The organism is Kitasatospora sp. NPDC051702, from assembly GCF_040681575.1.
In the GTDB taxonomy this organism is placed as follows: Bacteria; Actinomycetota; Actinomycetes; order Streptomycetales; family Streptomycetaceae; genus Kitasatospora.
Window position 1 is genome coordinate 112,890 of record NZ_JBFAZB010000002.1, and the last position, 104,669, is coordinate 217,558.

At 74.6% G+C, this 104,669-nt stretch carries 82 protein-coding genes and 1 riboswitch (1 of these 83 only partly in view); of the genes, 44 read left to right on the forward strand and 38 right to left on the reverse strand.

What is annotated here, in order from left to right; translation table 11 throughout:
* The 3 genes from AB0N04_RS02420 to AB0N04_RS02430 form a co-directional block, all read left to right on the forward strand.
* Positions 1-998, forward strand: partial view of a helix-turn-helix domain-containing protein gene (locus AB0N04_RS02420; RefSeq protein WP_360217849.1) — the 3' portion only. Its footprint begins 214 nt before the window's first position; the window shows 998 of its 1,212 coding nt (coding positions 215-1,212); its start codon lies beyond the left edge, outside the window; it ends in the stop codon at positions 996-998.
* Between the two features lie 192 nt (positions 999-1,190).
* On the forward strand, positions 1,191-3,080 hold the full coding sequence (locus tag AB0N04_RS02425) for an ABC transporter ATP-binding protein (protein ID WP_360217846.1): 1,890 nt from the start codon (positions 1,191-1,193) through the stop codon (positions 3,078-3,080).
* Positions 3,077-4,903: an ABC transporter ATP-binding protein gene (locus AB0N04_RS02430; RefSeq protein WP_360217843.1), complete on the forward strand. Its 1,827-nt coding sequence runs from the start codon at positions 3,077-3,079 to the stop codon at positions 4,901-4,903. Before AB0N04_RS02425 ends, AB0N04_RS02430 begins: the two co-directional genes overlap by 4 nt.
* Positions 4,904-5,127: 224 nt before the next feature.
* Here AB0N04_RS02430 and AB0N04_RS02435 read toward each other — a convergent pair whose 3' ends face one another.
* From AB0N04_RS02435 to AB0N04_RS02450, 4 genes are all read right to left on the reverse strand, one after another.
* A complete protein-coding gene (locus tag AB0N04_RS02435) occupies positions 5,128-6,234 on the reverse strand; it encodes a hypothetical protein (RefSeq protein WP_360217840.1) in 1,107 nt (368 codons plus the stop codon).
* 139 nt (positions 6,235-6,373) lie between these two features.
* A complete protein-coding gene (locus AB0N04_RS02440; RefSeq protein ID WP_360217837.1) occupies positions 6,374-7,555 on the reverse strand; it encodes a glycosyltransferase in 1,182 nt (393 codons plus the stop codon).
* 254 nt (positions 7,556-7,809) lie between these two features.
* Entirely contained in the window at positions 7,810-8,211 is a 402-nt protein-coding gene (locus tag AB0N04_RS02445) for a YccF domain-containing protein (protein WP_360217834.1), read from the reverse strand.
* A gap of 581 nt (positions 8,212-8,792) precedes the next feature.
* Positions 8,793-11,195 (reverse strand): collagenase, encoded by a 2,403-nt coding sequence (locus AB0N04_RS02450; protein WP_360217831.1) that lies wholly within the window; start codon positions 11,193-11,195, stop codon positions 8,793-8,795.
* Between the two features lie 284 nt (positions 11,196-11,479).
* On the opposite strand from AB0N04_RS02450, the gene AB0N04_RS02455 reads away from it, so the two are divergent.
* The 3 genes from AB0N04_RS02455 (at position 11,480) to AB0N04_RS02465 (ending at position 16,020) form a co-directional block, all read left to right on the forward strand.
* Positions 11,480-11,968, forward strand: coding sequence for a hypothetical protein (locus AB0N04_RS02455; RefSeq protein ID WP_360217828.1), 489 nt, complete (start codon positions 11,480-11,482; stop codon positions 11,966-11,968).
* Between the two features lie 87 nt (positions 11,969-12,055).
* Positions 12,056-13,687: a multicopper oxidase family protein gene (locus tag AB0N04_RS02460; protein ID WP_360217825.1), complete on the forward strand. Its 1,632-nt coding sequence runs from the start codon at positions 12,056-12,058 to the stop codon at positions 13,685-13,687.
* A gap of 521 nt (positions 13,688-14,208) precedes the next feature.
* Positions 14,209-16,020, forward strand: coding sequence for an amino acid transporter (locus tag AB0N04_RS02465; protein WP_360217925.1), 1,812 nt, complete (start codon positions 14,209-14,211; stop codon positions 16,018-16,020).
* An 89-nt stretch (positions 16,021-16,109) separates the two neighbouring features.
* Here AB0N04_RS02465 and AB0N04_RS02470 read toward each other — a convergent pair whose 3' ends face one another.
* Both AB0N04_RS02470 and AB0N04_RS02475 read right to left on the reverse strand, forming a co-directional pair.
* Complete coding sequence (locus AB0N04_RS02470) at positions 16,110-16,745, reverse strand: transglycosylase family protein (protein WP_360214924.1); 636 nt, start codon at positions 16,743-16,745, stop codon at positions 16,110-16,112.
* A 305-nt stretch (positions 16,746-17,050) separates the two neighbouring features.
* A complete protein-coding gene (locus AB0N04_RS02475; protein ID WP_360214921.1) occupies positions 17,051-17,491 on the reverse strand; it encodes a hypothetical protein in 441 nt (146 codons plus the stop codon).
* 578 nt (positions 17,492-18,069) lie between these two features.
* Here AB0N04_RS02475 and AB0N04_RS02480 point away from each other — a divergent pair.
* Positions 18,070-19,722, forward strand: a complete 1,653-nt coding sequence (locus AB0N04_RS02480; RefSeq protein ID WP_360214918.1) for a metallophosphoesterase family protein — start codon at positions 18,070-18,072, stop codon at positions 19,720-19,722.
* A gap of 89 nt (positions 19,723-19,811) precedes the next feature.
* Here AB0N04_RS02480 and AB0N04_RS02485 read toward each other — a convergent pair whose 3' ends face one another.
* Positions 19,812-20,405: a hypothetical protein gene (locus tag AB0N04_RS02485; RefSeq protein WP_360214915.1), complete on the reverse strand. Its 594-nt coding sequence runs from the start codon at positions 20,403-20,405 to the stop codon at positions 19,812-19,814.
* Positions 20,406-20,732: 327 nt separating this feature from the next.
* Here AB0N04_RS02485 and AB0N04_RS02490 point away from each other — a divergent pair, with 327 nt between their 5' ends.
* On the forward strand, positions 20,733-21,860 hold the full coding sequence (locus AB0N04_RS02490; RefSeq protein ID WP_360214912.1) for an NADH:flavin oxidoreductase: 1,128 nt from the start codon (positions 20,733-20,735) through the stop codon (positions 21,858-21,860).
* A 137-nt stretch (positions 21,861-21,997) separates the two neighbouring features.
* Here the strand turns inward: AB0N04_RS02490 and AB0N04_RS02495 are convergent, their stop codons facing one another.
* Both AB0N04_RS02495 and AB0N04_RS02500 read right to left on the reverse strand, forming a co-directional pair.
* Positions 21,998-22,702 carry a sirohydrochlorin chelatase gene (locus tag AB0N04_RS02495; RefSeq protein ID WP_360214909.1) on the reverse strand — a complete coding sequence of 235 codons (705 nt, stop codon included), beginning with the start codon at positions 22,700-22,702 and terminating at the stop codon, positions 21,998-22,000.
* Positions 22,702-23,823 carry a uroporphyrinogen-III synthase gene (locus AB0N04_RS02500; RefSeq protein ID WP_363363057.1) on the reverse strand — a complete coding sequence of 374 codons (1,122 nt, stop codon included), beginning with the start codon at positions 23,821-23,823 and terminating at the stop codon, positions 22,702-22,704. Before AB0N04_RS02500 ends, AB0N04_RS02495 begins: the two co-directional genes overlap by 1 nt.
* 191 nt (positions 23,824-24,014) lie before the next feature.
* Between AB0N04_RS02500 and nirB the strand changes: the two genes are divergently transcribed.
* The 4 genes from nirB (at position 24,015) to AB0N04_RS02520 (ending at position 29,022) form a co-directional block, all read left to right on the forward strand.
* A complete protein-coding gene (gene nirB, locus AB0N04_RS02505) occupies positions 24,015-26,624 on the forward strand; it encodes a nitrite reductase large subunit NirB (protein WP_360214903.1) in 2,610 nt (869 codons plus the stop codon).
* Positions 26,621-26,995 (forward strand): nitrite reductase small subunit NirD, encoded by a 375-nt coding sequence (gene nirD / locus AB0N04_RS02510; RefSeq protein ID WP_360214900.1) that lies wholly within the window; start codon positions 26,621-26,623, stop codon positions 26,993-26,995. The genes nirB and nirD overlap by 4 nt, the downstream gene beginning before the upstream one ends.
* Positions 26,992-28,323, forward strand: a complete 1,332-nt coding sequence (locus AB0N04_RS02515; protein ID WP_360214897.1) for an MFS transporter — start codon at positions 26,992-26,994, stop codon at positions 28,321-28,323. Before nirD ends, AB0N04_RS02515 begins: the two co-directional genes overlap by 4 nt.
* A gap of 117 nt (positions 28,324-28,440) precedes the next feature.
* Entirely contained in the window at positions 28,441-29,022 is a 582-nt protein-coding gene (locus AB0N04_RS02520; protein ID WP_360214894.1) for a hypothetical protein, read from the forward strand.
* Positions 29,023-29,132: 110 nt separating this feature from the next.
* Here the strand turns inward: AB0N04_RS02520 and AB0N04_RS02525 are convergent, their stop codons facing one another.
* Together AB0N04_RS02525 and AB0N04_RS02530 are read right to left on the reverse strand one after the other, a co-directional pair.
* A complete protein-coding gene (locus tag AB0N04_RS02525) occupies positions 29,133-30,770 on the reverse strand; it encodes an amidohydrolase (RefSeq protein WP_360214891.1) in 1,638 nt (545 codons plus the stop codon).
* A 55-nt stretch (positions 30,771-30,825) separates the two neighbouring features.
* Positions 30,826-32,244, reverse strand: a complete 1,419-nt coding sequence (locus AB0N04_RS02530; RefSeq protein WP_360214888.1) for an APC family permease — start codon at positions 32,242-32,244, stop codon at positions 30,826-30,828.
* 280 nt (positions 32,245-32,524) lie between these two features.
* On the opposite strand from AB0N04_RS02530, the gene AB0N04_RS02535 reads away from it, so the two are divergent.
* Positions 32,525-33,154 (forward strand): hypothetical protein, encoded by a 630-nt coding sequence (locus tag AB0N04_RS02535; RefSeq protein ID WP_360214885.1) that lies wholly within the window; start codon positions 32,525-32,527, stop codon positions 33,152-33,154.
* On the opposite strand, the gene AB0N04_RS02540 is transcribed toward AB0N04_RS02535, so the two are convergent.
* The gene (locus AB0N04_RS02540) at positions 33,142-33,606 is read right to left on the reverse strand and encodes a hypothetical protein (protein WP_360214882.1); all 465 of its coding nucleotides are present in this window, start codon (positions 33,604-33,606) and stop codon (positions 33,142-33,144) included. The genes AB0N04_RS02535 and AB0N04_RS02540 overlap by 13 nt on opposite strands.
* A gap of 470 nt (positions 33,607-34,076) precedes the next feature.
* Between AB0N04_RS02540 and AB0N04_RS02545 the strand changes: the two genes are divergently transcribed.
* A complete protein-coding gene (locus AB0N04_RS02545) occupies positions 34,077-34,886 on the forward strand; it encodes an FAD binding domain-containing protein (RefSeq protein ID WP_360214879.1) in 810 nt (269 codons plus the stop codon).
* A gap of 14 nt (positions 34,887-34,900) precedes the next feature.
* Here the strand turns inward: AB0N04_RS02545 and AB0N04_RS02550 are convergent, their stop codons facing one another.
* Complete coding sequence (locus AB0N04_RS02550; RefSeq protein WP_360214876.1) at positions 34,901-35,386, reverse strand: universal stress protein; 486 nt, start codon at positions 35,384-35,386, stop codon at positions 34,901-34,903.
* 334 nt (positions 35,387-35,720) lie between these two features.
* On the opposite strand from AB0N04_RS02550, the gene AB0N04_RS02555 reads away from it, so the two are divergent.
* Both AB0N04_RS02555 and lysA read left to right on the forward strand, forming a co-directional pair.
* The gene (locus AB0N04_RS02555) at positions 35,721-35,912 is read left to right on the forward strand and encodes a hypothetical protein (protein WP_360214873.1); all 192 of its coding nucleotides are present in this window, start codon (positions 35,721-35,723) and stop codon (positions 35,910-35,912) included.
* 155 nt (positions 35,913-36,067) lie between these two features.
* Positions 36,068-37,423 (forward strand): diaminopimelate decarboxylase, encoded by a 1,356-nt coding sequence (gene lysA, locus AB0N04_RS02560; protein WP_360214870.1) that lies wholly within the window; start codon positions 36,068-36,070, stop codon positions 37,421-37,423.
* 41 nt (positions 37,424-37,464) lie between these two features.
* On the opposite strand, the gene AB0N04_RS02565 is transcribed toward lysA, so the two are convergent.
* Positions 37,465-38,352, reverse strand: coding sequence for a LysR family transcriptional regulator (locus AB0N04_RS02565; protein ID WP_360214867.1), 888 nt, complete (start codon positions 38,350-38,352; stop codon positions 37,465-37,467).
* Between the two features lie 183 nt (positions 38,353-38,535).
* The gene (locus AB0N04_RS02570; RefSeq protein WP_360214864.1) at positions 38,536-39,201 is read right to left on the reverse strand and encodes a hypothetical protein; all 666 of its coding nucleotides are present in this window, start codon (positions 39,199-39,201) and stop codon (positions 38,536-38,538) included.
* A 235-nt stretch (positions 39,202-39,436) separates the two neighbouring features.
* On the opposite strand from AB0N04_RS02570, the gene AB0N04_RS02575 reads away from it, so the two are divergent.
* On the forward strand, positions 39,437-41,425 hold the full coding sequence (locus tag AB0N04_RS02575; protein ID WP_360214862.1) for a transglycosylase domain-containing protein: 1,989 nt from the start codon (positions 39,437-39,439) through the stop codon (positions 41,423-41,425).
* A gap of 108 nt (positions 41,426-41,533) precedes the next feature.
* On the opposite strand, the gene AB0N04_RS02580 is transcribed toward AB0N04_RS02575, so the two are convergent.
* The gene (locus AB0N04_RS02580; protein WP_360214859.1) at positions 41,534-42,820 is read right to left on the reverse strand and encodes a hypothetical protein; all 1,287 of its coding nucleotides are present in this window, start codon (positions 42,818-42,820) and stop codon (positions 41,534-41,536) included.
* Positions 42,821-43,202: 382 nt separating this feature from the next.
* Here AB0N04_RS02580 and AB0N04_RS02585 point away from each other — a divergent pair, with 382 nt between their 5' ends.
* The 5 genes from AB0N04_RS02585 to AB0N04_RS02605 are packed head-to-tail and all read left to right on the forward strand — an operon-like array spanning position 43,203 to position 49,089.
* The gene (locus AB0N04_RS02585; protein ID WP_360214856.1) at positions 43,203-44,546 is read left to right on the forward strand and encodes an extracellular solute-binding protein; all 1,344 of its coding nucleotides are present in this window, start codon (positions 43,203-43,205) and stop codon (positions 44,544-44,546) included.
* A complete protein-coding gene (locus AB0N04_RS02590; protein WP_360214853.1) occupies positions 44,543-45,487 on the forward strand; it encodes a sugar ABC transporter permease in 945 nt (314 codons plus the stop codon). The genes AB0N04_RS02585 and AB0N04_RS02590 overlap by 4 nt, the downstream gene beginning before the upstream one ends.
* Complete coding sequence (locus tag AB0N04_RS02595; protein WP_360214850.1) at positions 45,484-46,311, forward strand: carbohydrate ABC transporter permease; 828 nt, start codon at positions 45,484-45,486, stop codon at positions 46,309-46,311. Before AB0N04_RS02590 ends, AB0N04_RS02595 begins: the two co-directional genes overlap by 4 nt.
* A gap of 2 nt (positions 46,312-46,313) precedes the next feature.
* On the forward strand, positions 46,314-48,032 hold the full coding sequence (locus AB0N04_RS02600) for a glycoside hydrolase family 36 protein (protein ID WP_360214847.1): 1,719 nt from the start codon (positions 46,314-46,316) through the stop codon (positions 48,030-48,032).
* A 37-nt stretch (positions 48,033-48,069) separates the two neighbouring features.
* The gene (locus AB0N04_RS02605) at positions 48,070-49,089 is read left to right on the forward strand and encodes a LacI family DNA-binding transcriptional regulator (protein WP_360214844.1); all 1,020 of its coding nucleotides are present in this window, start codon (positions 48,070-48,072) and stop codon (positions 49,087-49,089) included.
* A gap of 16 nt (positions 49,090-49,105) precedes the next feature.
* Here the strand turns inward: AB0N04_RS02605 and AB0N04_RS02610 are convergent, their stop codons facing one another.
* A complete protein-coding gene (locus AB0N04_RS02610; RefSeq protein WP_360214841.1) occupies positions 49,106-49,996 on the reverse strand; it encodes a DeoR/GlpR family DNA-binding transcription regulator in 891 nt (296 codons plus the stop codon).
* 154 nt (positions 49,997-50,150) lie between these two features.
* Here AB0N04_RS02610 and galT point away from each other — a divergent pair, with 154 nt between their 5' ends.
* On the forward strand, positions 50,151-51,251 hold the full coding sequence (galT, locus tag AB0N04_RS02615) for a galactose-1-phosphate uridylyltransferase (protein ID WP_360214838.1): 1,101 nt from the start codon (positions 50,151-50,153) through the stop codon (positions 51,249-51,251).
* Positions 51,252-51,304: 53 nt separating this feature from the next.
* Entirely contained in the window at positions 51,305-52,459 is a 1,155-nt protein-coding gene (gene galK, locus AB0N04_RS02620) for a galactokinase (protein WP_360214930.1), read from the forward strand.
* An 83-nt stretch (positions 52,460-52,542) separates the two neighbouring features.
* Here galK and AB0N04_RS02625 read toward each other — a convergent pair whose 3' ends face one another.
* Entirely contained in the window at positions 52,543-53,205 is a 663-nt protein-coding gene (locus AB0N04_RS02625) for an NAD(P)-binding domain-containing protein (protein ID WP_360214835.1), read from the reverse strand.
* Positions 53,206-53,372: 167 nt separating this feature from the next.
* On the opposite strand from AB0N04_RS02625, the gene AB0N04_RS02630 reads away from it, so the two are divergent.
* Both AB0N04_RS02630 and AB0N04_RS02635 read left to right on the forward strand, forming a co-directional pair.
* Positions 53,373-54,260 carry a helix-turn-helix transcriptional regulator gene (locus AB0N04_RS02630; RefSeq protein WP_360214832.1) on the forward strand — a complete coding sequence of 296 codons (888 nt, stop codon included), beginning with the start codon at positions 53,373-53,375 and terminating at the stop codon, positions 54,258-54,260.
* Between the two features lie 165 nt (positions 54,261-54,425).
* Positions 54,426-55,745: a cytochrome P450 gene (locus AB0N04_RS02635; RefSeq protein ID WP_360214829.1), complete on the forward strand. Its 1,320-nt coding sequence runs from the start codon at positions 54,426-54,428 to the stop codon at positions 55,743-55,745.
* Positions 55,746-55,826: 81 nt separating this feature from the next.
* Here AB0N04_RS02635 and AB0N04_RS02640 read toward each other — a convergent pair whose 3' ends face one another.
* Positions 55,827-56,240, reverse strand: a complete 414-nt coding sequence (locus tag AB0N04_RS02640; RefSeq protein ID WP_360214826.1) for a Fur family transcriptional regulator — start codon at positions 56,238-56,240, stop codon at positions 55,827-55,829.
* Positions 56,241-56,428: 188 nt separating this feature from the next.
* Here AB0N04_RS02640 and katG point away from each other — a divergent pair, with 188 nt between their 5' ends.
* Entirely contained in the window at positions 56,429-58,645 is a 2,217-nt protein-coding gene (katG, locus tag AB0N04_RS02645) for a catalase/peroxidase HPI (protein ID WP_360214823.1), read from the forward strand.
* Between the two features lie 208 nt (positions 58,646-58,853).
* On the opposite strand, the gene AB0N04_RS02650 is transcribed toward katG, so the two are convergent.
* Positions 58,854-59,450 (reverse strand): hypothetical protein, encoded by a 597-nt coding sequence (locus AB0N04_RS02650; protein WP_360214820.1) that lies wholly within the window; start codon positions 59,448-59,450, stop codon positions 58,854-58,856.
* Between the two features lie 647 nt (positions 59,451-60,097).
* Here AB0N04_RS02650 and AB0N04_RS02655 point away from each other — a divergent pair.
* A complete protein-coding gene (locus AB0N04_RS02655; RefSeq protein ID WP_360214817.1) occupies positions 60,098-62,107 on the forward strand; it encodes an ABC transporter ATP-binding protein in 2,010 nt (669 codons plus the stop codon).
* Between the two features lie 14 nt (positions 62,108-62,121).
* On the forward strand, positions 62,122-62,592 hold the full coding sequence (locus tag AB0N04_RS02660) for a DUF5990 family protein (RefSeq protein ID WP_360214814.1): 471 nt from the start codon (positions 62,122-62,124) through the stop codon (positions 62,590-62,592).
* Positions 62,593-62,742: 150 nt separating this feature from the next.
* Here AB0N04_RS02660 and AB0N04_RS02665 read toward each other — a convergent pair whose 3' ends face one another.
* A complete protein-coding gene (locus tag AB0N04_RS02665) occupies positions 62,743-65,058 on the reverse strand; it encodes a M9 family metallopeptidase (RefSeq protein WP_360214811.1) in 2,316 nt (771 codons plus the stop codon).
* Between the two features lie 370 nt (positions 65,059-65,428).
* Here AB0N04_RS02665 and AB0N04_RS02670 point away from each other — a divergent pair, with 370 nt between their 5' ends.
* Both AB0N04_RS02670 and AB0N04_RS02675 read left to right on the forward strand, forming a co-directional pair.
* Entirely contained in the window at positions 65,429-66,031 is a 603-nt protein-coding gene (locus tag AB0N04_RS02670; RefSeq protein ID WP_360214808.1) for a superoxide dismutase, read from the forward strand.
* A gap of 211 nt (positions 66,032-66,242) precedes the next feature.
* Positions 66,243-67,088 carry a polysaccharide deacetylase family protein gene (locus AB0N04_RS02675; protein ID WP_360214805.1) on the forward strand — a complete coding sequence of 282 codons (846 nt, stop codon included), beginning with the start codon at positions 66,243-66,245 and terminating at the stop codon, positions 67,086-67,088.
* Positions 67,089-67,197: 109 nt separating this feature from the next.
* Here AB0N04_RS02675 and AB0N04_RS02680 read toward each other — a convergent pair whose 3' ends face one another.
* Both AB0N04_RS02680 and AB0N04_RS02685 read right to left on the reverse strand, forming a co-directional pair.
* Positions 67,198-68,379, reverse strand: a complete 1,182-nt coding sequence (locus AB0N04_RS02680; RefSeq protein WP_360214802.1) for a methyltransferase domain-containing protein — start codon at positions 68,377-68,379, stop codon at positions 67,198-67,200.
* Positions 68,376-68,549, reverse strand: coding sequence for a hypothetical protein (locus AB0N04_RS02685; RefSeq protein ID WP_360214799.1), 174 nt, complete (start codon positions 68,547-68,549; stop codon positions 68,376-68,378). Before AB0N04_RS02685 ends, AB0N04_RS02680 begins: the two co-directional genes overlap by 4 nt.
* Positions 68,550-68,863: 314 nt before the next feature.
* On the opposite strand from AB0N04_RS02685, the gene AB0N04_RS02690 reads away from it, so the two are divergent.
* Together AB0N04_RS02690 and cyaB are read left to right on the forward strand one after the other, a co-directional pair.
* A complete protein-coding gene (locus AB0N04_RS02690) occupies positions 68,864-69,715 on the forward strand; it encodes a helix-turn-helix transcriptional regulator (RefSeq protein WP_360214796.1) in 852 nt (283 codons plus the stop codon).
* Positions 69,716-69,728: 13 nt separating this feature from the next.
* Positions 69,729-70,298, forward strand: coding sequence for a class IV adenylate cyclase (gene cyaB, locus AB0N04_RS02695; protein ID WP_360214793.1), 570 nt, complete (start codon positions 69,729-69,731; stop codon positions 70,296-70,298).
* Between the two features lie 97 nt (positions 70,299-70,395).
* Here the strand turns inward: cyaB and AB0N04_RS02700 are convergent, their stop codons facing one another.
* Genes AB0N04_RS02700 through AB0N04_RS02715 form a run of 4 tightly spaced genes read right to left on the reverse strand, consistent with a single transcriptional unit; the run spans position 70,396 to position 75,929 of the window.
* A complete protein-coding gene (locus AB0N04_RS02700; protein WP_360214791.1) occupies positions 70,396-70,827 on the reverse strand; it encodes an SRPBCC family protein in 432 nt (143 codons plus the stop codon).
* 3 nt (positions 70,828-70,830) lie between these two features.
* A complete protein-coding gene (meaB, locus tag AB0N04_RS02705; RefSeq protein WP_360214788.1) occupies positions 70,831-71,835 on the reverse strand; it encodes a methylmalonyl Co-A mutase-associated GTPase MeaB in 1,005 nt (334 codons plus the stop codon).
* A gap of 12 nt (positions 71,836-71,847) precedes the next feature.
* A complete protein-coding gene (gene scpA, locus AB0N04_RS02710; protein ID WP_360214785.1) occupies positions 71,848-74,052 on the reverse strand; it encodes a methylmalonyl-CoA mutase in 2,205 nt (734 codons plus the stop codon).
* Complete coding sequence (locus AB0N04_RS02715) at positions 74,052-75,929, reverse strand: methylmalonyl-CoA mutase subunit beta (RefSeq protein ID WP_360214782.1); 1,878 nt, start codon at positions 75,927-75,929, stop codon at positions 74,052-74,054. Before AB0N04_RS02715 ends, scpA begins: the two co-directional genes overlap by 1 nt.
* 337 nt (positions 75,930-76,266) lie before the next feature.
* Between AB0N04_RS02715 and AB0N04_RS02720 the strand changes: the two genes are divergently transcribed.
* Positions 76,267-77,337 (forward strand): NlpC/P60 family protein, encoded by a 1,071-nt coding sequence (locus tag AB0N04_RS02720; protein WP_360214779.1) that lies wholly within the window; start codon positions 76,267-76,269, stop codon positions 77,335-77,337.
* A 108-nt stretch (positions 77,338-77,445) separates the two neighbouring features.
* Here the strand turns inward: AB0N04_RS02720 and AB0N04_RS02725 are convergent, their stop codons facing one another.
* The 4 genes from AB0N04_RS02725 to AB0N04_RS02740 all read right to left on the reverse strand — a co-directional run bounded on the left by AB0N04_RS02725 (position 77,446) and on the right by AB0N04_RS02740 (position 82,420).
* Positions 77,446-78,345: a M56 family metallopeptidase gene (locus tag AB0N04_RS02725; protein WP_360214776.1), complete on the reverse strand. Its 900-nt coding sequence runs from the start codon at positions 78,343-78,345 to the stop codon at positions 77,446-77,448.
* Positions 78,342-78,710 carry a BlaI/MecI/CopY family transcriptional regulator gene (locus AB0N04_RS02730; RefSeq protein ID WP_360214927.1) on the reverse strand — a complete coding sequence of 123 codons (369 nt, stop codon included), beginning with the start codon at positions 78,708-78,710 and terminating at the stop codon, positions 78,342-78,344. Before AB0N04_RS02730 ends, AB0N04_RS02725 begins: the two co-directional genes overlap by 4 nt.
* 186 nt (positions 78,711-78,896) lie before the next feature.
* On the reverse strand, positions 78,897-81,662 hold the full coding sequence (locus tag AB0N04_RS02735) for an FtsX-like permease family protein (protein WP_360214773.1): 2,766 nt from the start codon (positions 81,660-81,662) through the stop codon (positions 78,897-78,899).
* The gene (locus AB0N04_RS02740; protein ID WP_360214770.1) at positions 81,659-82,420 is read right to left on the reverse strand and encodes an ABC transporter ATP-binding protein; all 762 of its coding nucleotides are present in this window, start codon (positions 82,418-82,420) and stop codon (positions 81,659-81,661) included. The genes AB0N04_RS02735 and AB0N04_RS02740 overlap by 4 nt, the downstream gene beginning before the upstream one ends.
* A 167-nt stretch (positions 82,421-82,587) precedes the next feature.
* A riboswitch (M-box (ykoK) riboswitch) is annotated at positions 82,588-82,764 on the forward strand.
* A gap of 355 nt (positions 82,765-83,119) precedes the next feature.
* Between AB0N04_RS02740 and AB0N04_RS02745 the strand changes: the two genes are divergently transcribed.
* The 3 genes from AB0N04_RS02745 (at position 83,120) to AB0N04_RS02755 (ending at position 86,549) form a co-directional block, all read left to right on the forward strand.
* Complete coding sequence (locus AB0N04_RS02745; protein WP_360214767.1) at positions 83,120-84,793, forward strand: NRAMP family divalent metal transporter; 1,674 nt, start codon at positions 83,120-83,122, stop codon at positions 84,791-84,793.
* Positions 84,794-84,862: 69 nt separating this feature from the next.
* Positions 84,863-85,597, forward strand: a complete 735-nt coding sequence (locus AB0N04_RS02750; protein WP_360214764.1) for an MgtC/SapB family protein — start codon at positions 84,863-84,865, stop codon at positions 85,595-85,597.
* Positions 85,598-85,868: 271 nt separating this feature from the next.
* Complete coding sequence (locus tag AB0N04_RS02755) at positions 85,869-86,549, forward strand: YoaK family protein (protein ID WP_360208137.1); 681 nt, start codon at positions 85,869-85,871, stop codon at positions 86,547-86,549.
* Positions 86,550-86,611: 62 nt separating this feature from the next.
* Here AB0N04_RS02755 and AB0N04_RS02760 read toward each other — a convergent pair whose 3' ends face one another.
* Complete coding sequence (locus AB0N04_RS02760; RefSeq protein WP_360208135.1) at positions 86,612-87,271, reverse strand: hypothetical protein; 660 nt, start codon at positions 87,269-87,271, stop codon at positions 86,612-86,614.
* A 433-nt stretch (positions 87,272-87,704) separates the two neighbouring features.
* Between AB0N04_RS02760 and AB0N04_RS02765 the strand changes: the two genes are divergently transcribed.
* Genes AB0N04_RS02765 through AB0N04_RS02775 form a run of 3 tightly spaced genes read left to right on the forward strand, consistent with a single transcriptional unit; the run spans position 87,705 to position 91,143 of the window.
* Complete coding sequence (locus AB0N04_RS02765) at positions 87,705-88,229, forward strand: PadR family transcriptional regulator (RefSeq protein WP_360208132.1); 525 nt, start codon at positions 87,705-87,707, stop codon at positions 88,227-88,229.
* A complete protein-coding gene (locus AB0N04_RS02770; RefSeq protein WP_360208129.1) occupies positions 88,226-88,912 on the forward strand; it encodes an ABC transporter ATP-binding protein in 687 nt (228 codons plus the stop codon). Before AB0N04_RS02765 ends, AB0N04_RS02770 begins: the two co-directional genes overlap by 4 nt.
* Positions 88,909-91,143, forward strand: a complete 2,235-nt coding sequence (locus tag AB0N04_RS02775) for an FtsX-like permease family protein (protein ID WP_360208126.1) — start codon at positions 88,909-88,911, stop codon at positions 91,141-91,143. The genes AB0N04_RS02770 and AB0N04_RS02775 overlap by 4 nt, the downstream gene beginning before the upstream one ends.
* A 141-nt stretch (positions 91,144-91,284) precedes the next feature.
* Here AB0N04_RS02775 and AB0N04_RS02780 read toward each other — a convergent pair whose 3' ends face one another.
* A complete protein-coding gene (locus AB0N04_RS02780; RefSeq protein WP_360208124.1) occupies positions 91,285-91,734 on the reverse strand; it encodes an NUDIX domain-containing protein in 450 nt (149 codons plus the stop codon).
* 20 nt (positions 91,735-91,754) lie between these two features.
* Entirely contained in the window at positions 91,755-93,245 is a 1,491-nt protein-coding gene (locus AB0N04_RS02785) for an SDR family NAD(P)-dependent oxidoreductase (RefSeq protein ID WP_360208153.1), read from the reverse strand.
* Between the two features lie 297 nt (positions 93,246-93,542).
* On the opposite strand from AB0N04_RS02785, the gene AB0N04_RS02790 reads away from it, so the two are divergent.
* Positions 93,543-94,982 carry a GuaB1 family IMP dehydrogenase-related protein gene (locus AB0N04_RS02790; RefSeq protein WP_360208121.1) on the forward strand — a complete coding sequence of 480 codons (1,440 nt, stop codon included), beginning with the start codon at positions 93,543-93,545 and terminating at the stop codon, positions 94,980-94,982.
* Between the two features lie 113 nt (positions 94,983-95,095).
* On the opposite strand, the gene AB0N04_RS02795 is transcribed toward AB0N04_RS02790, so the two are convergent.
* Both AB0N04_RS02795 and AB0N04_RS02800 read right to left on the reverse strand, forming a co-directional pair.
* The gene (locus tag AB0N04_RS02795) at positions 95,096-95,485 is read right to left on the reverse strand and encodes a DUF3224 domain-containing protein (RefSeq protein WP_360208119.1); all 390 of its coding nucleotides are present in this window, start codon (positions 95,483-95,485) and stop codon (positions 95,096-95,098) included.
* 98 nt (positions 95,486-95,583) lie between these two features.
* Positions 95,584-96,672 carry a PP2C family protein-serine/threonine phosphatase gene (locus tag AB0N04_RS02800; RefSeq protein WP_360208117.1) on the reverse strand — a complete coding sequence of 363 codons (1,089 nt, stop codon included), beginning with the start codon at positions 96,670-96,672 and terminating at the stop codon, positions 95,584-95,586.
* 315 nt (positions 96,673-96,987) lie between these two features.
* On the opposite strand from AB0N04_RS02800, the gene AB0N04_RS02805 reads away from it, so the two are divergent.
* From AB0N04_RS02805 to AB0N04_RS02815, 3 genes are all read left to right on the forward strand, one after another.
* On the forward strand, positions 96,988-97,947 hold the full coding sequence (locus AB0N04_RS02805) for a pseudouridine synthase (protein WP_360208115.1): 960 nt from the start codon (positions 96,988-96,990) through the stop codon (positions 97,945-97,947).
* Between the two features lie 113 nt (positions 97,948-98,060).
* On the forward strand, positions 98,061-98,825 hold the full coding sequence (locus AB0N04_RS02810; protein ID WP_360208112.1) for an SDR family NAD(P)-dependent oxidoreductase: 765 nt from the start codon (positions 98,061-98,063) through the stop codon (positions 98,823-98,825).
* Positions 98,822-99,889, forward strand: coding sequence for an S-adenosylmethionine:tRNA ribosyltransferase-isomerase (locus AB0N04_RS02815; protein ID WP_360208109.1), 1,068 nt, complete (start codon positions 98,822-98,824; stop codon positions 99,887-99,889). Before AB0N04_RS02810 ends, AB0N04_RS02815 begins: the two co-directional genes overlap by 4 nt.
* A gap of 4 nt (positions 99,890-99,893) precedes the next feature.
* Here AB0N04_RS02815 and AB0N04_RS02820 read toward each other — a convergent pair whose 3' ends face one another.
* Together AB0N04_RS02820 and AB0N04_RS02825 are read right to left on the reverse strand one after the other, a co-directional pair.
* Positions 99,894-100,298, reverse strand: a complete 405-nt coding sequence (locus tag AB0N04_RS02820; protein WP_360208107.1) for a nuclear transport factor 2 family protein — start codon at positions 100,296-100,298, stop codon at positions 99,894-99,896.
* A 198-nt stretch (positions 100,299-100,496) separates the two neighbouring features.
* Positions 100,497-104,177, reverse strand: coding sequence for a SpoIIE family protein phosphatase (locus AB0N04_RS02825; protein WP_360208104.1), 3,681 nt, complete (start codon positions 104,175-104,177; stop codon positions 100,497-100,499).
* Between the last annotated feature and the right edge of the window lie 492 nt (positions 104,178-104,669).

Below are 104,669 nucleotides of genomic sequence, written 5' to 3' on the forward strand. Positions count from 1 at the left end.
TTGCCCAGGCGCTGAGCATCGCCACCTCGATGGAGGGCGACGAGGCCGTCGAGGGGCTCATCACCGCCCTCGAGTCCGGCGACGAGCAGGACCCGCTGCAGCGCTGGCAGGCGCTCTGGCTGGTCGCCCGGCACTGGCGCACCCTCGGCGACCGCCCCCGGGAGCTGGCCTGCCTGCAGGAGCTCGCCGCGATCGGCGGCGAGCTGGCGCTCCCCGAGCTGCAGTGCCGGGCGTGGACCCAGCTGGCCCGCTTCGAGCGCTCCGCCGGCGAGATCGACGAGGCCATCGGGCACGCGGCCGGCGCGCACCGCCTGGCCAAGGAGTCCGGGCTGTCCGTGCTCACCGTGGCCGGGGCCCTGCTGGCCCTGGTCTCCGCGGAGGCCGAGGCGGGCCGGCTGCCGGACGCGCGGGCGCACGTGGACGAGCTGCTCGGCCTGGTCGGGGACCGCACCGACGCGCTGCGCGCCGAGGCGCTCTGGGCGGCCGCCACCGTGCGCTACCGCCAGGGCGACCACGAGGGCGCGATCGAGCACCTGGAACGGGCCATCGAATGGCTGGACAGCCGGGTGGACCTCACCCTCTGGATGCGGCTGCGCCTGGCCGGCGCGTCCCTCGCGCTGCAGCTGACGCCGCCGCGCACCGAGCTGGCCCGGGCCAGGATGGCGGAGGCCGAGTCGGCGCTCGCGCTGGTCGGCACCCCGATGCTGCGCCAGGAGTTCCGCACGCTGCAGGCCTACCTCGCCTTCGAGGAGGGCCGCTACGCCGACGCGCGGGCCGCCCACGACGAGCTGTTCCGGGGCGACCTGCGGCTGACCTACCGGGACCAGATCCGGCTGAGCATCATGAACAGCCGGCTGCTGATCATCGAGGGCCGGCGGAGCGAGGGCATCAAGCAGCTGAAGGAGCTGGCCGAACAGGCCCGGCAGGCCTCCAACATCGATCTCGCGGCCGAGGTCTGGCGCATTCTGGCGGAGATCCTGGAGGAGGGTCCGGCCTGAGACACTTTTCTTGTCACGTCGTTGCCTGAGAGTTGCCTACTCTGGCACAGTTGCTTCATGGCCCGCGGTCGCGACCCTCACTGCCCGCGGGCCTGACCCCGGCAACTGAAAGGAGACCCAGGCCGTGACAAGACGTGCCAACGGGCACCACCAGGCAGCAGCGCACCGGCCCGCCCCCCGGTCGGAGCGGACATGAGCGCCACCACCGCCGAACTGCGCCGTCGCACCGCCCGCTGGCTCTCGGTGGCCCGGCTGCTGCGCCACGTCCCACCCGGGACCCTCGCGGCGACCCTGCTGCTGAACGTGCTGCTCGGGATCCTGCCCGTCGGCTTCGTCGTGGCCATGAGCGTCCTGCTCCAGCGGGTGCCCGCCGCCGTCACCGGCGCCGCCCCGCACGCCTGGACCGCCGTCCTGACCGCCCTCGGGGTGGCCGCCCTCGCACTCGCCCTGCAACAGGCCCTCGCCCCCTTCCAGGCCGCCGCGGGCGAACTGGTGATGCGTCACGTCGACCAGCGCTGCCGCGGCCTGCTGATGCACGCGGCCCTCACCGACGCCCCCGCGATGGCCCTCGACGACCCGCGCCTGCTCGACCGGCTCGACGCCGCCAGGACCGCCTTCGACCGTGAGTCCGCCTCCCCCGGCGACGCCGCCGCCGGCGCCCTCGCCCTGGTCGCCCGCTACACCCAGCTCACCGGCTCGGTGCTCCTCGTGGGCTTCGCGCTGTCCCCCGCCGCGGCCGTGGTGATCGGCCTGACCGCCCTGGTGATCCGCTTCGGCCAGCGCGGCTCGCTCGGCGCCTTCGGCGACTTCTACGACGGCATCACCGGCCACAAGCGCCGCGTCGGCTACCTGCGCACCCTCGCCTCGGACACGCACGCCGCCAAGGAGATCCGGCTGCTCGGCCTGATCGGCTGGCTGCGCGACCGGTACGCGCGCGAGAACCTCGGCTACCTGACCACCATGTGGCAGGGCCGGCGGCGCATCCTCGGCCGCCCCTTCGTCCTGCTGTCGGCCGTCGGCGTGGCCGGATCGGCCGCCACCGTCGCCATGCTCGCCGTCGCCGCGGTGGACCACGGCCTCGGCCTGCTGGAACTCGGCATCGCCCTGCAGGCCGTCCTCACCCTGATGCGCTTCGGCGTCTACTTCCCCGAGTGCGACGTCCAGACCCAGTACGGCGCCATCGCGCACCAGGCCCTGCTGGACTTCCGCGACGGCGCCCGCGCCCTGCCCGCCCTGACCCCCGGCGCCGACCGCCCGGCGGCCGGCCTGCCCGAACGCTCGATCCGCTTCCACGACGTCGGCTTCCGCTACGGCGCGGGCGGCCGCGCCGTCCTCGACGGCCTCGACCTGGAACTGCCCGCCGGCACCTCGACCGCACTGGTCGGCCTCAACGGCGCCGGCAAGACCACCCTCGTCAAGCTCCTCACCCGGATGTACGACCCGACCGCCGGCCGGATCACCGTCGACGGCCACGACCTCACCGACATCGCGCCCGAGGAGTGGCACCGGCGGCTCGCCGTCATCTTCCAGGACTACGTCCGCTACGAGCTGAGCGCCCGCGAGAACATCGCCCTGGGCGCACCCGGCTTCGCCGGCGACGAGGCCGACCTGCTCGCCGCCGCCCGCCGCGCCGGCGCCACCGAGGTCCTCGCCGCGCTCCCGCAGGGCCTGGACACCGTGCTCTCCCGCCAGTACCGCGACGGCCGCGACCTCTCCGGCGGCCAGTGGCAGCGGATCGGCCTCGCCCGCGCCATGTACGCCGTGCGCGCCGGCGCCTCGGTCATGGTCCTCGACGAGCCCACAGCCCAACTCGACGTCCGCGCCGAGGTCGAGTTCTACGACCGCTTCCTCGAGATGACCCGCGGGCTCACCACGCTGATCATCTCCCACCGCTTCTCGACCGTCCGCCGGGCCGACCAGATCGTCGTCCTGGAACACGGGAAGGTCGTCGAACGCGGCAGCCACGACGAACTGGTCGCCGCCGGCGGCCGGTACGCCACCCTGTTCCGCCTGCAGGCCGAGCGCTTCACCGACCAGGCCGAGCCGGCGGAACCCGACCTGCTGACGGACGCCGCCTCATGACCCACCTCGCCCGCACCATGCGCTGGCTGTTCGGACTCGCCTGGCGCACCGACCGCGGCCGGTTCCTCAAGGCCGCCACCCTGATCTCCCTCGGCCACCTGGCCGTCCCGCTGGGCGCGCTCGCCCTGCGGGCCTTCACCGACGACCTGCTCGACCACCGCCTCGCCCCCGCCCTGCTGCTGGCCGGTGTCATCGCGGCGGCCCTGGTGGCCGAGCTGATGATGGGGCACTTCGCCCACCTCCACTACTTCGAGCTCGGCGAGCAGGCCGAGGGCGAGGTCACCTCCGAACTGATGGCCCTCGCCAACGGCACGCCCGGGATCGAGCACCTGGACAGCTCCGAGTTCGCCGACACCGTCGAGCTGGTCCGGGAGGAGGTCCAGCGGATGCGGGCCTACGTCGAGGCCCTGCTGCAGATCGTGGCCCTCGTCGTGCAACTGGCCATCACCACGGCCGTCCTCGGCTCGCTGGAACCCTGGCTGCTGCTCCTCCCGCTCGCCGCCCTGCCCCCGGTGCTGACCGGCCGGTCCGCACAGCGCCGCATCGACCGCTCGCGCACCGCCGCCGCCGAACAGAACCGCCGCGCCCGCCACCTGCTGCACACCGCGACCACCGCCAGGTCGGCCAAGGAGGCCCGGCTGTTCGGGACGGAGTCCGCGCTGGTCCGCCTGCACGACCGCAGCTGGGAGCAGGCCACCGGGCGGCTCTGGCGCGGCCAGCTGTCCGCCGCCGCGTTCCGGGCGCTCGGCCAGCTCGCCTTCGCCGCGGCCTGTTGCGGGGCGGTCTACCTGGTCATCCGGCAGGCCGTCCGCGGCCGGCTGACGATCGGTGACGTCGTCCTGGTGATCACCCTGGCCGTCCAGGTCAACGGCCAGGTGGCCGCCGCCCTGAGCACCCTGTCGACGCTCCAGGCGGCCGGGCACACCGTCCAGCGGCTGCTCGGCCTGCGGGCCTGGCCCGCCCGGCAGGCCGGCACCGCCACCGCGGGCGGGGCCGCGCCGGGAGCCGGCCCCGCGGCCGCCGCGCCGGCCGGGAGCGTCCCGTTGCGGCTGAGCCGCGGCATCCGGCTGGAGGGCGTCGGCTTCAGCTACCCCGGGACCGACCGCCCCGTCCTGCGCGGTGTCGACCTCGACCTGCCGGCCGGGAGCACGGTGGCACTGGTCGGCGAGAACGGCGCCGGCAAGAGCACGCTGGTCAAGCTGCTCTGCGGGTTCTACCAGCCGACCTCGGGGCGGATCCTGGTCGACGGCGTGGACCTGCGCGACGCACCGCCGCAGGAGTGGCAGGCCCGGGTCTCCACGCTGTTCCAGGACTTCGCCCGGTTCGAGCTCACCCTGCGGGAGAACGTCGGCGTCGGCGACCTCGCCCGGATCGACGCGGACGAGATCCTCGTCGCCGCGCTCGAACAGGCCGGTGCCGGGCCGGTCCTGCCCCGGGTCCCCGGCGGCCTGGACGGTCCGCTCGGACGCGGCTACGTGGACGGCGCCGAACTGTCCGGCGGCCAGTGGCAGAGTCTCGGCCTGGCCCGCTCCGCGCTGCGGGACGAACCGCTGCTGCTGATCCTGGACGAGCCGGCCGCCGCGCTGGACGCCGCCGCGGAGCACCGCGTCTTCGAGCGCTACGCGGGCTCCGCCGAGCAGGTGGGCCGGCACGGCGGTGTCACGCTCTTCGTCTCGCACCGCTTCTCCACCGTCCGGATGGCCGACCGGATCGTCGTGCTGGACGGCGGCACCGTCGCCGAGTGCGGCGACCACGTCGAGCTGGTGGCGCGCGGCGGACTCTACGCGGACCTGTTCGCGCTCCAGGCGCGCAGCTACAGCTGAGGGACGACCGCGGGGACGGACGACGGCGGTGCGGCAGGCCCTGGGCCCGCCGCACCGCCGTCGTCCGTCCGTACGCCCCGGTCCGTACGCCCTCGTCCGCGCACCGTCGTCCGGGTGTTCTCGTCCGGGCGTCGGGCCCGGTCACGCCTCGGGGCCGTGGACCGCTCGGCAGCGGTCCACGGCCCCGGAGAGGCGGGCCCGAACAGGCGGGCCGGGTCAGGCGGTCAGCCGGCCACCGCCGCGGCGCCAGCCAGGACGGCGTCCCGCACCAGCGGACGGAGCAGCGCGCCGACCGCCGGCAGCAGCCGGTCCGGCACCACCCGGCGGACGGCGCCCGGGCCGAGGGTCGCCAGCGCCGCGCCGGCCAGCGGGCGGTCCGGGTCGATGCCCGCGCCGCGCCCCGGGTCCACCTCCGCGGTGATGACGCCGAGCAGGAACGAGACGATCCAGACCTCGGTGAGCACCACCTCGCTCACCCGGTCGGTCAGCAGCTCGCTCTCCGGGCGCCGGCCCAGCGACTCCCGCAGCTCGGCCGTCAACCGGTCCACGGTGACGCCGCGCTCCAGCAGGGCCTCGCGCGCCGAGGTCCGCACCCGCCCGTCCACCGTGGAGTCGTCCGGCACGCAGGCGTCCGAGTACTGGCCCCAGAAGTCGTAGTACGGGACGGTCTCCAGGCCGGTGAGCAGCGAGTACGGGCCGCCCGCCGGGAGGGCCGCGCCGACCGGGGCCAGGCAGGCGGCGGAACGGCGGCCGTGCACGTTGTTGCCGACCAGGCTGACGTCGTTGTGGTGGTCGACCAGGTTGGCCACCGGGATCAGCGTCCGGGTGCCCCGGTCCGCCAGGTAGTTCAGCAGCGCCAGGTCGTCCGGGTGCCCGCTGTCGGCCTTGGTCCGGACGAACTCGCCGAAGCCCAGCGCCACGTCGGCGGGCAGGACCAGCGCGACCGAGGGCACGTAGTCGTCGACGGCGGGCGCCAGGTCGTGCCCGAGCAGCGCGGCGATCCGGACCGCGTACGAGGTGCGCGAACCCCACTCGGTGAACAGGCACAGGGCGGCGTCCGGTTCGGCCTCGATCAGCGGGAGCAGGCGGTCGAGGAGGTCCTCGACCGGCAGGGCGTCGTCCTGGAGCACCAGGTGGTGGGTGGCCCCGGGGCGGACCGACTCCCAGGCCACCCGGGCGCTGCGCAGCGCCGAGGGCGGGCCGTCGGGCTCCGGGTCGAGCGCGATGGTGAGGTCCAGGCCGGGGAAGCGCTCGACCAGGGCGTGGGCGGCCGCGGCCCGCCGGGGGTGGGTCATCACGGCGGCGGAGAGCCGGATCGGGGGCGGGGTCATGTCTCGTCTCCTCGTCTTCGGTGTCTTCTGGTGTCTGCTGGTGCCGGCGGTGGCGCCGGCGTCGTCGGCGAACGGACGCGGGGCCGGCGAAACGGGTGCGGGGCCGGCGGCACGGCCGCGCGCCGCCGCCCCGGGGCGGTCAGCGCCGGTCGTCGCCGGCCGGTGCGCCGACCTTGCGCGCGACGCGCTCGGCGGAGTTCCGGACGGCCGCCCGGTAGGGCTCGCCGAGGCCGCAGACCGGTGCCAGCAGCCGGCACTCGTCGACGCTCGCGTCCTCGTACGGCAGGGCGAAGCCGACCAGCGGGAGCACCTCGGCCGGGGCGCGTCCGGCGAACAGTGCTGCCGCCTCCGGGTCGGCGATCCGCCCGTGCTCGTCGAGCAGCACGCCGAGGGCCAGCACGTCGCGTCCGTCGACGGTGCCGCGGACGGCACCGAGGGTGTGCCCGGGGGCGGCTGCGGCCAGCTCCCGCTCGACCTCCGGCATCAGCCGGTCGGCCTCCAGCCACCCGCCGAAGGCGAGGGCCAGTTCCAGGTCGAGCCGGGGCCACTTGGCCAGGTAGTACCGGTTGGTCTCGACGGCCGAGCGGTCCTGGGCGCCGGAGTCCCGCCGGTGCGGCAGGTGGACGCCGTAGACGTCCTGGCCGAGCGTGATCGGGATCCCGGCCCGGGCGATCCGCAGCCCCCACTCCTGGTCCTCGGCGCCCCAGCCGAGGAAGCCCTCGTCGAGCAGCAGCCCGTGGGTGCGGACGGCGGCGGTCGGCAGAGCCATCAGGCCGGTGCGGGCGAAGGCCCAGGGGAACCGGGCGAAGGCCGGGGCGTGTCCGGCGGACCAGCGAGGGTCCAGCCGGGCCCGGTCCGCCGACTCCAGGTCGGCGAGGACCTGGCGGTAGTGCGCGTAGTCCGGGGCCTCGACGGTGTCCAGGTCGGTGGAGATCACCTCGTCGTAGCCGAAGACCTGGCCGAGCACGCAGACCTGCTGGCCGTGCTGGAAGTGCCGTTCGTAGAGGGTGCGCAGGGCAGCCGGGGGGATGACGACGTCGGCGTCGAGCACCATGACGGCCTTCCCGGTGGCGTGCCGGATGCCCAGGTTCCGGGCGTGGCTGGTGTTCCACTCCTTGCTGGTGAGCACCGAGACGATGTCGAGCCGCCCGGTGAACTCGCGGCACAGCGCGACGTACGCCGGGTCGTACTCCATCACCCCGACCACGACCTCGAACTCGGAGCGGTCCAGGGTCTGTTCGGCGAGCGAGGTGAACACCGCCCGGATGTTGTCCAGGCGCTGCTTGTAGGGGATCACCACGCTGATCTTCGGTTCGGTCACTGCTGCCTCTCGTCTGGCCGTGGGGAGCTGAACTGGCGCACCCCAGCCTAGGAGGATTGGCAACATCAGGCAATAACGTGACTGAACTTTGGAAACTCAAGGCAAGCTCTGGCAAGGTGGCTGGTGCGGCCGGGTTCCGACCCGCCCGCACCTGCCCGGACGTGCGAAAACGGCTCCGCACCGGTGAACCTGCACCGGTGCGGAGCCGTTTCCGTTCCGCCGCCCACCCCGCGGGAGGCGCCGTCCAAGGAGCCCTAGCGGGCGCCCCACGCCTCGTCGGTCGGCACGACCTCGCGGCCGAGCGGCATCAGCGAGATCGGGATCATCTTCAGGTTCGCCCACCCGAAGGGGATCCCGATGATCGACAGGAACAACGGGACGCTGGTGATCAGGTGCGCGAGGGCCAGCCACCACCCCGCGAAGATCAGCCAGATCACGTTCCCGATGCAGGACGCCGCCCCGGCCTCCGGCTTCTCCACCGTCGTCCGCCCGAACGGCCAGAGGATGAAACCGGCGATCCGGAAGGACGCAATGCCAAATGGAATGGTGATGATGAGAATGCAGCAGATGATTCCCGCGACCGCGTAGGCGATCGCCATCCAGATCCCACAGAAAAGCAGCCAGATGACATTGAGGATGAATTTGAAAACCGTCATGGCTGACACCTTCTCACGGCTGGCGGGCTGGCCCCTACGATCCAGCCATTCCCGCCCCACCCCGTGTCTACGCCCCTAGGGGTCGATCGTCGGGGTCCGCTCGGGGGTGCGGGTCGGGACGGCCGTGCAGGCGCGGGACCAGCCACGGGTGCCGGACCCCCGTCCGGCCGGGTGGGGGCGGGCCGAGGCGTCGACCATCGGGCCCGCCCGGCCGCCGGTGGCCGGGGCCGGGGGCTGCAGGGGTCACGGCCGCGGCCTGGCGGCGGATTTCCGCGGACGGGAATTCCTCCTCGCCTCTGCCGGTGTGTGACGGCCCGGTTCCCCGGAATCCCCGCGCCGGCGGTCGGGGCGGGATATCCCGCGATTCCGGCAGCCGGCCGCGATGACGGGCGGACGGATCCGGCCGGCGGATTCGGGCCGCGGTCGCGGTGGCGGCCGGGCGGCGGGTGCAGGGCCCGCCGCCCGGCCTTCGGGGGCCGCGCGGCCCGCCCGGCGCCGGCGGGCGGTGTGGCCGTGCGGCGGCCCGGTCGGCCCGGTGCGGATCCCACACGGTCCGCACCGGGCCGGGTCGAGGGGAGGGCCTACCGGCGCAGCGGGCCCTCGCAGGTGTAGTCGGCGGTGCCGGCCCGGCCGGTGGGCCAGACGTCGACCTTGCCGAAGGTGCAGTTCATGTCGTTGAGGTTGTCGGCGCCGGCGACGTCCCTGGTGCGGGCGAGGACGAAGTAGTCGACGGTGTCGGACATGTCCTTGAAGACCTTGTCCGGGTCGGTGGCGTCGGTGAGGTTGGCGGTGATGCGGCCGGTGCAGACGAAGCGCATCGGCTTGTTGGCCCAGTCGCCGTTGTCCTTGCAGTCCGGGGTGTTCTGGGTGGCCGCGGCGAAGGCCGTCCGGACCTCGGAGGCCCAGGCGAGGTCGAGCGAGCCGTTGGCGGTGAAGGAGGTGGACGGCACGTACAGGTGGTCGACGTCCTTGATCTGCGCGTCGAGGAAGGCGGAGTACTCGCGGTTCAGGGCGGCGTCGGCGCCGAGGCGCTCGCGCCAGGCGTCGAAGCCGGCCGGGTCGTCGGCGCGCTGGTGGTCGTACATCTCGCGGAGCAGCGAGGGGTGGGCGGTCCAGAGGAACTCGAAGAAGGTGCCGGCGTAGTTGTAGAAGTGGAACGCCGGGGTGTCGTCGTAACCGGCGTGCAGGATCTGGGCGATGGTCATCCGGGGGATGCCGGAGGCCTCGTCGGAGGCGAGCTTGGCGACCAGCGACTTGCGGACCCGGATGCCCTGGTCGCGGGTGGATCCGTCGAAGAACTCGGCGGTGCCCTCGTCCATCGCGGTGGTCCGGTCACCGGCGTACCAGCGGGTGTCACCGAAGTAACCCGGCACCGCCCAGCGGCCGTTGAGGTAGTGCACGTACTCGTGGCGGAAGAGTTCCTCGAGGGTGAGGGTGGAGTCCTGCGGGACGCGCCGCTGGTAGGTGTAGAAGGTGGCGCCGCGCTCGATGTAGATGCCGCCGTTGTTGGTGCTGTAGCCGGTGAGGATCGGGTGGTAGACCTCGTAGTCGGCGCGGGAGGCGTAGAGCTGGATGTGCAGGGTGCTGTTGACGTCGCCGGCGAGCGGCTGGTCGGTGCCGAGGACGCGCAGGAACTGGCTCTTGACCTGCTTGCTGGCGTAGTACATCTGGTCGACGGTGGCCTTGTCGAGGGCGGTGCGGACCTCGATGGCGCCGTTGTCGTAGGTGTAGGTGTTGGGGAAGAGACGCTTCTCGAGGTCGGCGACGCAGACGCCGAACTGCTGGCAGACGCCGTAGGTGTTGGCCCAGCCGATGAGCTTGGCCCACGGGTCGGACCACTCGCCGAAGGTGGCCTTGGTGGTGGTGAGCAGGGCGCCGAGTTCGGCGACCACGCCGTCGTGCAGGGCCGCGACCTGGCCGAGGCGGCCGTACTCGCCCATCGCGTCGCGGGCCGCCCAGGCGTTGGCGGTGCCCTTGAGGTGGCCCCAGCCGGCGTAGGCGCGGATCGCGGCGCGGAAGTCGCCGTCGGCGGTGACGGCGGCGAGGTAGGCCGGGTCCTGGTTGGCGACGCCGAGGTAGTTCATGTTGAGGGCCTGGAGGACGGCGTTGCCCCACGCGGAGCTGTCGGCGACCGTGGTGCCGGGGGCGAGGACTCCGAGCAGGCGACGGGCGAGGCCGAGGTTGTGCTGGCGCAGCCCGTCGGCGCCGGCGGTGATGGTGGCCTCGCGCAGGATGTCGGCGGCGAGGTCGGTGCGGTCGAAGGCGTGCGCGCTGCCGGTGTAGGCGGTGACGGCCTCCTGGAGGGCCGCGAGCGTGCCGGGGTCGGTGACGTTCAGTTCGTGGTGGCTGAAGCCGTGGTAGACGGTGGCGTGCAGGTACGTCCACAGCTCGTAGAGGTGCGAGGCGTTGCTGCCGTCGTCGGTGGCGGACAGCTGGGTGATCCGGTGGGCGACGGCCTGGACGTGGGCGTTGTCCATGGTGGTGGTGAAGCGGGCGTCCCAGGTCCAGATGATGCCGCGCAGGCAGCCGTCGGCGGTGACGGCCGGGTCGGTGAGGAAGGCGACCAGCTGGTCGGCGCCGAGGCCGGTCAGTCCGTCGACGGTGCAGGGCACGCCGGCGCGGGTGGTGGGTGCGGCGGTGGCGGTGGCGGGGGAGGCCGGGGCGGCGGTGGGTGCGGGGGCGCCGACGCGGTCGGGCAGCAGGCCGGGGACGGGGGAGCCGCCGAGCGAGCCGCCGCCGGGGGCCGGGGCGGCGGAGCCGGGTCGGGCGGCGGCGCTGCCGAGGTGGTCGGCGTCGTCGTAGGCGGTGCGCTGGTCGGCGCCGACGGGGCTTCCGGCGGTGGACGCGGTGGCGCCGGAGGTGGGGGCGGTGGCCGTCGTGGCGGCCGGGGTGAGCGCCTGGGCGGTCTGCAGGGTGGGCAGCGTGAGGGTGGCGGCCATGGTGGCGGCGAGCAGGACCCGCTTGGCGACACGGGAGGTTGACACCGGTACTCCTGGTGGGGGAAGTGGCAGGGCGGTGCGAGGCGGCAGTGCCGTGGGTTTCCGGCCCGGGACTGCCGGGGGGTGGGGTGGGGCCGGGGCGGACGGTGGGGTCGTCGGTGCCCTTGGGGTGCTGCGTAACATAGCAATGTGAAATTGCACCTGCCAAGAGGGTGAACGAAGTTGACCCCGGATCGGGTGGACGGCCCGGCTCCGGGTAGCCTTCGGGATACCCTGCGGGGGTACGTGGGCGGCCTCGGTCGGAGGCACGGACGGTCGGGAGGCGGAGGATGGCGCGGTCGCGACCCCTCGGGCCGGCCCGGCTCGCCCTGCCCCCGGCGCCCCGGGCACTGCGGCTGCTGCTCCTCGCCGCCCTGCTGCTCGGCCTCGTCACCATGCACACCCTCGGCCACCCCGCGGGCGGGCACGGTCCCGGTGGCAACGGCACGGGCGCCCCGGGGCACGCGGCCGCCGCCGCGCCGCACCGGGCGACGGCCGCGCAGCCCGGCGAGCCCGCCGCGCCGCACCCGCCGACCGCCGGACGGCCGGCCGGCTCCGCCACCGCCCACCCCGCGGCGGCCGGTACCGACCCGATGTCCGTCTGCCTCGCCGTCCTCGTGGCCTGGACGCTGCTGCTCCTCGCCGCCGGCCCGCTGCCGCACCGCGACCGCGACGCCGCGGCCGCCGTCCGGGCCCGGCTGCTGGCGGCCGTCCGCGCGCTGCCCCCGCCCGGGGGCGGGCGGATCCTCCTCGCCCGGCTGTCGGTGCTGCGTCAGTAGGCGCGCGCCGGCCGTCCCGTGCCCGCGCGCGGAACGGCCGACGCGTCGTCCGACTCACCCACACCACCGCACGAGGTGCACTCCGTCATGCGCACACCCACCCGTCGTACCCTGCTCGGCGCGGCGCTCGCCGCCGCCGGCACCGGCCTGCTCACCGCCTGCTCCTCCGGCGGCACGGGAGGCATGGACCACTCCGCCATGGGCCACTCCGGCCCGAACGGCACGCCCGTCCCGCCCGGCGCGAGCGACCCGAACGCCCCGGCCGCCACCGCCACGACCACCGCCCCCGGCGGCTTCGTCACCCCCGACGGCCCCGAGGTCGCCGCCGCCGAGGCCGCGCGCCGGCCCGGACCCGAGCGCAGGGTCGCCCTCACCGCCACCGAGACGACGCTCGACCTCGGCGGCCGGACCGTCAGGAGCTGGGCCTACGGCGACCGGCTGCCCGGCCGGGAGATCCGCGCCACCGCCGGCGAGACCCTCGCCGTCACCCTCGCCAACCACCTTCCGCAGCCGACCTCGTTGCACTGGCACGGTCTCGCGCTGCGCAACGACATGGACGGCGTGCCGGGCCTCACCCGGGAGGCCGTCCGGCCCGGCGCCGCCGCCGAGCACCGCTTCGCGCTCGGCCACCCGGGCACCCACTGGTTCCACCCGCACTCCGGGGTGCAGCAGGAGCGCGGCCTGTACGCGCCGCTGATCGTCGAGGACCCGAGGGAGCCGCTGCGCTACGACCGGGAGTGGGTCGTCGTCCTGGACGACTGGCTGGACGGCGTCGACGGCAGCACCCCGGACGCCGTCCTGGCCGAACTCGCCGCAGGCGCGGGCGGGACGGACCACGCGGCGGGCGGCCACGACATGCCGGGGATGTCCGGCACGGCCGGCGCCACCGGTCCCTCCCGGATGCTGATGGGCGCCCGCAGCGCCCTGCTCGGCGGCGACGCCGGCGACGTCGCCCACCCCTTCCACCTGGTCAACGGCCGCCTGGCGGCCGCACCCGAGACCTTCACCGCCAAGCCCGGCGACCGGGTGCGGATCCGGCTGGTCAACGCGGGCGGCGACACCGCCTACCGGGTCGCCCTCGGCGGCCACGAGCTGACGGTCACCCACACCGACGGCTTCCCCGTGGAGCAGACCACCACCCAGGCGCTGCTGCTCGGCATGGGCGAGCGCTACGACGTCCTGGTCACCGTCAAGGACGGCGTCTTCCCGCTCACCGCGCTCGCCGAGGGCAAGGGTGCCACCGCGCTCGCCCTGCTGCGCACCGGTGGCGGCACGGCCCCGGACGCCTCGGTGCGCCCGGTCGAGCTGGACGGGCGGCTGGTCACCGCGGCGCGGCTCAAGGCCGATCCGGCGGTGCGGCTGCCGGCCAGGGCGCCGGACCGCACGGTGCGACTGGACCTCACCGGCGGTATGGCGAAGGCCGATTGGGCGTTCAACGGACGCCGGTACGAGCCGTCGCAGCGCCATCCGGTGGCGGCGGGGGAGCGGGTCCGGCTGGAGTTCCGCAACACCACGGGCATGTGGCACCCCGTCCACCTGCACGGGCACAGCTTCGCGCTGGCCGGTGACGGGCCCCGCAAGGACACCGCGGTGGTGCTGCCGGGCGAGACGCTGGCGGTCGACTTCGACGCCGACAACCCGGGTCTGTGGATGGTGCACTGCCACAACGTGTACCACGCGGAGGCGGGCATGATGACCGTCCTGGGGTACCGGGCCTGACCGGCGGGTGCCGGGGCGGGGCCGTCCGTCCGTCCGTCCCGCTCCGGCGCCTGCTCGGCGGGGGCCCGCCCCGGCGCCCTTTCGCCCGGGTCCCGCTCTCGCCGTTCGCCCCCCCCGCAGGAGTCCCGCCGCGGTGCCGTGGGAGTCCCGCCCGGTGCCGGGCTCCGGCGGCACCCCCGCGCCCCCGCCGTGCCACCCGCCGCGACCTGCGGAGCAATGACGCTTTCTTAACGCGGGCCGATGACGATTCCTTGACGCCCGTCGCATAGCCTGGCGCACTGCCGTCGCCCGACGGCGCTTTTACGGGGTCTTTAAACAAGAGGTGCAAGGTGGCTTCGTCGGGGTCGACGGACACGGCGACGGCGGATCCGTCGTCGGCGCGAATACGGTTGCGCAACTGGCTGCTGGAGGACGTGTCCGCGGAGAAGCCCTCCGCCGCCGAGGCCGCCGAGGGCTCCGGGCACGGTGGGGCGGAGTCGGGGGACTCCGGCGCCCACAAGGGCGAGCGCTGGTGGCGGGTGATGTGCCTGACCGGCCTGGACTACTTCTCGACGCTCGGCTACCAGCCGGGCATCGCCGCCCTGGCCGCGGGTGTGCTGTCGCCGATCGCGACGATCGTGCTGGTGGTCGTCACCCTGCTGGGAGCGTTGCCGGTCTACCGCCGGGTCGCCCAGGAGAGCCCGCGCGGCGAGGGTTCGATCGCGATGCTGGAGCGGCTGCTCTCGTTCTGGAAGGGCAAGCTGTTCGTCCTCGCACTGCTGGGTTTCGCGGCGACGGACTTCCTGATCACCATCACGCTGTCGGCCGCCGACGCGAGCGCGCACCTGGTGGAGAACCCGCACCTGACCGGCGTCCTGGGCGGCAAGCAGGTGCTGATCACGCTGGTCCTGGTCGCGATGCTCGGAGCGGTCTTCCTCAAGGGCTTCGGCGAGGCGATCGGCCTGGCCGTCGTCCTGGTCGGGATCTACCTGGTGCTCAACGTGGTCGTGGTGGCCGTCGGCCTCTGGAAGGTCGTCGAGGCCCCGCACGTCGTCACCGACTGGACCGACGCGCTGACCGCCCAGCACGGCAACCCGGTCCTCATGGTCGGCGTCGCGCTGGTGGTGTTCCCGAAGCTCGCGCTGGGCCTGTCCGGCTTCGAGACCGGTGTCGCCGTGATGCCGCACATCGAGGGCGACCCGGACGACACCGAGGAGAAGCCCACCGGCCGGATCCGCGGCACCCGCAAGCTGCTCACCACCGCCGCCGTGATCATGAGCTGCTTCCTGATCGCCACCAGCTTCATCACCACGCTGCTGATCCCGGCCGACCAGTTCAAGCCGGGCGGCGACGCCAACGGCCGCGCGCTGGCCTACCTGGCGCACCAATACCTCGGCGGGGCCTTCGGCAGCGTCTACGACCTCTCCACCATCGCCATCCTCTGGTTCGCCGGCGCCTCCGCGATGGCCGGCATGCTCAACCTGCTGCCCCGCTACCTGCCGCGCTACGGCATGGCGCCGCACTGGGCGCGCGCGGTGCGGCCGATGGTGATCGTGCTGACCCTGATCGGCTTCCTGGTCACCTGGATCTTCCACGCCGACGTGGACGCCCAGGGCGGCGCCTACGCGACCGGTGTGCTGGTGCTGATCAGCTCGGCCGCGATCGCGGTCACCATCGCCGCGTACAAGGCGCGCCAGCGCGGCTGGACCACCGCCTTCGCGATCATCGCGGTGATCTTCCTCTACACCACGGTGCTGAACGTGACCGAGCGCCCCGACGGTCTGAAGATCGGCGCCTGCTTCATCGCCGGCATCATCCTGGTCTCGCTGCTGTCCAGGCTCCGGCGGGCCTTCGAGCTGCGGGTCACCGACGTGGCCCTGGACGAGGTGGCGGAACGCTTCGTCAGGGACTACGCGCACCGCCCGCTGCGGCTGATCGCCAACGAGCCCACCCACCGCGACGTCGCCGAGTACCGCGACAAGATCCGCCAGATCCGCGCCGACAACGACATCCCCGGTGAGGACGACCTGGTCTTCGTCGAGGTCACCGTCCGGGACGCCTCCGACTTCGAGGCCGCGCTGACCGTGCGCGGCGAGGTGCTGCACGGCCGCTACCGGGTGCTGACGCTGGAGAGCTCCAGCATCCCCAACGCGATCGCCGCCCTCGCCCTCACCGTCCGCGACCGCACCGGCCAGCAGCCGCACCTCTACTTCGAGTGGACCGAGGGCAACCCCTTCGCCCAGTTCCTGCGGTTCTTCCTGTTCGGTCAGGGCGAGGTCGCGCCCGTCACCCGTGAGGTCCTGCGCGAGGCCGAGCCGGACCGCTCCCGCCGCCCCCGCGTCCACGTCGGGTAGGGCGCCCGTCCGGCCCCTGCACCCGCGGCAACGCCGTCGGCCCGCCCGGTCCACAGCGGACCGGGCGGGCCGACGGCGTTCACGGCTCCCTAGGAGGGCAGGCGCAGCAGGAGTCCGGGCTGGATGAGGTCCGGGTCCCCGCCGACGGCGGCGCGGTTGAGCGCGTAGAGGGCGGGCCAGCCGCCGGGCACGCGCAGGGCGTCGGCGAGGTCGGCCAGGGTGTCGTCCTCGCGGACCGTCCAGGTGCCGGCCCCGGCGGTCGGGGTGGTGGTCGGGGCGGTGGCCGGGGCCGCGGCGGCCGGTGCGGCCGGCAGGGGGAGGGCCTCGTCGTGCGCGCGCCCGTGGTCGCGGGTGGCGCGGGCGCCGCACACCGGCCAGGGCGAGAGGCCGCGCTTCGCGGCGAGGTGCTGGGCCACCGCGATCTGCTCCTCGCGGCTGGCGAGGTCGGCGCGCGGGGCGTAGGCGAGGCCGCCGTACTCCCGCCAGGTGGGGGCGTCGAACTGGAGGCCGCCGAAGTAGCCGTTGCCGGTGTTGACGTGCCAGTCGCCGCTGCTCTCGCAGGCCGCCACGCTCTCCCAGTCGTACCTGCCGCCGTGCCTCCCGCCGGGGTCGGATCCGGTGGCGCGGCCCGGTGGCGCGGCCTGGGCCGTGGGGGCGGCGACGGCGACGGCGACGGCGCACAGGGCGGCGGGGAGGAGACGTCGGAGACACGCGGTGGCAGGCATGGGCGGCTCTCAGGTTCGGGAACAGGGCCTGCACCGCCCGGAGGCGGCGCACTCCCAACCGACGCACGCCGAGTGGGGCGGGCCGCCGCCGACACGTCCGGCAGGTCACCCGCCCGGCCGCGCCGGACCACCCCGCCGGCCCGCGGCCATCCGGCCGTACCGGCCGTTCGGGATCCGCGCGGGATCCGTTCGGGATCCGGGCGGGAACGGCGCGGCGGACGGAGCGGGGAGGGGCCTGGCGAGCCTCCCGGAGGACCGGCGCCCCGAGCCCGGGCCGGCACCCCGGCCCGGGCCGTTCCGCGGGGTCAGGCCTTGATGGTGAGCCAGGCGCCCAGGCCGTTGCAGCCGCCGGCGTCGTAGCTGGTGCTGCGGTAGCCCGCCGGGATCGGCGAGTAGGGGCAGGTCCAGACGCCGTTGCGGACCAGCTCCTGGAACCAGGCGCCGACGCCGCTGCACCCCTGGGGGTTGTAGTTGGTCAGCACGTAGCCGGAGACGATCGGGGAGCCCGAACAGGTCCAGAGGCGGTTCTGCGCGGGCTGCTGGTACCACGAGCCGTGGTTGTTGCAGCCGCTCGCGTTGTACATGGTGATCACGTAGCCGGCCGGGACGGGCGCCCCGGAGCAGCTCCAGCCGCCGGCCGCGGAGGCGGTGCCGGCCGTCGTGCCGGTGAGGGCGGCCGCCAGCACGGCGACCACCGCGGCGGCCCTTCCGAAGCGGGTCATCAGTCGGCGCAGGATCCTGGTCACGGCGACACCGTTCCGATCGTCGTCAGCCGGCCGTCGGGACGGCGCGGGGAGGGAGGAGCAGAGGAGGGCGGGGCTGCGCCGCACCCTAGCGGCGGACGATCGGTCGGCGGCAGGTCCGGACCGAAAGATCGCCGAAGCTGACCGGAAACGATCCGTCAGCCCCGGGCGGGTGGGCACGAGCACCCGCAGTGGCGGGCGGCGGACGTGGAGTAGGGGGTACGGCCGACGTCTTGTCGCAGCTCGGGGCATCTGGCAGGCTCGGCCGCGACGCCGCGAAGGGTGCCGCCGGGGCACTCCTTACCGAGGGGCCGAGAGGCGGTTGGGCGACAGCCGCACGCGTGGTGCACGACCGGCACCCTGCAAGACCCCCTGGACCCCGGCGCCAGCTTCCACCTCCCCTGTGGGGTGCCAGGGCGCGGGCCCGTGCCGGGGGCCCGTGGCCCGGTGCGGCCGCGGTCCGGGCGGGACCGCGGCCGAGCGTTCAACTGCCGTTCGCCGGCCGCACCGTCCGAAGTGGCGCGCCGGTTCCCGTCCGGCTGGGACTCTCCTGGGCGTTTCCCCGAGCCCAGGAGGCGGCAGTGGCACACCCTTCGGAGCACCCCACGTACCCGGCGCACCCGGCGCACCCCGCGCCCCCGGCACGCCCCTCGCGCCGGACGGTCCTGCGCACCGGTACGGCGGCCGGCGCCCTCGCCGCGCTGCCCGCGTCCACCCTGCTGTGGACCCGGCCGGCGATCGCCGGCACCCCCGGCCCCGAACAGATCCACCTGCAGTGGGGCGAGGAGCCCTCCCGCGAGATGACGGTCTCCTGGGCGACCGCCGGCAGCGTGCGCCGGCCCCGGGTCCGGATCGGCACCCCGCGCGGCGGCGCCGGCCACAGCGTCGACGCCGAGACGCGGACCTACGTGGACGGGCTCAACAAGGTCGAGACCTACACCCACCACGCCCGTCTGGACGGCCTGCGGCCCGACACCACCTACGTCTACGAGGTGCTGCACGACGGCTCCGACCCGGTGCGCGGCACCTTCCGCACCGCCCCCGCCCGCGGCCGGGCCGCCTTCCGCTTCACCAGCTTCGGGGACCTGGGCACCGGCGACGGCGTGTTCAAGAAGTCCTCGATCCACGGCGCCGCGGCCGTCCGCCAGGTGGAGCGGTTCGCGCCGCTGTTCCACCTCCTCAACGGCGACCTCGCCTACGCCAACAACAACACGGACCTCCAGCCGCAGTGCTGGAACGCGTTCATGAACAACCTGTCCACCTCCGCCGCGAACCGCCCGTGGATGCCCGCGCCCGGCAACCACGAGGTCGAGGCCGGCGGCGGGGACCTCGGCTACGCCTCCTACCTGACCCGCTTCGAGCTCCCCGACAACGGCACCCGCGACCACTGCGGCACCTGGTACAGCTTCCAGATCGGCGCGGTGCTCTTCGTCAGCCTCGACGGCAACGAGATCGCGGTCGAGGACGACGCCAGCATCGACCCGGCCACCGGGCTGTCCATCTACATCAGCGGCTACAGCGAGGGCGCCCAACTCCGCTGGCTGGAGCGGGTCCTGGCACGCGCCCGGCGCGGCCGCGAGGTGGACTGGATCGTCGTCAACCTGCACCAGTTCGCGATGTCCTCCTCGGCCGCCAGCCACGGCGGCGACATGGGCATCCGCGAGCACCTGCTGCCGGTGCTCGACCGCTACTCCGTCGACCTCGTGCTGGCCGGTCACGACCACGACTACGAGCGCACCCACCCGGTCCGCGGCACCGAGCCCGGCGGCCTGCTCACCCCGGCCGTCGCCGACGACGACACGCGCCTGATCGACACCTCCAAGGGCACCGTCCACCTGATCCTCGGCGGGGGCGGCACCGCCGGGCACGACGACGTCTACCTGCCCACCGACCCCGACGGCGTGCGGCAGGCCTCGGTCCGCACCCAGCGCCTCACCTTCAAGGCCGACCCGGACGCGAAGGAGAAGGCGCACTGGTCCGCGGTCATCGACCCGGACACCGCCTTCCCCCACGGCGTCGCGGTGTTCGACGTCGACCCGGGCACCCTGCCGGGCGGCCGGACCACCATCACCGTCAGCTACTACCACTCGGCGCCCGCGACCGTCGCCGACCCGTTCCCCGTGCCGGTGCTCTTCGACCGCTTCACCCTCCGGCGCGACCGCAGCGACGGCCGGCACCGCCACGACGAGGACGGCGCCACCGACGCACGGGCGGAGGCGGCCGCCGGCCGTTAGGGCGTGTCCGACCCGGGGTGTCACGCCGAGGGCGGGAGCGGGACGTCGGACCGGCCGACCTCCCGCTCCCGCCCTTCGGCGCGCGGTGGTCAGCCGAGCAGGAGGAACTTGGTGGAGGTGGCGCCCCGGTAGGTGCTGCAGTCGTAGTTCTGGGTGGTCTGGCTGTACGTGAAGCCGCTGGGGACGTCACAGGCCCAGAGGCCGCTGACCGGCTTGCGGAGGTGGAAGGCGTTCGACTGGACGCCCTGGGTGAGGCTGCAGGCGGTGCCCCAGGTGAGGTAGTCGTAGGTGAACTCCGGCGTGCCCATGCAGGCGGTGAGACCGTCGTAGGGCTTGCGCAGGTGGTACTGGTTGGACGTCACGCCGGAGATCTGGCTGCAGGCACTGCCCCAGGTGATGGCGTCGTAGACGAAGCCGGGCGCGCTCTTGCAGGCCGTCAGGCCGTCGACGGGGGTCCGCAGGTGGAACTGCGGCGAGTTCCAGCTGCCGCCGCCGCTGCAGGAGCGGTTCATCGACACCTGGTCGTAGACGTACCCGGCCGGGACGTCGCAGGCCCAGGCGCCGTCGAGGCTGCTGGTGGTGGCCTGCGCCGGGGTGGCGGCGACCGCGCCGGAGAGCAGCAGGACGAGGGCCGCCAGTGCGGCGAGCACCAGACGGACGGGGCGGGTGTGTGCGGCGGGCATGTCTCTCCCAGGGTCGAGGCCGGACGAGGGGGTGGCACGGGAACGACGGGGCGTGCGGTACCGGGCGGGCAACGGGAGTTGCGGCCCGCCGACGGTTCTAGCGCGGCGTGCTCACGGCCGCCTCGGGCGCCGGTCGAGGCGGGTGGCGCCGCCCGGCAGCGCGCCGCGGTGCCGTGACGCCTGACGGGCGGCGGCGGCCCGCGGGGGAGTGCCGCGGATCACACCGCGGATCGCCCGGTGCGCGAAATGCGCCGGACGCCGTGGCGGTTGGAACCGCACGTATTCCATGCACGTGCACATAACGTCCGCTACCCGCGAGGAACACCCATGACCGTCACCGCGTCCGCCGCCTCCCGCGCGGCCGAGATCCTCTCCCGTCCGGTCACCCTGAACGGCCTGACCGTCCCCAACCGCATCGTGATGGCGCCGATGACGCGCATGTTCTCCCCGGGCGGCGTCCCCGGCGCGGACGTGGAGTCGTACTACGCCCGCCGTGCGGCCGCGGGCGTGGGCCTGATCGTCACCGAGGGCACCTACGTCGGCCACGAGTCCGCCGGGCAGAGCGACCGGGTGCCCCGGTTCCACGGCGAGGAGCAGCTGGCGGGGTGGGCGAAGGTCGCCGAGTCCGTGCACGCGGCGGGCGGCACGATCGTGCCGCAGCTGTGGCACATCGGCATGGTGCGCAACCAGGGAGAGCCGCCCTACGCCGACGCCCCCGCCGTCGGCCCCTCCGGCCTGCGCCTCGACGGCACCGAGGGCGCCGGCCGGGCGATGACCCGGAGCGACCTGGACGAGGTCGTCGGCGCCTTCGCCGAGTCCGCCGCGGCGGCCGAGCGGATCGGCTTCGACGGCGTCGAGCTGCACGGCGCCCACGGCTACCTCGTCGACCAGTTCCTGTGGGCGGGGACGAACCGCCGCACCGACGCCTACGGCGGGGACCCGGTGGCCCGCACGAAGTTCGCGGCGGAGATCGTGGCCGCGGTCCGGGAGCGGGTCTCGGCCGACTTCCCGGTGATCTTCCGCTACTCGCAGTGGAAGCAGGAGGCGTACGACGCGCGGCTCGCCGAGACCCCGGAGGAGCTGGAGTCGATCCTGGCCCCGCTCGCCGCGGCCGGCGTCGACGCCTTCCACGCCTCGACCCGCCGCTACTGGGTGCCGGAGTTCGAGGGCTCGGACCTCAACCTGGCGGGCTGGACCAGGAAGCTCACCGGCCGGCCCACGATCACCGTCGGCTCCGTCGGCCTCGACGGCGACTTCATCCACGCGTTCGCCGGCGAGGGCGCGCCGGTCCAGGGCCTCGACAACCTGCTGGACCGCATGGAGCGCGACGAGTTCGACCTGGTCGCGGTCGGCCGTGCGCTGCTCCAGGACCCGGAGTGGGCGGCGAAGGTCCTCGGCGACCGGTTCTCCGAGCTGAAGCCGTACGACGCGGCGGCGGTGCGGACGCTCAGCTGACGCCGGTCGTCAGCCCGGCCCCGGCCCCGGCCCCCCGGCCCGTCGCGCGCAGCAGCGCGGCGGGCCGTCGCACGCTCCGGTGGCGGCCCGGGCCCGGGCCGTGGTGCGTCGCCCGGGCGGGCGGACGGCCAGGCCGCTCAGGCCGCCGGGCGCAGCGCCGCCGCCTCCCGGGCCTCGTCGTAGCGGTGCAGCACGAGGCGGGCGACGGCCGGGTGGGCGGACAGCGGAGCGCTGGTCCAGGTCGCGGCGGTGGTGGCGGCGCGGCGGGCGAAGAAGCCGGGGGCGAGCAGGTAGCTGGCGAGCGCGGTGCGGGGGTGACCGGCCTCCCGGAGGGCGGCGACGGCCCGGTGCGGGGTGGGCTCGGCGGCGGAGAGGTGGGCGGGGGTGACGGTGCCGCCGAGGCGGGCGGCGAGCAACCGGGCCATCCGGGCGGTGTCGGCGAGGGCGGTCGGGTCGGTGGAGCCGGCGCCGGCGAGGACCACCGGGGCGCCGGGCGGGGCGCCGGCCTCGGCGAGGCGGTCGGCGAGGGCGTCGGCGAGCAGCGGGTGGGGGCCGAGCGCGGGGGCGAGGTGGGAGAGCGGCAGACGGGCGCCGGCCAGGGCCGCGGGCAGGTCGACCCGCACGTGGTGGCCGGTGCCGAGGAGGAGCGGGACGAGGATCGGCCGCGCACCGGAGAGCCGGGCGAGGGCGTCGCCGAGCGAGGGGCGGGCGAGGTCCAGGAAGCAGCAGCGGACGGTCAGTCCGGGCCGGAGGGCGCGGACCAGCCGGAGCAGGGACCGGGTCGAGGCGGCGGCCACCGGGTCCCGGCTGCCGTGGGCGACGGCGAGCAGGACGGGCGGCATCAGCCCGCCGCCAGGCGGTAGCCGCGCTTGGGGACGGTGCGGATCAGGGCGGCGTGCGGCCCGAGCGCGGCCCGCAGCCGGCCGACGGCGGCCTCCACGGCGTGCTCGTCGGCGGTGGCGTCCGGCCAGGCGGCGCGCAGCAGCTCGGCGCGGCTGAGGACGCGGCCGGGCCGTTCGGCGAGGGCGCGCAGGACGGCGGCGCCGCGCGGGCTGAGCCAGTGGCTCTCGCCGTCGACCAGGGCGGCGTTTCCCTGCAGCGTCAGGACCGTTCCGGACAGGGCGAGTTCGCGCCTGCCGCGGTTGGGCAGGGTGTCGGCCAGCAGCCGGACCAGCGAGCCGAGCCGGCCGCGTTCGGGGTGGACGGCGGGCAGGCCGAGGTCGGTGAGCGGCCGGGCGCACAGGGCGCCGACGCAGACCGGCAGGACGTCGGTGCGCAGGGCGTCGACCAGTGCCTCGTACAGGCCCTCGGTCTCCGCGGTGGCCAGCAGGGCGGTGATGGCGGGGGCGCTGGTGAAGGTGAGCGCGTGCACCTGCCGGCGGACGGTCTGGTCGAGCAGGCGCCGCACCGCGCCCGGGTCCTCGGGCTGCGCCCACCGGTAGACCGGGACGGAGATGACCTCGGCGCCGCGTTCGCGCAGCGCGGCGGCGAAGGAGTCCAGGCGCACGCCGTGCTCCTGGACGGCGATCCGGCGCCCGGCGAGCGGGCGGGCGAGCAGCCAGGTGAGCAGTTCGTCGGTGGCCTCGGTGCCGGGGGAGTAGCCCTCGTCGAGCCCGCTGGCGCGCACCGCGCCGGTGGCCTTGGGGCCACGGCTGAGCACGATCGCGCCCCGGCAGGCCAGGGCGAGCTCCGCGCCCCGGCCCCAGCCCTCCGCGGCGCTCATCCAGCCGCGCCAGCCGACGCCGGTGGTGGCGACGACGTAGTCGAGCGGGCCGGCCAGGCAGCGGTCGGTGGCCGCGCGCAGGGCGAGGTCGTCCGCGAGGGGGAGGATGCGCAGCACCGGGGCCTCGACCACCTGGGCGCCGCGCCGGCTGAGCAGGGCGCTGAGCTCCTCGCGGCGGCGCGCCGCGGTGACCCCGACGGTGAAGCCGGTGAGCGGTCCTGGCTGGGTGAGGGTTGCCATGCCGGGAAGCGTGCGGTGCGCGTGTTACGGGGGCGTTGCCCGGCCGTCACCCACAGGTAAGCGAAACCAGGGCTCCGGTTACGGCGGATGTCCGGGAGCGCACCCGGTGGCCCGGGCGCCGTGAGCGAGGCGTACCGCGCCCGCAACACCCGTGACCCGGACCGGAAACAGCGGGCGGTCAGATTTCCGGCATGACGACAAGCACCCACGACCGGATCCGGGACCTCGTCCTCGTCGGCCACGGCATGGTCGGCCAGCGCTTCCTGGAAGCCTGGACGGAGCAGCCCGCGGCACGCGGCTGGCGGGTCACGGTGCTCGCCGAGGAGCCCCGGCCCGCCTACGACCGGGTCCACCTCAGCTCGCTGTTCGACGGCAGCACCCCCGAGGACCTCTCGCTCTGCCCGGACGGCTTCGTCGCCGAGCACGGCGTCGACCTGCGCCTGGGCGACCCGGTCACCGCGATCGACCGGACGGCACGGACCGTCACCACCCGCTCCGGCGCGACCGTCCGCTACGACGCGCTGGTACTGGCCACCGGATCCGTGCCGTTCGTGCCACCGGTGCCCGGCAAGGACGCCCCGGGCTGCCACGTCTACCGCACCGTCGAGGACGTGGCCGCGATCCGGGAGGACGCGGCCACGGCCGGCACCGGCGTGGTGGTCGGCGGCGGGCTGCTCGGACTGGAGGCGGCCGGAGCCCTGCGGGCCGGCGGACTGGCCACCCACGTGGTCGAGTTCGCGCCCCGTCTGATGGCCGTGCAGGTCGACGACGGCGGCGGCGCGGTGCTGCGCCGCAAGATCGAGGACCTCGGCGTGACGGTCCACACCGGCGCCGGCGCGAGCGCCGTGCTGACCGGCCCGGACGGGCGGGTGCGCGGCCTGGCCCTCTCCGACGGGCGGGAACTCGCCGCCGGGCTGGTGGTGTTCTCGGCCGGGGTGCGCGCCCGTGACCAGCTGGCCCGCGACTGCGGCCTGCCGGTCGGCGAGCGCGGCGGCGTCGTCGTCGACGCGCACTGCCGCACCGCCGACCCGGCCGTCCTCGCCGTCGGCGAGTGCGCCCAGGCCGCCGACGGCCGGGTGTACGGCCTGGTCGCCCCCGGCTACCAGATGGCCGAGACCGCGGCCCGCACCCTGGCGGAGCTCGACGGCGAGGGCGCCGGGCGGCTCGGCGAGGGCTTCACCGGCGCCGACACCTCCACCAAGCTGAAGCTGCTCGGCGTCGACGTGGCCAGCTTCGGCGACCCGCACGGCAGCGCCGAGGGCGCGCTCGACGTGCTGTACAGCGACAGCCGCAGCGGGGTCTACCGCAAGCTCGTCATCGGCGCGGACGGCGCGCTGCTCGGCGGCGTCCTGGTCGGCGACACCGACGCCTACGGCACCCTGCGCCCGCTCGCGGTGGCCGGCAAGCCGCTCACCGTCGCCCCCGAACAGCTCGTGCTGCCGGCCGGGTTCGGCGCCGCGGGCCCGGTGGCGCTGCCCGACGACGCGGTGCTCTGCTCCTGCCACAACGTCACCCAGGGCGCCGTCCGCGCGGCCGTCCGCGAGCAGGGCTGCGACGGCGTCGCCGCGGTCAAGAAGTGCACCCGGGCCGGCACCGGCTGCGGCAGCTGCCTCAAGCAGCTCGGCACCGTCGTCACCGAGGAGCTGGAGGCCGCAGGCGTCAGCACCGCCAAGGGGCTCTGTGAGCACTTCGCCCACACCCGCGCCGAGTTGTACGAGATCGCCAGGGTCACCGGCGCCACGACCTTCTCGGAGCTGCGCGACCGCCACGGCTCCGGTGAGGGCTGCGAGGTCTGCAAGCCCACCGTCGCCTCGATCCTGGCCAGCCTCGGCAACGGCCACATCCTGGACGGCGAGCAGGGCGCCCTGCAGGACTCCAACGACCACTTCCTGGCCAACCTCCAGCGCAACGGCTCCTACTCGGTGGTGCCCCGGGTGCCCGGCGGCGAGATCACCCCCGAGGGCCTGATCGTGATCGGCGAGATCGCCCGGGACTTCGGCCTCTACACCAAGATCACCGGCGGACAGCGGATCGACCTCTTCGGCGCCACCGTGGACCAGCTCCCGGTCATCTGGAGCAGGCTGGTCGACGCCGGCTTCGAGTCGGGCCACGCCTACGGCAAGGCGCTGCGCACCGTGAAGTCCTGCGTCGGCGAGACCTGGTGCCGCTACGGGGTGCAGGACTCCACCGCCCTCGCCATCGAACTGGAGCTCCGCTACCGGGGGTTGCGTTCCCCGCACAAGCTCAAGTCCGCCGTCTCCGGCTGTGCCCGGGAGTGCGCCGAGGCCCAGAGCAAGGACTTCGGCGTCATCGCCACCTCGGCCGGCTGGAACCTCTACGTCGGCGGCAACGGCGGCATGACCCCGCGGCACGCCGACCTGCTCGCCGCGGACCTCGACCGCGAGACCCTCATCCGCACCATCGACCGCTACCTGATGTTCTACATCCGCACCGCCGACCGGCTGGAACGCACCTCGGTCTGGCTGGAGCGACTGGAGGGCGGCCTCGACCACCTGCGGGCCGTCGTCCTCGACGACTCGCTCGGCATCGCCGCCGAGCTGGACGACCTGATGGCCCGTCATGTCGGCGCCTACCAGGACGAATGGGCGCAGACCCTCGCCGATCCCGACCGGATGCGTCGCTTCTCCTCCTTCGTCAACGCCCCGGGCACCCCCGACCCCGCGGTGACCTTCGTCCCCGAACGCGGCCAGATCCGCCCCGCCCGCCCCGGCGAGGCCGGACAGACCCTCACCGCCCCGGTCCTGATCGCCGGGGCCCGACTGGAGGTGGTCACCCCGTGACCGTACAGATCCACGACGGTACCGCCTGGCGGACCGCCTGCGCCCTGGAGGACCTGCAACCCGGCCGCGGAGTGGCCGTGTTGCTCCCCGCCGCAGGACAGATCGCGCTGTTCCGCGACGCCGCCGGCACGCTGTACGCCGTCGACAACCTCGACCCGTTCAGCGGTGCGCAGGTGCTCTCCCGCGGTCTGCTCGGCAGCCGCGGCGACCGGCCGACCCTCATCTCGCCGATGTACAAGCAGGTCTACGATCTCACCGACGGCCGCTGCCTGGACGAGGACACCGCCCCCGACGGCGCTCCCGCCGTCCTGCGCCGCTGGCCGGTACGGATCGCCCCGGACGGACTCGCCCCGGAAGGAGAGGCGGCATGACCACCGTCGCCGACGTCAGACAGCCCGCAGCGCTCAGCGGTTGGGATCCGGAGGACGAGGAGTTCTGGGCCCGTGCCGGGGCCCGGATCGCCCGGCGCAACCTGGTCTTCTCCGTCCTCTCCGAGCACATCGGCTTCTCGGTGTGGAGCCTGTGGTCGGTCCTCGTGCTGTTCCTCGGGCCCGAGTACCACATCGACACCGCGGGCAAGTTCACCCTCACCGCGCTGCCGACCGCGCTCGGCGCCCTGCTGCGGCTGCCCTACGCCTTCGCCGTCGCCCGCTTCGGCGGGCGCAACTGGACGGTGGTCAGCGCACTGCTGCTGCTCGTCCCCGCCGCGCTCGCCGCCCTGGTGCTGGAACCCGGGGTCTCCTACGGGACGCTGCTCGCGGTGGCCTGCGTGGCCGGCGTCGGCGGCGGCAACTTCGCCTCCTCGATGGCCAACATCAACGCCTTCTACCCGCACCGGCTCAAGGGCTGGGCGCTCGGCGTCAACGCCGGCGGCGGCAACCTCGGCGTCCCGGCCGTCCAACTGCTCGGCCTCCTCGTGCTGGCCACCGCCGGCGCCGCCCACCCGCGGCTGCTGCCGCTGATCTACCTGCCGCTGATCGTGCTCGCCGCGGCCGGGGCGTGGTGGCGGATGGACAACCTCGCCGTCTCCCCGGCGGGGGAGGGCCGGGCGCTGCGCGAGGTCGCCCGCGACCCGTACGGCTGGGCCGTCTCCACCCTCTACATCGGCACCTTCGGCTCCTTCATCGGCTTCGGCTTCGCCTTCGGGCAGGTGCTCCAGGTGCAGTTCCACGCGCGCTTCGACACCCCGGTCAAGGCCGCCGCGCTCACCTTCCTCGGGCCGCTGCTGGGTTCGCTGCTGCGCCCGGTCGGCGGGCGGCTCGCGGACCGCTTCGGCGGCGCCCGGGTCACCCTCGCCACCTTCGCGGCCATGGGCGCCGGGACGGCCGTGGTGATCACCGCCTCCCGGGCCGGCTCGCTGCCGCTGTTCCTCGGCGGGTTCATCGCCCTGTTCGTGCTCAGCGGCATCGGCAACGGCTCGACGTACAAGATGATCCCCGCCCACTACCAGGCCCTCGCGCGGGCGGCGGTCGCGGCCGGGGCCGACCCGGCGGCCGCCGAGGCCGACTCCCGGCGCCGCGCCGGCGCGCTGATCGGCCTCGCGGGCGCGGTGGGGGCCTTCGGGGGCGTCCTGGTGAACCTGGCGTTCCGGCAGTCCTTCCTGGCCAGCCACAACGGGGACGCCGCCTACCTGGGCTTCCTCGCGGCGTACCTGGGATGCTCGGTGCTCACCTGGGCGGTGTGGCTGCGCCGGCGCTGAGGTCCGTGGCCCGCCCCGGGGCCGCTGGGCCGTCCGTGCGACGACCGGACGGCTCGGCGCGCGGGCCGACGGCCGGGAGGCTAGCGTCGGCCGCAACACGTCCTCGGATCCGGGAGGTTGGCAGTGCAGCGGTGGCTCGTCCTGACGGTTCTCACCACGGCCCTCACCGGCCTCACGGCGCCGGCCCTGGCCGCCGACCCCGATCCCGGCTCCGACCCGGCCGCCGCGGCGCCCGTCACGGTGCCGGTCGCCGATCCCTCGGCGCCGACCGACCCGGGGCCGACGGACCCGGCACCGACCGACCCGGTGCCGGTCACGGACCCGGTGCCGCCCGCCACGGCGGTCACCATCGGCGACGTCCTGATCGACCCGAAGATCCCCGGCCGGGTCCGCTTCAACGTCGGCTACCTCTGCGGGGTCGCCGGCGGGGCCCGCTCGCTGACCGTCTCGGTGGAGCAGAAGGACCCGGAGGACTCCTCCTCGATCGCCTTCGGCTCCAGTCGGACGGCCGAGGCCGACGTCGTCTGCGACGGGACGCCGCAGCAGCGGCAGCTGATCGTCCAGTCCAAGACGGTCAACTGGATCCCGGGCGCACCCGCGACGGTGATCGCCACGGTCGCCGACATCGGCTCCACGCCGCCGGCCTCCGCCGACGCGCGCGCGGTGAACCTCGCCGTCGCCCCGGCGCCGGCCTCCTGACCCCGCCGGACCGCCCCGGCCGCCACCCGACGTGCGGGTGGCGGCCGGCGGCGTGCCCGGGGTGCGGCCGGAGGCGGGAGCGGCGGGCGAGAAGCGGCCGGGGCGGCTCGTCAGTCCGCCGCGTGGACCAACTCCCCGCCCACGTAGGTGCGCAGGACCCGGGCGTCGGCGATCTCCGCGGCCGGGGCGGTGAGGATGTCCCGGTCGAGGACCACCAGGTCGGCGAGCCGCCCGGCCGCTAGGACGCCCGCGTCGTCGTGGCCGTTCACGTGCGCAGACCCGGCCGTGTAGGCGGCGATCGCGGAGGCCAGGTCGAGGCGCTGCTCGGGCAGGAAGACCCGGCCGTCGGAGGCCCCCGGCTCCATCCGGTTGACGGCCACGTGCAGGCCGGCCAGCGGGTCCGGGCTGCTCACCGGCCAGTCGCTGCCCGCGGCCAGGGTCGCCCCCGCGCGTTGCAGCGCGCCGAACGGGTACTGCCAGGCGGCGCGCTCCGGGCCGAGGAACGGGATCGTCAGTTCGTCCATCTGCGGCTCGTGGGCGGCCCACAGCGGCTGGATGTTGGCGATCGCGCCGAGCCGCGCGAAGCGGTCGACGTCCTGCGGGTGGACCACCTGCAGATGGGCGAGGTGGTGCCGGGTGTCCCGCCACCCGTTGGCCGCGCGGGCGGCCTCGACCGCGTCCAGCGCCTCGCGCACCGCCCGGTCGCCGAGGGCGTGGAAGTGCACCTGGAAGCCGAGGGCGTCCAGCTCGGTGACGTGGCCGCGCAGGGCGAGCGGATCCACGAAGCTGAGGCCGGAGTTGGCGGTGGCGCAGCCGCAGCCGTCCAGGTACGGGCTGGTCATCGCGGCGGTGAAGTTCTCCGCGATGCCGTCCTGCATGATCTTCACCGAGCCGGCCCGGAACCGGCCGTGGCTCAGTTCGCTGCGGCGGGCCACGAGTTCGGGGATCTGCTCGGATCCCCGTTCGCGGTCCCACCAGAGCGCCCCGGTGACCCGGGCGGTGAGCGTGCCGGCCCGGGCGGCGGCCAGGTAGGCGTCGGACGGGTCGGGCTGCCCGTTGAACTCGCCGAGCAGCGCGTCCTGCCAGCCGGTGATGCCCAGCGAGTGCAGCAGCCGCTGCGCGCGCAGCAGCCCGGCGAGCCGGTCGGCGGCGGTGGACGGCGGGACCAGCCTGGCGACGAGCGCGGTGGCGCCTTCCTGCAGGGTGCCGCCCGGGGTGCCGTCGGCCTCGCGCTCGATCCGCCCGTCCGCCGGGTCGGGGGTGTCCCGGGTGACGCCGGCGAGCTCCAGGGCGCGGGTGTTCGCCCAGGCGCCGTGGTGGTCGCGGTTGGTGAGGTACACCGGGCGGTCCGGGACGACCGAGTCCAGCAGCCGGCGGCTCGGCAGGCCGCCGTCGAAGCTCTCCATCGACCAGCCGCTGCCGGTGATCCAGGCCTGCTCCGGGTTGGCCTCGGCGTAGGCGCGGATCCGCTCCAGGTAGTCGGCGACGCCGACGGTGCCGGTGAGGTCGCAGCCGGCCAGCTCGGAGCCGCCGTAGACCGCGTGGACGTGCGCGTCCTGGAAGCCCGGCAGCAGCAGCCGGCCGGTGAGGTCCACGACCTCCGTGCCCGGCCCGATCAGCTGCCGGACCTCGTCGTGGCCGACGGCGGTGATCCGCTGTCCGGTCACGGCCAGGCTGGTCGCCCGGGTGCGGGCGGCGTCACCGGTGTGGATCGGGCCGTGGGTGAAGACCAGATCGGCATCGGTCATGGGTGGTGCTCCGTTCTCGGGGGATCAGGGTGGGGCGTCCGGCGGCCGCCGGGCGTCAGCCCGCGTCGCGCAGGAAGTACGGCGAGCGGCGCCGCCAGCGGGCCCAGGCCGCGGCCGGCAGCCCGGTGACGACCATCAACGCCGTCACCGTCAGCTCGAACCACCCGTTGTCGGCGGCCAGTTCGAAGTGGTCGGCGGAGTCGTAGAACGACCAGGCGAGGTAGCCGCCGACGGCGAGCAGCGCCGCGGCGCCCAGCAGCGGACCGACCACCGCCCGCAGCGCCTCGCCCACGCCGGCCCGCAGCAGGTGGCGGAAGCGGACGGCCGCGGCCACGGCGGTCAGCGCGTAGTAGAGGGCGACGACGATGCCGATCGCGTTGACGGCGGCGGATATCAGGTCGTTGACGGTCGGGATGACCAGTGAGGCCACGGCCAGCAGCGCGGCGACGCCGGTGATCAGCAGGGTGCCGACGGCGGGGGTGGCGTGCCGCGGGTGCAGCCGGGTCCAGACCGGGCCGAGGACGCCGTCGCGGCCCATCGCGTACATCCCGCGGGCGGTGGGGATCACCGAGGACTGCAGCGAGGCGACGGCGGAGAACATCAGGGCGATCAGGGGCAGCGCGGCGAGCGGCTGGCGGGCCAGCGCGGCGCCGAAGTACGTCAGCCCGTGCGCGCCGTTGTCGGCCAACTCGCCCAGTGGGAGGACCCGTTGGAAGGCCGTTCCGGCGAGCAGGAACAGCAGCATCATCACCACCAGGGCGACCATGCCGCCGCGCGAGGCGTCCCGGGGGTCGCGCACCTCCTCGCCGACGCTGAACACCGACTCGAAGCCCCAGTAGCAGAACACCGCGAGCACCATGCCCTGGGCGAGCGCGTCGAAGGACGGGATGTCGAACGGGTTGAACCACTGCAGCGAGAACGGCTGGTCGCCGGCGAACAGCCCGTACCCGCAGAAGCCGATCAGCACCACGTACTCGAAGACCAGCAGCGCCTTCTGCAGCCGGGCGGCGAGGTCCAGCCCGCGCACGGCCACCAGCGCCGCCCCGACCAGCACGACCAGGCCGAGCAGCGTGCACTGCACGGTGGAGTCCGCGTCCAGCCGCAGCCCGGCGACGCTGCGCAGGTGCGCCTCGTCGAGCAGCTGGATGACGGCGGAGCCGGTGACGGTCGTGGTGTACGCCATGAAGACGATCGTGCCGACGGTGTTCACCCAGCCGGTCAGGAATCCGAGCCAGGGGCTGAGCGTGCGGCCCACCCAGCGGTAGCTGCTCCCGGCGTCCGGGTCGACGGCGTTCAGCCGCCCGTAGCCGCCGGCGATGGCCAGCACCGGCAGGAAGGCCAGCAGCATGATCGCCGGCAGGTGCAGACCGACCACGCCGGCCATCAGCCCGAGGCCGATGCCGATGCTGCTGGTGGCCGCCGTACTGGAGGCGGCGATCGCCGCCCCGTCCAGCAGCCCGATGGACTTGCGCATCTCGACACGGCTCGCGTCCGCTCTCGGACCGGCACTCTCGTCGTTCACCGTCGATGCCAACGGATCACCGCCTTGGTCGTGGGGGGTGTGCGGGGGGTGCGGTCATGAAACCGGTGCCGCGCAAACACGTCAATGCCGTTGTCATAAGAACCCCCGGCCCGGGTGCCGGGCCCGATTCCGGGCGCCGGGCGCCGGGGTGGGCGGGTGAGCAGGGCTGCTGTCGGGCGCCAGCTTGTTCTACAGTGCTGTAGAACAAGCTGGAGAGGGAACGGGGACGCGCATGGACAGGCCGCTTCGACTGCCGCAGCAGGACCGGGCCGACTTCGAGACGGTGCTGGGCCGGGTGCTCGCCGGGCCGCAGGTGCGGGCGGCCCTGCGGGCGGCGGGCGGCGAGGCGGGCGGGGTCGAGCGGCTGCGGCGCAGCGCCCGGGAGAACGCGGAGTTCGTCCTGGCGGCCGCGGCCCCGGAGTACGAGCGGTACGCGGCGCTGCGCGCGGACGCCGATGCGGTGGCGCGGCTCCCGGTGGACGGCCCGGAGCGGGGGCGGGTCGCCGGGTGGTGGGGGGTGCTGGCGGTGATCGTGCCGGTGGTGGCCGGGGCGGCCGCCGGGGTCCTGTTGCTGCTCGGGTACGTCCTGGGGCTCGACGAGGACGTGGAGGTGCTGGGGCACGCCCTGGTGGGCGCCGGGTGGGTCGCGGCCGGGGTGGCGGCGGTGGCGCTGGCGGTGGGCGGGTTCGGGCTGCTGGGGGCGGCCTCGCGCTCCGGTGCGGGCGAGGCCGGCCAGGAGCCCGCCGCCGTGGGCGAGTTGGCCTCGGCGCGGGACGCCTGGCGGGCCGCGCTGGCCGAACGCGGACTGGTGCCGTTCCTGCTCGCGCAGGTGAACGCGGGGGCGCCCGGTCAGCGGCGCTGACCGGGCCCGCGGCCCCGGGCGGTGTCGACCAGCAGGTGGGCGGCGTCCAGCGGGACGGCGAGCCGGCGGGCGATCCAGGGGGCGCTGCGGCCGGTCCGGGCGAGCATCCAGGCCGAGTACAGCTGGCCCAGCTGGGGCGCGTGCGGGCAGAGCAGGAGGGGCCGGACGGCGTCCATCGGGAAGTCGTGCAGCGCCTCGGCGCTGTACTCGCGGCCGTTGGGGCCGGGCGGCGGGAGCGGGAGCGGCCGGCGGGCGTCGAGCCAGCGGCCGAACAGGACGGCGCCGACGGCGAGCAGGCCGGAGCCGGAGGCGCCGATCAGGATGGCGTGGATGACGGGGCGGTCCTCCTCCTCGGCGAGGCCGAGGGCGAGCTCCTCGGCGACGAGCAGGGCGAGGACGGTGAGCAGGACCGCGGCCTCGCCGGGGCGCGGGTAGGGCCGGGACGTCGTCATGGGGTGCCTCATTCCGCGGCTGTGCGGACCGGGGTGGGGTGAGGGCGGCCGTGGGCGGCGTGGCGGAGCCCGCGGGGCCCTGGTTGTGACGTGGCGTCAGGCTGGTTGCGCGGAGGGCCGGTTCACCGTCTGGGAGAGGCGGACTCGGGGCTTCCGGAGCGGGGTCGGCGGTGCCGGCGGCCCGGACTGCTGGTGTCCATGCGTCTCGCCTCCTTCCGGTCGGGCGCGCCGCGCGGGCGCGTTCGTCGACGGGGCGGGTGCTTCCTCCCAGGCTCCGGACAGCATAGCCCGGCCCGTCGGCGAACTTCGACACGGCTGTCGAAGTTCGAGCCCGGTCGGACCGGCCCGCTGGACGATCGACCAGGTCGCGACGGGCGCGACTGGTGCGGGTGCCCACTCGTGCCGGCGGGCCGGCCCGGCTTCAATCGGCCTACCGAAGGAAATCGACCGGCCGGGGACGGTGCAGCGACATGGATCTGAACACGGTGGCGGAGGTGCGTGACGCCCGCCGCGGCGGCACCTGGCGGCCCGGCGACGCCTGGCTCGGCGGCGGCACCTACCTGTTCTCCGAGTCGCAGCCGCACATCCGCCGGCTGATCGACCTCGGCCGGACGGGCTGGGAGCCGCTCGCCCCCACCCCCGAGGGCGGCCTGGAGATCGCCGCGACCTGCACGATCGCCCAACTGTCCCGCTTCGCCGAGACGCTGGACCGGCCGGCCGCGCCGCTGTTCGAGCAGTGCTGCCGGGCGTTCCTCGCCTCCTGGAAGATCTGGAACATGGCCACCGTCGGCGGCAACCTCTGCAACGGGCTGCCCGCCGGGCCGATGATCTCGCTGACCGCCGCCCTGGACGGGCGCTGCCTGCTGCGGGCCCCGTCCGGTGAGCAACGCAGCGTCCCGGTGGCCGAGTTCGTCACCGGAGCCGGCGTCAAGGACCTGCGGCCGGGCGAGCTGCTGCGCTCGATCACGCTGCCCGCCCGCGCACTGGAGAGCCGGACGGCGTTCCGGCAGGCCTCGCTCTACGGGCTGGGGCGGTCCGGCGCCCTGCTGATCGGCACCGTCGACCCGGTGGACGGCTCGCTGACCATCACCGTGACCGCCTCCACCGTGCGCCCGATCCGGCTCTGGTTCCCGCCCCGGCCCAACGCCGCGGCCGTCGAGGAGGCCGTCCGGGACGGCATCCGGGCGGAGGAGTACTTCGACGACATCCACGGGCTGCCCGCCTGGCGGCGCCACATGACCTTCCGCTTCGCGGAGCAGATCCGCGCCGAACTGGCCTAGGGCGTGCTCGGGTGTCAGCGGGCCGGCAGCGGGAGCGGCGCGCCGTTGCGGGCCGGGAGCTCGAGCCGGGTCAGCAGCGCGGACGGCGCCACCTCGACGACCCGGCAGCCCGCGCGGTGCCGGCAGTACCGGGCCACCGAGCCGTGCCGCAGGCGCTCCAGGCGGCGGCGGGTGGCGGCGCCGAGGACGAGCAGGTCGTCCGCCCCGGTGACGGCGCCGACCAGCGCGGGCCCCGGCTCGGCGTCGACCACCAGCGGGTGGACGACCACCCCGGACGGGTAGCCGCCGTAGGCCTGCTCGAAGGCCACGTCCAGCCGCCGCCGCGCGGCGTGCTCCAGCTCGTCGCGCCCCCGGAGGTCGCCCCGCTCGCCCGCCGTCCACGCGGCGACGGGCACCAGCAGCGCCCGCGCGCGGGCCGCCTCCCCGACGGCGTGGTAGAGGGCGGCCAGGCTGCTCAGTGACCCGTTCAGGCCGACGATCACTCGGGTGGTCCCGGTCATGGCCGTTCGCCTCCGTCTGTCCGGTGCCGCACTCCCCGTTTCGGATGACTCCAGTGAACCCCGGAACCCGCCCGTCCGTACCGCTGTTGACACCACCATGACGCCCGCCGCACACCTCCTGACGGACTGCTGACGCCGGGGCCCGCACACGCCCGGGCGGCCCGCGGCACGGGCCGGTGCCGGTCCGTCCCGTCCCGACCCGGCCGGTGTCAGGGCGGCGTCAAGGTCGGCGGCCGGGGCGTAGGCCCTGCGTCAAGGACGGGTGCGGCCGGTGCGCGGAGGGTCTCCACTGGAGGAGCCCGGCCGCACGGCCGCCATCCGAAGGGACCGCACCATGACCACCGCGACCACCACCGCCGACACCGACGCGCCGCTGGGGCGCCCCGTCCGCCTGCTGCCCGTCACCGGCCGCCGGGACCGGCCCGAGCCGCCCGAGCCGTCCCCCGCGCCGGGCGTCGGGCCGGAGGGCGGCCACGACCGCACCCGGCCGGCGCACTGCCGGTTCGCCATGCACGTCGAGGACTGACCGGCACCGTCGAGGACCGACCGGCACCGTCCGCGCCAGGCGGGACCAGGCGGGGCCAGGTGGGACCGACCAGCACCGTCGACGCCCGTCGAGGACAGCCCCGAGCACCGACCCGACCGCGCGCCACCGGCACCACACCCACAGGAGCAGCCGTCATGACCCAGCTCAGCACCCCGGCCGTCCCCACCCCCGCCCCCGCGACGGCCGCCGAGGCCCTCGGCGGCCCCTGGCCGGCCTCGGCGCGGTCCGGCCCGGGCGGCGAGGTGCTGGTCGGCGGAGTCGGACTGGCCGAGGCCGCCGAGCGGTTCGGCACCCCGCTGTACGTGCTGGACGAGGCCGAGGTCCGTTCCCGGGCCCGGGCCTACCGCCGGGCGCTGCCGCACGCCGAGGTGCTGTACGCGGCGAAGGCCTTCCTGTGCAGCGCGATGGCCGACTGGGTCGCCGAGGAGGGCCTGGGCCTCGACGTCTGCTCCTCCGGCGAGCTCTGGCTGGCCGCCTCGGCCGGCTTCCCCCCGCAGCGGATCCTGCTGCACGGCAACGCCAAGTCGCCGGAGGAGCTGCGGCTGGCACGGCGGCTGAGGGTCGGCCGGATCGTCATCGACGGACCGGCGGAGATCGCCCGGCTGGCGGCGCTGGTCGCCGCCGACGCCCCGCAGCGCGTGCTGGTCCGGGTGGTGCCCGGGATCGCGGCCGGGCACCACCCGGCGGTGCGGACGGGCGTCGGCGGGCAGAAGTTCGGCTTCCCGGTGGACGGCGGCGACGCGGCCGGGGCGATCGCCCGGGTCCTGGACCAGCCCGGGCTCGAACTGGTCGGCCTGCACTGTCACCTGGGCTCGCAGATCACCGCGGTGGAGCCCTACCTGGAGGCGGTGGACGCCCTGGTGCGGCTGCTCGCCGAGGTACGGGAGCGGCACGGCGTCGTCCTGCCCGAGCTGGACCTCGGCGGCGGCCACGGCATCCGCTACCTGCCCGGGGACGCGGAACTGGACGTCGCGGACTTCGCCGCCCGGGTGACGGAGCGGCTGGCGCTGCGCTGCGCCGGGGCCGGCCTGGCGGTGCCGCGCCTGGTCGTCGAGCCGGGCCGGGCACTGGTCGGGCCGGCCGCGGTGGCGGTCTACCGGGTGCTGTCGGTGAAGCACACGGCGGACGGCCGCAGCTTCGCGGCGGTGGACGGCGGCATGAGCGACAACCCGCGCCCGGCGCTGTACGGATCGCCGTACAGCGTGCGGCTGGTGGGGCGGCGGTCGACGGCCGGGGAGGTCCGGGTGGACGTGGTGGGCCGGCACTGCGAGGCCGGCGACGTGCTGGTGCGGGACGCCGTCCTGCCCGCCGACCTGCGGCCGGGGGACCTGCTGGCGGCGCCCGCGGCGGGCGCGTACCAGCTGTCCATGGCCTCCGGCTACAACCTGGTGGGCCGTCCGGCGGTGGCGGCGGTGAAGGACGGCCGGGCGCGGCTGCTGATCCGCCGCGAGACCGTGGAGGACTTCCGCGCCCGGGAGGTCGGCCGCTGATCCGCGGCCACAGCGACCCGGGGGCAGTCGTCGACGGAGCGTCAGAAGCGGTGCGTGCCGAGGTCGCGGACGGTGTCGGCGAGCGCGCGGATCGCCTCGTTCTCCGACGCGGTCCGCCAGACCAGCGCGTAGGAGAGGGCCGCCAGGTCGGGGACGGGTATCCAGCGGATGTTCGGCATGCCCCAGTGCCGGGTGACGTGGCTGGGGAAGCCGTGGACGATCTCGCCCATGCCGACCCGGTTGATCAGCTCCTCCGCGTTGGTCACCGGTTCGCCGCGCTCGATCGCCCGGCCCCGGGAGGTGTGGAAGGGCAGGTAGCCGTCCTCCCAGTAGTCCGGCATCGCGGGCGGCATGGCGTGCTGGAAGTCGGCGAACATGTCCAGCCGCGCGGTGGTCCGGTCGGCGAGCTCGTGGTCGGCGGACACGGCGAGGATCCGGGGGTCCGTCAGCAGGACCGGGCCGACGGTGAAGTCCGGTTCCTCCACGGGCAGCCAGACCACGAGGACGTCCAGGTCGCCGTCCCGGAGCCGGCCGAACGGATCGAGGTACACCAGCTGGCGGACCTCCAGCTCCCACTGCGGGTGCCGCCGGCGGAACTCCTTCCAGTAGCCGTGCAGGTCGACGACGTTGAACGGCATCATGCCGACGCGGAGCCGGCCGGTGGCGCCGCGCGCGGCCAGCCGGGCGCGGTCCAGGGACGCGTGCAGGCCCGCGTAGACCGGTTGCAGGTCGTCGCGCAGCTGGCGGCCGACGGCGGTCAGGCGCACGGTGCGGCTGGTGCGCTCGAACAGGGGGGCGCCGATGCGCCGCTCCTGCGTCCTGATGGCCTGGCTGACCCGGGCCTGGGAGAGCCGGACCCGTTCCGCGGTCCGGCCGAAGTGCAGTTCCTCGGCCAGCGTCAGGAAGATCTCGATCTCCCGAAGCTCCATGACGCCCCTCCCGGTGTCCCCTCCCGCCGGCCCGGCGGCCGCCGGGGCCGCAGAAGTATACGGTGATCGTTTCTCCTGCCCGGCCGGCTGTCGAGGGGTCAGAACCGCTTCTCCACGGGGGAAGCCGACGTGGTCGGGTCCCCGGCCGGCCGGGCCCGCCGCGCGGTTTCCCCGGTCGGCCGTTCAGGCCTTGCCCGGGGCGTCCCAGGCGTCGCAGTACTCGATGTGGATCTCGCGGGCGTTGCCGAGGACGCCGTCGTTGGTGTGCAGTTCCGTGCAGTAGTGCGGGCGTCCCGGGTGGAGCGGCGTGTGGACCGGGCCCTCGCGGGCGACGTCGAGGAAGTGCCGTGCCGTCTCCCGGAAGACCTTGGCGCTGCCGGTCATGAACAGCGTCTCGGCGTGGAGGTGCTGGTGGAACAGGTCGCGGTTCTCCCGGTGGTGCCGGGCCGCGAAGTCGGGCTCCGTGCCGGCGTCGTGGTCTGCCTCGGGCAGGTCCGCGGTCCCGGGGCGGCCGGGGCCGAGGCGGCCGCGCAGCTGCTTCCAGCGCGCGGGGGCGAACCGCAGCGAGTGGTGCAGGAGGACAAGGTCGAGGTACCGGCCGGCGCCGTCCGGTTCCGCCCCGGCCGGCGGGCGGTTGGCCCGCAGCGGCAGGTGGATCAGCGAGCGCGGTGAGCGGGCGGCGAGCAGCCACAGTCCGGCGACGGTCAGGGCGGCGGTGTGGTCGAGGTACGCGCCCAGGTACCGGTCGTGGTCGACGAGCAGGGCGCGGGCCGGCGGCCGGGCGGGCCGGACGACCCGGAACTCGTCGGCTCCCAGGCGGGCCCGGTGGACGGCGACGGACAGTTTCACGGCTTCTCCGGTGTGCTGCTGCGGCGAGGGTGCTCGACCCCCGCGGTGTGCTCGAGCTCCCCGCGCGGGACGGCCCGCCCTCGGACTGTCCGGTGGGCGCGCACCGGTGCGGCGGCCGGCGGCCCCGCTCGGTATGACCATGATCACACCGAATCCCGGCTTCCCTGCACGGGCCCCCACCGCATCTGTCCCTGCGGGGGGTCTGTATGCCCACGAGTGAGTCGGAGGCGGGATTGTGCGTGCTGATCGGGCCGGCGGGGACGGGACGTCCGGGCGGCGTCGGTGGATCGACTACCCGCGCCGCGGGCGGCGCGGGGTGCGCCGCTGGCTGCCGTCCTGGCGGCTGCTGCTCCTGGTGTCGGCGGCCGCGGCGGCGGCGCCGGTCGGGCTGGTGGCCTGGTTCTTCGTCCGGACGGCCGTCCCGGAGGACCTGAACTCCTTCGCGACCCAGCAGAACAACGTCTACTACTGGGCGGACGGCACCGAGATGGCGCGGGTGGGCCAGATCAACCGGCAGGAGGTGCCGCTGGACCGGGTGCCGGAGCCGGTGCAGTGGGCCGTGCTGGCGGCCGAGAACGAGACCTTCTACGAGGATCCGGGGATCTCGCTAACCGGCATCGGCCGCGCGGTCGTGCAGATGGTCTCGGGCGGCGACACCCAGGGCGGCTCGACGATCACCCAGCAGTACGTCAAGAACATCTACCTGAACCAGCGCCAGGACGTGTCCCGCAAGGCGCGCGAGATGGTCATCGCGATCAAGCTGGACCACCGGATGAGCAAGCAGGACATCCTGGCCGGGTACCTGAACACCAGCTGGTTCGGGCGCGGCAGTTACGGCATCGAGCGGGCCGCGGCCGCGTACTACGGCAAGGACGTCTCGGAGCTCGATCCGAGCGAGGGGGCGTTCCTGGCCGCCGTGCTGAACGGGGCCGGGCAGTTCGATCCGGCGATCGGCGCGGACAACCGCCGCCGGGCCGAGGACAGGTGGTCCTGGATCCTGGACCGGATGGTCGAGGTCGGCCGGCTCTCCGCCGCCGAACGCGCCCGGTACACGGTCTTCCCCGAGCCGAGGCCGCAGCCGAGGGCGGCGGGGCTGAGCGGCCAGATCGGCTACCTGGTGGACATGGCCAGGAGCTACGCGGAGAGCCACGCCGACATCACCGCGGCCCAGTTCGACCTCGGCGGCCACCAGGTCTTCACCACCTTCGAGAAGCCGCGGGTCGACGCCCTGGCCGCGGCCGTGCAGGACGCCACCAGCGGCGTCGACCCCGGCCGCCGGGAGGCCGACCGGCTGCTGCGGGTCGGTGCCGCCTCGGTGGCCCTGGACGGGAGGATGGTCGCGCTGTACGGCGGCCCCGACTACCTCAAGCAGGGCTTCGACAACGCCAACGCCACGACGGTGCCGGTGGGTTCGGCCTTCACGCCGCTGGTGTACGCGGCGGGGCTCAGCCAGGGCGTGCAGCGCCGCCGGGGCGGCGCCCGCACCCCGGTGCTGCCCACGACGACCTACGACGGCGACAACGGCGTCAAGGTGATGACCCCGGAGGGGCCGTACTGGGGCAGCGACGGCAAGATCGTGAGGACCGTGAACGAGGGCGGCCGGGACTGGGGCACGGTGACCCTCAGGAACGCGGTGGAGCAGTCCGTCGACGGGCCGCTGGTGCAGCTCGGGATGGACGTCGGCCTGGAGCAGGTGCAGCGCACCGCCGTGGACCTGGGCCTGCTGCCGGGCAGCATGGGGGACTTGGTGCCGGCCTTCGCGGCCGGGAACTCCACCCCGAGCGCGATCCGGACCGCGGGCGCCTACACCGCCTTCGCCGGGGGCGGCAGCCGGACGGACCCGTACTCGGTGCTGAGGATCACCCGCAACGGCGAACCGCTCGCGCTGCGCCTGCCGGCGCCGGTGCGGGCGCTGCCCGCGGCCGCCGCGGGGGAGGTGGACGCGGCGCTCAAGGGCGCGGTGCGCACCGGGAGCGCCCGCCCGGCGGCGGAGGCCGGGCCCGACCTGGCCGGGAAGCCCGGCACCACGCCGGACCGCACCGCCGGGTGGTGGGTCGGTTACGACGGGCGGACGTCCACGGCGGTGACGGTCTTCCGGGCGGACCTGAAGGACATGAAGCTGCTCTCCCTGGAGGGGGTGGGCGGTGCCGCCCCGGACACCCCGGACTCCGTGCTGCCGGGCCGGATCTGGACCTCGTACACCAGGGCGACCGGCGGCCGGTAGGGCGGTGACCGGCCGCGGCGGGCGGCGGTCCGGTGGCGCCCGCGCCGTCGCGGGCCCGTCGCGGGCCGTGGTGGCCGTGGCGCCGGCACCACGGCCACCACGGCGGGGTCAGCGGGTCGGCCGTGACCAGTCCCCGGGCTGCCCCGGGTCCAGCCGGCGCAGCTTGTCGAGCACCTTGGGGTCCTGGGCGTCCAGCCAGTCGGCGACCTCGCGGAAGGAGACGCAGCGGACGCCGTCGCGTCTGCAGACGCTCCTCATCACGTCCTCGACGGCCTGCATGTAGATGCCGCCGTTCCAGGTCTCGAAGTGGTTCCCGATGAAGAGCGGGGCCCGGCTGCCGTTGTAGACCCGTTCGAAGCCGCTGAGGTAGCTGTCCCTGGTCTCCTTCTCCCAGGCGGCGTACTTCCTGGGGTCGCCCTCGGAGGTGTTCCCGGACTGGCCGGCGAGGAAGTTGAAGTCCATCGAGAGGCCCTGGGCCGACCGGCCTGGGTAGGGCAGCAGCTGGAGCGGGAAGTTCCAGAGGCCCTCCTTCTTTCCGGGCCAGACCTGGAACTCGCCCGGTGAGCTGGCGTCGTACCGGAAACCCATGGCCTTCTCGGCCGGGAGCAGCGCCTGCTGACCCTCCAGGCAGGGGGCCCGGCCGCCGACGAGCTCCTTGGTGTAGTCGAAGGGCAGCGCCGGGAGGTTCTTGAGGCCGGTGTTGGTCTTCCAGTGGGTGACGAAGGAGACGGCCTGGTCGAGCTCGCTCCGCCACTCCTCGGTGGTCCAGTCCTTTCCGCCCTTGGCGTTGCAGAAGTGCCCGTTGAAGTGCGTGCCGATCTCGTTGCCCTCCTGCCAGGCGAGGCGCAGTTGCTCCAGGGTGTCCTTGATGTGGCCGTCGGTGGCGAAGTCGATGGAGGCGGTGCCGGGGTCGTGCCGCGGCGGGTGGTACAGGGTGCGCTTGGCCTTCGGCAGGGTGTAGATGCCGCTGAGGAAGAAGGTCATCCGGGCGTTGTTCTCCGCACCGAGCCTGCGGAAGCGGGAGAACAGGTGGTCGTCGCCCTCCAGGGCGCCGTCCCAGGAGAAGACCACGAACTGCGGGGGCTTCTCGCCGGGTTTCAGCTTCTCGGGCTTGAGCGGCCCGGGCTGGGGGCCGGTGTCGGAGGTGGAGCCGTCGCCGAGCACCCTGACCCGGCCGTCCCAGGCCGGTGTGGGGGCGGGTGGCCCGGACGGCGTGGCCGCTGCGGCCCCGGCGCCCCCGGCCGAGCCGTCCGCGGCAGGGGTTTCGGCCCCGGCGGTCTCGGCGGCCCCTGCCTCGGCGGGTCTGTCCTGCGGGCCGGAGCCGTCCGCGGCCAGGGAGAGGGCCGCGAGGACCCCCACCGCCAGCAGGGCGGCCACGCCACGGGCGGTCCGCACACTGTCCTCCGCTTCCCCGACGCCGCGGTCCCGAGGTCCTGCACCACGGGTTTGACGCTGCGTCAGCTGTAGTTCGAATACGTCGACCTGTCACTGATGAAGATCACCTGGGGCCTCGTTCGGGTTGTCAGGGGATTCGCCGGGGTCGGAGCGGGCGGATAACGGAACGGTTTCGGAGCCGGTTCTCCGCGTGCCGGGGTCTTGACGGCGCGGGGAGGGTGGGCGTTTGCTGTGACCCGCCCGTTCGAACCTGTTTGGTTCTGGTTTCTTTTGTGTGTTTGAACGTTCAAATCGAACCCGGGCTTCCGCGATGCCCTGAGCGGCCCCACCCATCCCCCTTCACTCCGCCCCCACCTCGTGCCACCCCGTCGAGAGGAATGCAATGTCACACCTTTCCCGTCGCGACCTGCTCCGCGCCTCGGGCGCGGGCCTGCTGGCCCTGGCCGCCGGCGGCACGCTCGCGGCCTGCGGCGACTCCGGCTCGGGCGGCGGCTCCGGCGGGGACGCCGAGACCGGCACGATCACCGTCTGGTCCTGGGCCACGGCCGCCGCCGCCCTGCGCGGGGTCGTCCCGGCCTTCGAGAAGGACAACCCGGGCATCAAGGTCGACGTCCAGGACATCGGCAACCCCGCCATCTGGGACAAGATCACCGTCGGCCTCGCGGCCGGCGGCCAGGGCCTCGGCGACGTCCTGCACATCGGCTGCGACTACCTCCCGGGATACCTGGAGAAGTTCCCCGGCGGCCTCGCCGACCTCTCCGCGTTCGGCGCCGACGCCCATCGCGACAAGTTCGCCAAGGGCCTGTGGCCGGTCGTCAGCGGCAAGGACGGCCACGCCTACGCGCTGCCCTGGGAGGTCAACCCGCTCGGCTTCTTCTACCGCAAGGACTACTTCGACAAGGCCGGCGTCGACCCGGCCACCCTCGCCACCTGGGACGACCTGATCGCGATCGCCGACCGGTTCAAGGCCGCCAACCCCGGCATCTCGCTGATCGGCATCAACAAGGCCGCCAACCCCAGCCCCGACCTGGACTTCCTGCAGTCCCTGATGCAGCTCCAGGGCGCCTTCTACTTCGACCTCCAGGGCAAGGTCACCCTCGGCTCCGAGCCCGACGTCCGCGCCCTGGCCACCCTCAAGCGCCTCGACGACGCGGGGCTGGTCGCCGACGCCCCCGGCGACCAGGGCTGGTCCACCCTGATGAAGGCCGGCAAGCTCGCCATCGCCCCGATGCCCGCCTGGGCCGCGCACTACCTGGAGACCAAGTTCGCCGACCAGAGCGGCAACTGGCGCCTCGCCAAGCCCCCGGCCGTCACCGCCGGCGGGAAGCGCACCGCCCTGGTCAACTCCACCCACCTGGCCGTCGCCGGCTCCAGCCCGCGCCGCCGCGCCGCCTGGAAGTTCGTCGAGTACGCGCTCACCCGCCCCGCCTCCGTCAACAGCATGTTCGACGCCGGCGGCGTCTTCCCCGCCCTCACCGAGGCCTACGGCGACCCGATGTACGCCAAGCCCAGCGCGTACTTCGGCGGCCAGCCGGTCCTGCGGACCTTCGCCGAGCTCGCCACCGACGGCGGCGACCCGACCAACTACTCCGGGGACTACGCCCGCGCCCTCAAGCTCGCCAGCGACGCCCAGACCAAGGTCTTCCTCAAGGGCGGCGACCCGGCGGCCGTCCTCCAGGACGCCGCCAAGCAGCTCGCCCAGCAGACCGGACGCGGCATCGCATGACCACCGCCACCCGACCCGCCGTCCCGACCCGGCCCGGCGCCCCGGCCGGGCCGGCCGCCGAGCGGGCCCACCGCCGGGCCCGGCGGCGGCGCACCGCCCTGCCGTACCTCCTGCTCGCCCCCGCCCTGATCGCCTTCGGGCTGTTCAAGGCCTACCCGATCGTCGACTCGCTGCTGCTGTCGTTCACCACCGGATCCGGCGCCGCCACCCGCGGCGCCGGCCTGGCCAACTACCGTCGGCTGCTGGACGACCCGCTGTTCTGGACGGCGCTGGGCAACACCGCGCAGATCCTCGTCGTCCAGGTGCCGCTGATGCTCGGGCTGGCCCTGCTGATGGCCGTCGGCATCAACTCCGTCCTGGTCCGCTGGCGGGCCGTCTGGCGGCTCGGCGTCTTCATGCCGGCCGTCACCGGCCTGGTCGCCACCGGCGTGATGTTCGCCTTCCTGCTCAACACCGACCACGGCGCGGTCAACTGGCTGCTGGACGCCGTCGGCCTGCCCACCGTCGACTGGCTCGGGCAGCCGTTCTGGGCCCGGATGTCCGTCGTCCTGGTGCTCACCTGGCACTACACCGGGTACAACGCGGTGATCTACCTGGCCGGCCTGCAGGGCATCCCCAGGGAGCTGTACGAGGCCGCGATGGTCGACGGCGCGGGCCCCGTCCGGCGCTTCACCGCCATCACCGTCCCGGCGCTGCGCCCGGTGCTGCTGTTCACCGTCGTGCTGTCCACCATCGGCACGCTCCAGCTCTTCGACGAGCCCTACGTGCTGACCGGCGGCGGGCCGGACAACGCGAGCCTGACCGTCTCCATGTACCTGTACCAGAACGGCTTCCGGTACTTCGACTTCGGCTACGCCTCCGCCATCGCCTACGCGCTCACCCTGCTGGTGTCGGTGCTCGGCGCGGTCCAGATGCGCCTGATGGGAGAGCGCGACAAGTGAAGTCCACGAAACTGCGGGGCTGGCCGCTGACCTTCCTGCTGGCGGGCGTCACCGGCCTGTCCGTCGGCCCGTTCTACTGGCTGGTGATCGCCACCACCCGCAAGGACTCCGAGATCTTCGACTGGCCGCCCAAGCTGCTGCCCGGCGGGGCCCTCGGCGACAACCTCGAACGCCTCCAGCACAAGATCGGCCTGCTCCGGGTCGTCGGCAACTCGCTGCTGGTCGCCGGCGTGCAGACCGCCGGTGCGCTGGTCGTCGCGCTGCTGGCCGGCTACGCCTTCGCCAAGTTCCGCTTCCGCGGGCGGAGCCTGCTCTTCGGGCTGCTGCTCTCCACCCTCGTGGTGCCCGAACAGGTCATGCTGGTCCCGCTGTTCAAGATGATGATGAGCTTCGGCCTGCTCGACTCCTACCAGGCGATCATCCTGCCCGGGCTCTGCGTGCCGTTCGCGATCTTCCTGATGCGGCAGTCCCTCACCAGCCTGCCCGACGAACTGCTGGACGCCGCCCGGGTCGACGGCGCGGGCGAGCTGCGGGTCCTGTGGAGCGTCGTCGTCCCGGTCATGCGGCCGGTGCTGGCGGCTCTGTCGATCTTCCTGTTCCTCGGCTCCTGGAACCAGTTCGTCTGGCCGCTGATCGCGCTGCGCAGCCCGGAGATGCACACCCTCCCGGTGGCCATCGCGACGCTCTACGGCAACAAGAGCACCACCGACTACGGCGCGATCCTCTCCGGCACCGCGCTGTCCACCCTGCCGATGATGGTCCTCTTCCTGGTCCTCCAGCGGCAGTTCATCTCCGGCCTGCTGGCCGGCGCCACGAAAGGCTGAGCATGACCGAGATCTGGGAACCGCACGCCCCCGCCGCGGCCGGCGGCCTGCGTCCGCTGCCCGCCCAGGGCCTGGACCTGCGGGTCAGCGGCGCGGCGACGGCCCGCGAGGTGGGCGACGGCATCCTCGAGGTGACCGCCGAGGGCGAGGGCGAGGTCCGGATCGAGTGGCGCCTGCCGTGCGTCGACGCCACCGCCTTCTGGACCCCGGAGCCGCGCGGCACCGGCTGGCTGCCCGCCGCCTGGAGCGCCCCGCGCCGCACCAGCCTGGCCAACGGCGCGCCGATCGCCGCCCTGATCGGCACCGGCGACGTGGCGCTCTGCGCCTTCGCCGCCGAGCGTGCCGACGTCCTGGCCGGCGCCGGAGTGCTCGAGGAGACCGGCGAGTTCCGGTTCTGGGCCCAGGCCGCCGGCCGGCTCACCGTCCGCATCGACACCTCGCGCCGCCACTTCGCCCGCTGCCTGGCCGGCCTCGCCGCCTGGTGGTGGACCGGCCGCGAGGCCGACATCCCGCCGGCCGCCCGCCGCCCCGCCTACTCCACCTGGTACTCGATGCACCAGGACGTCTCGCCGGAGGCGGTGGAGACGCAGGCCGCGCTCGGCAAGGAGCTCGGCATGGACGTCATCATCGTCGACGACGGGTGGATGACCGCCGACCGCACCCGCGGCTACGCGCACTGCGGGGACTGGGAGCCGGTCTCGCTGCCCGACACCGCCGCCCACGTGCGGCGCGTCCACGACCTCGGCGTGCAGTACCTGCTCTGGTACGCGCTGCCGTTCATCGGCAAGGACAGCGCCGCCTTCGAGCGGATCGGCGGGTACGCGCTCGCCGACGCCGCCCACATGGGCGCGATCGTCGCCGACCCGCGCCACCCGGAGGTCCGCGAGTTCCTGATCGGCCGGCTCGCCCGGGCCGTCGAGGAGTGGGGCATGGACGGGCTCAAGGTCGACTTCGTCGACTGGTTCGCCCGCGCCGACGCCCCGCCCGCCGGGCCCGGAGCGGACTGCGAGAGCGTCGACGAGGGCGTGGAGCGGCTGCTCGCCGGGATCCGCCGCCGGATCGCCGCGGTGAAGCCGGAGGCGATGATCGAGTACCGCCAGCCGTACGTCAGCCCCGACCTGTGGCCGTACGTCACCATGATCCGCGCCACCGACTGCCCGCTCAGCCCGCAGGAGAACCGCCAGCGCACCGTCGACGTGCGGCTCGCCGCCGGGCTCGTCCCGGTCCACGCCGACATGCTGATGTGGCACCCGGCCGAGCCGCCGGAGCAGATCGCCTGCCACCTGATCAACGTGCTGTTCTCGGTGCCGCAGGTGTCCGTCGACCTCGCGGCGCAGAGCACCGCCCAGCGCGAGGCGATCGCCTTCTGGCTCGGCGTCTTCCGCGAGCACGCGGGCACCCTGCAGCTCGGCGAACTGCGCCCGGCCCGGCCGGACCTCGGCTACCCGATGGTCACCGCCGTCGGCGGCGGCACCGTCGCGGTCGCCCGCTACGCCGCGCTGCCGGTGGACGTCTCCGGGGACGGCTGGCGCACCCTGCTGGTCGCCAACGCCGACGCCGACCCGGACGTCCGGCTCACCGGCGGCAGCGGGACGGCCGAGGCCACCGTGCAGGACGCCCGGGGGCGTATCGTCCGGCAGGGCGGGATCGACCTCGGCGGGGCGGGCGTCGTGCCCGTGCCGCGCGGTGGACTGCTGACCCTGCGCCGCCCGGCGGTCTGACCGACCGGCCGTCCGAGAAACCGTGCTGGGAGCTGCGATGCCCGAGGGAACCCGCCGACCGCGCCGCGGCGCCACCACGATCGAGGAGGTCGCGCGTGCGGCCGGGGTGTCCCGGCAGACCGTCTCCAACGCGCTCAACGCGCCCCAGCGGGTCCGCCCGGACACCCTGGAGCGGGTGCGCACGGCCGTCCGCGAGCTCGGCTACCAGCCCGACCAGTCGGCCCGGTCGCTGCGCAGCGGCGCCCGGCGCACCCTCGGCTACCTCGCCCCGGTGGACGACCCCCTCGACCCCAACCCGCTGATGGCCGGCTTCCTGGAGGCCCTGGTCGACGCGGCCGGGGCCCGGGGCCAGCGGGTGCTGCTGTTCCGCCCGGCCCCGGGCGGCACCGACCCGCTGGCCGCCATCGACGAACTGGTGGCGGCCCGTCAGGTCGACGGACTGGTCCTCGCCGACGTGCTGCGCGACGACCCCCGGATCGCGCACGCGGCCCGGGTCGGCGTCCCGTTCGTCGCCTTCGGACGGACCGGCCCGGGGGAACCGCAGCACTGGGTGGACATCGCCAACGACACGGCGACCGCCGCGGTGGTGCGCCACCTGGCGGGGCTGGGCCACCGGCGGATCGGCTACCTCGGCCGCGCCGAGGAGCTGCCGTGGATGGCCGCCCGGCGGGCCGGCTTCCTCGCCGAGGCGCGGCGGCTCGGCCTCTCCGCGGTGACGGCGGCGCGCCCGGACGTGGCGGCGGTGCGGGAGCTGCTGGGCGGGCGGGAGCGGCCGACGGCCTTCGTGGCGGGCAGCGACCTGCTGGCGCTGGACGTCTACGAGGCGGTGCGGGCCGAGGGGTTGGCGGTCGGGCCCGCCGGGGTGGCCGTCACCGGCTTCCACGACACGCCGCTCTGCCGGCACCTGCACCCCGCGCTCACCTCGGTGCGGCTGCCGCTGCGGGCGATCGCGGTCGCGCTGGTGGAGCGGCTGCTCGACCAGGTGCGGGGCGGCGGGGCGCCGGGGGAGGGGCTGGAGCTGCCGGCCGAGCTGGTGGTGCGGGCCAGCTCGGGGTGAGCGGCGACGGCGTCCGCTACGGGGTGCCCCGGCCGGCCTCGCCGCCGCCGGTGCCGGCACTGCCACCGGCAGCGGCAGCGGCAGCGCCACCGGCACCGCCCTCGCCGGAGGCTGCCACGATCAGCTCGCCGACCAGCCCGGCCGCCGCCGCCCGGTGCTCGGCCGGCAGCGCGTCGTCGGTGACCAGCACGTCCAGTTGGTCCAGTTCGGCGAAGGAGGCCAGGCCGACCGCGTTCCACTTGGTGTGGTCGGCCACCACGACCACCCGCCGGGCGGACTGCAGGAAGGTCCGGTTGGTCTCCGCCTCGGCGAGGTTCGGGGTGGTCAGCCCGGTCTCGGCGGACAGCCCGTGGCAGCCCAAGACCAGCACGTTGACGTGCAGGGAGCGGATCGCCTGGTCGGCGACCGGTCCGACGAGCGCGTCCGAGGGGGTGCGGACGCCGCCGGTGCGGATCACCGTGGCGGTGGCGGGCGTGCCGTCCTCGTCGGGCTGCTCCAGCAGCTCGGCGATCCGCAGCGAGTTGGTGACCACGGTGAGGCCCTCGACGGCGCGCAGGTGCCGGGCGACCGCGAAGGTGGTCGTCCCGGCCGCCAGTCCGACGGCCGAGCCGGGCGGCACCAGGGCGGCGGCGGCCCGGGCGATCGCCTCCTTGGCGGGCAGCTCCCAGTGCGCCTTGGTCTCGAACCCGGGCTCGCCGCTGGCCGGCGCCTCGATCCGCACCGCCCCGCCGTGCACCTTGTGCACCAGCCCGCGGCGGGCCAGCGCGTCCAGGTCGCGGCGGATCGTCATGTCGGACACCCCGAGGTCCCGGACGAGCTCGGTCACCCTGACACCGCCGCGCGCGCGGACCTGCTCCAGGATCAGCACGCGGCGCTGCCCGGCGAGCGGTTGGGCGCTGTCAGCCATCGGGGGGCCTCCTCGGGGTGGGGGTGGTCCGACCGGTCACGGTCACCGCCATCATGGCAGGCGCGGACGGCTTCCGGACAGCCAGGTCTGATGGATAATGTTGGATAATGTTGTTTCGTGTCGGATAGCTAGCCCGAAGAGAGGGACGAAGGCCATGGCCGGGACCCTGACCCAGCCCACCGCCAGGACCGTGACCACACTCGCGGACGGGCGGCAGCTGATCTACTACGACAGCGGGGAGGCCGTCCCCCGGGACGCCGTCGACCGCCGACCGCTCGACCCGCCCGCCCACGGCTCCGAGATCCGGCTCGACCCGGCCACCGGGGACTGGGTCACCATCGCCGCCCACCGCCAGGCCCGCACCTACCAGCCACCCGCCGAGGAGTGCCCGCTCTGCCCGTCCCGGGACGGCCGGCTCAGCGAGATCCCGGCCGAGGACTACCAGGTGGCCGTCTTCGAGAACCGCTTCCCCGCCCTGGCCGGGACGGCGGCACCGGTGCACCCGGCAGACGGGCCGTGGACCAGCGGCCCCGGCACCGGCCGCTGCGAGGTCGTCTGCTTCACCGCCGACCACGACGCCTCCTTCGCCGACCTCGACGAACGACGCGCCCGTCTCGTCCTCGACGCCTGGACCGACCGCACCGCCGAACTCGCCGCCCTGCCCGGCGTCCGGCAGGTCTACTGCTTCGAGAACCGCGGCGCCGAGATCGGCGTCACCCTCGCCCACCCGCACGGGCAGATCTACGCCTTCCCCTTCACCACCCCGCGCACCGAACGGATGGCCGCCCGCGCCGAGCGGCACCGCGCCGCCACCGGCCGCAACCTCTTCGAGGACCTCGTCGCCGCCGAACGCGCCGACGGCGCCCGGGTGGTGCTCACCGGCGAGCACTGGACGGCCTTCGTCCCCTACGCCGCCCGCTGGCCCTACGAGGTGCACCTCCACCCGCACCGCAGGGTGCCCGACCTCACCGCCCTCGACGAGGCGCAGCGCGCCGAGTTCCCCGGCCTGTACCTGGAGCTGCTGCGCCGCTTCGACCGCCTCTTCGGCGGCGGCCGCACCCCCTACATCTCCGCCTGGCACCAGGCCCCCGCCGGGCGGCGCGACGAACTCGCCCTGCACCTGGAGCTGTTCACCATCCGGCGCACCGCCGACAAGCTCAAGTACCTGGCCGGGGTCGAGTCCGGCATGGACGCCTTCGTCAACGACGTCACCCCCGAGGACGCGGCCCGACGGCTGCGGGAGGCCACCCCGTGAACACCGAGCACCCCGCGGACACCGCGAGCACCCTGGCGAGCACCGCGCACCCCGTGAACACCGCGCCGAACACCCCGCCGGCCACCTTCGAGGAGCTCTACGGCCACGCCCCCGAGGGCGAGTGGGCCGCCCCCGGCCGGGTCAACCTGATCGGTGAACACACCGACTACAACCTCGGGTTCGTCCTCCCGATCGCCCTCCCGCAGACCGTCCGCGCCCAGGCCCGGCGCCGCGCGGACGGCGTGCTGCGGCTCTGGTCCGCCCAGGGCGACGCCGCGGTCACCGAACTGCGGGTCGCCGACCTCGCCCCCGGCTCCGTCGCCGGCTGGGCGGCCTACCCGGCCGCCGTGGTGTGGACCCTGCGCGAGGCCGGGCACCCGGTCGACGGCGCCGACCTCCGGTTCGACGGCGACGTGCCCGGCGGCGCCGGCCTCTCCTCCTCGGCCGCCCTGGAGTGCGCCGTCGCGCTCGCCTGCAACGACCTGTACGGGCTCGGCCTCACCGCGCCCGAACTCGCCCTGCTCGCCCAGCGGGCCGAGAACGCGTTCGTCGGCGTCCCCTGCGGGGTCATGGACCAGACGGCCTCGATGTGCTGCCGCCCGGGCGCGGCCCTGCACCTGGACAGCCGGGACCTCGCCATGCGGCAGGTGCCGTTCGACCTCGCCGGCGCCGGACTCGCCCTGCTGGTGCTCGACACCCGGGTCAAGCACGACCTCGGCGACGGCGCCTACGCCGCGCTGCGGGCCGGCTGCGAACGGGCCGCCGCCCTGCTCGGCCTGCCCGCCCTGCGCGCGCTCGGGCCGGCCGACCTGCCGGGCGCCCTGGCCCGGCTCCCCGCGGAACTGCGGCCGCTGGTCCGGCACGTGGTCACCGAGAACGAGCGCGTCACGGCCGCCGTCGCCCACCTGGACGCCGGCGACCTCGCCGCGCTCGGCCCGATCCTCACCGCCGGACACGCCTCGCTGCGCGACGACTACCGGGTCTCCTGCCCGGAGACCGACCTCGCGGTCGAGGCCGCCGTCGCCGCCGGCGCCCACGGCGCGCGGATGACCGGCGGCGGCTTCGGCGGGTCCGTCATCGCCCTCGTCGACGAGGACGCCGCCGAGCACGTCGCCGCCGCCGTCACCGCCGCCTTCCGCGCCGCGGGACACCGGGCCCCGCGCACCCTGACCGCCGTCCCGGCGGAGGGGGCGCGCCGCCTCTCCTAGGGTCCGTCGGGCGCGGGTCGGGCGCGGGTCCGGGCGCGGGCCAGGCTCGGGTCCGGGCGCTCGGGTCCGCGCCCGGCCCCTGGTCAGGCGCGGTGCGCCGCCGGGCGCTCCGGGGAGGCCTCCGCGAGCGCCCGGGTCACGGCCGCCACCCCGGCGCGCAGCCCGTACACCGGGGTGCCCGGCTGCTGCCGCCAGGAGTCGTCGATGCCGCCCGCGTCGACGGTGTCGAAGCCCAGCTCCTCGATCAGCGAGCGCACCACGCGCTTGGCCGCCTCGTCGTCCGCGGCCACCGGGACGGCGAGGCGCTCCGGGTCACCCGCCGGGCGCGGGCGGTCCACGATGTCCTGCGCGTAGGTGCCGTTGAAGGCCTTCACCACCGGGTGGCCGAGCCGGCGCTCCGTCCACCGGCTCTCCGTCAGCCCGCCGTCCTCGATCTCGTCGATCCGGCCGTCGCGCTCCTTCGGGTAGTAGTTGCCGGTGTCGATCACCACGACGCCCTCGCCCAGCCCGCCCAGCAGCCCGGCGGGCAGGTCCGGCACGTTCTTCAGCGGCACCGTGACCACCACGACCTCCGCACCCTCGACGGCCTCGACGGCCGTGACGGCCTTCGCGCCGGTCTCCTCGACCAGGGCGCCGAGTGTCTCCGGGCCGCGCGAGTTCGCCACCGACACGTCGTGCCCCAGCGCCGTCAGCCGCCGGGTCAGGTTGCCGCCGATGTTGCCCGCGCCGATGATGCCGATCTTCATGGGAAGCCCCTCTTCACGCGTCGCTCCGTACCCGTCGCCCAGCCCCAACGACCGGCCGGCCGATCCGATTCCCGCCCCGGAGAGGCGTTCGCGGCCGCGCGGAGGCCCGGAACCTGGTCCTGGCAGGGCCAGGCACGGCGGCGCGCCGAGGGGCGAGAATCACCCGTATGAGCACCCTGAGCGAGTTCCTCCGCACCCGCCGCGGCCAGCTGCGCCCCGAGGACGTCGACCTGCCCGACTACGGCGGCCGCCGCCGGGTCGCCGGGCTGCGCCGCGAGGAGCTCGCCCACCTCGCAGGGGTCAGCGTCGACTACTACACCCGGCTCGAACAGGGCCGCGTCGGCAACCCGTCGGAGGCCGTCCTCGACGCCGTCGCCCGCGCCCTGCGCCTGGCCCCCGACGAGGCCGGCCACCTGCACCGCCTCGCCCGCCCCGCCGGCCGCACCGCCCGCCCCCGCCGCACCGCGCGCCAGCAGCCCCGGCCGTCCCTGCTGCGCCTGCTGGAGCAACTCGACCACACCCCGGCCCTGGTGATGGGCCACCGGATGGACGTGCTGGCCTGGAACCGCGCCGCCGTCGCCCTCCTCGGCGACTACGCCGCGCTCGCCCCCGAGGACCGCAACATCGCGCGGATCACCTTCCTCGACCCGGCCTCGCGCGAGCTCTACGCGAACTGGGAGACCTGCTCGCGCGAGAACGTCGCCTTCCTCCACCTGGAGGCCGGCCGCCGCCCCGACGACCCCGGGCTGGCCGAACTCGTCGGTCAACTCTCCCTCCGGAGCGAGGAGTTCCGGCGGCTGTGGGCGGAGCACCCGGTCGCCGACAAGACCTCCGGCCGGAAGGTCTTCCAGCACCCCGTGGTCGGGCCGCTGGACCTCGTCTACGACACCCTCCGCCCCGCCGACGACCCCGGCCAGGCCCTGATCACCTACACCGCCGACCCCGGCACCCCCTCCGACGACGCCCTGCGCCTCCTCCTCTCCTGGTCCGCCCACCCCCACCCCGAGTCGCCGGCCACCCGCGCGGCGCTGCCCGAGTCGCCGGGCCGGCCCTGAGCGGTGGTCCGGGGCCGCGCCACGCCGTGAGGCGGACGGTGCCGCGGCGTCAGGATCCCGCCGCCGCGGCGGAACCGGCGGTTGCACCGGCTGCACCGGACGTGCCGGACGGGTACCCGCGGCCACCCTGGCGCGGCGCCCCGGGCTGCCGTACCGTCCGTCCACGTGACCCTCGACCAGGCGCGGCAGGAACGGGTGAACCGGATCTTCCTGCCCGCCACCTACGCCGACGGCGTGCCGTACGGGCTGTTCCGGGAGCTGCGGGCCGAGGCGCCGGTCTGGTGGGTTGAGGAGCCCGCGGTCGGCGACTGGCCGGCCGGGCGCGGCTACTGGGCGGTGCTGCGGCACGCGGACGTGAAGCACGTGCTGCGCAGCCCCGAGCTGTACTCCTCCCACCTCGGCGCGACCCAGATCCGCGACCCGGACTCCCCGGCCGACCTGGACTTCGCCCGCGCCATGATGCTCAACCAGGACCCGCCCGACCACGCGCGGCTGCGCCGGATCGTCGCCGCCGCGTTCACCCCGCGCGCCGTGGCCGAGCTGGCCGAGGCCGTCGACGCCCGGGCCCGGGAGCTGGTCGAGGCCGTGCGACCGGCCGGCTCCGCGGACTTCGTCCGGCTCGCCGCCGACCTGCCGGTGTGGACCCTCGCCCGGGTGATGGGCGTGCCGGAACAGGACCGGGGGCTGCTGCTGGACTGGGCGAACCGGGTGATCGGCTACCAGGACGACGACTACGCGGGCTCCGGCACCACCGACCCGGCGGGGCTGACCGACCTCGGCCGCGCCGCCCTGGCGCACCGCCCCACCAGCCGGACCGCTCCGGACGGGCGCCCCGTCAACCCGCGCTCGCGGGCCGCCCTCGCCGACATGTTCGCCTACGCGCACGCCCTGGCCCGCCGCCCCCGGTCCGGCGGCGGCATCCTCGCCCGGACCCTCGCGGCGGGCCTGAGCGCGGCGGAGTTCGAGACGATGTTCTTCCTCTTCGCCGTCGCCGGGAACGAGACCGTCCGCAACGGCCTGCCCGGCGGCCTGCACGCGCTGCTCGCCGACCCGGACCAGTACCGACTGCTGTGCGAGCGGCCCGAAACGACGGGCTCGGCGGTGGAGGAGCTGCTCCGCTACTGGCCGCCGGTCATCGACTTCCGCCGGACGGCGACCCGGGACGTCGAGCTCGGCGGTCGGTCGATCCGCCGCGGGGACAAGGTGGTGGTCTACCACGCCTCCGCGAACCGGGACGAGGCGGTGTTCCCCGAACCGGACCGCCTCGACGTCACCCGCACCCCGAACGACCACGTCAGCTTCGGGTTCGGCCCGCACTTCTGCCCGGGCGCCCGACTGGCCCGCCTGCAGATGCGATCGGTGCTGCGTCACGTGGCCGAGCTGCTGCCCGGGCTGGAACCGGTGCCCGGGCGGCCGCCGCGACGGCTGGTCTCCAACTTCCAGAACGGTCTGAAGAGCCTGCCGGTCCGCTGGCCGGTCGGGTGACCGGCGGGCAGGCGGGCAGGCGGGCGGGACGGGCACGGGCCGGGTGCCGCCGGCCGGTCGCCGGGGGAGGGGTGCCGGGGGTCAGCCGGCGCAGGTCGGGCAGAGCCCCCGGTAGGTGACCTCGGCGTCGGAGACGGCGAAGCCGAAGCGCTGGTCGGCCGGGAGGTCGGCGAGCGGGTCGCCGACGGGGTGGACGTCGCGGATGGTGCCGCAGCGGGTGCAGACCAGGTGCTGGTGGGGGTGGTGGGCGTTGGGGTCGTAGCGCTTGGCGCGGCCGTCGGTGGCGACCTCGATGACCTCGCCGAGGGTGACCAGCTCGCCGAGGGTGTTGTACACGGTGGCCCGGGAGATCTCGGGCAGCCGCTCGGCGGCTCTGGCGTGCACCTCGTCGGCGGTCAGGTGAACGTGTTCGCCGTCCAGGACCTCCGCCACGACACGCCGCTGCGAGGTGAGTCGCCAGCCGCGCCCGCGCAGCCGCTCCAGCAGGTCACTCATATCGGTTCACCTATTCAGGTCAATGGGAAGACCGGATTTTACCAACCGTTGTCGGCTTCTCTCCGAATCCCGATCGGATATGGGTTTGGTGTCTTTCTTGACTTGGATTGCGTCCATCGTAGGATCGGCTCCGGCGATAGCCTAGGTAGCAGAAGACACCGTGATCCGCCTTGTAGGGAAGGATTCCCATGTCTGAGAACCACGATGCAGTCGTTGTCGACGCGAAGGCGGAGGGCTGCCCGGTGAACCACGGGCGGGCACTGCACCCGACCCAGGGCGGCGGGAACCGCCAGTGGTGGCCGGAACGGCTCAACCTGAAGATCCTCGCCAAGAACCCGGCCGTCGCGAACCCGCTCGGCGGGGACTTCGACTACGCCGCGGCGTTCAGCGCGCTCGACCTCCCGGCCGTCAAGCGGGACATCTCCGAGGTGCTCACCACGTCCAAGGACTGGTGGCCGGCGGACTACGGCAACTACGGCCCGTTCATGATCCGGATGGCCTGGCACAGCGCCGGCACCTACCGCATCCGCGACGGCCGCGGCGGTGCCGGCGGCGGCCAGCAGCGGTTCGCCCCGCTGAACAGCTGGCCCGACAACGCCAGCCTGGACAAGGCCCGCCGCCTGCTGTGGCCGGTGAAGAAGAAGTACGGCAGGAGCCTCTCCTGGGCCGACCTGATCGTCCTGGCCGGCAACGTGGCCCTGGAGGACATGGGCCTCACCACCTTCGGCTTCGGCGGCGGCCGCGTCGACGAGTGGGAGCCGGACGAGGACGTCTACTGGGGCCCGGAGACCACCTGGCTCGGCGACGAGCGCTACACCGGCGACCGCGAGCTGGAGAACCCGCTCGCCGCCGTCCAGATGGGCCTGATCTACGTCAACCCCGAGGGCCCCAACGGCAACCCGGACCCGATCGCCGCCGCCCGCGACATCCGCGAGACCTTCTACCGGATGGCGATGAACGACGAGGAGACCGTCGCGCTGATCGCCGGCGGCCACACCTTCGGCAAGACCCACGGCGCCGGCCCCGCGGACAACGTCGGCCCCGACCCCGAGGCCGCGCCGATCGAGCAGCAGGGCCTCGGCTGGAAGAGCTCCTACGGCACCGGCGTCGGCGGCGACGCCATCACCTCCGGCCTGGAGGGCGCCTGGACCGCCACCCCGACCACCTGGGACAACAGCTTCTTCGAGACGCTGTTCGGCTACGAGTGGGAGCTCACCAAGAGCCCCGCCGGCGCCCACCAGTGGAAGCCCAAGGACGGCGCCGGCGCGGGCACCGTCCCGGACGCGCACGACCCGGCCCGGCGGCACGCCCCGGTGATGCTCACCACCGACCTCTCGCTGCGCTTCGACCCGATCTACGAGCCGATCTCCCGGCGCTTCCTGGAGAACCCCGACCAGCTCGCCGACGCGTTCGCCCGCGCCTGGTACAAGCTCACCCACCGTGACATGGGCCCGGTGGTGCGCTACCTCGGCCCCGAGGTGCCGAGCGAGGTGCTGCTGTGGCAGGACCCGCTGCCGGCCGCCACCTACCAGGCGGTCGACGCCGCCGACGTCGCCGACCTCAAGCAGCGGATCGCCGCCACCGGCCTGTCGGTGGCCGAGCTGGTCTCCACCGCCTGGGCGGCCGCCTCCTCCTTCCGCAGCAGCGACAAGCGCGGCGGTGCCAACGGCGCCCGGATCCGGCTCCAGCCGCAGATCGGCTGGGAGGTCAACGAGCCCGACCGGCTGGCCGCGGTGCTGCGCACCCTGGAGGGCGTGCAGCAGGAGTTCAACGGACGGGCCGGGGCGAAGCAGGTCTCGCTGGCCGACCTGATCGTGCTGGCCGGCGCCGTCGGTGTCGAGCAGGCCGCCGAGGCGGCCGGCCACGCCGTCGAGGTGCCGTTCACCCCGGGCCGGGTGGACGCCACCCAGGAGCTCACCGACGTCGACTCCTTCGCCGCGCTGGAGCCCTCGGCCGACGGCTTCCGCAACTGGGTCGGCAAGGGCAACCGCCTGCCGGCCGAGTTCCTGCTCCTCGACAAGGCCAACCTGCTGAGCCTCAGCGCCCCCGAACTGACCGTGCTCGTCGGCGGTCTGCGGGTGCTGGGCGCCAACCACGGGCAGTCCGCGCTGGGCGTCCTCACCGACACCCCCGGGGCGCTGACGAACGACTTCTTCGTCAACCTGCTCGACCTGGACACCAGCTGGAAGGCCACGTCCGAGGACGCGCACACCTTCGAGGGCCGGGACGCGAGCGGCGCGGTCCGGTGGACCGGCAGCCGGGCCGACCTGGTCTTCGGCTCCAACTCCGAACTGCGCGCCGTCGCCGAGGTCTACGCGAGCGACGACGCCGGGGCGAAGTTCGTGACGGACTTCGTCGCGGCCTGGGCCAAGGTCATGGAGCTGGACCGGTTCGACCTGGTCTGATCGCGGTGGAGTGATCACGATCGGGTCTTGCCGGCCGGGTGATTCCGGCTGAGTGGTCACGGCCGGGTGGTCACAGCCCGGTAATCACGGCCGGGTGGTCACGGCCGTGGGTTCCCGCTCGACGCGGGACGGGGCCCGGGGGTTCGCCCCCGGGCCCCGTCGTGCGTCCGGGCGGCACGGCGGCGCGGCGGCGGGCCGGGGCGGGTGCTCAGGCGTCGTCGGCGGCCTTCCGCTCCCCGGCGGGCCCGTCCGGGGCCGCCGCCGTTCCGGTCTCCGCCGCGGCCTGCCCCTCCGCGGCCCGCTGTTCCTCGGCCCGTTGCTCCTCGGCCTTGTGCTGGGCGGCCCGGAGCTGCTCGGTGAAGGTCTGCGCGTCGATGCGCTCGACGGCGGCCCCGTGCCCGGCGGCCAGCTCGTCGGCCGGGCCGGGGGAGGCCTCCCGGAGCTCCAGGACGATCATGGCGCCGCCGTCCGGGACGCGCGGCGACAGCATGATCAGCCCGGCGCCGCCCTCCGTCGCGTAGTGCTCCTCGGCGGCGTTGCCGATCGCCGCGCCCGCGGCGAAGCCCAGCAGGACGCCGATCGGGCCGCCGAGCATCCCGACCAGGCCGCCGAGGACGCCGGACCCGACGGTCGTGACGCCCGCGCCCTTGGTGAAGGTGTCCCGGACCTCCAGCAGCCCGTCGGCGCTGCGCTCCAGGGCCGCCGCCTGTCGCAGGCCCGGCAGCCGCTGCGCCTCGTCGAAGGCCGGGCGCCACTCGTCGGCGCTCGGAAGGGTCAGCAGGACGACGTTGTGCTGGTCGCTCATCGCACTCCGTTCGGGCCGGGGCCGGGTGCGGCCACGGGGGTGTCCGGGTTCCCATCGTGACCCTCGGTGCCCGGCCCGGCCACAGGAGCGACGGGCGGCGGGGCCTGCCCGGCCGGGCCCGTTGAAACCAGGGGCCCGGCCGGGGCGCCCGCCACCGCCCGGATTCCGGACAGGTCTGGGCCACCGCCGGCGGCGTCCGGCGGTCCACCCGCCCCGGGCGCCCTCCTGACGGCTCCCGGCGATCGCCCGAGGCAGGGTGGCCGCCCGCGTCCGGAGAACCACGTCCGCCAAATGATCGGTACCGCCGGAACCTCCCGCCGCATCCGGTCGGCGGGATCAGCGGGCTCGTCCGGATGCCCCGGCGCCCGGCCGCGCAGCCCCGGTGTCCGCGGACGCTTCCGGTGATCGGCCGCCACCAACTCGCCGTCGCCGACACGGAATCGCCCGGATCGAGTGAGACCGGCCGGGACACGCCGGGCGGCCCCGCGCACCGCTGCCAGGATCGGGGTCCGCACCGGCAGCCCGCCCCTTCGCAGAGTGCCCACCGGCACCGCTGCCGCCCCGCCACGCCCGTCCGGCGGTGAGGGCTGCCCGCGTGCGGATCCGCCGCGGCCACAGGCCGCCGTACCAGGGAGCAGGGAGCCACCGTGTCCGAGCAGTTCGTGAAACCCGCCGAACCCCGTACCGAAGCCCCGCCGGAGCACCGGCCCGAGGAGCACCCCGCGGAACAGCCGGACGAGCACCACGAGGAACACCACGAGGACCAGCACGAGGAGGAGCTGCGCCTGCGGTTCCCCGGCGACCGCCGGGCCCGGGCCGGCGCCTCGATGTCCGCCGGCGCGATGCTGCGCCGCCTGCCCCACCTGGTGCGTCGGGCGCTGGCGCTGGCCTGGTCGGCCGACCGGGTGTCGACCGTGCTGCTGCTGGTCTGCCAGGCCCTCGCGGGCGTGTTCGGTGCGCTCGCGCTGTACGCCACCACCGGCACCCTGGACGCGCTGCTGGTGGCGGGCCCGGTGGGGGAGCACCTGCGGGCGGCCGCGCCGTCGCTGCTGCTGCTGACCGCGTCCGCGGGGCTGCGCGCCGTGCTGGGGATCGCGGTGGTCGGCCTGTCCGGCCGGGTGTCGCCGCGGATCACCCGGGAGGCGGAGCTGGCGCTGATCGCCGCCGGGTGCGCGGCCGAGCTGAAGGCGTACGACGAGCCCGCGTACAACGAGCAGTGGGAGGCCGCCGACCGCGGCGCCTCGACCACGCCCGACCTGCTGTCGAACGCCCAGGACGTGATCGCCTCCACGGTCTCGCTGGCGGCCGCGGCCGGCGTCCTGGCGACCCTCCACCCCTGGCTGGTGCCGCTGCTGCTGCTCGGCTCGGTGCCGACCGGGGTGGCCGCCGTGAGGACCGCGCGGATCCACTACCTGGCCGCGGTGACCACCAACGAGGACCGCGGGGCGCTGCGCGTCTACCGCTGGTTCCTGGTCGACAAGACCCGTGCCGACCAGGTCCGTTCGGACCAGGTCACCCCGTTCCTGATGGCGAAGTACCGCCGGGCGGAGGCCAAGATCGTCGAGGCGACCGACCGGGCCACCCGGGAGGCGGCGAAGGTGTCACTGCTGGCCGCGCTCGGCACCGGGGCGGGCCACGCGCTGATCTGGGGCGCCCTGCTCTACCTGGTGGCGAGCGGGCGGATCGACCTGGCCGCCGCCGGAACGGCCACCTTCGCGCTGCGCACCGCGTCGTCCGGCCTGCAGGGCCTGGTCGGCAACGGCGCCCGGCTCTACCGGATGGGCCTCTACCTGGACGACTACTTCACCTTCCTGGACGAGGCCGGCGGCCACCGGATCCGGCGCGGCCGGCTGCTGCCCGGGGCGCCGCGGCTGGTCGAGGTCGTGGACCTCGGCCACGTCTACCCCGGCGAGCAGCAGGAGCCGGCGCTGCGCGGCGTCAGCATGACCCTGCGGGCCGGTGAGGTGGTCGCGGTGATCGGCCAGAACGGCAGCGGGAAGTCGACGTTGCTGAAGCTGCTCTCCGGCCTCTACCTGCCGCAGTCCGGCCGGATCAGCTGGGACGGCGTGCCGGTCGAGGAGCTGGACGCCGAGGGGATGTGGGCGCGGGTGGCCCGGGTGCCGCAGGAGTTCGCCCGCTGGCCGCTCGGGGCGGCCGAGAACATCCACCTGGGGCACCTCACCGACCGGTTGATGGCGGACGTGGAGCTGGCGGCGGCCCGGACCGGCTTCGACGAGGTGGTGTCCCGGCTGCGCTCGGGCTGGCGCACCCTGCTCGCCCAGGGCTGGTGGGGCGGGGCCGAGCTGTCCGGCGGCGGCTGGCAGCGCGCGGCCGTCGCCCGGGCGCTGTACCGCACGGTGCGCAGCCCGGGTCTGCTGATCCTGGACGAGCCGACCTCTGACCTGGACCCGCGCGCCGAGCACCGCATCCTGCACGCGCTGCGCGCCCTCGCCCCCGGGCGGATCACCCTCCTCGTCACCCACAACATCGCCAACGCGGCGGTGGCCGACCGGGTGATCGTGATGGACGCCGGCCGGATCGTGCAGACCGGCACCTGGGCCGAGCTGGCCGCCCGCCCGGACGGGCTGTTCCGCGAACTGCTGGACCTCCAGCGGGACCGCGCCGTCCCCGCCCAGCGGACCGGGGAGCCGGCGTGAGGGAGGATGGCGGTATGGAGCTGAGGATCGAGGCCACCGACCTGCCGGGGCGCGAGTGCGGCGCCACCCCGGGATTCCCGGGCTACCGCGACATCCACGTCGCCGTCCAACGCCGGGGGCGCCCGGCCGAGTTGCTCGACCTGCACCCCGGTGACGCGGCGCGCGCCGGCTGGTCGCTGGAGTGCGAGGCGAGGCCGCTGCCGGGCGGCGGGGCGGACATCACCGGTCGCTACGTCCAGGGCGGCCCCGGCGGCCGGTTCGTCTACCTCAACTGGGTGACCGGGGACGGCGACGGCTGGTCGCTGTTCCGTCGGGCGAAGCTGATGCTGGCGGCGGTCGACCGGGAGACGGTCGAGGCGGCCGTGGCGGGCGGCCTGCTGGTGGCCCGGCTGCGGCTGACGGACGCCAAGGGGCACCCGCTGTGCGCCGCGGTGCGTCCGCCGCTGGTGGCCTGGTCGGCGGGGGAGCGGCCGGCGGCGGACTGACGGCGCGACGCCGGAGGGCGGCGCCGACCGGCGGGGTGCCGACCGGCGGGTGCCGACCGGCGGGTGCCGGAAAGCGGGTGCCGGACGGCAGGTGCCGGAAAGCGAGTGGGCCCCGCGTCGCCGCGGGGCCCACCCTTCGTGCGGTGAAGGTCAGTTGTACGTGGTGGTGACGGTCACGCCGCTGAAGCCCTGCTGCCCGTAGAGGCTGAAGTACACCCAGCCGGACGGCGGGTTGGCGACGGTGAGCGTCTCGCCGTTCCCGGCGTTGGTGGACCTGGCGAGGTTGGCGCCGGTGGTGGCCCATGCGCCGCCGTTGTAGTACAGGTCGGCGTTGCCGGTGCCGCCGGCGGTGGTGATGGTCAGCTGCTTCACCCCGGCCGGCAGGTACAGGAAGCTGTAGCTGTAGTTGCCGGTGGTGGCGGCGACGTTGTCCCGGCGGCAGTTCTTGTCGAACTGCCGGGTGTCGGCGGCGGTGCAGAGCGGGGCCTGGTTGGTAGGCAGCGAGCCGCAGTTGTCGACGGCGCAGGCCTTGAGCCAGGTGGCGAAGTCGGCGTCGTACGAGGTGCCGATGGTGTTCTTGAGGATGGCGCGGGCGCCGTTCCAGTCCCCGACGCGGTACTTGGCGAGCAGCGCGTCGACGTCCTGCGGGTGCGACTGGAGCATGTAACGGACCGCCAGGTAGCCCCAGTTGTAGATCCGGGTCGAGTCCGCGTTGTCGTAGGTGCTGTCGAACAGGGTGCTCAGCGCGTAGGTGCCCTTGCCGGCCTGGGCGACGGCGTCGTCGTAGTGGACGCCCCGGTAGCTGTACGAGACGTACTCGGCGAGGCCCTCGACCCACCAGATGGTGGGGGTGGTCATCCCGGCGTCGAAGTCGCCGTAGAAGTCGTAGCGGCCGTCGAGGTAGTGGGTGTACTCGTGGTTGAGGTTCCAGATCTGGAAGGACGGGCGCAGCCAGGACGCCTCGTGGGCGATGAAGCGGGCCTGGTTGCCGGCCGCGTCGGGCTTGCCCTCCTCGTACATGCCGCCGTTGTCGACCGCGATGTGGTACATCAGCCAGGCGTAGAGGCTGTAGTTGTAGTAGTCGTCGAAGACGACGACCTCGAGGCTGGTGTTGTTGTCGTTGGCGACCGGGCCGTTGTCCTTGACCACCTTGTGGAAGAACTGGTCCTGGTTGACGAGGCTGGTGCAGGTGTCGGCGAGCTGCTGCGCGGTCATGTCCTGGGCGCGGATGCGCAGGTTGGCGTTGCAGGTGTGGTCGACGGTCAGTACGAGCGGGACGAGCCGGGTCGGCAGGTCGCAGGTGCCGTAGTAGGCGCAGTTGCCGGCGTCCTTGTTCTCCGCGAACCAGACCAGGTTCATGGTGAGCGGACCGGTCGCCCCGACCAGCGGGTAGCGGTTGACCAGGTCCTTGACGATCGGCCGGCCCTGGGCCTTGAGCGCGTCGGTGACGAGCAGGTTGCCGATCTGGATGCCGATCGAGGTGACCAGGTCACCGCCGTTGAGCTGCGAGGCGTTGCGGGTGACGAACGAGGCCATGGTGGTGGCGAAGTCCGGGTCGGCCTGCAGCGCGGCGGTGAAGGCCGGCAGGTCGAAGCCGCGCGAGATGACGGTCTCGGTGTTGGCGACGGCGGTGGCCATCGAGCCGGTCCAGGTGCTGGTGTAGCCGGCCAGCAGACGCTTGACGACGCCGGTGTAGCGGGCGTTCTCCTGGGCGCTGTCGATCAGCGTGACGGCCTCGGCGAGGGTCTGGCCGTTGGCCTCGGTGACGTCCTTGCTGTGCGGGGCGGCGAAGAACCCGTCGAGGGCGCCGCGGATCGCGCCCTGCAGGGCGGTGCCGTACTGGCCGACGACGTCCGAGTGGTACCACTGGACGTAGTAGCCGGCGCGCAGGAACAGCACCAGCTGGCCGGCCGCGGTCGAGTCGTCCCCGGGGTAGCTCGGTGCGACGTCGCGCAGGGCGTTGGCGACGGTCACCATCTGGGCCTCGTTGAAGGCGCCCCTGGCGTCGTTGCCGGTCAGCGTGAACAGCGAGTTGACGCAGTCCAGGCTCGCGGCCTTGACCTGCTGGACCAGCGCGGCGCCGGAGGTGCCGGTGAAGGCGGAGACGTCGCAGCCGGTGCCGGCCGCGGCGGCCGAGAACTGCTTCGGCGCCTTGGCGGCGGTGCCCGTGCCGACGGCACTGCCCGCGCTCGGGGCCTTGGCCTTGCCCTGGGAGTCCGCCGCCAGCGGGCGGGGGTCCTTGGGCGTGTCGGGCGACTTGGGCACGGGGATCGCCTGCGGCGCGGCCGACGCGCCGGCGGCCTTGGTGGCCGTCCTGGCGGCCGCGGCCGGGGTGGTGACCGGCGTGGAGCCGCCACCGCCGGCCGCATGGGCCTGCGGTGCGAACAGGCCGAGTGCGAGGAAGAACGCGGCACCGAGCGCGGGCAGCTTGCGCGCCTGCGCCGTGGATATCCGGAAGGGACGCATCTGTGGGGGCCTCCGGGGCCGTTGAGGGTCGTCGTGTGGTTGGGGACACACGATCGCCTGATGTGTGACATGTAAAATGTCACAGGCTGGCGACCGGGGGAAGGCCCGGGTGTGAATTTCCGCCCGGCGAGACCGAACCGTTGCCGGGGCGGACGTGCCGTCAGGCCGGCCCCGGCGCCCGGGCGTCCCCTTCGTTCCGGTTCGGCCCCTGATGACCCGCGGGAACCCGGCGGCCTCCCGTGACGCCCCGTGACGTGAGGTGACGTGAGGAATAAGCAGGAGCCCATGCTTCGTTCCTGCAACTCATACGCAATAGTGTGGTGCCGGCACGATCACCACCGTTCAACCCGCCGAAAGGGGCCGTGTCCTGATGGGCACCTACTCGCTTCCCGACCTGCCGTACGACTACTCCGCACTCGAGCGGGCGATGTCGGCCGAGATCCTGGAGCTCCACCACTCCAAGCACCACGCCGCCTACGTCAAGGGCGCCAACGACACCCTGGAGCAGCTCGCCGAGGCGCGCGACAAGGACCAGCTCGGCGGCCTGGTCGGCCTGCAGAAGACCTTCGCCTTCCACCTGTCCGGCCACGTGCTGCACTCGCTGTTCTGGCAGAACCTCTCCCCGGAGGGCGGCGACCGCCCCGAGGGCGAGCTCGCCGACGCCATCACCGAGCACTTCGGCAGCTTCGAGGCCTTCAGGAAGCAGCTCACCACCGCCACCACCGGCGTCCAGGGCTCCGGCTGGGGCATCCTCTCCTGGGAGCCGCTCGGCAAGCGCCTGATCGTCGAGCAGGTCTACGACCACCACGGCAACGTCGGCCAGGGCACCACCCCGCTGCTCGCCTTCGACGCCTGGGAGCACGCGTACTACCTGCAGTACCGCAACGTCCGCCCCGACTACGTCACCCGCCTGTGGGACGTCGTCAACTGGCAGGACGTCTCGGCCCGCTTCGCGGCCGTCCAGGGCGCCTGACCCTCACCGGGTGAGCGGGAGGGCCCCGGACCGGTCGGGCGGTCCGGGGCCCTCCCCGTCGCCGGTGCCCGTCGCCCCGTCACCTGCCGTGGCCCCGTGGCCCGTCGTCGCCCTCCGTTCGCAACGACGGGCGAATCCGTGGAACCCCGCCGACCCGGCTCACGTCATCACCCTCGAAGAGTTCGCACACAGGCGGGGGAGCGGTCGGACGATGGACGTCAAAGCGCGCATGCAGGACCTGAGCGGCAGTCGGGTGGCCGTCGCCGTGGCCGCCCTCGCCCTGACCGCCAGTGTCTGGGGGGTCGCGACCCTCACGGACTCGGACGGCGCACCCCGGCAGGACATCGCCCACGGACAGGGCTCCGCCGCCGGCGGCACCGGCGGGGACGGCTCCCACGGCGGGGACGGAGCCCAGGGCGGCGACGGCGGCACCCAGCAGGGCGGCATACCCGACGGCATAGCCCACGCCTCCGAGAGCGGAGGCAACGCCGTCAACATCACCATCGACGACGGCCCCGACCCCATCTGGACCCCGAAGGTCCTCGACGTGCTCAAGCGGCACGGCGTCAAGGCGACGTTCTGCATGATCGGCCCGCAGGCCAAGGCCCACCCCGACCTCGTCAAGCAGGTCGTCGCGGCCGGCCACCGGCTCTGCGACCACACCGTGGACCACGACACCTCCATGGACAAGAAGCCCGTCGCCTACCAGGAGAAGCAGATCCTGGACGCGAAGAAGATGATCGAGGACGCCGCGGGCGGCGCCAAGGTGCTCTACTACCGGGCTCCCGGCGGCTCGTTCACGCCCGACAGCCGGCGCATCGCCGCCGCGAACGGCCTGCGCCCGCTCGGCTGGAACGTCGACTCCAAGGACTTCGACAAGCCCGGCACCGCCACCATCGTCGCCACCGTCAAGAAGGAGATGCGCCTCGGCCCGACCGTCCTCTTCCACGACGGCGGCGGCGACCGCCAGCAGACCGTCGAAGCCCTCGACCAGGTCCTCACCTGGCTGAAGGACCAGGGCCGCCCCACCGGCTTCCCCGTCCAGTCCACCCCCTGAGGCTCCGGCCTCCCCGCGGGAAGAGGCCGCACGGTCCGGCTTCATGGGGGCGTGCAGGCCTGCTGCGTTCGTGCAGCAGGCCTCGGATCACGCGGGGGCGTGCTGCCGCCTAGGGCAAGGGCCACGCGTTCTCCGGGTCGTCGAGCCAGGCGGTCTGACCCTCGGCCGTGACGGTCAGGCCCAGCCGGTCCGGCCCGGGGCGGCTGTTGTCGAGCCACCACGCGTGGGCCGTCTCGACCTCCTCCCACACCCGCCGCGGACCGTGCTGCCACACCGTGTACCGCTCGGTGTTCTGCGTGCCGTCCCAGTCGACGGCCGCCCAGGAATCGCCGCTCGTCGTGGACACCCAGAGGCGGGTGTCCACATCGTCGAGGTGCGGGTCGTGGTGCCAGGCGTACCAGAGGTCACCCAGGCGATGGCCGAGCGCGAACTGGGTCTCGAACGCGGAGTCGGCGACTGCCCAGGGGGAGAGGGCGGTCGTGCACTCATCCGGGACGTGCTCGTCCATGACCACGTCCCGGAAGAGGAACAGGTCGCGGCGTTGGGTACGCATCAGCATGAAGGCGCTGTCGGGAGTGAAGCGGCCCGTGGCGGTGCCGTGGTCCTCGACGGTGAGACGGAGCAGGCCGCCACAGATCCACGGGTTCTGCCAGGGCGCGAGCACCGCACCACCGGGCCTGGTCTGGGAGACCCAGGAGTACGGGATCCGCTCGACCGAGCAGGTGGCGATCACCCGGTCGTACGGGGCTTCGGGGACCCAGCCCAGGGTTCCGTCTCCGCAGACGACGGCCGGGGCATAGCCGGCCGTCTTGAGGTTGGAACGCGCGGCCTCCGCGACGGCGGGGTCGATCTCGACCGTGGTCACGTTCACGTCGCCCAGCCGGTGGGAGAGCAGCGCGGCGTTGAACCCGGTGCCGGCGCCGATCTCCAGGACCCGCATCCCGGGTGCGAGGTCGAGGAGTTCGAGCATCGTGAACACGATCGCCGGCGCCGAGGCAGAGGAGGACGGCAGGGCGTCGGTCAGGTCCGCCGGTTCTCGCCCGTCGTTGAGCTGTGTCACGACGGGCGCGTCCTCGTAGGCGGCCGCGAACCAGCGCTCCGGCTCCTGCTGACGGTCACAGGGGGTCAGGTCGTCGTCGATCCAGATCCGATCGGGGAGGAAGAGGTGGCGCGGCGTAGCCTCGGCAGCCCTGCGCCACTCGGGAGCCACCTCGTGCCCGAGGAAGTGGGTGACGGCCCGGAGCAGGCCGGACGTGCCGGCCTGCTCCGGGACGCTCCGGTCAGTGGTCACTTGCCCTTGCCGCCCGCCTTTCCGTGCTTGCCGGTCTTCGAACCGGACGAGGTGTCCGGGTTCGACGTGGCCGTGCCGAAGTCCTTCTTGCCCGCATGGCTCCCCTGGCCGCCGTCATTGGCGCCACTGCCGCCTCCGGAGCTCCCGCCCTTGCCGGTTCCCCATCCCATGGGTGCCTCCTACCTGATGGGCGTGACGGTCGTGGTCGTGGTGCTGCCGGCCCTGCCGCTGACCGGGAACACCGGCCCCGGTCCGGGCGGTGCCGGAGGCGAGGGCGGTTTGGGCGGGGGAGTGCTCATGACGATGCTCCTCTTGCTGACGCGGTCGATTGCCATGACCGATGCAGCGCCGGCGAGTTGGGTGCAGGGCGCCGAGAGGCGCTCGTGCAGCGGTCACTCCTCCAGGATCGGGTCACTGACCGTGAATGCAGATATCCAAGGGGTAATCTCACTCTGGGATGGATCGACCGACAGGGGCGCACCTCATGGGAACCGCACTCGAGCCGATCAGGCTGCCTGACCTGGCCTGGCAGAACGAGCAGGCGCGGCACGCACTGCGCGACCGCGATGTTGCCGCTCTGTTCCGCTACGTGCAGCACCACAGCGGGGCAAGTCAGGCTCGCCTGGCGGTCCAGGTGGGAATGACGCAAGGCCGGGTGAACGAGATCATCAACGGTCGCCGGCTGGTCACGAAGATGGAGGTCTTCGAGCGGATCGCCGACGGACTCAACCTCCCGGACGACGCGCGACGTCTCATGGGCCTGGCGCCGAGATCGGACCGTCGACGTGTTCCCGGAACGGCGTTCGACCTGGCCGCGTTTCCCGAAATCGTGCGCGTATACAGCGAACAGGCGTCGGCGACCGCCGAGATCCAGCAGGCGGCGAGGTCGGCAACCGAACTGGACGTCCTTGCCGTTCGCGGCCTCGGCCTCCTCGCCCTACGAGACTCCTTGCTGCGCCGACACCTGGGCGGCGACGGTGAGTCCGCGCCCCGCCTACGGGTATTGCTCCTGGATCCGGAGTCGCCGGCCGTTGCCGTTCGGGCGGCCGAGATCGGCGAGTCCACTGCCTCCCTCGTCGGAGGTATCCGGCTGGCAGAAGCCCGACTGCGGGAGCTCTCCCGGGTCGGGCGGGTCGAGCTGTACCGGTACTGCACCCTCCCGGTGTGGCGGACCATCAGGCTGGATCGCACGCTCTTCGTCGGATCGTTCGACGCGGATTGGGAAGGGCACGAGTCGGCAACCTATAAGGTGCTGCCCACCCCGCACGGTCCCCTCTACCGGGGTTGGCGTCGCCAGTTCGAGGTGATGGTGGACAGTGCCGAGCGCGTGTTCTGACGGAGGGAGCATCATGGCGATCGAGGCGGAGCTCAAGGCGGTCGTTCGCGACCCGGAGGGCGTGCTCGAGCAGCTGGAGGACCGCTATGGCGCGGGTCGGGCGGAGGTCTACCGCGACACGTACTACGACGTGCCGGACGGGAGCCTGATGGGGGCCGACCGCGAGCTGCGGATCCGTACGGTGCACAGCCCGGACGCCACGCGTACCGTGCTCACCTACAAGGGCGCCCGGGTGGACGAGGCCTCCGGGTCGAAGCCGGAGGCGGAGACCAGGGTCGAGGATGCCGACGCGATCCACGAGATCGTGCGGGGCCTGGGTTTCGTTCCGCGGATCGCCTTCGAGAAGCGGTGTCGCAACTACGGTTTCCGGCGTGACGGGCGCGGTCTGCTGGCCACCCTCGTCCGTGTACCGGAGCTGGATGGTGCGACGTTCATCGAGGTGGAGACGCTGGCTGCCGCGGAGGCGGACCTCGTGCCGGCGCTCGGTTCGGTCCGTGCCGTCCTGGCCGAACTAGGTATCGGGGACGAGGACTTGACCAGCGAGTTGTACACGGATGCCGTTGCGGCGGCGAGGCCGGTCTGACCGCATGGTGTCGTGCCGCCCCGCCTCCCGCGGTCGGGGGGCGGGGCGGCACAAGGCTGTCCGGGAGTGCCCGGTCCGGTCCGGTGGCCTCCGCGGCCTACGGCTGCGGTCCTTGTGGCCACGGTGCCGTGACCTCCAGGGTGGCCTTCATGACCTGGGCGCCGCGGGCGACCCGGGGGCGGACCTGGTCGGCCAGCTCGTGCGGGAGGACGTCGGTGGTCCAGACGAGGCGGCAGCGGGCGTCGTCCTCGGGGACGACCTGGAAGGAGGCGTGGTGGTGGGTGAGGGGGAGGGTGAAGCCCTCGACGGCGGAGTACGCGAGGCGGCGCAGGTCGTCGTCGACGCTGACGATCAGCTCGCGGATGACCGTGCCGCCGGGCATGGTGAGGTGCCGTACGTCTCCCTCGACGCGGGTGTCGAGGACGTAGCCGGGGATAAGTCGCCGGTGGACGGCACCGACGTCCCGGACGGCGTCCCAGACCCGGTCCGCGGGGGCGTCGACCGGGACGTCCTGGACGATGGTGGCCACGTGCTACGCCTTCTGGTGCCCGGTGCCGAAGAAGCCGTCGAGGAGCTGCTGCGCGGCCAGTCCGGCCGGTAGGGTTCCGGCCCGGACCCGGGACTCCAACTCGGGTGCGAGGCGCTGCACTTCGGGGTGTTCGTGCAGCCGCGCGAAGAGCTGGTCGTGGACCATGGACCAGGTCCACTCGACCTGCTGCTCCCGCCGCTTCGCCGCCAGCGCGCCGGTGGCGTCCAGCACCTTGCGGTGCTGCTGCAGCCGTTCCCACAGCACGTCGAGGCCGGCGCCGTCGCGCCCGCTGCAGGTGAGGACGGGCGGGGTCCACGCGGCGTCCGGGGGCTGCAACAGCCTGAGGGCGCCGGAGAGTTCGCGGGCGGCGGCCTTGGCGTCGGTTTCGTGCGGGCCGTCGGCCTTGTTCACGGCGATGACGTCCGCGAGCTCCAGCACGCCCTTCTTGATGCCCTGCAGCTGGTCGCCGGTGCGGGCCAGGCTGAGCAGCAGGAAGGTGTCGACCATGCCCGCCACCGTCGTCTCGGACTGGCCGACGCCGACCGTCTCGATCAGCACCACGTCGTAGCCGGCGGCCTCCATGACCACCATGGACTCCCGGGTGGCCTTGGCGACGCCGCCGAGCGTCCCGGAGGTCGGCGAGGGACGCACGAAGGCGTGCGGGTCGACGGCGAGGCGTTCCATCCGGGTCTTGTCGCCGAGGATGGAGCCGCCGGTGCGGCTGGACGTCGGGTCGACGGCGAGGACCGCGACCCGGTGGCCCTGCCCGGTGAGCATGGTGCCGAAGGAGTCGATGAAGGTGGACTTGCCGACGCCGGGCACGCCGGTGATGCCGACCCGGACGGCTCCTCCCGCGTGCGGGAGGAGCCGCTGGAGCAGCTGCTGGGCGAGCGCCCGGTGGTCGGGCCGGCTGGACTCGACGAGGGTGACGGCGCGTGCGATCCAGGCGCGTGAGCCGTCCAGGACACCGTCGGCGTACTGGTCGAGGTCGATCGTCCGGGGTGGCATCGGGTCAGCGGCTCACAGTTCGTGGCCGAGGTCGGCCGCCAGCGACTTCAGCAGGTCGTAGGCGGCGTCGGGGATGACGGTGCCGGGCGGGAAGACGGCCGCCGCGCCGGCCTCGTACAGCGCGTCGAAGTCCTGCGGGGGGATGACCCCGCCGACGACGATGGTGATGTCCTCCCGGCCGGCCTCGGCGAGCGCGGTGCGCAGCGCGGGGACGAGGGTGAGGTGCCCGGCGGCCAGCGAGGAGACGCCGACGATGTGGACGTCGGCCTCGACGGCCTGGCGGGCGACCTCGTCCGGGGTCTGGAACAGCGGGCCGACGTCGACGGTGAAGCCGAGGTCGGCGAAGGCGGTGGCGATGACCTTCTGACCGCGGTCGTGCCCGTCCTGGCCCATCTTTGCGACCAGGATGCGCGGGCGGCGGCCCTCGGCGCGCTCGAACCGCTCGACGAGGTCGCGGGTGCGCTGGAGGGGGGCGGAGGGGCCGGCTTCGTCTCGGTACACACCGGAGATGGTACGGATCTGGCCGGAGTGGCGGCCGTACACCTTCTCGAGGGCGTCGGAGATCTCGCCGACGGTGGCCTTGGCGCGGGCGGCGTTGACGGCCAGGTGCAGCAGGTTGCCGTCGAGGGAGCCGCCGCGCTGCGGGCCGGCCTCGGCGGCGCGGGTCAGGGCGCGCAGCGCGTCCTGGGTGGCGGCCTCGTCGCGTTCCTCGCGGAGCCGCCGCAGCTTCTCGATCTGGCGGGCGCGCACCGAGGAGTTGTCGACCTTGAGGACCTCGATCTGCTCGTCGCTGTCGACCCGGTACTTGTTGACGCCGATGACGGGCTGGCGGCCGGAGTCGATGCGGGCCTGGGTGCGGGCGGCGGCCTCCTCGACGCGGAGCTTGGGGATGCCCGCGTCGATGGCCTTGGCCATGCCGCCGGCGGCCTCGACCTCCTGGATGTGCTCCCAGGCCCGGCGGGCCAGGTCGTGGGTGAGCTTCTCGACGTACGCGGAGCCGCCCCACGGGTCGATGACGCGGCAGGTGCCGGACTCCTGCTGGAGCAGCAGCTGGGTGTTGCGCGCGATGCGGGCGGAGAAGTCGGTGGGCAGCGCGAGCGCCTCGTCGAGGGCGTTGGTGTGCAGTGACTGGGTGTGCCCCTGGGTCGCGGCCATCGCCTCGACGCAGGTGCGGGTGACGTTGTTGAACACGTCCTGGGCGGTGAGCGACCAGCCGGAGGTCTGCGAGTGGGTGCGCAGGGACAGCGACTTGGCGTTCTTGGGGTCGAACTGCTTGACCAGCTTGGCCCAGAGCAGCCGGGCCGCGCGGAGCTTGGCGACCTCCATGAAGAAGTTCATGCCGATCGCCCAGAAGAACGACAGCCGCGGCGCGAAGGCGTCCACGTCCAGGCCGACGTCCAGGCCGGCGCGCAGGTACTCGACGCCGTCGGCCAGGGTGTAGGCGAGCTCCAGGTCGGCGGTGGCCCCGGCCTCCTGGATGTGGTAGCCGGAGATGGAGATCGAGTTGTACCGGGGCATCTTCTGCGAGGTGTACGCGAAGATGTCCGAGATGATCCGCATCGACGGCTGCGGCGGGTAGATGTAGGTGTTGCGGACCATGAACTCCTTGAGGATGTCGTTCTGGATGGTCCCGGCCAGCTTCTCGGGCGGTACGCCCTGTTCCTCGGCGGCCACGATGTACAGCGCGAGAACGGGCAGCACGGCGCCGTTCATGGTCATCGACACCGACATCCGGTCGAGCGGGATGCCGTCGAAGAGCTGGCGCATGTCGTAGATGGAGTCGATGGCGACGCCCGCCATGCCGACGTCGCCGGTGACGCGCGGGTGGTCGCTGTCGTAGCCGCGGTGGGTCGGCAGGTCGAAGGCGACGGAGAGGCCCTTCTGGCCGGCCGCGAGGTTGCGGCGGTAGAAGGCGTTGGACTCCTCGGCGGTGGAGAAGCCGGCGTACTGGCGGACGGTCCACGGCTGGTTGACGTACATGGTCGGGTAGGGCCCGCGCAGGTACGGGGCGACGCCCGGGTAGGTCTGCAGGAAGTCGAGCCCGTCGAGGTCGGCCGGGGTGTAGAGCGGCTTGACGCCGATGCCCTCGGGGGTGTCCCAGGTGAGCTCGTCGACGTCCTTGCCGGTGGACTGCCGCCAGGCGGCCTGCCACTGCTCGTCGGTGACGTCCGGGGCGGTGTCGCCGTCCAGCCCGATTCCGGTGAAGTCGGGGATCATCACGCCACCTTGCTCTCGTCGGTGATCTCGTTCAGCAGTCCGGTCAGCGTGGCGACGGCGTCGCCGCCCGCGAAGACGAAGTCGTCGACGCCGGCGGGGGCGGTGCCGGGCCGGCCGGCCAGCAGCACCCTGCGGGCGCCCGCCTCCCTGAGGGCGGCCGCGACGGCCTCGGCGTGTTCGCCGTACAGCGCGTCGCTGGAGCAGAGGCAGGCGACGGTGGCGCCGGAGGCGGTGAAGGCCGCGGCGAGGGCGGCCGGGTCGACGCCCTCGGCGGCGGTGGTCGCGATGCCGCCGGCCTGGAACAGGTTGGCGGCGAAGGTGGTGCGCGCGGTGTGGGCGGCGGCGGTGCCGATGGAGGCGAGGAACAGCGCGGGCCGGGTGCCGGTGGCGGCGAGGTGGGCGTCGGAGCGGTCCCGCAGGGCCTCGTAGGCCTCGGCGCGGCGCACCTGCGGCAAGCCGCCGCCGGGGGCGGCCGGGGCCGGGCGGCGGACCAGCGGCTGCTCGTCGAGGTGGGGGAACTCGCTGACGCCGGTGACGGGTTCGCGCCGCTTGGCGAGCTTGACGGAGCGCTGCGCCCAGGTCGCGGCGATCCGCTCGCCGACCAGGCCGGAGCCGAGCGCGGCCTGCTGGCCGCCGGCCTGCTCGATCTCCTGGAACCAGGCCCAGGCGGCCCGGGCGAGCTCCTCGCCGAGCTGTTCGACGTACCAGGAGCCGCCGGCCGGGTCGATCACCCGGGCCAGGTGGGACTCCTCCAGCAGGATCGACTGGGTGTTGCGAGCGATCCTGCGGGCGAAGGCGTCCGGCAGTCCGAGGGCGCTGTCGAAGGGCAGCACGGTGACGGCGTCGGCGCCGCCGACGCCGGCGGCGAGGCAGGCGACGGTGGTGCGCAGCATGTTCACCCACGGGTCGCGGGCGGTCATCATCACCCGGGAGGTGACGGCGTGCTGGCGCTGCGCGGAGGCCTCGGGGGAGGCGCCGGACACCTCGGCGACGCGGGCCCAGAGGCGGCGCGCGGCGCGGAACTTGGCGATGGTGAGGAACTGGTCGGCGTCGGCGGCGTAGCGGAACTCCAGCTGGCCGAGCGCCGCGTCGACGGACAGCCCGGCGGCGGTGAGCGCGCGCAGGTAGGCGACGCCGGTGGCGAGGGCGCAGCCGAGCTCCTGCGCGGGGGAGGCGCCGGCCTCGTGGTAGGGCAGGGCGTCGACGGTCAGCGCCCGCAGGCCGGGGTGGTCGGCGGCGCAGCGGGTGGCGAGGGCGGTGGCCTCGGCGAGCAGCGCGGCGGTGCGCCCGGTGTCGCCGGTGCGGGCCTGGAGGCCGAGCGGGTCGGCGCCGAGGTTGCCGGTGGCGGCGCCGGGGGAGACCTCGCGCTCCTGGTACAGGGTGAACAACTGCTCGGCGGCGGCGGTGAATTCGGGTCCGGCGTCGAGGACGACGGCGGCCAGGTCCAGGTACACGCCGGTGAGCGCCTCGGGCAGGGCGGTGACCGGGAGGGCGTCGCCGCCGATCTCCAGCCAGAGCGAGCCGACGCCGTTCTCGAGGTCGGCGAGGACGGCCTCGTTGGTGCGGGTGCGGTCCGGGTCGGCGTGCCGCTGGCGGACGTCCCAGCCGGAGACGGCGGAGCCCTGCGGCCGGCCGCCGCGCACGAAGGGCGCGAAGCCCGGGTAGCCGGGCTCGGCGGAGGTGTCGTCGGCGGTGTACAGCGGCCGGGCGCGCAGCCCGTCCGGGAGCTCGGTGGTGAGCGCCTGCTCGGCGGCGGGGCCGTCCGCGGGCTGTGCGCCGGACTTGCGCAGCACGCCCTCGACGAGCTGCTGCCACTGCTCACGGTGCGCGGCCGGGAACTCGGCGGCGAGGGGGAGCCCTTCGGGCGGGACCTTCATGTCCGCAGGTTAGCGCTCGTTCGCAGGCACGCAGGAGGGGCGACCCGTGTGACCTTTCCCTCGATTTAGCGGACCGTTAGCACTCCGGGCGGCGGGGAGTGCCGTAGCGGGTGGCACCCGAGGTCAGAGGTGGTGTCGCGGGTCGTGGGAGGGGGTCGGGGGCGGGGGTCGCGGAAGGGGGATTGCGGAACCCCGCGGGTCATCTATTAAGTTACTTCGAAGAAGGTGGGTGGGGAGCTCCTCCCCCGTGCGCCCCCGTGCGCCCCCGCCCGTCCTTCACCCTGCTCCGGCCGCTGCCGGGGCCGCGCCCTGACCCCCCTGAAGGAGCCCATCGCCCATGGGAAAGCGCCGCAAGCCCAGCCCTCCGAGCCGGGCACGCCTGGCGGTCCTCACGACGGCCGTGGCCGGCGGCGCGGTGTTCGGCGCCGGCACCGCCAACGCCGAGCCCACCCCCAGCCTCGCCTCCGTCAAGGAGCAGGTGGAGCAGCTCAACGAGGAGGCCGAGCAGGCCATCGAGCGCCACAACGGCTTCCAGGAGAAGCAGCAGAAGCTCCAGGGCGAGGCCAACCGGATCCAGGAGAAGGTGGCCCGCGGGCAGGAGGCGATGAACGAACTGCGCACCCGGCTCGGCGCGGTGGCCGCCGACCAGTACCGCAGCAACGGCATGGACCCGTCCTTCCAGCTGATGCTCGACTCGGACCCGGCGGGGTACCTGGAACGGGCCGCGGTGCAGAACCAGGTCGCCGGCTCCCAGGCCGACCTGCTGAAGCAGGCCCAGGGCGAGCAGCGCAAGCTCGACCAGGACCGCGCCGAGGCCACCGCCACCCTCGCCGCGCTCGACTCGGTCGGCGCCCAGCTGGCCGAGCAGAAGAAGGACATTCAGACCAAGCTGGCCGCGGCCCAGGCGATGCTCAACAAGCTCGGCGCCGAGGACCGCGCCAAGATCAACGCCCAGCAGTCCGCCGAGAAGGCCAAGGCCGAGGCCCAGCGGGCGGCCGCCACCGACCGCGCCTCCCGCTCCGCCGAGCGCCCCGACATGAACGCCCCGGCGCCGCCAGCCGGCGGCCGGGCCGCCGCCATCGTCCAGTTCGCCTCCGCCCAGCTCGGCAAGCCGTACGGCTGGGCCAAGAGCGGCCCCGCCAGCTTCGACTGCTCCGGGCTCACCAGCTCCGCCTACCGCGCGGCGGGCGTGACGATCTCCCGGACGTCCCAGGCGCAGTGGAACGACGGCCCGCACGTCGACCGCGCCAACCTCCAGCCCGGCGACCTGGTCTTCTTCTACAACGACCTGCACCACGTCGGCCTGTACATCGGCGACGGCAAGATGATCCACGCCCCGCGCACCGGCAAGAACATCGAGGTGCTGCCGATCTCCGCGATGCCGTACATGGGCGCCGTCCGGCCGTAGCCGGCCCGGCGGGTCCCGCCGGGCCGGGACACCGCGCGTCCCCAAGGCCCGTCGGGCCCCGAAGCCCGTCGGACCCCGAAGCCCGTCGGACGTCGGGCCCGTCGGTTCCTACGGATGCGGCGCGCAGGCCAGCAGGTAGGGCAGCAGCGGGGCCGCCAGCACGGCGGTGCGCCAGGCGAGCCGGTCGCGCCGGTGGGCCGGGCCGGGCCGGGCCAGCCGCTGGACCCGGGCCAGGACGCCGGTGGAGGCCACCGCCAGCGCGGCCTCCGGGGGCCCGGCGGACGTGGCCAGGACGCAGAGCGCGGAGGCCAGTTCGGTGCGGGACGCCCGCGCCAGCGCCGCGTCGTCGGCCGCCATCTCCAGCAGCAGCGCCACCTGCGCCCGCCCGAGCCGGGCCAGCGGCAGCCGGCCGAACAGCAGCGCGAAGGTGTCGGCCGGCAGCCGGAACAGGTGGTGGCGGCCCCGGAGGTGGCCGTGCTCGTGGGCCACGGCCGCCGCCAGCTGCCGCTCGTCGAGCAGGCGCAGCGCCCCGCGGGACAGCACCACGCGGGAGCGGCGGCCCGGCAGGCAGTAGACGGTGGGCCGGGCGTGCTCCAGCACCAGGGCGTCCCAGCGCCCGTCCCGGACGGCGACCACGTCCAGCAGCGCCCGGTGCCGCCGCCGCACCCGCCCGGCGCGCACCCCGACGGCCGCCACCACCGTGCCGGGCACGGCCCCGGCGGCGGCCAGCAGCCACCAGTCGTGGGTGTGCGGGAGGACGGGCCCGGTCGGCTCGGTGTGCGGGAAGAGGCCGACCAGACCGGCCGGCTCGCGGGCGAACGGCTCCACCGTGTGGTGCGCCGCGAGCAGCAGCGCGACCAGGAACGAGGCCATCAGCGCCAGCCAGAGCGCCGCCGCGGCGGTCGGCCGGGTCTGGAGCCGCGCCTGGAGCCGGGCGGAACGGGTGAGCCACCGGGGCAGCAGGGCCCCGGTCACGGCCAGGTGGAGGCCGAGCAGCGCCAGGGTCACGCGGTGCCCCGGTCCTTCACCTGCTCCAGCGCCGCCAGCAGGGCGGAGGCCTCGTCACCGCTGATCCCCTCGACGAAGTGCAGCAGTGCGCCGGCCCGGTCCGGGGTGGTCTCCAGGGCCTGGTGCATCAGCTGCGCGGTGTACGCCTCCCGGGTGCAGGCCGGCTCGTACACCCAGGCCCGGCCGACCTTGTCCCGGCGCAGCCAGCCCTTGGTGTGCAGGATGTCGGCCACCGTGGTGACGGTGGTGTACGCGACGGGGCGCTGCCGCTGCAGGTCGTCCACGACCTCGCGCACGGTGGCCGGCCGGCCCCAGGACCACAGCCGGTCCATGATCTCGGCCTCCAGATCGCCGAACCCGCGCAGCACCGCCGAGCCCTCCCTCGTCACCCGCGGACGCCTTCCGCCCGCCGAACCCGCCCATGGTACGGGCGCCCGGTGCGGGGCGCCCGCCGACTCCGGCGCACGGCAGCGGCGCGCGCCCGCCCCCGGCGGACGGGGACGGGCGCGCGGGGACGGACCGGAGGGGACGGCCGGCCGTTCAGCGGCCGGTCAGGAGAGCCGCCGGCCCAGCCGGACCCGCGACCGGGTGAGCAGCGCCGCGAGCAGCCCGGCCAGCACCGGCAGCACCAGGGTGATCAGCAGCAGCTGCCCCCACGGCGCGGTGATCAGCGCAGGCTTGGCGCCGACGCCGCTCGCCCGGGACTTCAGCAGCCCCACCGCCGGGACGAAGCCGTTGACCGCCCCGAGCAGCGCCCCCAGCAGGGCGATCAGGGCGCACTGCAGGCCGGCCAGGGTCCGCCGGATGCCGGGCGGTGCGCCGACGGCGGCCAGGGTGGCCTGGTCCTGCCGGGAGTCGGCGGCGGCCAGGCCGGTGGCGATCCCGGCGGCGCCGAGGACGACCAGGGCGGCGAAGCCGCCGAGCGCGAGGGTCTGGGCGTCACCCTTCGGCTGGTAGCCGCGTTCCACGTCCAGCTGGGCGGCGCGGTCCAGGCGGATCGCGGCGGCCTCGGCGCGCTGCTGCGCCTTGCGGTCCGGCGGGGTGGCGGGCAGCCAGAGCGAGCCGGTCGGTCGGGCGTCGAGTCCGAGGGCGGGCAGCGCGGAGGGGAGCACCAGGGCCTGGCCGTAGCGGGCGGCGTCCGGGGCGTCGACGAGGGTGGCGTCGACGGTGACCTCCTGGAGGTCCGGCTTGGGGATCTCGCCGGGCTTGAGCGGGGCGCCGCCGCCTCCGCGCAGCTCGAGCACGGCCTTGCCGTCGCCGGCCAGCAGCTCGGGCGCGAAGACGAGGACCCGGCCGGCGGCGAGGGCCCGTTCGGCGGCCGGGTCGTGGACGCCGAAGCGGGCGCGCAGCACGGTGGCGTCGCCGGCGGCCAGCCGCGGCGGGCCGGTGGGCGTGCGCTGCTGCCCGGTGTCCTTGAGCTGGACGAGGCTGGAGCAGTTCGGGCAGAACCGGTAGATCGCGTCGGCGAGGTCGGCGCGCGCGCCCAGCCCGGTCAGTTCGCGTTCCGTCTCGGAGCGCAGCCGGGCGAGCTGGTCGCCGTCGGCGACGGAGCTCAGCTGGACGGCGCCGTACGGGGCCTGCGGCCGGTAGTCGCGCCGGTTCTCGGCGTCGGTGCTGGTGGTGTAGACGCCGATGGCGACGGAGCCGGCCACGGCGGCCATCACCGCGGCGATCGCCGGGGCGGTGCGCGAGCGGTGCCGGGCCGAGTCGCGCAGGGCGAGCCGGGCGGTGAGCGGCATCCGCCGGGCGGCCCGGCCGACCAGCGCGACCAGCACCGGCGTGCAGGCGAGCAGGCCGAGTTCGGCCGTGACGGAGCCCGCCAGCACGGTGAGCGTGCGGGTGTCGTAGGTGCTGACCACGGGCAGGCCGCGCGGCACCGAGGCGGCGCCGTAGAGCGCCAGGGCCGCTCCGGCGGCGAGCATCAGCAGGCCGAGGACGGTGACCCGGCGATTCGGGGGGCGCACGGTGTCGCGGTCGGCGAGTCCGGCGGTGATGCTTCGGCGGGAGGCCTGGAGGGCGGGCAGCGCGGCGGCGAGGAGGGCGGTGGCGAGCCCGATCCCGGCGATGGCGAGCAGGTCCAGCGGCGGCGCCGCGAAGTGTCCGAAGCGGGAGCCCCCGATCCGCTCGATCCACGGGCGGAGCGCGGCGACCAGTCCGATGCCGGCGGCCACGCCGACCGCCGCGCCGACCAGTCCGAGGACGAGGCCGCCGCCGAGCACCACCGCGCCGACGTGCGACCGCCGGCCGCCGGCGGCGCCGAGCAGGGCGAGCTGACGGCGGGCGCGGCGGGCGCCGACCGCGAAGGCGGGCCCGGCGAGCAGGGCGACTTCGAGCAGTCCCATGCCGGTGACGGTGGCCACCACGACCTTGGTGGTGTTGCCGGCCGCGGCGTCGGCGGTGCGGTACGCGTCCCGGTAGTAGGGGACGGCGCCGCGCGGCGGCGGGTCGAGCGCGACCGAGCGGGCGGTGAGGGTGAGGCCGTGGGCGTTGAACTCCTGCACCTTCGCCCAGTCGAGGCGGGCCCCGGCCGGGAGGCGGACCAGCCAGGCGCCGGGCCCGGCGTCCCGCCGGTCGCCCCCCGGTGCTCCGGCGGCCGCCCCGGTGGGTTGCGCGGGCGGTGCGGCGGCGGCCAGCTGGTCGATCAACCCGCCGGGGAGGGCGACGAGTTCGACGCGGCCGAGGTCGCCCGGGTGCTCGACGACGCCGGTGATGGTGAGGGTCGTGCCGGGCAGCCCCTGGAGGGTGGTGGTGGCGCCGGTCGCGAGGCCTGCGCGGTCCAGGAAGGCCCGGGTGGCGGCGACCTCGCCCGGTGCGCTCGGGGCGCGGCCGCCGGTCAGGTCGAGCCGGCCGTGCCAGATCGGGTCGCTGAGGTCGGCTTCGGCGAGGAGGGTGCGGACCAGTCCCTCCGGCGAGGTCGCCCCGGTCTCCGGGCCGGAGCGCGCGGGGGTGAGGGTGCTGCCGGGCGGCAGCAGGGCGGTGGCCAGGGCCAGCGGGCCGGTGGTGGCGGCCCTCTGCTGTTCGGCGGTCGGTGCCGCGCCCTCGCGGGGTCCGACGGCGAGGCTGCCGTCCTCGGCGATCGGGGCCTGTTCGACGGTGCGGCCGGGGGAGTGGGCGGTGACCAGGGCGTCCGCGCCGCCCACCACCCGCTCGACCCGTTCGGCCGGGCTGAGCTGTCCGCTGCGGTGGACGACGTCGGCGCCGGTGACGCCGAGGACGGGCAGCGCGATCATGGCCGCGATCAGGGCGCTGCGGCCCTTGGCGCGGACGGCGTCGCGGCGGGCGATGCGCAGCGTGACCCGCCACGCGCCGAGCCTCATCGGGCCGCTCCCCGGACCTCGCGGCCGACCAGTGGCCGGACGTCGGAGCCGCGCACGGTGGTCGTGGCCTCGACCGCGCCGTCCCGGAGGTGGACGACGCGGTCGGCCCAGCCGGCGTAGCCCGCTTCGTGGGTGACCATCATGGCGGCGGCGCCGGCGTCGCAGCGGGCGCGCAGCACGGCGAGGACGGCCTCGCCGGTGGTGGAGTCGAGGGCGCCGGTGGGTTCGTCGGCGAGGACGAGGCGGCGGTCGCCGATCAGGGCGCGGGCGATGGCGACGCGCTGCTGCTGGCCGCCGGACATGTCGTCGGGGAAGCGGTCGGCGAGCTCGGGGATGCCGAGCTCCTCCAGGGCGGCGTGCGCCTCGCGGCGGGCGGCGCGGGCGGAGAGGCCGTCGAGTTCGCGGGGCAGCGAGATGTTCTCGGCGGCGGTGAGCGCCGGGATCAGGTTGTAGTCCTGGAAGACGTACCCGATGGAACGCCGCCGCAGGTCGGCGAGTCGGCGCCGGCCGAGGGTGCCGAGGGTGACCCCTTCGACGACCACCTGGCCGCTGCTGGGGGCGTCCAGGCCGCCGGCCAGGGTGAGCAGGGTCGACTTGCCGGAGCCGGACGGGCCCATGACGGCGACGAACTCGCCGGGTCGGACGGCGAGTTCGACGCCCCTGAGGGCGTGCACCTCGGCCGCGCCGCGGCCGTGCACCCGGGTGACGTCGGCCAGGTGCAGGACCGGCGCGGGACTGTTCGGATCGGTGTGGGACACACTTCCCCCTCGTGCGCTGTTCAGCGGAATATGTCGCTGAACTATATATGCCGGAGACGCGAGCGTGTAGGCGGTCCGGGTCGGTCAAGGTTCTACAAAGGTGTAAAAGTTCGGCCCCGGAACCGCCCCCGGGCCGCTGAAGAGGGGCTATGCTTGCCGAGGTTTGCAAGGCACCTCGTTCGGTGAGGCGTCTTCACGGACACAGGCCACTGACCCGACGACGTCGAGAGACGCCCAGGTTCAGGACAGGTCTTCCCGAGTTAAGGGTTGACCCCAAGTGGCTTCCGACCCGCCGGGCCGGACACGCCGTGGAGTGCCAAAGCTCTGACGAGTTGGGGTGTGCCGGTCCCGTCGCGGGCGCCGGTCCGCTCCTTGCCGTGTCGCGATGCGGCGCACGTACGGTGCGCCCCCGGCCGGGAGGAGGCGAGAGACATGGACTGCAGTAGTCCGGGCCATAGTCGCCCCCACCCCCGCATGCTCTCGATCACCTCCGGCACGCGCTGACCGACCCCCCTGTCGCACACCACCTCTGACGTTTCGTCAGGCGCCCGACCGCGCCCTGACGCAGGCGATCGGACGCACCGTCATGCCCGCACGGCCGCCGCCGCTCAGCGCCGCCGTGCGGTCCGGTGCCGTGCCCGCAGGGGCCCCGCCGCATGCCCCGGCCCGCCCCCGCGCAGGGGGCAGGGAGGACCCGTCATGACCGACACGATGCTCGACCCGACCGTCCCCACCGCCCGCACCGCCGTGCTCGACGACGCCCACACCGGCGACATCAAGGGCGCGCTCGGCACCATCCGACTCGACGACACCACCCCGCGCCACGCGCTCTCCGCCCGCTTCAGGACGCTGCTCGCCGTCATCGGCCCCGGCCTGATCGTGATGGTCGGCGACAACGACGCGGGCGCCTTCTCCACCTACGGGCAGGCCGGCCAGAACTACGGCACCCAGCTGCTGTGGACGCTGCTGCTGCTGGTCCCCGTGCTGTACGTCAACCAGGAGATGGTGCTGCGGCTCGGCGCCGTCACCGGGGTCGGCCACGCCCGGCTGATCCTGGAGCGCTTCGGGAGGTTCTGGGGCGCCTTCAGCGTCATCGACCTCTTCCTGCTGAACGCGCTGACCCTGGTCACCGAGTTCATCGGCGTCACCCTCGCGGCGGGCTACCTCGGTCTGCCGAAGGCGGCCTCGGTGGTGCTGGCCGCCGCCGTCATCATCGCCTCGGCCTTCACCGGCTCCTTCCAGCGCTTCGAGCGGGTCGCCGTCACCCTGTGCGCGGGCTCGCTGCTGCTGGTGCCGGTCTACTTCCTGGTCCACCCGAAGACCTCACAGATGGCGCACGACCTCACGGTGCCGGGCATGCCCGGGGGTTCGGGACAGCTCGCGGCCGTGATGCTGGTCATCATCTCCATCGTCGGCACCACCGTGGCCCCCTGGCAGCTGTTCTTCCAGCAGTCGTACGTCATCGACAAGCGGATCACCCCGCGGTTCATGACGTACGAGAAGGTCGACCTGTGGATCGGGATCGTCGTCGTGATCGTCGGCGCCGCCGCGATGATCGGCATCACCGCCGCGGCCTTCGCGGGCACCGACGGCGCGGGCGGGTTCTCCGACGCCGGTGCGGTGGCGCGCGGCATCGAGGCCAGGGCCGGCCACCTGGCGGGCGTGCTGTTCGCCGTCGCGCTGCTGGACGCCTCGATCATCGGCGCCTTCGCCGTCTCGCTCTCCACCGCCTACGCCATCGGCGACGTCTTCGGGATCCGGCACTCGCTGCACCGGGGCGTCAAGGGCGCCAAGGGCTTCTACGGCATCTACGCCGGGCTGGTCACCGTGGCCGCCGCGATCACCCTGCTGTCCACCGAGTACACCCAGGGCCTGATGACCCAGTTCGTCCAGGTGCTGGCCGGCGTCCTGCTGCCCTCCGCCACCGTGTTCCTGCTGCTGCTCTGCAACGACCGCGAGGTGCTCGGCCCCTGGGTCAACGGGCCGCGGACGAACGCCTTCACCTCGGCCGTGGTGGGCGTCCTGGTGATGCTGTCGCTGATCCTCACCGCCTCCGTGGTCTGGCCGGGCATCAGCTCGCGGGCGATCCTGTGGATCATGACGGGCTGCGGCGTGGCGGGCGTCCTCGTCGCCGGGTACGCCTTCGCCGCGGGCCGCCCGGCCGGCGCGGAGGGCCCGGCCGAGCGCACCGGCGGCCGGGGGCGCCCGGGGCCGGAGGCCAGGGGCGAGTGGCGGATGCCGCCGCTGGACACCCTGGCGAAGCCGGTGATGTCCACCACCCGCAAGGTCGGCATGGGCGCCCTGCGCGCCTACCTGCTGCTGGCGATGGTGATGGTCATCATCAAGATCGTCCAGACCGCCCTGGGTCACTGAGTCCAGACCGCCCCGGCGGGCGGGCAGCAGCCCGCGGCCCGTCCGCCCCCGAGCGAAGGAGGTGCCGTCGTGCACACCCTGACCACCGTCGACTTCCTGGTCCGGCTCGCCACCGGTATCGCCTGCGGCGCGCTGATCGGCATCGAACGCCAGTGGCGGGCCCGGATGGCCGGCCTGCGCACCAACGCCCTGGTCGCCGCCGGGGCGACCCTGTTCGTCCTGTACAGCGAGGCCGTCGTCGACGTCGGCAGCCCCACCCGGGTCGCCTCCTACGTCGTCTCGGGCATCGGGTTCCTCGGCGGCGGCGTCATCCTGCGCGACGGAGCCGGCGTCCGTGGCCTCAACACGGCGGCCACCCTGTGGTGTTCGGCGGCCGTCGGGGTGCTCGCCGCGGCCGGCAAGCTCGAACTGGCCGTCCTCGGCACCCTGGCCGTGCTCGCCGTCCACCTCGTCCTGCGCCCGGCCGGGCGGCTGCTCGACCGGGCGCCGCAGTCCGGCAGCGACCCGGACTCCACCAACCGGGCCACCGTCCACGTGGAGTGCGAGCGCACCTCGGAGACCCACATCCGCGCCCTGCTGCTGCAGGCCCTGGCCGCCTCCGGCCTCGCCCCCACCGGTCTGCGCGCCCGGCGCGCCGACCACGGGGAGGCCACCAGTCTGCGCGCCACCGTCGCCGTCACCGGACAGGTCGCCCCCGCCCTCGAACAGGTCGTCAGCCGGCTCTCCCTCGAACCCGGCGTCCGTGACCTGCACTGGCACCTGGAGGAGGAGCCCGACGACCCGGACCGCCCGGCGCTCGCCTAGGGCGCGTCTTTCGGATCACGCCAGGCGGTCGCCGCCGGGGCACGCACTCCCCCAGCCTTCGGCCGGGGGTACCCCCACGCCGGCTTCTCGTCAGTCGCCGATGCTCCGCATGGACTCCCTCCTCGGCGCCGCCGATGCACGCACCCCAACGACGCCCGCTGATCCGACGTGATCCGAAAGACGCGCCCTAGCACGAGCCCGGCGACCGGGACGGCCCGCGGAGCGGAGGTACCGTCACGCCAACGACCCAGCACCGACACCGGGAGGTCCGATGCCCACACCCGACCCCAGGCACGGACCGCTCGTGCCGATGCTGCTGGTGCTCACCCTCGTCACCGGCGTGGTGGACGCGGTCAGCTACCTCGAACTCGGGCACGTCTTCGTCGCCAACATGACCGGCAACGTGGTCTTCCTCGGCTTCGCCCTGGCCGGCGCCCCCGGACTCTCCGCCACCGCCTCGCTGGCCGCCCTCGGCGCCTTCCTGCTGGGCGCGCTGGCCGGCGGCCGCCTCGCGGAGCGGCTGCCCGGCCACCGCGGGCACCTACTGAGCACGGCGGTCACCGCGCAGGCGGTGCTCGTCGCGGCGGGCACCGTCCTGGCGGCCGTCGCCGGGCACGGCTCCGACCCGGTCCGCTACACCCTGATCGGCCTGCTCGGCTTCGCGATGGGCGGGCAGAACGCGGTGGTGCGCTCGCTCAAGGTGCCGGACCTGACCACCACGGTGCTCACCATGACCATCACCGCCCTCGCCGCCGACCGCACCGGGCCGCGCCGGCTGGCCTCCGCGGCCTGGATGTTCGCCGGTGCGCTGCTCGGCGCCGTGCTCGTCCTGCACACCGACGTCCCCGCCGCGCTGGCCCTGGCGGTGGCCCTCCTCGTCCTGGTCGCCGCGCTCACCCACCGGGCCGCCCGGCCGCACGCCGCGCCGCCCGGCTGGACCGACCCGCTCTGAGGCGCCGGCCCGGGCCGCATCAGGGCAGTTCGGGCCAGGTCGGGCCGAGTCATGGCGTCGGGTCAGTCGTCCTGGCGGTGGCCGGCGCGGCCGCTCCAGAGGGGTTCGAGGCGGGCCCAGTCGCGGCTCCAGGCCTCGTCGGTGCGGCGCTCCAGCGTGTGCAGGCGCAGCCGCAGGGCGAGGACGAGCAGGGCCAGCAGGGCGAGCAGGGCGCCGAGGCTGGTGCAGGCGGCCGAGACGGCGATCGCGGTGTGGTCGAGCGGGGGCCCGGTCGGCTCCCCGGCCCGGTCGACCCAGACGGGCAGCACCGACCCGGCGGTGGTCGCGCGCGGCGCCTGGACGGTCCCGGTGTGCGGGACGCCGTCGGGGGACGTCCAGCGGGCCTCGACGTCGACGCGGTCGTGGTGCCTGCCGCCGAAGCGGCTGCCGGAGACGGCGCGGTGGTCCTCGGGGACGCTCAGCACGACGGCGTCCACGACGCGCAGCAGCCCGCGGTCGGCGTCGGCCCGGGGAACGGCGGTCCGGTAGCCGACCAGGGCGCCGCCGGCGGTCAGCGCCAGGGCGAGCAGCGCCCCGAGGAGGGCGGCCAGCCAGGCGCGGGAGCGGGCCCGGTCGACGGGCCGGAGCAGGGGGTCGGTTCCGGCGCCGAGGGCCCACCGCAGCCGGCGGCCGGTTCGCCGCAGGGGCGAGGCGGGCCGGGCCGGGCGCGGTGAGTCGGGCACGGTGACGGCTCCTCAGTGGCGTCGGGGCGGAACGGCGGTGGCGCCCGCCGGAGTTCTTCACCCAATCTCCCCCGGTGGACGCCCGGGCACAAGAGTCGTGCGGGCTCGTACCACCGGGACCATCGGGACCACCGGCCCGGGCCCGCGCCGGACGGGCCGGGACCACCGGAGCGGTCGAGGGCCGCCCGCATCCGGGACGTTCGGCCCTCGGCAGCCGGTGCGCGTCCGGGGCAGGCTTGGTCCGGCCGCCCCCTCGTGCCGGGGCGCGGCCGGGTCCGGTCGACCGTGGGGGTGCCGGGCCGGGTGCGGTGCAGGGGTCGGACGTGGGGCCGCCTCCTGCCCGCCCGCACCCTCTCCTCGGTGTTTCCGCAGCTCATGGGCGTATTCTCGCCAGCTATACACTCGGAGTATACGCCTGGGGTATGGTCTCCCCATGAGTGTTCCTTTGACCCTGTTGGGGCTGCTGGAGCGAGAGCCGAGCCACGGCTACGACCTCAAGCGCGACTACGACGAGTTCTTCGGGCGGGGGAAGCCCCTGCCGTACGGTCAGGTGTACGCGACCCTCGGCCGGCTGGCCCGGGACGGCAAGGTGGTGGCCGGCGAGGCCGAGCCCGGCGACGGGCCCGAGCGCAAGCGCTACGTGATCACCGAGGCGGGGGTGACGGAGTTCGAGACCTGGCTCAAGGACCCGGTCGCACCCGAACCCACCCTGCAGAGCACGCTGTTCACCAAGGTGGTGCTGGCCCTGATGCTGGGCCGCGATGCCGAGGAGTACCTGGACACCCAGCGCGCCGCCCACCTGCGCCGGATGCGCGAACTCACCGAACTGCGCCGCAGCGGCGCCCTGGTGGACGCGCTGCTCGCCGACCACGGGCTGTTCCACCTTGAGGCGGACCTGCGCTGGATCGACCTCACCGCCGCCCGCCTGGACGCGCTCGCCGAGGCGGTGCGCCCGTGACCGCCGTGATCGAGGCCCGCGACGTCACCCTCGCCTTCGGCGAGACGCCCGCCCTGCGCGGGGCCAGCCTGTCCGTGGCGGCCGGCGAGGTGCTCGCCGTCATGGGCCCCAGCGGCTCGGGGAAGTCGACCTTACTGCACTGCCTGGCCGGCATCCTGGTGCCGGACGCGGGCGAGGTGCACTTCAACGGGCAGCGCCTGGACACCATGCCCGAGTCCCGACGCAGCGCCCTGCGCCGGGACGCGTTCGGCTTCGTCTTCCAGTTCGGCCAGCTCGTGCCGGAGTTGACGGCGGAGGAGAACGTCGCCCTGCCGCTGCTGCTGAACGGAGTGCGGCGGGCGTCCGCGCTGGCCGAGGCCCGGCCCTGGTTCGCCCGGCTCGGCCTGGACGGCATGGAGCAACGCCGCTCCGGTGAGCTGTCGGGCGGTCAGGCCCAGCGCGTCGCCCTGGCACGCGGCCTGGTGGCCCGTCCGCAGGTGCTGTTCGCCGACGAGCCGACCGGCGCGCTGGACTCGCTGACCGGCGAGCAGGTGATGGAGCTGATGGTCGACTCGGCCCGCGAGCAGGGCACCACCGTCATCCTGGTCACCCACGAGCCGCGGGTCGCCTCCTACGCCGACCGCGAGGCCGTCGTGCGCGACGGCCGGGCCCGGACGATCTCCGCCGGCGCGGTGGTCCGGTGATCCTCTTCTCGCTCCGCCTGGCCGTCAGCGGCGGCCGCGAGGCCGTCGCCCGCCTGGTCATGATCGCGGCCGCCGTGGCGATCGGCGTCGGCCTGCTGCTGTCCACGCTCGCCGGCGTCAACGCGATCGGCAAGGCCAACGAGCGCCAGCACTGGATGAACACCGGGACGAAGAGCCGCACCGACACCGCCCCGGTCGACCCGCTCTGGTGGTACGCCCACGACGACTACTACCAGGGCCGGAGGATCTTCGAGGTCGACGTCGCGGCCACCGGGCCCACCTCGCCCGTCCCGCCCGGCCTGGACCGGCTGCCGGCGCCCGGCGAGTACTACGCCTCACCCGCACTGGCGAAGCTGCTCCGCGGCGTCCCGGGCGTCCAGCTCGCGGACCGCCTCCCGGGCCGGTCGGCCGGCGTCCTGGGCGACGCCGCACTGCCCTCCCCGGACACCCTCACGGTCATCGTCGGGCGCACCGCCGAGGAGGTCGCGGCCGCGCCGCGGGCCACCCGGGTCACCACCATCGCCACCGGCGTCCCCGCCGAGTGCGACAGCGACTGCTACGGCGAGGGCGTGCGCGGCGACGCGATGACGCTGATCCTCTCCACGGTGGCGGGCGCGCTGATCTTCCCGGTGCTGATCTTCATCGGCACCGCGACCCGGCTGTCCGCCGCCACCCGCGAGCAGCGCTTCGCCGCGATGCGGCTGGTCGGCGCGACCCCCGGGCAGATCTCGGTGGTCTCGGCGGTCGAGTCCACGGTGGCCTCGGTGATCGGCACCGCCGCCGGCTTCGGCCTCTCCTACGCGCTGCGCCCGCTGGTGGCCGCCGTGCCCTTCACGGGGGACCGCTTCTTCGCCGGCGACCTCGGGCTGGGCGCGCCGCAGGCCCTCGGGGTGGCCCTGGGCGTGCCCGTCGCCGCGGCGCTGGCCGCCCGGCTCGCCCTGCGCCGGGTCACCATCTCGCCGCTGGGCGTCTCCCGGCGGGTGACGCCGAAGCCGCCGCGGGCCTGGCGGCTCGTCCCGCTGGCGCTCGGCCTGGTCGAGCTCGGGGTCTTCGTGGGCCACCGGCCGGCCACCACCAACGGGCAGACCGCCGCCTACCTCACCGGCTTCCTGCTGGTGATGCTCGGGCTGGTGGTCGCCGGACCGTGGCTGACCATGGCCGCCGCCCGGGCAGTGGCCCGGCGCACCAGCCGCCCGGCCGCGCTGATCGCGGTGCGCCGGCTCGCGGACGACCCGAAGGCCGGGTTCCGCTCGGTGGCGGGCCTGGTGCTGGCCCTGTTCGTCACCACGGCGACGGTCTGCATCATCGGCACCATCAACGACAACCGCGGCGCTCTGAGCGGCGATCCGAAGACCCGCGCCTCGGTCGTCCACACCTCCCGGGACATCCTGGACCCGCAGGCGATCGACCGGGTCTCCGACGGCCTGCTGGCGGACGCCCGGGCCGTCCCCGGCTTCCGCGGGCTCGCACTGGCGCACACCAACCCGACCGGGGTCGGCCGGGACCCGTCGGACCCGCCCCGCTTCGCACCGGCGCTGGTGCTCTGCTCGGAGCTGGCGCAGGTGCCGGTGCTCGGCCACTGCGCCCCCGGGGCGAGCGTCGCGGCCGTCCCGGTGTTCCAGTTCGTCAGCCTGCACGCGGCGGCCGAGGAGCAGGAGTGGCCGGCCGTGCCGGTCCCCGCGGAGGAGGTCGCCGGGCTGCCGGTGAAGATGATCTACGCGACCACCGACGGCTCGTCCGCCGCGATGGAGCAGCTGCGCACCCTCTTCACCAGGGCCTATCCGACCTTCCAGGCCCGGATGGTCCAGGACTGGGGCACCGCCTTCCAGAAGGAGCTCGCCGGTTGGCGCCAGCTGGCCGACGTGGTGCTGCTGACCACCCTGCCGATCGCCGGCTGCAGCCTCGCGGTCAGCGTGGTGGCCGGACTCTCCGACCGCCGCCGGCCGTTCGCGATGCTGCGGCTGACCGGAGCCCCGCTGGGGCTGCTGCAACGGGTGATCGGCCTGGAGAGCGCGCTGCCGCTGCTGCTGGTGTCGGGGGTGGCCATCGGGACGGGCTTCGCGGCGGCGGCCATGTTCCTCAAGTCGCAGATGGAGTACGACCTGGTGTCGCCGGGCGCGGTCTACTACGGGCTGACGGCCTTCGGGCTGGTCGCCTCGCTGGGGATCATCGCCTCGACGCTGCCGTTGCTGAAGCGGATCACCGGGCCCGAGGCGGCCCGCAACGGCTGACGGCCGCCACGGCCGGGGTCGTCCCCGCGACGGCTGACCCGCCGTGGGCGGACCACGCCCCCGCGACGGCCGGTGCCCCGGGACCACAGGGGAGTCCCGGGGCACCGGCGCGTCCCGTGCCCGGACGGCCGCGGCGCGCCGTCAGCCGACCGGGTAGCCGTGCGTCCCCGGGCGGCGGGTGACGCCGGCGCCCGGCAGCCAGCTGTCCAGCACCAGCCCGGACGGGTAGAACATCGGCTCCGGCAGGGCGTCCACCGGGAAGCGCTCCCAGCCGCCGCAGGCGTGCGGCTCGGTGACGACGGCCTCGGCCAGGCTCGGCGGCGCCAGCACGGCGGCGGTCAGCCGGGGCCGGCCGAGCTCGTGGTCGAGCAGCAGAGCGAGCACCCGCATCTCCCCGGCGGCCAGCACGATGCCGGTCTCCTCGGCGAGCTCCCGCGCCGCGGTCTCCTCGAAGGACTCGCCCGGATCGACCTTCCCGCCCGGAAGGCTCCAGGTGGGCGGTTCACCGGCGGTGGTCCGACGGCCGATCAGGACCCGGCCGTCGCCGGTGGGCACGATGATCCCGGCGCCGAGCAGCGGTGCGTGGGTCAACTCGCGTTCTCCTTCGGTGGTCACCAGTTGGAGCGGTCGTAGTCCTTGAGGAAGCAGCCGTACAGGTCCTCGCCCTGCTCACCGCGGACGATCGGGTCGTACACCCGGGCGGCGCCGTCGACCAGGTCGAGCGGGGCGTGGAAGCCCTCGTCGGCGAGACGCATCTTGTCCGGGTGCGGCCGCTCGTCGGTGATCCAGCCGGTGTCGACGGCGGTCATCAGGATGCCGTCGGCCTCGAACATCTCCTGCGCGCTGGTGCGGGTGAGCATGTTGAGCGCGGCCTTGGCCATGTTGGTGTGCGGGTGGCCGGCGCCCTTGTAGCCGCGGTGGAACACGCCCTCCATCGCGGAGACGTTGACCACGTACTTGCGGCGCGAGGCCGAGGCGGCCATCGCCGGACGCAGCCGGCTGATCAGGATGAACGGCGCGGTGGAGTTGCAGAGCTGCACCTCCAGCAGCTCGATCGGGCCGACCTCGCTGACGGTCTGCACCCAGCTGTTGGTGGGTGCGAGGTCGGGCACCAGGCCGCCGGCGTCGATCGCGGTGCCGGCCGCGATCCGGTCGGGCGTCGCCGAGCCGGTGACCAGGGCCAGCGAGGTGACGTCCTCGGCGGCCATCCGCCGGTCGTCCTCGCCCGCCTGGTGGGGGAGCGCGGGCAGGTCGACGCTGCCGCTGCCGAACCGCCCGATGGTGGTGGACTGCGGCAGTTCGCCGGCCGGCAGCGGCGCGGACTCGGCGGCGATCAGCTCGCGGTAGGACTCCGGCGGGCGCCGGACGGTCTGCGCGGCGTTGTTGATCAGGATGTCCAGCGGGCCGTCCGCGGCGACCTCGTCGGCGAGCGCCAGGACCTGGGCCGGGTCGCGCAGGTCGATGCCGACGACCTTGAGGCGGTGGATCCAGTCGGCGCTGTCCGGCATCGCGGTGAAGCGGCGGATCGCGTCGTTGGGGAAGCGCGTGGTGATGGTGGTGTGGGCGCCGTCGCGCAGCAGCATCAGCGCGATGTACATCCCGATCTTGGCCCGGCCGCCGGTGAGCAGCGCGCGCTTGCCGGTGAGGTCGGCCCGGGCGTCCCGGTGGGCCCGGTTCTTCGCCGCGCAGGGCTGGCACAGGTTGTGGTAGAACGCGTCGACCTCGACGTACCGGCCCTTGCAGGTGTAGCAGGAGCGGGGCCGCTCGAGGATGCCGGCGATCTCGGTGGTGGTGGCCGTGGTCAGACCGAAGGCGCCGGCGGTCTCGTCGTCGATCCGGGTGGGGGCGCCGGTGGCGGTGCGGGCGGTCACCGCACGGTCGTTGGCGGTCTTGCGGGCCCGGGTCTCCTGGCGGCGGCGCTGCTTGAGGGTGCGGAACACCCCGCCGACGGCCTGGCGGACGGTGATCGCGTCCGGGTGGTCGACGTGCAGTCCGTCGAGCTCGGCGAGCACGTCCAGGCAGAGCCGCAGGCGCTCGGGGTCGAGGCCGGGACCGTAGTCGATCTCCTCCTCGGTGTCCGTGCCGCCCTGGTCCTGCTCGATGTCCACGCCCGCCGTCATGCCTGTCGCCGCTTCCCGATCGCCTCGCCGTTACCGCGTGAATGCTACGGGAGTGGCCCCAGCCGGGGCGAAAGGCCGATCTTTTGGATGATCCTCCATGTCTACGCGCGGAGCTTTGATCATGGTTTGTGCACAGCGCCAGCAATCGCCCCCGAACTGGCTTTTGCCCCCACCGTCCCGGAGAATCGAACGTTGGGTGCGGGGCGCCCGAGTGCGCCCCGCGGCACCGCCGCAACCGCACCCGAGGTGTAATTTCTCCCAGCCAGAGAGCCCCCCTTCATGCGCTTCCTGAACGACCTCAAGCCCTCGTACGACCTCACGTACGACGACGTCTTCATGGTCCCCAGCCGTTCCGCCGTGGGCTCCCGGCAGGGCGTCGACCTCTCCTCCAACGACGGCACCGGCACCACCATCCCGCTCGTCGTCGCCAACATGACCGCCATCGCCGGCCGCCGGATGGCCGAGACCGTCGCCCGCCGCGGCGGCCTGGTCGCCATCCCGCAGGACATCCCGACCGAGGTCATCGCCGAGGTCGTCTCCTGGGTCAAGCAGCGCCACCTGGTCTTCGACACCCCCATCACCCTCGCCCCCGGCGCCACCGTCGCGGAGGCGCTGTCGCTGCTGCCCAAGCGCGCGCACGGCGCCCTCGTGGTCGTCGAGGACGGCCGCCCGGTCGGCGTCGTCAGCGACTCCGACTGCCAGGGCGTGGACCGCTTCACCAGCCTCGCCGACATCATGTCCCGCGACCTGCTGCTGCTGGCCGAGGACGTCGACCCGCGCGCCGCCTTCGAGAAGCTCACCGAGGCGCACCGCAAGCTCGCCCCCGTCGTCGACGGCGACGGCCGGCTGGTCGGCATCCTGACCCGCAAGGGCGCGCTGCGCGCCACCCTCTACACCCCGGCCGTGGACGCCGCCGGCAAGCTGCGGATCGCCGCCACCGTCGGCATCAACGGCGACGTCGCCGGCAAGGCCAAGGCCCTGATCGAGGCCGGCGCCGACGTGCTGGTGGTCGACACCGCGCACGGCCACCAGGAGTCGATGATCAGCGCGCTCCGCGCCGTCCGCGGCCTGGACCCGCAGATCCCGATCGTGGCCGGCAACGTCGTCTCCGCCGCCGGTGTCCGCGACCTCGTCGAGGCCGGTGCCGACATCCTCAAGGTCGGCGTCGGCCCGGGCGCCATGTGCACCACCCGGATGATGACCGGCGTCGGCCGCCCGCAGTTCTCCGCCGTCCTGGAGTGCGCCGCCGAGGCCCGCCGCCTCGGCAAGCACGTCTGGGCCGACGGTGGCGTGCGCCACCCGCGCGACGTCGCCATGGCGCTGGCCGCCGGTGCCTCCAACGTGATGATCGGCTCCTGGTTCGCCGGCACCTACGAGTCCCCGGGCGACCTCCAGACCTCCGCCGACGGCCGCCAGTACAAGGAGAGCTTCGGCATGGCCTCGGCCCGCGCCGTCAGCAACCGCACGGCCCAGGACTCCTCCTACGACCGCGCCCGCAAGGCGCTGTTCGAGGAGGGCATCTCGCACTCCCGGATGTTCCTGGACCCGGCCCGCCCCGGCGTCGAGGACCTGATCGACTCGATCATCGCCGGCGTGCGCAGCTCTTGCACCTACGCGGGCGCGAACAGCCTCGAGGACTTCCACGAGAAGGCGATCATCGGCGTCCAGAGCGCTGCCGGCTACGCCGAGGGCAAGCCGCTGCACTCCAGCTGGGCCTGATCGACCGACCACCCCGCCCGCGGCCGGCCGACCCCGTACCCCCGGGGCCGGCCGGCCGCGGCCGTTCGCCGCCGGCGCCCGGGCCGGGCCGGGCCGGGCCGTCCTGCTGCCGGTCAGCCCAGCTCGTAGTCCAGGACGTAGCGGTGGGTGCCGTCCTCGGCGACCGTCAGGTGGAACTCCCCGGTCAGACCGGCCAGCTCGCCCGCACCCGTGCCCGGCACCACCCGGATCGTCGTGCCGCCGGTGTCCCACGCCGAGTGCTGCAGGACGAACGAGCCCTTCCGCCCGTCCAGCTCGCCCGTCACGTGCTCCACCGCGACGTACGAGGCCGGGGCGCCCGACGGCCCCCCGACCGAGAGCATCCGCACCTCGCTGCCGCCCGACAGGCCACCCGTGAACGCCTTGGCGATCCGGATCCGGCCGAAGGCGGCCCCCTCCCGCTCCTCCGTCTCGACCGGCTCGAACGCCGTCACCTCGAACGACCCGCTGGCCCTGCCACCCATGGCACCGTCCCCTCGACGATCCGTCCCGCCCGGCACCCCGCCGGCCGTGCACCGAGCCTTGCACACGGCACTGACAGCGCCGCCCCTCACGCCGCCCCTCACGTCTCCCAGCGGATCGCGAGCAGTGCCGCGTCGTCGGTCAGACCGGCGGCACCGACCCACTCCCCGACGTCCGCGAGCAGTCCGTCCAGCAGGTCGGCCGGGCTCCCCGCGGGCAGCCCCGGCAGCCGGTCCTCCAAGGGGTAGAAGACGCCCCCGGCGCCCCGCGCCTCCGTCACCCCGTCGGTGTGCAGCAACAACAGGTCCCCCGGGCGGGCCTCGAACCGGCCCGCGGGGTACCCGCCGCCGGTCAGTCCCAGCAGCCCCAGCGGCGGCGCGGCCGCCGGCGGCGCCAGCGCGCTCACCCGGCCCTCCCGGCGCAGCAGCGGCGGCGGATGGCCGCAGTTCACCAGAGCGACCGGCTCCCGCCCCGGCGGCACCGACAGCAGCAGCGCGGTGGCGAAGCGCCCCTCCCCGGGGCGGGCGGCCAGCGCGGCGTCCAGCCGCTCGGCGAGCCGCCCGAGATCGGCCTCGGTGCGGGCCGCCTCGCGGAACACCCCCAGCACGTCCGCCGCCGTCTCCACCGCCGGCAGGCCGTGCCCCTGCACGTCCCCGAGCAGGATCCGCACCCCGTGCCGGGTCTCCACCAGGGCGTAGAGGTCCCCGCCGATCCGCGCCTCGGCGGCCGCGGCGACGTAGCGCACGGCGACCCGCAACGGCCCGATCCGCTCCGGCGGCGGGCGCAGCAGGGCGCGCTGCGCCGCCTCCGCCACCGTGCGGACCTGGAAGAGCTCCCGCTCCCGCGCCGCCACCAGCACCACGTTGGCGGCGCTGGCCAGCGTCGCGGCGAGGACGGTGATCAGTGCGGTGAGGTGGACCTCGGTCGGCAGCTCGGTGTTGGTGGTCTCCAGCAGCCCGACGGCCACCACCGCCAGCCCGCCCGCCGCCAGCGGCACCCGGGCACTGCGGGTGGTCGCCCCCGCCAGCACCGGCGCCACCGCCAGCACGGGGGACAGCGTCGTCCCCGGCCCGCTGACCAGATCGGCCACCACGGCGGCGACCAGCAGCAGGAACGCGCAGAGCAACAGCAGCCGGGTGCGCCGCGGCAGGTGCAGCGGCGGCATCCCGTCCGGCCCGTCGGCGCGCACGTGTCCTCCCGGTTGGAAAGGGCCCCACCCGGCTGGAAAGGGCCCCACCGTCCACTCTCTCCGGGCTCCCCACGGGCGGCACCTCGGGCCGGCCGGGGCCGCACGGCGGGCGTCTCGCGGACCGGCCGCCCGAACCGGCGTCGCGGACCGGCCGCCCGAACCGGCGTCGCGGACCGGCCGCCCGAACCGGCGTCGCGGACCGGCCGCCCGAACCGGCGTCGCGGACCGGCCTCGCGGGCCGGCGTCGCGGGCCGGCGTCGCGGACCGGACTCGCGGGCCGGACGCCCGGACCCGCCGACTAGGCTGGGCCCCGAGATGAGACGCAAGAGCCGCCGCCCGGCCTCCCCCCTCCCGCAGCGCCGCGGCGTCGACCCGGTGCACCTGCGGCTGCCGCTCGAAGGCCCCTGGCCGACCGTCCGCGACTACCTGCTCGAACGGCTCGCCGCGGTCGGCGCCGAGCGGATCGACACGGCGCTGCGGGGTCGGGAGATCGTCGGCGCGGACGGGCCGGTCGCCCCCGACGAGCCGTTCCGGCCCGGCACCCACCTGTGGTTCTACCGTGACCTCCCGGACGAGGCCCCGGTCCCGTTCGAGCTGGCCGTGCTGCACCGGGACGAGCACCTGGTCGTCGTCGACAAGCCGCACTTCCTGGCCACCACGCCGCGCGGCCGGCACGTCGTCGAGACCGCGCTGTCCCGGCTGCGGCACGACCTCGACCTGCCCGAGCTCAGCCCCGCGCACCGGCTCGACCGGCTCACCGCCGGCCTGGCCGTGTTCGTGGTGCGGCCCGCCGACCGCGGCGCCTACCAGACGCTGTTCCGCGACCGGCTGGTCCGCAAGGAGTACCGGGCCGTCGCCCCGTACGACCCCGAGCTGGACCTGCCGCGCACCGTGCGCAGCCACATCCTCAAGGAGCGCGGCGTGATCGCGGCCCGCGAGCTCGACGCGCCCCCGAACAGCGAGAGCCGGATCGACCTGCCGGAGCACCGCGACGGCCTCGGCCACTACCGCCTGCGGCCGCTGAGCGGACGCACCCACCAGCTGCGACTGCACATGAGCGGGCTCGGGGTGCCGATCCTCGGCGACCCGGTCTACCCGGTGGTGCTGCCCGAACCGGCCCCGGACGACTTCCGCCGCCCGCTCCAACTGCTCGCCTCGGCCGTCGAGTTCACCGACCCGCTCACCGGCCGGGAGCACCGCTTCGAGACCCGCCGCACGCTCGCCGCCTGGACCGACCCGCACCACTGGCAGGACGGCTCCCCGAGCGGGGCCTGAGACCGGCCCCGGGCCGCGTCCGTCCGGCGGCCAGGGTCTAGGGCCAACGGAGGAGCGGGTCCCGGTTCCGGCGGCCGATCCGGCCGGGGCCCCGGCGGGGCGAGGGTGGGGGCATGAACGCAGCACAGCACACCGCTCCCGACCCCGCCCCCACGTCCGCCCCCGTCGCCGTGGTCACCGGGGCCTCCCGCGGCCTCGGCCTCGCCCTCGCCCGGGCCCTCGCCGCGGACGGCTGGCAGCTGGTGGTCACCGCCCGCGGCGAGGCCGAACTCGCCGCCGCCGCGGCGGACCTGGCCGCCGTCACCGAGGTCGTCGCCCTCCCCGGCTCGGTCGTCGACGACGACCACCGCGCCCGCCTGGCCGAGGCCGCCGCGGGGCTCGGCGGCGCCGACCTCCTGATCAACAACGCCGGTACGCTCAACGGCGCGAGCACCCCCGGCGCCGACCCGCTGCCCCGGCTGGCCGACTTCCCGCTGCCCGACCTGCTGGAGGCCTTCGAGGTCAACGCGCTCGCCCCGATCGCCCTCACCCAGCTGCTCCTGCCGCAGCTGCGCGCCCGCGCCGGCGCCGTGCTCAACATCAGCTCGGACGCCGCCGTGGTGGCCTACCCCGGCTGGGGCGGCTACGGCGCCGGCAAGGCGGCGCTCGACCTCGCCACCGCCGTACTCGCCCGGGAGGAGCCGCAGTTGCGGGTCTGGGCGGTGGATCCGGGCAGCATGCGCACCCGGATGTTCCAGGAGGCCAGCCCCGGCGAGGACATCTCCGGCGAGCCGCTGCCCGAGGACGTGGCGCCCGTGCTGCTCGGCCTGCTGCGCGACGGCGCCGCCTCCGGCCGCTACCGCGCCGCGGACCTGGCGGCCGCCCGGGGCGGGCGATGACCACCCTCGCGGAGGTGCGGCTCGACGTCGCCGTTCCGCCCGAACTCTCCGCCCGCGCACCGGCGGAGGCGCGCGGCGGGGCGCGGGACGGGGTGCGGATGCTGGTCGGCCGGCGCGACCGGGGGAGCGTCGAGCACCACCGCTTCACCGACCTGCCCGGGGTGCTGCGCCCCGGCGACCTGCTGGTGGTCAACAACTCGGCCACCCTCCCGGCGGCGCTGCCAGGTCGGCTGCCGGACGGCACGGCGGTCGCCCTGCACCTGTCCTCCGCGCAGCCCGACGAACGCGGCGGCCACCTGGTCGAGTTGCGCCGGGCGATGCCGGGCCGGGCGGCCGCCTACTACCCGCCGGCGGAGACCCCGGCCCGCCCCGGACTGCGGATCACCCTGCCCGCGGGCGGCGTGGCCGAGCTGACCGGGCCCTTCACGGCCCGGCTCTGGTACGCCCGACTCGTGCTCCCCGCCCCGCTGCCGGACTACCTCGACCGGCACGGCCGGGCGATCCGCTACGGCTACGTGGACCGCGACTGGCCGATCGAGGCCTACCAGACGGTCTTCGCCACCGTCCCCGGCAGCAGCGAGATGCCCAGTGCGGCACGTCCGTTCAGCGCCGAGGTGGTGGCCCGGCTGGCCGGGCGCGGGGTGCTGCTCGCGCCCGTCACCCTGCACACCGGGGTGGCCTCGCCGGAGGCCCACGAGGCGCCGTACGCCGAGTGGTTCCACGTCCCGGCGGCCACCGCCGGCCTGGTGGGGCACGTCCGGTCGGGCGGCGGGCGGGTGATCGCGGTCGGGACCACGGTGGTGCGGGCCCTGGAGTCGGCCGCCGGGCCGGACGGCACCGTCCGGGAGGCCGACGGCTGGACGGAGCTGGTGATCACCCCGGATCGCGGCGTCCGGGCCGTCGACGGCCTGCTCACCGGCTGGCACGAGCCCCGCGCGTCGCACCTGCTGATGCTGGCCGCCGTCGCCGGCCGCCCGCTGCTGGCCGCCTGCTACCGGGAGGCCGTCCGGGAGCGGTACCTGTGGCACGAGTTCGGCGACGTGAACCTGCTGCTGCCCGACTGACCGCTCAGGCGAGCAGGGTCTGCGTGACGTGGTGGGTGTCCAGGTACTCGCGGACCTCGGTGATCAGGCCGTCCTCCACGGTGAACACGCCCAGGCAGCGGTTCCGGTACGCGGAGCCGTTGGCGGCGGTGCCTTCGGTGGTCCACTCGGCGACCGCCTGCGGGCCGTCGGCCAGCACGTTGGTCAGGGTGATCCGGGGCAGGCCGTCGGGGGCGAACAGGGTGCCGACCTGGCCGAGGAAGTCGCCGAAGATCTCCTTCTTGCCGCGCCAGACGCGGGACAGGGCGAGGCCGCCCGGGTAGGCCCAGGTGGCGTCCTCGGCGAACAGGGCGATGGCGGCCTCGCGCTCACCCGCGGCGATCAGGGTGACGTAGGCGGTGACGACGGTGCGGGCGTCGGTCTGCTGCACGGTGGCTCCTCGGGTCGGTCCGGTGGGTGCGGCGGGTCCGGCGGGTCCGGTCGGTTCGGTCGGGGGCCGTCCCGCCGTGGCACCAGGAAAGCCCTCCGGCGCCCGAACCGGCCAACAACCGCCCCGCCGGGGCGACAACCGGTGGTTGTCATCGCAGTCTGTCGGCCTGCCCGCCCGGACCGGCCCGAAAGGCGCGCCCTAGGCCGACGCGCCGCCCGGGGGCAGCTCCAGCTCGAACCAGACCACCTTGCCGTCCCCGGTCCGGCGACTGCCCCAGCGGTGCGCGAGCTCGTTGACCAGGTGGATGCCCCGCCCGCCCTCGTCCTCGGCGCGGGCGCGGCGGATCCGGGGCCCCTCGCCCTCCTGGTCGGCGACCTCCACGGTGAGCGACCGGTTGCAGAACAGCCGCAGCTGGGTGGGTGATCCGGCGTGCACCAGGGCGTTGGTGATCAGCTCGCTGGTGAGCAGCTCCGCCCAGTCGGCCAGCGGGCCGAGGCCCCACTCGGTGAGCGTCTCGCGGGTGAAGCGGCGCGAGTGCGCGACCATGGCGAGGTCCCCGGTGAGCTGGAGGGTGGCGATCCGGTCGGCGCCGGTCGGCCGGACCTGCGCCATGAGGACGGCGATGTCGTCCTCGCTGGGGTGGCCGGTGAGTTCGGCCAGCACGGCGTCACAGGTCTGCTCCAGCGAACGGCGCCGGTTGGCGACGGTCCGGCAGAGCAGCTGCACCCCCTCGTCGAGGTCGCGGCCCCGGCGTTCCACCAGCCCGTCGGTGTAGAGCGCCAGGATGGCCTCCTCGGGGAGGATGAACTCCACGCTCTCGAACGGGACTCCGCCCACGCCCAGCGGTACGCCCGGTGGCAGCTCGACCAGGTGCGCCCGCCCGTGCGCGTCGGCCACCACCGGTGGCAGGTGCCCGGCGCAGGCGGCCGTGCAGCGGCGGTCCACCGGGTCGTAGACCACGCAGACGCAGGTCGCGAACTGGCCCTCGCCGATCGCCGTGGTGGCCTCGTCCAACCGGTGCAGGACCCGTGACGGGTCCAGTTCGAGGGTGATCAGCGTCCGCGCCACCGTACGGAGTTGGCCCATCGTGGCAGCGGCCCGGATGCCGTGGCCCATCACGTCGCCGACCACCAGGGCGACCCGCCCGGAGGACAGCGGGACGACGTCGAACCAGTCGCCGCCGACCTCGCTGACCACGCTGCTCGGCAGGTAGCGGTAGGCGATCTCCAGGCCGAGGGTGCGGTGGATCTCCTGCGGCAGCAGGCTGCGCTGCAGGGTCAGCGCGGTGTCCCGCTCCCGGCGGTAGAGCCGCCCGTTGTCGATCGCCAGCGCGGTGCGGGCGACCAGCTCCTCGGCCAGCGAGCGGTCCGCCGGGCCGAACGGCAGCGGGTTGTGGGTCCGGACGAACTCCGCGCCGCCCAGCACGAGTCCGCGCGCCACCAGCGGCACCATGAGGTACGAGTGCACCCCGGCGTCCAGCCCGGGCTGCACCCGGTCCGGGGCGGCCACGATCCGGCGCAGCTCCTCCTCGGTCACCTGGGAGACCAGGATCGAACGCCGGGAGCGCAGGCTCTGCGCGTACACCTGGGCGGACTGCGAGGTCCCGCCGACCTCGTCGGCCGCCGCCGTCATCGTGCCGTCCGGGGCCGACTCGCCGACCGCCACCGCCCGCATCAGCACCGAACCGTCCTCCGGGACGGGCCCCGGCTCGTCCCCGCCGAGCACCGCGTCGCGCAGGTCGACGGTGACGAAGTCGGCGAAGCGCGGGATCACCACCTCCACCAACTCCTGGGCGGTGCGGTGCAGATCGAGCGTGGTGCCGATCCGGTTGCTGGCCTCGTTGAGCAGCGACAGCCGCTGCTGCGCGGCCCACGCCTCGTCCAGCGCCCGCTGCCGGGCGTCCGCCGCGTCGCGCTCCCGGGTGAACAGCAGCGCGTTGTCGATCGACACCGCGGCCCGCACCGCCAACTCCCCGGCCAGGGCCAGGTCGTCGTCCTCGTACGGGCGCTCCACCAGCGTCCGGTAGAACCCCGCCACGCCGACCGGAGTACCGCGCGCGATCAGCGGGACCACCATGAAGGAACGCACGTTCTGCTCCCGCACCGCCGCCGTGCGCACCGGGTCGTCGGCGAACCAGGCCAGCCCGTCCGCGTCCATCCGCGGCACCAGCACCGGCTTGCGGTGCGCCAGGCTCCACGCGTACGGCGAACTGGGCAGGAAGCGGTGCACCCCGCCGGTGCGGGCGATCGGCTGCAGCGTCGAACCGTGCACCGAGTGGAAGGCCATCCGGCGCAGCATCGCCGACCCGTCCGCCGGGGCGCGGGCCTCGCGCTCGCCGCGGACGAGGTCCTCCAGCACCTCCACCACCACCGTGTCGGCCAGCCGCGGCGTCGCCACCTCGGCCAGCTCCATCGCCGTCTGGGCGAGATCGAGCGTGGTCCCGATCCGGGTGGACGCCACGTTGACCAGTGCCAGGCGCTCCTGGGCGGCCTTCGCCTCGCGCAACGCCTGCTGCCGGGCCAGCACGGTCTGGTGCTGGCGCAGGTACAACCGGGCGTTGTCGATCGCCACCGCCGCCCGCGACGCCAGCTCGTCGCCGAGGGTGATGTCCGCCTCCGCGAAGGACTCCCGTTCGCCGCGCCGCGAGTACACCACCATGCCGAGCGTGGTGCCGCGGGCCACCAGCGGGGTGATCCGAACCGAGCGCGGCCGGTCCCCCAGGTAGGCCTGGCGGCGGCTCTCCGAGATGGCCTCGCTCAGCAGGGGCAGCTCCCAGGACGGCACCACCACCGTCCGGCCGGTGTCCATCGCCCGGGCGTACGGGGAGTCGGCCGGCAGCTCGTACAGCGCATCCACCGGCAGCGCCTCCGCCGGGTACAGCGGGTCGGTGGTGGCCAGCGCCAGCCGGCGCACCAGCTTCGGCGCGTCCGGCTCGGGCGGCTCGACGTTGCGCCCCGCGACCAGCGCCTCCAGCGCGAACACCCCGCTGATGTCGGCGACCCTCGGCACCATCGCATCGGCCAGCTCCCGGGCGGTCTGCCGCAGGTCCAGCGTGGTGCCGATGGAGGCCGTCGCGTCGACCAGCAGGGCCAGCCGCTCCTGGGCCCGCGCCGCCCGGGCGTCGGCGCGGAAGCGCTCGGTGATGTCGATGACGGTCGAGCTGACGCCCAGCACCCGCCCGCCCGGCTCCTCCAGCCGGAAGTACGAGGCCGACCACGCGTGGTCGTGCTGCGGGTCACTGGGGGTGCGGCCGTGCGAGCGGGTGTCCACGACCGGCCGGCCGGTCTCCAGGACCTTCCGCATCACCGCCTCGGCCTCCGCACCGTTGATCCCCGGCAGGATCTCGGTGAGCCGGTGGCCCAGGTGCTCGCCGGCGGGCAGGCCGTTGGCCCTCGCCAGCGCCTCGTTCAGCCGGACGAACCGTAGTTCGGTGTCGTACACGCCCATGCCCACCGGGGACTGCGTGAAGAACCCGTCGAGCACGGCCAGGTCCGCCTGGATCCGGCGCAGCGTCGTCACGTCCGAGGCGACGGCCAGCACCAGCGGGCGGCCGTCCGGCCCGGTGATCGGATGGGTGCGGAACTCCAGGTTCACCGCGTGCCCGTCCCGGTGCCGGACCGGGAACACACCGGACCAGGCCCGGCCGTCCAGGATCTGCTGGAACAGCGCCAGGACCTCGGGCCGCTGGTCGTCGGAGGCCAGCAACTGCGCGGCCTTCTCGCCGATCGCCTGCGTGGGGGAGTAGCCGAGGAGTGCCTCGGCGTCGCCGCTCCAGTGCAGGATCCGCCCGTCGGCCTCGATCAGGGCCGTCGCGATCGGCACCATCAGCAGGGCGTCCTGCCGCGGATCCCCTCGGTGCTGCTCGTTCTCGTTCACCATGGCCAGAGAACCGTCCGGAGATCGTTTCAGCCAGCTCTGCCATCTTCGCACGCAGCCCCCGCGCCCCGCTCACCGTGCACCAGCCCGCCCGATGCGCTACCGCCCCACGCCGTGCCACGGAAAGTCGACCCAGCCGACGTCCCCCGCACCAGCTCACCACCGCCGGGCCACCCCACCCCGCCGGGCGCGGCCGGCCGCGACGGCGCAGGAAGTCGAAGCGGCCGACTTCCTGCGCGCCGGCCCGCCGCAGCTGGTCCGTGCACCAACGGCTAGGCCGGCTCCGTCCCCCCACCGGGCGATCAGCCACACTGTGCCGGGCGTGGTCGGGCGTGATGGCGCTGGAAGTCGACGTGGCCGACTTCCTGCGCGCTGGCCCCGCCGTAGCTGGTCCGTGCGCCAACGGCTAGGCCGGCTCCGTCCCCCCACCGGGCGATCAGCCACACTGTGCCGGGCGTGGTCGGGCGTGATGGCGCTGGAAGTCGACGTGGCCGC

Coding starts and splice junctions, on each gene's coding strand:
- AB0N04_RS02425 (WP_360217846.1), top strand. CDS start 1,191: ATGAGCGCCACCACCGCCGAACTGCGCCGTCGCACCGCCCGCTGGCTC.
- AB0N04_RS02430 (WP_360217843.1), top strand. CDS start 3,077: ATGACCCACCTCGCCCGCACCATGCGCTGGCTGTTCGGACTCGCCTGG.
- AB0N04_RS02435 (WP_360217840.1), bottom strand. CDS start 6,234: ATGACCCCGCCCCCGATCCGGCTCTCCGCCGCCGTGATGACCCACCCC.
- AB0N04_RS02445 (WP_360217834.1), bottom strand. CDS start 8,211: ATGACGGTTTTCAAATTCATCCTCAATGTCATCTGGCTGCTTTTCTGT.
- AB0N04_RS02455 (WP_360217828.1), top strand. CDS start 11,480: ATGGCGCGGTCGCGACCCCTCGGGCCGGCCCGGCTCGCCCTGCCCCCG.
- AB0N04_RS02460 (WP_360217825.1), top strand. CDS start 12,056: ATGCGCACACCCACCCGTCGTACCCTGCTCGGCGCGGCGCTCGCCGCC.
- AB0N04_RS02465 (WP_360217925.1), top strand. CDS start 14,209: ATGTGCCTGACCGGCCTGGACTACTTCTCGACGCTCGGCTACCAGCCG.
- AB0N04_RS02470 (WP_360214924.1), bottom strand. CDS start 16,745: ATGCCTGCCACCGCGTGTCTCCGACGTCTCCTCCCCGCCGCCCTGTGC.
- AB0N04_RS02485 (WP_360214915.1), bottom strand. CDS start 20,405: ATGCCCGCCGCACACACCCGCCCCGTCCGTCTGGTGCTCGCCGCACTG.
- AB0N04_RS02490 (WP_360214912.1), top strand. CDS start 20,733: ATGACCGTCACCGCGTCCGCCGCCTCCCGCGCGGCCGAGATCCTCTCC.
- AB0N04_RS02495 (WP_360214909.1), bottom strand. CDS start 22,702: ATGCCGCCCGTCCTGCTCGCCGTCGCCCACGGCAGCCGGGACCCGGTG.
- AB0N04_RS02500 (WP_363363057.1), bottom strand. CDS start 23,823: ATGGCAACCCTCACCCAGCCAGGACCGCTCACCGGCTTCACCGTCGGG.
- nirB (WP_360214903.1), top strand. CDS start 24,015: ATGACGACAAGCACCCACGACCGGATCCGGGACCTCGTCCTCGTCGGC.
- AB0N04_RS02515 (WP_360214897.1), top strand. CDS start 26,992: ATGACCACCGTCGCCGACGTCAGACAGCCCGCAGCGCTCAGCGGTTGG.
- AB0N04_RS02525 (WP_360214891.1), bottom strand. CDS start 30,770: ATGACCGATGCCGATCTGGTCTTCACCCACGGCCCGATCCACACCGGT.
- AB0N04_RS02530 (WP_360214888.1), bottom strand. CDS start 32,244: ATGCGCAAGTCCATCGGGCTGCTGGACGGGGCGGCGATCGCCGCCTCC.
- AB0N04_RS02535 (WP_360214885.1), top strand. CDS start 32,525: ATGGACAGGCCGCTTCGACTGCCGCAGCAGGACCGGGCCGACTTCGAG.
- AB0N04_RS02540 (WP_360214882.1), bottom strand. CDS start 33,606: ATGACGACGTCCCGGCCCTACCCGCGCCCCGGCGAGGCCGCGGTCCTG.
- AB0N04_RS02545 (WP_360214879.1), top strand. CDS start 34,077: ATGGATCTGAACACGGTGGCGGAGGTGCGTGACGCCCGCCGCGGCGGC.
- AB0N04_RS02550 (WP_360214876.1), bottom strand. CDS start 35,386: ATGACCGGGACCACCCGAGTGATCGTCGGCCTGAACGGGTCACTGAGC.
- AB0N04_RS02555 (WP_360214873.1), top strand. CDS start 35,721: ATGACCACCGCGACCACCACCGCCGACACCGACGCGCCGCTGGGGCGC.
- lysA (WP_360214870.1), top strand. CDS start 36,068: ATGACCCAGCTCAGCACCCCGGCCGTCCCCACCCCCGCCCCCGCGACG.
- AB0N04_RS02565 (WP_360214867.1), bottom strand. CDS start 38,352: ATGGAGCTTCGGGAGATCGAGATCTTCCTGACGCTGGCCGAGGAACTG.
- AB0N04_RS02585 (WP_360214856.1), top strand. CDS start 43,203: ATGTCACACCTTTCCCGTCGCGACCTGCTCCGCGCCTCGGGCGCGGGC.
- AB0N04_RS02590 (WP_360214853.1), top strand. CDS start 44,543: ATGACCACCGCCACCCGACCCGCCGTCCCGACCCGGCCCGGCGCCCCG.
- AB0N04_RS02600 (WP_360214847.1), top strand. CDS start 46,314: ATGACCGAGATCTGGGAACCGCACGCCCCCGCCGCGGCCGGCGGCCTG.
- AB0N04_RS02605 (WP_360214844.1), top strand. CDS start 48,070: ATGCCCGAGGGAACCCGCCGACCGCGCCGCGGCGCCACCACGATCGAG.
- AB0N04_RS02610 (WP_360214841.1), bottom strand. CDS start 49,996: ATGGCTGACAGCGCCCAACCGCTCGCCGGGCAGCGCCGCGTGCTGATC.
- galT (WP_360214838.1), top strand. CDS start 50,151: ATGGCCGGGACCCTGACCCAGCCCACCGCCAGGACCGTGACCACACTC.
- AB0N04_RS02625 (WP_360214835.1), bottom strand. CDS start 53,205: ATGAAGATCGGCATCATCGGCGCGGGCAACATCGGCGGCAACCTGACC.
- AB0N04_RS02630 (WP_360214832.1), top strand. CDS start 53,373: ATGAGCACCCTGAGCGAGTTCCTCCGCACCCGCCGCGGCCAGCTGCGC.
- AB0N04_RS02640 (WP_360214826.1), bottom strand. CDS start 56,240: ATGAGTGACCTGCTGGAGCGGCTGCGCGGGCGCGGCTGGCGACTCACC.
- katG (WP_360214823.1), top strand. CDS start 56,429: ATGTCTGAGAACCACGATGCAGTCGTTGTCGACGCGAAGGCGGAGGGC.
- AB0N04_RS02650 (WP_360214820.1), bottom strand. CDS start 59,450: ATGAGCGACCAGCACAACGTCGTCCTGCTGACCCTTCCGAGCGCCGAC.
- AB0N04_RS02660 (WP_360214814.1), top strand. CDS start 62,122: ATGGAGCTGAGGATCGAGGCCACCGACCTGCCGGGGCGCGAGTGCGGC.
- AB0N04_RS02665 (WP_360214811.1), bottom strand. CDS start 65,058: ATGCGTCCCTTCCGGATATCCACGGCGCAGGCGCGCAAGCTGCCCGCG.
- AB0N04_RS02670 (WP_360214808.1), top strand. CDS start 65,429: ATGGGCACCTACTCGCTTCCCGACCTGCCGTACGACTACTCCGCACTC.
- AB0N04_RS02675 (WP_360214805.1), top strand. CDS start 66,243: ATGGACGTCAAAGCGCGCATGCAGGACCTGAGCGGCAGTCGGGTGGCC.
- AB0N04_RS02685 (WP_360214799.1), bottom strand. CDS start 68,549: ATGGGATGGGGAACCGGCAAGGGCGGGAGCTCCGGAGGCGGCAGTGGC.
- AB0N04_RS02690 (WP_360214796.1), top strand. CDS start 68,864: ATGGGAACCGCACTCGAGCCGATCAGGCTGCCTGACCTGGCCTGGCAG.
- cyaB (WP_360214793.1), top strand. CDS start 69,729: ATGGCGATCGAGGCGGAGCTCAAGGCGGTCGTTCGCGACCCGGAGGGC.
- meaB (WP_360214788.1), bottom strand. CDS start 71,835: ATGCCACCCCGGACGATCGACCTCGACCAGTACGCCGACGGTGTCCTG.
- scpA (WP_360214785.1), bottom strand. CDS start 74,052: ATGATCCCCGACTTCACCGGAATCGGGCTGGACGGCGACACCGCCCCG.
- AB0N04_RS02715 (WP_360214782.1), bottom strand. CDS start 75,929: ATGAAGGTCCCGCCCGAAGGGCTCCCCCTCGCCGCCGAGTTCCCGGCC.
- AB0N04_RS02720 (WP_360214779.1), top strand. CDS start 76,267: ATGGGAAAGCGCCGCAAGCCCAGCCCTCCGAGCCGGGCACGCCTGGCG.
- AB0N04_RS02735 (WP_360214773.1), bottom strand. CDS start 81,662: ATGAGGCTCGGCGCGTGGCGGGTCACGCTGCGCATCGCCCGCCGCGAC.
- AB0N04_RS02745 (WP_360214767.1), top strand. CDS start 83,120: ATGACCGACACGATGCTCGACCCGACCGTCCCCACCGCCCGCACCGCC.
- AB0N04_RS02755 (WP_360208137.1), top strand. CDS start 85,869: ATGCCCACACCCGACCCCAGGCACGGACCGCTCGTGCCGATGCTGCTG.
- AB0N04_RS02765 (WP_360208132.1), top strand. CDS start 87,705: ATGAGTGTTCCTTTGACCCTGTTGGGGCTGCTGGAGCGAGAGCCGAGC.
- AB0N04_RS02790 (WP_360208121.1), top strand. CDS start 93,543: ATGCGCTTCCTGAACGACCTCAAGCCCTCGTACGACCTCACGTACGAC.
- AB0N04_RS02795 (WP_360208119.1), bottom strand. CDS start 95,485: ATGGGTGGCAGGGCCAGCGGGTCGTTCGAGGTGACGGCGTTCGAGCCG.
- AB0N04_RS02805 (WP_360208115.1), top strand. CDS start 96,988: ATGAGACGCAAGAGCCGCCGCCCGGCCTCCCCCCTCCCGCAGCGCCGC.
- AB0N04_RS02810 (WP_360208112.1), top strand. CDS start 98,061: ATGAACGCAGCACAGCACACCGCTCCCGACCCCGCCCCCACGTCCGCC.
- AB0N04_RS02815 (WP_360208109.1), top strand. CDS start 98,822: ATGACCACCCTCGCGGAGGTGCGGCTCGACGTCGCCGTTCCGCCCGAA.
- AB0N04_RS02825 (WP_360208104.1), bottom strand. CDS start 104,177: ATGGTGAACGAGAACGAGCAGCACCGAGGGGATCCGCGGCAGGACGCC.